General features: G+C 68.8%; 116 protein-coding genes and 1 pseudogene (2 of these 117 running past the window's edge). 57 read left to right on the top strand and 60 right to left on the bottom strand.

Going from position 1 to position 110528, the window contains the following annotated elements; translation table 11 throughout:
• On the top strand, positions 1 to 316 hold the end of the coding sequence (locus DMP23_RS35870; RefSeq protein WP_337823690.1) for a Gfo/Idh/MocA family protein. It extends 581 nt beyond the left edge of the window; 316 of the gene's 897 nt are visible here — the last part of the coding sequence; the start codon falls outside the window, past its left edge; it ends in the stop codon at positions 314 to 316.
• Positions 317 to 498: 182 nt separating this feature from the next.
• Complete coding sequence (locus DMP23_RS35865) at positions 499 to 1230, top strand: GNAT family N-acetyltransferase (RefSeq protein ID WP_337823689.1); 732 nt, start codon at positions 499 to 501, stop codon at positions 1228 to 1230.
• Here the strand turns inward: DMP23_RS35865 and arfB are convergent.
• From arfB to DMP23_RS35845, 4 genes are all read right to left on the bottom strand, one after another.
• Positions 1227 to 1655, bottom strand: a complete 429-nt coding sequence (gene arfB / locus DMP23_RS35860; RefSeq protein WP_037808657.1) for an alternative ribosome rescue aminoacyl-tRNA hydrolase ArfB — start codon at positions 1653 to 1655, stop codon at positions 1227 to 1229. The genes DMP23_RS35865 and arfB overlap by 4 nt on opposite strands.
• A 33-nt stretch (positions 1656 to 1688) precedes the next feature.
• A complete protein-coding gene (purM, locus tag DMP23_RS35855; protein ID WP_037808659.1) occupies positions 1689 to 2759 on the bottom strand; it encodes a phosphoribosylformylglycinamidine cyclo-ligase in 1071 nt (356 codons plus the stop codon).
• A 31-nt stretch (positions 2760 to 2790) separates the two neighbouring features.
• Positions 2791 to 4329: an amidophosphoribosyltransferase gene (gene purF, locus DMP23_RS35850; protein WP_037808661.1), complete on the bottom strand. Its 1539-nt coding sequence runs from the start codon at positions 4327 to 4329 to the stop codon at positions 2791 to 2793.
• A gap of 120 nt (positions 4330 to 4449) precedes the next feature.
• Positions 4450 to 4932, bottom strand: coding sequence for a MarR family winged helix-turn-helix transcriptional regulator (locus DMP23_RS35845; RefSeq protein WP_337823688.1), 483 nt, complete (start codon positions 4930 to 4932; stop codon positions 4450 to 4452).
• Positions 4933 to 5013: 81 nt separating this feature from the next.
• Here DMP23_RS35845 and DMP23_RS35840 point away from each other — a divergent pair, with 81 nt between their 5' ends.
• Positions 5014 to 5307, top strand: a complete 294-nt coding sequence (locus DMP23_RS35840) for a DUF1330 domain-containing protein (RefSeq protein WP_337823687.1) — start codon at positions 5014 to 5016, stop codon at positions 5305 to 5307.
• A gap of 108 nt (positions 5308 to 5415) precedes the next feature.
• Here DMP23_RS35840 and DMP23_RS35835 read toward each other — a convergent pair whose 3' ends face one another.
• The 4 genes from DMP23_RS35835 to DMP23_RS35820 form a co-directional block, all read right to left on the bottom strand.
• The gene (locus tag DMP23_RS35835; RefSeq protein WP_337823686.1) at positions 5416 to 5808 is read right to left on the bottom strand and encodes a hypothetical protein; all 393 of its coding nucleotides are present in this window, start codon (positions 5806 to 5808) and stop codon (positions 5416 to 5418) included.
• Positions 5795 to 6034, bottom strand: a complete 240-nt coding sequence (locus tag DMP23_RS35830) for a DUF397 domain-containing protein (protein WP_020664000.1) — start codon at positions 6032 to 6034, stop codon at positions 5795 to 5797. Before DMP23_RS35830 ends, DMP23_RS35835 begins: the two co-directional genes overlap by 14 nt.
• Positions 6035 to 6520: 486 nt before the next feature.
• The gene (locus DMP23_RS35825; RefSeq protein WP_037354011.1) at positions 6521 to 7399 is read right to left on the bottom strand and encodes a helix-turn-helix domain-containing protein; all 879 of its coding nucleotides are present in this window, start codon (positions 7397 to 7399) and stop codon (positions 6521 to 6523) included.
• A 168-nt stretch (positions 7400 to 7567) separates the two neighbouring features.
• Entirely contained in the window at positions 7568 to 7948 is a 381-nt protein-coding gene (locus DMP23_RS35820; protein ID WP_106961382.1) for a sterol carrier family protein, read from the bottom strand.
• A 59-nt stretch (positions 7949 to 8007) separates the two neighbouring features.
• Here DMP23_RS35820 and DMP23_RS35815 point away from each other — a divergent pair, with 59 nt between their 5' ends.
• Positions 8008 to 8661, top strand: coding sequence for a type VII secretion system-associated protein (locus DMP23_RS35815; RefSeq protein ID WP_037808668.1), 654 nt, complete (start codon positions 8008 to 8010; stop codon positions 8659 to 8661).
• Positions 8662 to 8780: 119 nt separating this feature from the next.
• Positions 8781 to 9569 carry a lysozyme gene (locus DMP23_RS35810; protein ID WP_240014529.1) on the top strand — a complete coding sequence of 263 codons (789 nt, stop codon included), beginning with the start codon at positions 8781 to 8783 and terminating at the stop codon, positions 9567 to 9569.
• Between the two features lie 46 nt (positions 9570 to 9615).
• Here the strand turns inward: DMP23_RS35810 and DMP23_RS35805 are convergent, their stop codons facing one another.
• The gene (locus DMP23_RS35805) at positions 9616 to 9750 is read right to left on the bottom strand and encodes a hypothetical protein (protein ID WP_255443103.1); all 135 of its coding nucleotides are present in this window, start codon (positions 9748 to 9750) and stop codon (positions 9616 to 9618) included.
• Here DMP23_RS35805 and DMP23_RS35800 point away from each other — a divergent pair.
• The 4 genes from DMP23_RS35800 to DMP23_RS35785 all read left to right on the top strand — a co-directional run bounded on the left by DMP23_RS35800 (position 9743) and on the right by DMP23_RS35785 (position 13281).
• Positions 9743 to 10633: a lysozyme gene (locus tag DMP23_RS35800; protein ID WP_337823685.1), complete on the top strand. Its 891-nt coding sequence runs from the start codon at positions 9743 to 9745 to the stop codon at positions 10631 to 10633. The genes DMP23_RS35805 and DMP23_RS35800 overlap by 8 nt on opposite strands.
• A gap of 189 nt (positions 10634 to 10822) precedes the next feature.
• Entirely contained in the window at positions 10823 to 11662 is an 840-nt protein-coding gene (locus DMP23_RS35795; RefSeq protein WP_134727631.1) for a hypothetical protein, read from the top strand.
• A gap of 4 nt (positions 11663 to 11666) precedes the next feature.
• Entirely contained in the window at positions 11667 to 12602 is a 936-nt protein-coding gene (locus DMP23_RS35790; protein WP_337823684.1) for a pentapeptide repeat-containing protein, read from the top strand.
• 16 nt (positions 12603 to 12618) lie between these two features.
• Positions 12619 to 13281, top strand: a complete 663-nt coding sequence (locus DMP23_RS35785; protein WP_337823683.1) for a nitroreductase — start codon at positions 12619 to 12621, stop codon at positions 13279 to 13281.
• A gap of 36 nt (positions 13282 to 13317) precedes the next feature.
• On the opposite strand, the gene purL is transcribed toward DMP23_RS35785, so the two are convergent.
• Positions 13318 to 15600: a phosphoribosylformylglycinamidine synthase subunit PurL gene (purL, locus tag DMP23_RS35780; RefSeq protein ID WP_337823682.1), complete on the bottom strand. Its 2283-nt coding sequence runs from the start codon at positions 15598 to 15600 to the stop codon at positions 13318 to 13320.
• Positions 15601 to 15733: 133 nt separating this feature from the next.
• Here purL and DMP23_RS35775 point away from each other — a divergent pair, with 133 nt between their 5' ends.
• From DMP23_RS35775 to DMP23_RS35760, 4 genes are all read left to right on the top strand, one after another.
• Positions 15734 to 17368 carry an ABC transporter ATP-binding protein gene (locus tag DMP23_RS35775; RefSeq protein ID WP_167753951.1) on the top strand — a complete coding sequence of 545 codons (1635 nt, stop codon included), beginning with the start codon at positions 15734 to 15736 and terminating at the stop codon, positions 17366 to 17368.
• Positions 17365 to 19107 carry an ABC transporter transmembrane domain-containing protein gene (locus DMP23_RS35770; RefSeq protein ID WP_043834678.1) on the top strand — a complete coding sequence of 581 codons (1743 nt, stop codon included), beginning with the start codon at positions 17365 to 17367 and terminating at the stop codon, positions 19105 to 19107. The genes DMP23_RS35775 and DMP23_RS35770 overlap by 4 nt, the downstream gene beginning before the upstream one ends.
• 106 nt (positions 19108 to 19213) lie before the next feature.
• Complete coding sequence (locus DMP23_RS35765) at positions 19214 to 20563, top strand: outer membrane protein assembly factor BamB family protein (RefSeq protein WP_337823681.1); 1350 nt, start codon at positions 19214 to 19216, stop codon at positions 20561 to 20563.
• Positions 20564 to 20665: 102 nt separating this feature from the next.
• The gene (locus DMP23_RS35760; protein ID WP_037808689.1) at positions 20666 to 21085 is read left to right on the top strand and encodes a pyridoxamine 5'-phosphate oxidase family protein; all 420 of its coding nucleotides are present in this window, start codon (positions 20666 to 20668) and stop codon (positions 21083 to 21085) included.
• A gap of 51 nt (positions 21086 to 21136) precedes the next feature.
• Here DMP23_RS35760 and purQ read toward each other — a convergent pair whose 3' ends face one another.
• Together purQ and purS are read right to left on the bottom strand one after the other, a co-directional pair.
• A complete protein-coding gene (gene purQ, locus DMP23_RS35755; protein ID WP_337823680.1) occupies positions 21137 to 21814 on the bottom strand; it encodes a phosphoribosylformylglycinamidine synthase subunit PurQ in 678 nt (225 codons plus the stop codon).
• Complete coding sequence (purS, locus tag DMP23_RS35750) at positions 21811 to 22050, bottom strand: phosphoribosylformylglycinamidine synthase subunit PurS (protein ID WP_037808692.1); 240 nt, start codon at positions 22048 to 22050, stop codon at positions 21811 to 21813. The genes purQ and purS overlap by 4 nt, the downstream gene beginning before the upstream one ends.
• A 190-nt stretch (positions 22051 to 22240) precedes the next feature.
• On the opposite strand from purS, the gene DMP23_RS35745 reads away from it, so the two are divergent.
• From DMP23_RS35745 to DMP23_RS35735, 3 genes are all read left to right on the top strand, one after another.
• Positions 22241 to 22912, top strand: a complete 672-nt coding sequence (locus DMP23_RS35745) for a hypothetical protein (protein ID WP_337823679.1) — start codon at positions 22241 to 22243, stop codon at positions 22910 to 22912.
• Between the two features lie 82 nt (positions 22913 to 22994).
• Positions 22995 to 24575: a GMC family oxidoreductase gene (locus DMP23_RS35740; RefSeq protein ID WP_337823678.1), complete on the top strand. Its 1581-nt coding sequence runs from the start codon at positions 22995 to 22997 to the stop codon at positions 24573 to 24575.
• The gene (locus DMP23_RS35735) at positions 24572 to 25384 is read left to right on the top strand and encodes a class I SAM-dependent methyltransferase (RefSeq protein ID WP_337823677.1); all 813 of its coding nucleotides are present in this window, start codon (positions 24572 to 24574) and stop codon (positions 25382 to 25384) included. The genes DMP23_RS35740 and DMP23_RS35735 overlap by 4 nt, the downstream gene beginning before the upstream one ends.
• On the opposite strand, the gene DMP23_RS35730 is transcribed toward DMP23_RS35735, so the two are convergent.
• On the bottom strand, positions 25381 to 26565 hold the full coding sequence (locus DMP23_RS35730) for a glycosyltransferase 87 family protein (protein WP_337823676.1): 1185 nt from the start codon (positions 26563 to 26565) through the stop codon (positions 25381 to 25383). The genes DMP23_RS35735 and DMP23_RS35730 overlap by 4 nt on opposite strands.
• Positions 26566 to 26663: 98 nt before the next feature.
• On the opposite strand from DMP23_RS35730, the gene DMP23_RS35725 reads away from it, so the two are divergent.
• A complete protein-coding gene (locus DMP23_RS35725; protein WP_337823675.1) occupies positions 26664 to 26999 on the top strand; it encodes a hypothetical protein in 336 nt (111 codons plus the stop codon).
• A gap of 4 nt (positions 27000 to 27003) precedes the next feature.
• On the opposite strand, the gene DMP23_RS35720 is transcribed toward DMP23_RS35725, so the two are convergent.
• A complete protein-coding gene (locus DMP23_RS35720) occupies positions 27004 to 28167 on the bottom strand; it encodes a lactate 2-monooxygenase (protein ID WP_337823674.1) in 1164 nt (387 codons plus the stop codon).
• A 9-nt stretch (positions 28168 to 28176) separates the two neighbouring features.
• Positions 28177 to 29673, bottom strand: coding sequence for an aldehyde dehydrogenase family protein (locus DMP23_RS35715; RefSeq protein ID WP_337823673.1), 1497 nt, complete (start codon positions 29671 to 29673; stop codon positions 28177 to 28179).
• Between the two features lie 199 nt (positions 29674 to 29872).
• Here DMP23_RS35715 and DMP23_RS35710 point away from each other — a divergent pair, with 199 nt between their 5' ends.
• Positions 29873 to 30514, top strand: a complete 642-nt coding sequence (locus DMP23_RS35710; RefSeq protein ID WP_037808710.1) for an MBL fold metallo-hydrolase — start codon at positions 29873 to 29875, stop codon at positions 30512 to 30514.
• 2 nt (positions 30515 to 30516) lie between these two features.
• Here the strand turns inward: DMP23_RS35710 and DMP23_RS35705 are convergent, their stop codons facing one another.
• The 6 genes from DMP23_RS35705 to DMP23_RS35680 all read right to left on the bottom strand — a co-directional run bounded on the left by DMP23_RS35705 (position 30517) and on the right by DMP23_RS35680 (position 36243).
• Positions 30517 to 31215, bottom strand: a complete 699-nt coding sequence (locus DMP23_RS35705) for a DUF2334 domain-containing protein (protein WP_337823672.1) — start codon at positions 31213 to 31215, stop codon at positions 30517 to 30519.
• An 89-nt stretch (positions 31216 to 31304) separates the two neighbouring features.
• Positions 31305 to 32165: a class I SAM-dependent methyltransferase gene (locus DMP23_RS35700; RefSeq protein ID WP_337823671.1), complete on the bottom strand. Its 861-nt coding sequence runs from the start codon at positions 32163 to 32165 to the stop codon at positions 31305 to 31307.
• A 436-nt stretch (positions 32166 to 32601) separates the two neighbouring features.
• Entirely contained in the window at positions 32602 to 33126 is a 525-nt protein-coding gene (locus DMP23_RS35695; protein ID WP_443111365.1) for an NADPH-dependent FMN reductase, read from the bottom strand.
• A gap of 475 nt (positions 33127 to 33601) precedes the next feature.
• On the bottom strand, positions 33602 to 34438 hold the full coding sequence (locus DMP23_RS35690; protein WP_337823669.1) for a patatin-like phospholipase family protein: 837 nt from the start codon (positions 34436 to 34438) through the stop codon (positions 33602 to 33604).
• A gap of 30 nt (positions 34439 to 34468) precedes the next feature.
• The gene (locus DMP23_RS35685; protein WP_337823668.1) at positions 34469 to 35290 is read right to left on the bottom strand and encodes a helix-turn-helix domain-containing protein; all 822 of its coding nucleotides are present in this window, start codon (positions 35288 to 35290) and stop codon (positions 34469 to 34471) included.
• 71 nt (positions 35291 to 35361) lie between these two features.
• Positions 35362 to 36243 (bottom strand): phosphoribosylaminoimidazolesuccinocarboxamide synthase, encoded by an 882-nt coding sequence (locus DMP23_RS35680; RefSeq protein WP_037808718.1) that lies wholly within the window; start codon positions 36241 to 36243, stop codon positions 35362 to 35364.
• Between the two features lie 47 nt (positions 36244 to 36290).
• Here DMP23_RS35680 and DMP23_RS35675 point away from each other — a divergent pair, with 47 nt between their 5' ends.
• On the top strand, positions 36291 to 37085 hold the full coding sequence (locus tag DMP23_RS35675; RefSeq protein WP_081684958.1) for an SAM hydrolase/SAM-dependent halogenase family protein: 795 nt from the start codon (positions 36291 to 36293) through the stop codon (positions 37083 to 37085).
• Here the strand turns inward: DMP23_RS35675 and DMP23_RS35670 are convergent.
• Positions 36968 to 37855, bottom strand: a complete 888-nt coding sequence (locus DMP23_RS35670) for an MOSC domain-containing protein (protein WP_238603837.1) — start codon at positions 37853 to 37855, stop codon at positions 36968 to 36970. The genes DMP23_RS35675 and DMP23_RS35670 overlap by 118 nt on opposite strands.
• Before the next feature lie 80 nt (positions 37856 to 37935).
• Between DMP23_RS35670 and DMP23_RS35665 the strand changes: the two are divergent.
• Together DMP23_RS35665 and DMP23_RS35660 are read left to right on the top strand one after the other, a co-directional pair.
• Positions 37936 to 38019, top strand: a pseudogene (locus tag DMP23_RS35665) (NUDIX domain-containing protein); the annotation flags it as partial.
• Positions 38020 to 38089: 70 nt separating this feature from the next.
• Entirely contained in the window at positions 38090 to 38344 is a 255-nt protein-coding gene (locus tag DMP23_RS35660) for a hypothetical protein (RefSeq protein WP_337824519.1), read from the top strand.
• Here the strand turns inward: DMP23_RS35660 and DMP23_RS35655 are convergent.
• The 8 genes from DMP23_RS35655 to DMP23_RS35620 form a co-directional block, all read right to left on the bottom strand.
• Entirely contained in the window at positions 38304 to 39044 is a 741-nt protein-coding gene (locus tag DMP23_RS35655) for an amino acid ABC transporter ATP-binding protein (protein ID WP_037808724.1), read from the bottom strand. The two genes, DMP23_RS35660 and DMP23_RS35655, sit on opposite strands and share 41 nt — an antisense overlap.
• A complete protein-coding gene (locus tag DMP23_RS35650) occupies positions 39041 to 39781 on the bottom strand; it encodes an amino acid ABC transporter permease (protein ID WP_037808725.1) in 741 nt (246 codons plus the stop codon). The genes DMP23_RS35655 and DMP23_RS35650 overlap by 4 nt, the downstream gene beginning before the upstream one ends.
• A 4-nt stretch (positions 39782 to 39785) precedes the next feature.
• Entirely contained in the window at positions 39786 to 40547 is a 762-nt protein-coding gene (locus tag DMP23_RS35645) for an ABC transporter substrate-binding protein (protein ID WP_037808728.1), read from the bottom strand.
• A 20-nt stretch (positions 40548 to 40567) separates the two neighbouring features.
• Positions 40568 to 41371, bottom strand: a complete 804-nt coding sequence (locus DMP23_RS35640; protein ID WP_337823667.1) for a substrate-binding periplasmic protein — start codon at positions 41369 to 41371, stop codon at positions 40568 to 40570.
• Positions 41372 to 41516: 145 nt separating this feature from the next.
• Positions 41517 to 42944: an adenylosuccinate lyase gene (gene purB, locus DMP23_RS35635; RefSeq protein WP_043834707.1), complete on the bottom strand. Its 1428-nt coding sequence runs from the start codon at positions 42942 to 42944 to the stop codon at positions 41517 to 41519.
• A 34-nt stretch (positions 42945 to 42978) separates the two neighbouring features.
• Positions 42979 to 43164: a hypothetical protein gene (locus tag DMP23_RS35630; RefSeq protein ID WP_443111309.1), complete on the bottom strand. Its 186-nt coding sequence runs from the start codon at positions 43162 to 43164 to the stop codon at positions 42979 to 42981.
• 97 nt (positions 43165 to 43261) lie between these two features.
• Positions 43262 to 44410 (bottom strand): galactonate dehydratase, encoded by a 1149-nt coding sequence (gene dgoD / locus DMP23_RS35625; protein WP_337823666.1) that lies wholly within the window; start codon positions 44408 to 44410, stop codon positions 43262 to 43264.
• A gap of 8 nt (positions 44411 to 44418) precedes the next feature.
• On the bottom strand, positions 44419 to 45099 hold the full coding sequence (locus DMP23_RS35620) for an SDR family NAD(P)-dependent oxidoreductase (RefSeq protein WP_337823665.1): 681 nt from the start codon (positions 45097 to 45099) through the stop codon (positions 44419 to 44421).
• Positions 45100 to 45179: 80 nt separating this feature from the next.
• Between DMP23_RS35620 and DMP23_RS35615 the strand changes: the two genes are divergently transcribed.
• Genes DMP23_RS35615 through DMP23_RS35605 form a run of 3 tightly spaced genes read left to right on the top strand, consistent with a single transcriptional unit; the run spans position 45180 to position 47484 of the window.
• On the top strand, positions 45180 to 45794 hold the full coding sequence (locus DMP23_RS35615) for a bifunctional 4-hydroxy-2-oxoglutarate aldolase/2-dehydro-3-deoxy-phosphogluconate aldolase (RefSeq protein ID WP_337823664.1): 615 nt from the start codon (positions 45180 to 45182) through the stop codon (positions 45792 to 45794).
• On the top strand, positions 45791 to 46777 hold the full coding sequence (locus DMP23_RS35610; protein WP_337823663.1) for a lactonase family protein: 987 nt from the start codon (positions 45791 to 45793) through the stop codon (positions 46775 to 46777). Before DMP23_RS35615 ends, DMP23_RS35610 begins: the two co-directional genes overlap by 4 nt.
• Positions 46774 to 47484, top strand: a complete 711-nt coding sequence (locus DMP23_RS35605) for a FadR/GntR family transcriptional regulator (RefSeq protein WP_337823662.1) — start codon at positions 46774 to 46776, stop codon at positions 47482 to 47484. The genes DMP23_RS35610 and DMP23_RS35605 overlap by 4 nt, the downstream gene beginning before the upstream one ends.
• Here the strand turns inward: DMP23_RS35605 and DMP23_RS35600 are convergent.
• Positions 47460 to 48392, bottom strand: coding sequence for a GlxA family transcriptional regulator (locus DMP23_RS35600; RefSeq protein ID WP_337823661.1), 933 nt, complete (start codon positions 48390 to 48392; stop codon positions 47460 to 47462). The two genes, DMP23_RS35605 and DMP23_RS35600, sit on opposite strands and share 25 nt — an antisense overlap.
• Before the next feature lie 72 nt (positions 48393 to 48464).
• Between DMP23_RS35600 and DMP23_RS35595 the strand changes: the two genes are divergently transcribed.
• On the top strand, positions 48465 to 49121 hold the full coding sequence (locus tag DMP23_RS35595; protein WP_337823660.1) for an HD domain-containing protein: 657 nt from the start codon (positions 48465 to 48467) through the stop codon (positions 49119 to 49121).
• 14 nt (positions 49122 to 49135) lie between these two features.
• A complete protein-coding gene (locus tag DMP23_RS35590; protein WP_337823659.1) occupies positions 49136 to 49549 on the top strand; it encodes a RidA family protein in 414 nt (137 codons plus the stop codon).
• Positions 49550 to 49555: 6 nt separating this feature from the next.
• Here DMP23_RS35590 and DMP23_RS35585 read toward each other — a convergent pair whose 3' ends face one another.
• The 3 genes from DMP23_RS35585 to DMP23_RS35575 are packed head-to-tail and all read right to left on the bottom strand — an operon-like array spanning position 49556 to position 51390.
• Positions 49556 to 50161, bottom strand: a complete 606-nt coding sequence (locus DMP23_RS35585; protein ID WP_134670276.1) for a TetR/AcrR family transcriptional regulator — start codon at positions 50159 to 50161, stop codon at positions 49556 to 49558.
• A 37-nt stretch (positions 50162 to 50198) separates the two neighbouring features.
• The gene (locus tag DMP23_RS35580) at positions 50199 to 50888 is read right to left on the bottom strand and encodes a hypothetical protein (RefSeq protein WP_337823658.1); all 690 of its coding nucleotides are present in this window, start codon (positions 50886 to 50888) and stop codon (positions 50199 to 50201) included.
• The gene (locus DMP23_RS35575) at positions 50881 to 51390 is read right to left on the bottom strand and encodes a SigE family RNA polymerase sigma factor (RefSeq protein ID WP_037808752.1); all 510 of its coding nucleotides are present in this window, start codon (positions 51388 to 51390) and stop codon (positions 50881 to 50883) included. The genes DMP23_RS35580 and DMP23_RS35575 overlap by 8 nt, the downstream gene beginning before the upstream one ends.
• Positions 51391 to 51531: 141 nt before the next feature.
• Here DMP23_RS35575 and DMP23_RS35570 point away from each other — a divergent pair, with 141 nt between their 5' ends.
• Together DMP23_RS35570 and DMP23_RS35565 are read left to right on the top strand one after the other, a co-directional pair.
• Positions 51532 to 52548, top strand: coding sequence for a threonine aldolase family protein (locus DMP23_RS35570; RefSeq protein WP_337823657.1), 1017 nt, complete (start codon positions 51532 to 51534; stop codon positions 52546 to 52548).
• A 17-nt stretch (positions 52549 to 52565) separates the two neighbouring features.
• A complete protein-coding gene (locus DMP23_RS35565; RefSeq protein ID WP_337823656.1) occupies positions 52566 to 53147 on the top strand; it encodes an HAD family hydrolase in 582 nt (193 codons plus the stop codon).
• Positions 53148 to 53216: 69 nt separating this feature from the next.
• Here DMP23_RS35565 and DMP23_RS35560 read toward each other — a convergent pair whose 3' ends face one another.
• From DMP23_RS35560 to DMP23_RS35545, 4 genes are all read right to left on the bottom strand, one after another.
• Positions 53217 to 53402, bottom strand: a complete 186-nt coding sequence (locus tag DMP23_RS35560; RefSeq protein WP_043834731.1) for a hypothetical protein — start codon at positions 53400 to 53402, stop codon at positions 53217 to 53219.
• A gap of 123 nt (positions 53403 to 53525) precedes the next feature.
• Positions 53526 to 54692 (bottom strand): pyridoxal phosphate-dependent aminotransferase, encoded by a 1167-nt coding sequence (locus DMP23_RS35555; protein WP_037808760.1) that lies wholly within the window; start codon positions 54690 to 54692, stop codon positions 53526 to 53528.
• A 41-nt stretch (positions 54693 to 54733) separates the two neighbouring features.
• Positions 54734 to 55882, bottom strand: coding sequence for a transglycosylase SLT domain-containing protein (locus DMP23_RS35550; protein WP_337823655.1), 1149 nt, complete (start codon positions 55880 to 55882; stop codon positions 54734 to 54736).
• A 22-nt stretch (positions 55883 to 55904) separates the two neighbouring features.
• Positions 55905 to 56216, bottom strand: coding sequence for a hypothetical protein (locus DMP23_RS35545; protein ID WP_037808762.1), 312 nt, complete (start codon positions 56214 to 56216; stop codon positions 55905 to 55907).
• 173 nt (positions 56217 to 56389) lie between these two features.
• Here DMP23_RS35545 and DMP23_RS35540 point away from each other — a divergent pair, with 173 nt between their 5' ends.
• Complete coding sequence (locus DMP23_RS35540) at positions 56390 to 58216, top strand: serine/threonine-protein kinase (protein ID WP_275292949.1); 1827 nt, start codon at positions 56390 to 56392, stop codon at positions 58214 to 58216.
• Position 58217: 1 nt separating this feature from the next.
• Here the strand turns inward: DMP23_RS35540 and DMP23_RS35535 are convergent, their stop codons facing one another.
• The 5 genes from DMP23_RS35535 to purD all read right to left on the bottom strand — a co-directional run bounded on the left by DMP23_RS35535 (position 58218) and on the right by purD (position 62927).
• Positions 58218 to 58976 (bottom strand): ESX secretion-associated protein EspG, encoded by a 759-nt coding sequence (locus tag DMP23_RS35535; protein WP_037808765.1) that lies wholly within the window; start codon positions 58974 to 58976, stop codon positions 58218 to 58220.
• Positions 58973 to 60586, bottom strand: coding sequence for a hypothetical protein (locus tag DMP23_RS35530; protein WP_337823654.1), 1614 nt, complete (start codon positions 60584 to 60586; stop codon positions 58973 to 58975). Before DMP23_RS35530 ends, DMP23_RS35535 begins: the two co-directional genes overlap by 4 nt.
• 9 nt (positions 60587 to 60595) lie before the next feature.
• Entirely contained in the window at positions 60596 to 61198 is a 603-nt protein-coding gene (locus tag DMP23_RS35525; protein WP_051172556.1) for a DUF3558 domain-containing protein, read from the bottom strand.
• Entirely contained in the window at positions 61179 to 61568 is a 390-nt protein-coding gene (locus DMP23_RS35520) for a PE domain-containing protein (protein ID WP_037354127.1), read from the bottom strand. Before DMP23_RS35520 ends, DMP23_RS35525 begins: the two co-directional genes overlap by 20 nt.
• A gap of 99 nt (positions 61569 to 61667) precedes the next feature.
• Positions 61668 to 62927: a phosphoribosylamine--glycine ligase gene (purD, locus tag DMP23_RS35515; protein WP_037808770.1), complete on the bottom strand. Its 1260-nt coding sequence runs from the start codon at positions 62925 to 62927 to the stop codon at positions 61668 to 61670.
• Positions 62928 to 63168: 241 nt separating this feature from the next.
• On the opposite strand from purD, the gene DMP23_RS35510 reads away from it, so the two are divergent.
• Positions 63169 to 64305, top strand: a complete 1137-nt coding sequence (locus tag DMP23_RS35510) for a glycerophosphodiester phosphodiesterase (protein WP_337823653.1) — start codon at positions 63169 to 63171, stop codon at positions 64303 to 64305.
• Positions 64306 to 64370: 65 nt separating this feature from the next.
• On the opposite strand, the gene DMP23_RS35505 is transcribed toward DMP23_RS35510, so the two are convergent.
• Entirely contained in the window at positions 64371 to 64754 is a 384-nt protein-coding gene (locus DMP23_RS35505) for a hypothetical protein (protein ID WP_337823652.1), read from the bottom strand.
• A 237-nt stretch (positions 64755 to 64991) separates the two neighbouring features.
• On the opposite strand from DMP23_RS35505, the gene DMP23_RS35500 reads away from it, so the two are divergent.
• The gene (locus DMP23_RS35500; RefSeq protein WP_037808775.1) at positions 64992 to 66527 is read left to right on the top strand and encodes an amino acid permease; all 1536 of its coding nucleotides are present in this window, start codon (positions 64992 to 64994) and stop codon (positions 66525 to 66527) included.
• Between the two features lie 1110 nt (positions 66528 to 67637).
• Positions 67638 to 69275 carry a Na+/H+ antiporter gene (locus DMP23_RS35495; protein WP_337823651.1) on the top strand — a complete coding sequence of 546 codons (1638 nt, stop codon included), beginning with the start codon at positions 67638 to 67640 and terminating at the stop codon, positions 69273 to 69275.
• On the opposite strand, the gene DMP23_RS35490 is transcribed toward DMP23_RS35495, so the two are convergent.
• Positions 69256 to 70158, bottom strand: a complete 903-nt coding sequence (locus DMP23_RS35490; RefSeq protein ID WP_337823650.1) for a TIGR03564 family F420-dependent LLM class oxidoreductase — start codon at positions 70156 to 70158, stop codon at positions 69256 to 69258. The two genes, DMP23_RS35495 and DMP23_RS35490, sit on opposite strands and share 20 nt — an antisense overlap.
• A gap of 150 nt (positions 70159 to 70308) precedes the next feature.
• On the opposite strand from DMP23_RS35490, the gene DMP23_RS35485 reads away from it, so the two are divergent.
• Positions 70309 to 70806, top strand: a complete 498-nt coding sequence (locus tag DMP23_RS35485; RefSeq protein WP_043834745.1) for an OsmC family protein — start codon at positions 70309 to 70311, stop codon at positions 70804 to 70806.
• A gap of 52 nt (positions 70807 to 70858) precedes the next feature.
• Here the strand turns inward: DMP23_RS35485 and DMP23_RS35480 are convergent, their stop codons facing one another.
• Positions 70859 to 72145 (bottom strand): adenylosuccinate synthase, encoded by a 1287-nt coding sequence (locus DMP23_RS35480; RefSeq protein ID WP_037808782.1) that lies wholly within the window; start codon positions 72143 to 72145, stop codon positions 70859 to 70861.
• Between the two features lie 76 nt (positions 72146 to 72221).
• On the opposite strand from DMP23_RS35480, the gene DMP23_RS35475 reads away from it, so the two are divergent.
• From DMP23_RS35475 to DMP23_RS35465, 3 genes are all read left to right on the top strand, one after another.
• Positions 72222 to 72893, top strand: a complete 672-nt coding sequence (locus DMP23_RS35475) for a hypothetical protein (protein ID WP_240691211.1) — start codon at positions 72222 to 72224, stop codon at positions 72891 to 72893.
• Between the two features lie 152 nt (positions 72894 to 73045).
• On the top strand, positions 73046 to 73684 hold the full coding sequence (locus DMP23_RS35470; RefSeq protein WP_043834747.1) for an HNH endonuclease family protein: 639 nt from the start codon (positions 73046 to 73048) through the stop codon (positions 73682 to 73684).
• A gap of 49 nt (positions 73685 to 73733) precedes the next feature.
• The gene (locus tag DMP23_RS35465) at positions 73734 to 74633 is read left to right on the top strand and encodes a glycosyl hydrolase family 18 protein (RefSeq protein ID WP_337823649.1); all 900 of its coding nucleotides are present in this window, start codon (positions 73734 to 73736) and stop codon (positions 74631 to 74633) included.
• On the opposite strand, the gene DMP23_RS35460 is transcribed toward DMP23_RS35465, so the two are convergent.
• The gene (locus DMP23_RS35460) at positions 74623 to 76500 is read right to left on the bottom strand and encodes an FAD/NAD(P)-binding protein (protein ID WP_337823648.1); all 1878 of its coding nucleotides are present in this window, start codon (positions 76498 to 76500) and stop codon (positions 74623 to 74625) included. The genes DMP23_RS35465 and DMP23_RS35460 overlap by 11 nt on opposite strands.
• A 317-nt stretch (positions 76501 to 76817) precedes the next feature.
• Between DMP23_RS35460 and DMP23_RS35455 the strand changes: the two genes are divergently transcribed.
• The 3 genes from DMP23_RS35455 to DMP23_RS35445 all read left to right on the top strand — a co-directional run bounded on the left by DMP23_RS35455 (position 76818) and on the right by DMP23_RS35445 (position 80164).
• Positions 76818 to 78077 carry an MFS transporter gene (locus DMP23_RS35455; RefSeq protein WP_037808792.1) on the top strand — a complete coding sequence of 420 codons (1260 nt, stop codon included), beginning with the start codon at positions 76818 to 76820 and terminating at the stop codon, positions 78075 to 78077.
• Between the two features lie 323 nt (positions 78078 to 78400).
• Positions 78401 to 79585 carry a GGDEF domain-containing protein gene (locus DMP23_RS35450; RefSeq protein ID WP_051728675.1) on the top strand — a complete coding sequence of 395 codons (1185 nt, stop codon included), beginning with the start codon at positions 78401 to 78403 and terminating at the stop codon, positions 79583 to 79585.
• Between the two features lie 72 nt (positions 79586 to 79657).
• On the top strand, positions 79658 to 80164 hold the full coding sequence (locus DMP23_RS35445; RefSeq protein ID WP_337823647.1) for a GNAT family N-acetyltransferase: 507 nt from the start codon (positions 79658 to 79660) through the stop codon (positions 80162 to 80164).
• Here the strand turns inward: DMP23_RS35445 and DMP23_RS35440 are convergent.
• Together DMP23_RS35440 and DMP23_RS35435 are read right to left on the bottom strand one after the other, a co-directional pair.
• On the bottom strand, positions 80145 to 81038 hold the full coding sequence (locus DMP23_RS35440; RefSeq protein WP_167753954.1) for a helix-turn-helix domain-containing protein: 894 nt from the start codon (positions 81036 to 81038) through the stop codon (positions 80145 to 80147). The genes DMP23_RS35445 and DMP23_RS35440 overlap by 20 nt on opposite strands.
• A gap of 123 nt (positions 81039 to 81161) precedes the next feature.
• The gene (locus DMP23_RS35435) at positions 81162 to 81572 is read right to left on the bottom strand and encodes a DUF3151 domain-containing protein (protein ID WP_337823646.1); all 411 of its coding nucleotides are present in this window, start codon (positions 81570 to 81572) and stop codon (positions 81162 to 81164) included.
• Between the two features lie 234 nt (positions 81573 to 81806).
• Between DMP23_RS35435 and DMP23_RS35430 the strand changes: the two genes are divergently transcribed.
• Positions 81807 to 82976 carry a hypothetical protein gene (locus tag DMP23_RS35430; RefSeq protein ID WP_337823645.1) on the top strand — a complete coding sequence of 390 codons (1170 nt, stop codon included), beginning with the start codon at positions 81807 to 81809 and terminating at the stop codon, positions 82974 to 82976.
• 12 nt (positions 82977 to 82988) lie between these two features.
• Positions 82989 to 84917 carry a UvrD-helicase domain-containing protein gene (locus DMP23_RS35425; RefSeq protein WP_337823644.1) on the top strand — a complete coding sequence of 643 codons (1929 nt, stop codon included), beginning with the start codon at positions 82989 to 82991 and terminating at the stop codon, positions 84915 to 84917.
• Here the strand turns inward: DMP23_RS35425 and DMP23_RS35420 are convergent.
• Positions 84914 to 86680, bottom strand: a complete 1767-nt coding sequence (locus DMP23_RS35420; RefSeq protein WP_337823643.1) for a hypothetical protein — start codon at positions 86678 to 86680, stop codon at positions 84914 to 84916. The genes DMP23_RS35425 and DMP23_RS35420 overlap by 4 nt on opposite strands.
• Before the next feature lie 202 nt (positions 86681 to 86882).
• On the opposite strand from DMP23_RS35420, the gene DMP23_RS35415 reads away from it, so the two are divergent.
• Positions 86883 to 88295, top strand: coding sequence for an alpha-L-fucosidase (locus DMP23_RS35415; protein WP_337823642.1), 1413 nt, complete (start codon positions 86883 to 86885; stop codon positions 88293 to 88295).
• A gap of 18 nt (positions 88296 to 88313) precedes the next feature.
• Here DMP23_RS35415 and DMP23_RS35410 read toward each other — a convergent pair whose 3' ends face one another.
• Positions 88314 to 88970: an MBL fold metallo-hydrolase gene (locus DMP23_RS35410; RefSeq protein ID WP_043834766.1), complete on the bottom strand. Its 657-nt coding sequence runs from the start codon at positions 88968 to 88970 to the stop codon at positions 88314 to 88316.
• A gap of 42 nt (positions 88971 to 89012) precedes the next feature.
• A complete protein-coding gene (locus tag DMP23_RS35405; protein WP_337823641.1) occupies positions 89013 to 90320 on the bottom strand; it encodes an MFS transporter in 1308 nt (435 codons plus the stop codon).
• Positions 90321 to 90430: 110 nt separating this feature from the next.
• On the opposite strand from DMP23_RS35405, the gene DMP23_RS35400 reads away from it, so the two are divergent.
• From DMP23_RS35400 to DMP23_RS35390, 3 genes are all read left to right on the top strand, one after another.
• Complete coding sequence (locus DMP23_RS35400; RefSeq protein ID WP_337823640.1) at positions 90431 to 91348, top strand: LysR family transcriptional regulator; 918 nt, start codon at positions 90431 to 90433, stop codon at positions 91346 to 91348.
• A 79-nt stretch (positions 91349 to 91427) separates the two neighbouring features.
• Positions 91428 to 91592: a hypothetical protein gene (locus DMP23_RS35395; protein ID WP_337823639.1), complete on the top strand. Its 165-nt coding sequence runs from the start codon at positions 91428 to 91430 to the stop codon at positions 91590 to 91592.
• Positions 91589 to 92311 carry an alpha/beta fold hydrolase gene (locus DMP23_RS35390; protein WP_337823638.1) on the top strand — a complete coding sequence of 241 codons (723 nt, stop codon included), beginning with the start codon at positions 91589 to 91591 and terminating at the stop codon, positions 92309 to 92311. Before DMP23_RS35395 ends, DMP23_RS35390 begins: the two co-directional genes overlap by 4 nt.
• A 95-nt stretch (positions 92312 to 92406) precedes the next feature.
• Here the strand turns inward: DMP23_RS35390 and fbaA are convergent, their stop codons facing one another.
• Both fbaA and DMP23_RS35380 read right to left on the bottom strand, forming a co-directional pair.
• Positions 92407 to 93438: a class II fructose-bisphosphate aldolase gene (fbaA, locus tag DMP23_RS35385; RefSeq protein ID WP_037808805.1), complete on the bottom strand. Its 1032-nt coding sequence runs from the start codon at positions 93436 to 93438 to the stop codon at positions 92407 to 92409.
• 104 nt (positions 93439 to 93542) lie between these two features.
• Positions 93543 to 94364 carry an LLM class F420-dependent oxidoreductase gene (locus DMP23_RS35380; RefSeq protein WP_337823637.1) on the bottom strand — a complete coding sequence of 274 codons (822 nt, stop codon included), beginning with the start codon at positions 94362 to 94364 and terminating at the stop codon, positions 93543 to 93545.
• Positions 94365 to 94426: 62 nt separating this feature from the next.
• On the opposite strand from DMP23_RS35380, the gene DMP23_RS35375 reads away from it, so the two are divergent.
• From DMP23_RS35375 to DMP23_RS35365, 3 genes are all read left to right on the top strand, one after another.
• Positions 94427 to 95341 carry an aldo/keto reductase gene (locus tag DMP23_RS35375; protein WP_337823636.1) on the top strand — a complete coding sequence of 305 codons (915 nt, stop codon included), beginning with the start codon at positions 94427 to 94429 and terminating at the stop codon, positions 95339 to 95341.
• A gap of 81 nt (positions 95342 to 95422) precedes the next feature.
• On the top strand, positions 95423 to 96313 hold the full coding sequence (locus DMP23_RS35370; RefSeq protein WP_134664376.1) for an SDR family oxidoreductase: 891 nt from the start codon (positions 95423 to 95425) through the stop codon (positions 96311 to 96313).
• An 8-nt stretch (positions 96314 to 96321) separates the two neighbouring features.
• Entirely contained in the window at positions 96322 to 96795 is a 474-nt protein-coding gene (locus DMP23_RS35365) for a pyridoxamine 5'-phosphate oxidase family protein (RefSeq protein WP_037808811.1), read from the top strand.
• Here the strand turns inward: DMP23_RS35365 and DMP23_RS35360 are convergent.
• Positions 96792 to 97835, bottom strand: a complete 1044-nt coding sequence (locus DMP23_RS35360) for a zinc-binding dehydrogenase (RefSeq protein ID WP_337823635.1) — start codon at positions 97833 to 97835, stop codon at positions 96792 to 96794. The two genes, DMP23_RS35365 and DMP23_RS35360, sit on opposite strands and share 4 nt — an antisense overlap.
• A 69-nt stretch (positions 97836 to 97904) precedes the next feature.
• On the opposite strand from DMP23_RS35360, the gene DMP23_RS35355 reads away from it, so the two are divergent.
• From DMP23_RS35355 to DMP23_RS35340, 4 genes are all read left to right on the top strand, one after another.
• Entirely contained in the window at positions 97905 to 98672 is a 768-nt protein-coding gene (locus tag DMP23_RS35355) for a helix-turn-helix transcriptional regulator (protein WP_337823634.1), read from the top strand.
• Positions 98673 to 98747: 75 nt separating this feature from the next.
• Positions 98748 to 100217 (top strand): flavin-containing monooxygenase, encoded by a 1470-nt coding sequence (locus tag DMP23_RS35350; RefSeq protein WP_337823633.1) that lies wholly within the window; start codon positions 98748 to 98750, stop codon positions 100215 to 100217.
• The gene (locus DMP23_RS35345; protein ID WP_043834779.1) at positions 100214 to 101074 is read left to right on the top strand and encodes a metal-dependent hydrolase; all 861 of its coding nucleotides are present in this window, start codon (positions 100214 to 100216) and stop codon (positions 101072 to 101074) included. The genes DMP23_RS35350 and DMP23_RS35345 overlap by 4 nt, the downstream gene beginning before the upstream one ends.
• Entirely contained in the window at positions 101071 to 102069 is a 999-nt protein-coding gene (locus tag DMP23_RS35340; protein ID WP_337823632.1) for a PDR/VanB family oxidoreductase, read from the top strand. The genes DMP23_RS35345 and DMP23_RS35340 overlap by 4 nt, the downstream gene beginning before the upstream one ends.
• Here DMP23_RS35340 and DMP23_RS35335 read toward each other — a convergent pair.
• Positions 102066 to 102350 (bottom strand): YciI family protein, encoded by a 285-nt coding sequence (locus tag DMP23_RS35335; RefSeq protein WP_037808820.1) that lies wholly within the window; start codon positions 102348 to 102350, stop codon positions 102066 to 102068. The genes DMP23_RS35340 and DMP23_RS35335 overlap by 4 nt on opposite strands.
• Positions 102351 to 102547: 197 nt before the next feature.
• Between DMP23_RS35335 and DMP23_RS35330 the strand changes: the two genes are divergently transcribed.
• The 4 genes from DMP23_RS35330 (at position 102548) to DMP23_RS35315 (ending at position 105802) form a co-directional block, all read left to right on the top strand.
• Positions 102548 to 103123, top strand: a complete 576-nt coding sequence (locus DMP23_RS35330) for a SigE family RNA polymerase sigma factor (RefSeq protein WP_051172562.1) — start codon at positions 102548 to 102550, stop codon at positions 103121 to 103123.
• A 52-nt stretch (positions 103124 to 103175) separates the two neighbouring features.
• Positions 103176 to 104366: an N-acetylglucosamine-6-phosphate deacetylase gene (nagA, locus tag DMP23_RS35325; protein ID WP_043834785.1), complete on the top strand. Its 1191-nt coding sequence runs from the start codon at positions 103176 to 103178 to the stop codon at positions 104364 to 104366.
• A 32-nt stretch (positions 104367 to 104398) separates the two neighbouring features.
• Positions 104399 to 104956 carry a hypothetical protein gene (locus DMP23_RS35320; RefSeq protein ID WP_337823631.1) on the top strand — a complete coding sequence of 186 codons (558 nt, stop codon included), beginning with the start codon at positions 104399 to 104401 and terminating at the stop codon, positions 104954 to 104956.
• A 141-nt stretch (positions 104957 to 105097) separates the two neighbouring features.
• Positions 105098 to 105802, top strand: a complete 705-nt coding sequence (locus tag DMP23_RS35315; protein WP_037808826.1) for a DedA family protein — start codon at positions 105098 to 105100, stop codon at positions 105800 to 105802.
• A gap of 63 nt (positions 105803 to 105865) precedes the next feature.
• Here DMP23_RS35315 and DMP23_RS35310 read toward each other — a convergent pair whose 3' ends face one another.
• The 3 genes from DMP23_RS35310 to DMP23_RS35300 all read right to left on the bottom strand — a co-directional run bounded on the left by DMP23_RS35310 (position 105866) and on the right by DMP23_RS35300 (position 108848).
• On the bottom strand, positions 105866 to 107260 hold the full coding sequence (locus DMP23_RS35310; RefSeq protein ID WP_337823630.1) for an FAD-binding oxidoreductase: 1395 nt from the start codon (positions 107258 to 107260) through the stop codon (positions 105866 to 105868).
• Positions 107261 to 107310: 50 nt separating this feature from the next.
• Positions 107311 to 107892 (bottom strand): class I SAM-dependent methyltransferase, encoded by a 582-nt coding sequence (locus DMP23_RS35305; RefSeq protein ID WP_337823629.1) that lies wholly within the window; start codon positions 107890 to 107892, stop codon positions 107311 to 107313.
• 74 nt (positions 107893 to 107966) lie between these two features.
• A complete protein-coding gene (locus DMP23_RS35300; protein WP_337823628.1) occupies positions 107967 to 108848 on the bottom strand; it encodes an SDR family oxidoreductase in 882 nt (293 codons plus the stop codon).
• An 88-nt stretch (positions 108849 to 108936) separates the two neighbouring features.
• Here DMP23_RS35300 and DMP23_RS35295 point away from each other — a divergent pair, with 88 nt between their 5' ends.
• On the top strand, positions 108937 to 109512 hold the full coding sequence (locus tag DMP23_RS35295) for a TetR/AcrR family transcriptional regulator (RefSeq protein WP_337823627.1): 576 nt from the start codon (positions 108937 to 108939) through the stop codon (positions 109510 to 109512).
• Positions 109513 to 110331: 819 nt separating this feature from the next.
• Here DMP23_RS35295 and DMP23_RS35290 read toward each other — a convergent pair.
• Positions 110332 to 110528, bottom strand: partial view of an MFS transporter gene (locus tag DMP23_RS35290; RefSeq protein ID WP_337823626.1) — the final stretch only. It continues 1318 nt past the right edge of the window; 197 of the gene's 1515 nt are visible here — the last part of the coding sequence; its start codon lies beyond the right edge, outside the window; the stop codon is at positions 110332 to 110334.

The following is a 110528-nucleotide window of genomic DNA, read 5'->3' as shown; positions in this document are numbered from 1 at the left end:
CGAGGTCCTTGCCGCCCACCGCGGTCCCGAAGATCTGTGGCAGCTGCTGCTCGAACACGAAGGCGGCATCACGAGCACCGCGACGCTCAGCCTCCGCCTGCCGGTCCAGCCGACGGTGGTCGAGTATTCGGTTTTCGGCGAACACGGCCTCCGCACGCTGGGCCGCACCGGCACGGCGAACGACGCGTACACCGCGCTGCTCGACGATTTCGCCGCGATGGTGTCGTGCGGAACGACCACGCATCCCTGCGATGTCCGCCGGGGCGTGCACCTGGCCCGGATCGTGGACCAGGCCCGCGCCGCGCTGAACCGTTAATTCGCTTGCCGGGTCTGAGACGATGAATGGGAAGTTCGTTTCGGACGAAGGAATGCCTATGTGCTCCGCCACGGCCCGCCCCGGCCGCCTGGCCTGAGCTGTTCGGCCTGCGCGCCCGGCGTGGGGTTGCCAGTTGTTGTGCTGCCCGCGCATTCCTTCTTCGCGAAAGGCTTCCACCAGAGATGTCCGCCCTTCAGGCATACGTCCGCGCGACCGCACCGATCGGCCGCGAAACCGAGCGAATCGGCCCGTTCCTGGCGACTTTCGCCAAGGACAGCTCTCATCCGATGGCGAACTACGCCATCCCCGACGACGGCGCGAACCCTTCGTCCGCCGAGATCGCTCTTCTGATTTCCGCTTACCGGCAACGAAATCTCCTGCCCCGGCTGGAGTTCTTCACCGACGCGGCTCCCGATGTCGAAGCGGCTCTCGTCGCGGCGGGATTCACGCTGGAACGACGCGTGCCGGTGATGACCTGCGGCACCGAAGACCTCGTCGATTGCGTTGCGCCAGAACACATTCAGCTGCGCGAACCGTCGTCCGACGACGAATTCCGCCGCCTGCGGTCCGTGCAGAACGTCGCTTTCGGTGAGTCGCCCGACGTGTCGGACGCCGATGTCGAACGCAACCGCGACTACCTGACCGTCCTGGCCGAACACGGCGAAACCATTGTGGGCGGCGGAATCGCACTGGACATCGTCTCCGGCGCAACGGAAATCGTCGGCATCGCCGTAGCCGCAGAACACCGAGGCCAAGGCATCGCGGCGGCCATCACCGCACACCTCACCCGCTTAGCCCACGAACGCGGTGCACGGACGGCGTTCCTCACGCCGGGCGATGTGGGGATCGGGACGGTGTACCGGCGCGCTGGGTACCAGGTCGCGGGTGAGTGCGTGCATCTGTCGCTGAGCTAGTCGTCGTACCGCCCGCCGCGGCCGCGTTTTACGTCGCTGCGGCGTTTCTTCGCGGCCAGGCGGCGTTCCTTCGAGCCTCGCGACGGCTTGGTGGGACGTCGTTTGGCCGGCGGCGGCGCGGACGCCTTCGCCAGCACCTCGGCGAGCCGCTCCCGGGCCGCGTCGCGGTTCATCAGCTGGGAGCGGTATTCGCTGGCCGCGATGGTGAGCACTCCGCCGACCAGGCGGGTGCCGAGGCGGGCCGTGATGCGTTCCTTCAGCGCGGGCGGGATCACGGCGGAGCCCGCGACGTCGAACGACAGCTCGACGCGCGAGTCCGTCGTGTTCACGCCTTGTCCGCCCGGTCCCGAGGATCGGGAGAAGCGCTCTCGCAGTTCGGCGCCCGGGATCACGAACCGGGCGCCGACGCGTACGTCCTCCGCCATGTCCTCAGTGTCTCAAGACGAGGCAAGCGGCTTTCAGAACCGCGGGTGGTCGCCGGACAGCACCGCGCGCGGGCCGTCCGGGTCTTCGGCGGGCTGGATGTCGCCGAGGATCCACGCGGGCACGTGCCGCGCGGTGAGCACCGCCAGCGCCCGGTCGACGTCCTCGGCGGACACGATCGCGACCATGCCGACGCCCATGTTGAACGTCTTCTCCAGCTCCGCGCGCTCGACCTTGCCGCGCTGCCCGATCAGCGCGAACACCGGCGCGGGCGTCCACGTGCCGCGTTCGAGCTTGGCGACGAGGCCGCGCGGCATCACGCGCGCGAGGTTGGCCTCGAGACCGCCGCCGGTGATGTGCGCGAACGTGCGCACCTCGGTCTCGGCGACCAGCGCGAGGCAGTCCTTCGCGTAGATCTTGGTGGGCTCGAGCAGTTCCTCGCCGAGGGTGCGGCCGAACTCCTCGACGTGCCCGTCCAGCGGCATCCGCGCGATGTCCAGCAGCACGTGCCGGGCCAGCGAGTAGCCGTTGGAGTGCAGGCCGGACGAGCCCATCGCGATGACGACGTCGCCGGGGCGGACCTTCTCCGGCGACAGCAGCGCGGACGCCTCGACCGCGCCGACGCCGGTGGCCGACAGGTCGTAGTCGTGCTCGCCCATCAGCCCGGGGTGCTCGGCCGTCTCGCCGCCGAGCAGCGCGCAGCCCGCCTGGACACAGCCCTCGGCGATGCCGCCGACCAGCGCCGCGATCTTCTCCGGCACGACCTTGCCGACCGCGATGTAGTCCTGGAGGAACAGCGGCTCGGCCCCGGTGACGACCAGGTCGTCGACGACCATCGCGACCAGGTCGATGCCGACCGTGTCGTGCTTGTCGAGCGCCTGCGCGACCGCGATCTTGGTGCCGACGCCGTCGGTGGACGACGCGAGGATCGGCTCTTTCCACTTGTCGAGCTTGAGCGAGAAGAGCCCGGCGAAACCGCCGACCCCGCCGCGCACCTCGGGCCTCGTCGCCCGCTCAGCGTGTGGCTTGAGCAGCTCGACGGCCTGGTCACCGGCGTCGATGCTGACCCCGGCGGCTGCGTACGTGGCGCTCGTGGACTCGCTCACGGAAGCGGACTCCCTACTGGACATGCTTGGTTCACGGACGCCGGACGGCGTCTTCGGCACCGTACCCGGCGGCGCTGACGGGAGTCGCCGCGCCACCGGCGGCGTCCATGCTCTCGAGCAGGTGCTTGCCGATGAGCGCGTCCTCGGGCAGCGGAATCGGGTACTCGCCGGAGAAGCAGGCCGTGCACAGCCGCGACTTCGGCTGCTCCGACGCCGCGACCAGGCCGTCCAGCGAAATGTAGCCGAGCGAATCGGCTCCGATCGAACGGCGGATGCCGTCGAGGTCGACGCCGTTCGCGACGAGTTCGGCCCGCGACGCGAAGTCGATGCCGTAGAAGCACGGCCACCGCACCGGCGGCGACGCGATCCGCACGTGCACCTCGAGCGCGCCTGCCTCGCGCAGCATCCGCACGAGCGCGCGCTGGGTGTTGCCGCGGACGATCGAGTCGTCCACCACGACCAGGCGCTTGCCGCGGATGACGTCGCGTAGCGGGTTCAGCTTCAGCCGGATGCCGAGCTGCCGGATGGTCTGCGACGGCTGGATGAAGGTGCGCCCGACGTAGGCGTTCTTGACCAGACCGGTGCCGTACGGCAGACCGGAGCCCTGCGCGTACCCGATCGCGGCCGGGGTGCCGGACTCCGGCACCGGCATCACGAGGTCGGCGTCGACCGGGTGCTCGGCGGCCAGCTTGCGGCCGATCTCGACGCGCGTGGCGTGCACGCTGCGGCCGGCGATCGACGTGTCCGGACGGGCGAGGTAGACGTACTCGAAGACGCAGCCCTTGGGCTCCGGGTTCGCGAACCGCGACGAACGCAGCCCCTCGGCGTCGATGGCGATCAGCTCGCCCGGCTCGACCTCGCGCACGAACGACGCGCCGCAGATGTCGAGCGCGGCGGTCTCGCTCGCCACGACCCAGCCGCGCTCCAGCCGACCGAGCACCAGCGGGTGCACGCCGTGCGGGTCGCGGGCCGCGTACAGGGTGTTCTCGTCGGCGAAGACCAGGCAGAACGCGCCCTTGAGGGTCGGCAGCAGGTCCAGCGCGGCGGCCTCGATGCCCTTGTCCGCGGCGTTCGCGGCGAGCAGCCCGCAGACGAGGTCGGAGTCGCTGGAGGACCCGGTGAGCCCGGCGTGCGGCTTCAGCCCCGCGGCGACCGTGCGATCGCGCAGTTCGGCGGTGTTGACCAGGTTGCCGTTGTGCGCGAAGGACAGGCCGCTGCCGGTGTCCGTGGTGCGGAAGATCGGCTGGGCGTTCTCCCAGATCGTGGCCCCGGTCGTGGAGTACCGGCAGTGCCCGACGGCGATGTGCCCCTGCAGGGACTGCAGGACCTGCTCGTCGAAGACCTGGCTGACGAGCCCGAGGTCCTTGAAGACGACGATCTGCGAGCCGTCCGAGACGGAGATGCCCGCTGCCTCCTGCCCGCGGTGCTGCAGCGCGTAGAGGCCGTAGTAGGTGAGCTTGGCGACTTCTTCCCCGGGAGCCCAGACGCCGAAGACGCCGCACTCCTCACGGGGTTCCGGTTCGGGTTGATCTTCGGGTCGATCAGTACTGGCGGAGGGGTCGGAAACCACCGGGAAGCTCCCAGGAAGACGTGGGCGGGCCGAGTCCAAGTGTAAGGGGTGGATGAGGTGGGGGGCCGGTCCGCGGCGTGGTTCTGCCCACTACGGGGGAGGATTTCCGGAGCGGTGCTCTCAATTAAGACCAGTGGTCTTGAACCGAAGTGGACGCTTCGGCCCTTCTCGACGCTGGCTTTCGAGCTCTGCGAGGTGCGCCAGCGCTGGAAGCGCCGCCGTCAGGGCCTCGACCTCGTCGTCGGCGAGTTCGTCGATCAACCGCGCGTACGCGTCGACGCCCGCCTGACGACGCGCCTGGACGTACGCCTCGCCAGCCTTGGTGAGCGCCACCAGCGTGACCCGCTTGTCGGACGCGTCGCGCCGCCGCTCGACCAGCCCGGACTCCTCCATCGCCCGGACCAGGACGGTCATCGCGGGCTGGGTGACCCCCTCGGCCACAGCCAGATCGGTGATCCGTCGCGGGCCGCACCGGTGCAGGGTGGCCAGGGTGGCGGCGGACGTGACGCTGAGGTCGCGCGGAAGGCGTCTCGCGGCCCTGGTGGCCAGCTCGTAGAGGGCCGACCCGATCGCAGCGCCGCGAGTCGCGTCTTGACGGCTCATGCGAGAAGCATAGATTATTTATATTAATCCTTTATGCATCCCCACCGGCCGGACGCGTCCGGCCGAACACAGGAGGTTTCCGTGGCCAAGGGCTACTGGGTCAGCGTCTACCGCGTCATTTCCGACCCGGAGAGGCTGGTCGCGTACAACAAGCTGGCCGCCGCCGCGGTCCAGGCCGCGGGCGGTCGGGTCCTCTCCCGCGGCGGCAGCCGAGTCGTCGTCCACGAGTCCGGAATCCCGGAGCGCGTCGTGCTGATCGAGTTCGACAGCTTCGAAGAAGCCGTCGCGGCCTACGAGAGCGAGGCGTACCGGGAAGCGCTGGCGACCCTCGGCGACGCTGTCGAGCGCGACTTCCGGATCATCGAAGGCGTCTGACCGACGAGCACGGGCCGGAAATGAGCCAGGCCCCGCACGAAGTGGATTGGGCCACTTCGTACGGGGCCTGAAATCAGGGGCACCGATGGGGACAGCGCGGAGGGTGGATCAGCGGGCGGCCAGCCACTTCGAGCGGCCGCCTCGGCCAGGGACCCAGCAGCCGTTCGCAGAGGCTGCGGCGGCGGGGGCCGGCTGGCGCTCGGGGAGGGCCAGTACTTCGCCCAGCACCTGGCTGGCTTCGCCGCGCGAGCGCCACAGGGTGGACGCCGGGGCGAAGATGTTCTGCTCGCTGCCGGGGAGGCGCGTGGCCTCGACGTCGTCTTCGGCGTTCAGCCGGACGACGTCCACCACATTGTCGTGCACTCGCACTCCGACCACGGCCTGCACTTCGCCCGCTCCGTCCGTCGGGTAGACGAACTGGTAACCGCGGGCAATGAGTCGCTGCAGGCCCTGCTCGATGTCGAAGGCGGAGCCCACGACGGCGGCCTCAGCCGAGGACATCGTCGAATTCGCCGTCCTTCGCGCCGGCGAGGAAGGCGGCCATCTCCGCGCGCGTGTAGACGAGCGCCGGGCCCTCCGGGAAACGGGAGTTCCGCATCGCGATCTCGCCCGAGGTCAGCGGGGCTACTTCGACGCAGTTGCCCACCGCACCGCTGTAGCTCGCCTTGCGCCACTGGGCGCCGGTCAGACGGTCGGCCGGAATACCGTTCTCGAACCGCTCAGCCATGATGCCACCTTCCGGGAAGGACGATGAAAAGCTCAGGAATCTGCATGTGCATCTGCCTGTGACTTCGACGCTAGCACGCGCGCATGCAGCGGTAAATGCACGTGCAGAATTTTCTGCAAATTTCTCACTGCGTGACGACACGGTTCAGCAGAAGTTCCCAGACAGGTGATTCGAGCACTACCCGAACGGGCTAATTATTACCCCGGGTCACGATATTGGCAGCCTGATAACGCACCGCGTTCGTGACTCGCCGCCGCCGGGTGCAGCGGGTGAATACGGAACACTTACCGTGACGACCGGAGCGGCGATAGGAAGAGTGCGACCGGGTCAGTGGAAGGCAGTTTCCGGACTTATGCACGCTCGGTGAGGAGAATGGGGTGGGGGCGTTCTCTATTCGACTACCCCTGCCTCGGATGGGCGGGACGGAATTCTCGGCAGAGAGAATTTCGCCGAGGCAATCCCCCGGCGTGAGGAAGAGCAGGGTGCTTAGATCTCGGCCTTGCGCTTGGCGATGCGGGCCCGGCTGCGTTCCGGGGTCTCCGCGTCGACGGCAAGCAGGTCCAGCGCGCGGCCGTACTTCTCGATCTCGTCGCGCTTGTCGAGGTAGTGCGCGCCGGTGAGGTACTCGACGTAGACGATGTTCGGCAGTTCCGCCTCGGCGAAGCGCAGCAGCGAGAACGCGTGCTCGGCTGACAAACCGCTTCGGCAGTACGGCAGGATCTGCACCGACACGTGCGGCAGCGTGGTGACCTCGAGCAGGTACTCCAGTTGCTGCCGGAACACCTTCGGTCCGCCGATCGGCCGGTACAGCACCGATTCGTCGAGCACCGCCCAGATGCGCGGCGCGTCCGGGCGGGCCAGCATCTTCTGCCGCCGCATGCGCAGGGCCACCAGCTGGTCGACGCGTTCGTCGGCCATTTCCGGGCGGCCGTGGCTGAAGATCGCTCGCGCGTAGGGCTCGATCTGCAGCAGGCCCGACACGAACAGCGGCTCCCAGATCTGGATCCGGGACGCCGCTTCCTCAAGGCCGACGAGATCGGTGAACCAGCCGGGCACCGTCTCCCCGAACTTGCGCCACCAGCCCGCTTCGTTCGACTGCTTGACCATGTCGAGGAACGCTTTGCGCTCCTCCTCGTCGGAGACGCCGTACATGGTGAGCAGGTCGGCGACGTCGCGTTCCTTGAAGCCGACGCGGCCGAGTTCCAGCCGGGAGATCTTGGATTCCGAACCGCGGATGTTGTAGCCCGCCTGCTGGCGCGTGATCCCGGCTTCCTCGCGCAACCGGCGAAGCTGCGAGCCGAGGATCATCCGGCGCGCTGTCGGGCCGAGGCTCTGCTCGCCGGCGGACACGCCTACCGCGTTCATGACCAGGGCCCTTCCATCGCCGCTCGTTCGTCACGGGAATCGAAATCCGACTACCCAAAGTACACGCAAGGCACTGCCCCGGACAGCGTGGCACAGGCCTCGGCTCAGGGGATTCTACGGAGTGTGTGCCTCAGAAGACACTCCTGAGAGAACAATTGCCGCGGAAAATCAGATTCGCACGACCGGGAGCCAGTGCGCGAGGTCCGCGCGGCTGCCCGAGGCGGACACCCGGGCGGCGCCGAGCGCGTCGTCCCAGTCCAGGAGGCCGGTGGCCAGTTCGAGCCACGTCCGCGGGTCGGTCTCGACGACGTTGGGCGGCGTGCCGCGGGTGTGCCTCGGTCCCTCGATGCACTGCACCGCGGCGTACGGCGGCACCCGGACCTCGACCGTGTGCCCCGGCGCGTCCTGCGCGAGCGTCCGCAGGGTCGCGCGCACCGCGGCGGCGAGTTCGGCGCGGGCCGGATCCGGTCCGGAACCACGCAACCAGTCCGAAACGGCCAGCACCGCCGCTCGTAACTGAGCGGGATCGACCGAACGCGAAGAGGCCATGCGACAACAGTAGAGTGGCCGCGGACGGACTTTCAGGCACCCGGCACCGAGGGACGGCGATGGCGCAGCGGGACGAGGCAGATCGGATGGTTTCCCGGACCCCGGCGGGCAAACGCGCGCGCCGGAACGCGTACCCCCGCCGCGGGCCGCAGGGAAAACCCGAGATCACTCCCGAGATGCGGGCCAACGCGCGGACGAACCCGAACAGCTGGCTGTATGTCATCGACGAGGCCTTCGACGCCCGCGGTCCGGTGCCGTCGTGGGCGGTCGTCGGCGCGTATCCGGTGAACGGGACGGGCGAGGTCGTCGAGGACTTCCACCCCAACGACCGGTACCGGCCCTCGCCGAAGGCGCTCGGTTTTCCCGAGCCGCGCAACGAACTCGAGCGGCTGCTGCAAATGGTCCGGACCGAACACCGGCCCGCCGAGGACCTGCCGCGCGTCATCCTCGATTCGACGCTGCTGGTCTACGCCCTGTCCCCGGTGCAGCGCACGGTGATCGGCTTCCACAACGCCGACGGACGGGTCATGGTCCCGGCCTACACGTCGAAGTCGCTGGTGCCGCGCGAATGGCCGCACGCCCGCGCGGTGCTCGGCCGCGACATCGTCGGGCTGCTCGCCGGACATCCGCTCGCGGTCAACCCGCACGACCTGATCACCGCCGTCGTGCCGGCCGAGCACCTGATGAAGGCGCTGGCCGAAGAACGGCGCTGACCTGGGCAGACCACACTGCCGAGTGATCATGATTCGCCGAAACCCGCTCGCCCGGGCATCGTGACGCAGTAGGAGTACACGCGTCCGGTGAGGAGCCCTGGGTGAAGCGTCATCTGCTGCTGCGCTGGAGCGCGGTTCTCTTCGCCGGGATCACCGGCACGTCCCTGTGCGAAACGGCGCAGGCGGCGCCGAGCTACGCCGGGGCCGCGGACAACTACGCCGGTTCGCAAATCGCGAAGCACGAAGGCGTTCTGGGAGCGCCGAACATCTCGTACACGACACAGGACCAGTACCTCGGCCACGACGTCAGCGGACACCAGGGCCCGGTCGACTGGCCCGCCGCGGCGGGAGCGGGCGCGAAGTTCGTGTACGTGAAAGCGACCGAGGGCACCGGGTTCGTCAGCGGGCAGTTCGCCCAGCAGTACAACGGTTCCTACCAAGCCGGGATCGTCCGCGGCGCCTACCACTTCGCGCGCCCGGACGTGTCCGACGGCGCCGCGCAGGCCAACTACTTCCTCGCGCACGGCGGCGGCTGGTCGGCCGACGGCAAGACGCTGCCCGGTGCACTCGACATGGAATACAACCCCTACGGCGAAACGTGTTACGGCAAGGACGCGAACGGGATGGTCGCGTGGGTCCGCGCGTTCTCCGACACCTATCGCGCCCGCACCGGACGGCTGCCGACGATCTATACGTCGACCAGCTGGTGGAAACGCTGCACCGGAAACAACCCTTCTTTCGGAGGGAATCCGCTCTGGATCGCGCGCTATAACTCCTTCATCGGCGAACTCCCCGCGGGCTGGGGACAGCACGCCATCTGGCAGTTCTCGAACAGCGGCGCCCTGCCCGGCGACCAGAACTGGCTCAACGGAACCCAGTCAGCCCTGCGCAATCTGGCATTCGGGTGAACGTTCGTGACGCGGTCACGAATTAGTCATCACCGCTCGATGAAAATCACCCACTCGCCCATTCATCTTCACGGAACTTGATGACAAACGACGATTCGTCCTCAAGAATCTCCCCCGTGGCGGCTACCTGCACATAGCCGCCCTCCGCGAGGGTATCTGTGAAGGGATCGACGATGTCCACTTCCCGAAGAGGGCGGCGCGGCGCGCTGCTTTCCGCTCTGACCGTCCCGGTTGTCGCGCTCCTGCTCGGCGCTTCGACCGAGGCGACCGCCGCCCCGGCGGCTTCCCCGCTTTCCGCGCGGGAGATCAACTCCGTCAACGCCGACATCCAGGCGAACAACCACACCATGGGGTCGCAGATCCGGCGCGTCGAGGGGGATCACTCCACTCCCGAGACGAAAGCCGCCGCACAGCTTCCGCAACCTGCCGCCGCGCTGCCGAACCAGGTGGCGGCCACCGTCGCGGGCATGGACGTCGCCAGCTACCAGGGCAACGTCAACTGGGCCAACTGGTGGGGCCAGGGCAAGCGATTCGTCTGGACCAAGGCGACCGAGAGCACGAACTACACGAACCCGTACTTCGCCCAGCAGTACAACGGTTCCTACAACCAGGGCTTCATCCGCGGCGCCTACCACTTCGCCACCCCGAACACCTCGAGCGGCGCGGCGCAGGCGACCTACTTCGTCGCGCACGGCGGCGGCTGGTCAGGGGACGGCAAGACGCTGCCCGGCGCGCTGGACATGGAGTACAACCCCTACGGCGCGACCTGTTACGGGCTGAGCAAGGCGTCGATGACGGCGTGGATCAAGGACTTCCACGACACCTATCACGCGAAAACGGGCCGCTGGCCGGTGATCTACACGTCGACGAACTGGTGGAACCAGTGCGTCAGCGGCGATTTCTCCAGCACCGCGCCGCTGTGGGTCGCGCGGTACGCGTCCTCGGCCGGAACCCTTCCGTACAACTGGGGCTACTACACCGTGTGGCAGTACACCTCGAGCCCGCTGGACCAGGACACGTTCAACGGCGCCTACGACCGGCTGCAGGCACTCGCCAACGGCTGACCTGAGGGCGCGCACGGACGCGGCTCCCGGTTCTCCCCTCCTCCTGCCGGGCGGGGCGGCCGGGAGCCGCTTTTGTGCGAGCTTTGCCCGCCTTGCACAATGCAGACCTGGGGCGGAGACGGAACCGCCTGGGCCGGCGGGGCGTCAGACCGCGGCGCGAGTCGGTGCAGCAGGAAGGCGGAACCGGACATGACTTACCCACCGCAGCCCGGACAGGGCGGGGACCCCTACGGCCAGGGCTGGCAGCAGCCCGGCTCGGGCGGGGTGCCGCAGCAGCCGGGGTGGGACCCCAACCAGGCCCAGCAGCCGGGCGGATACCCGAACCCCCAGCAGCAGCAGCCCGCCTGGGATCCGAACGCCCAGCAGCAGCAGGGTTGGGACCCGAACGCTCAGCAGCAGTACCCGGGGTACCAGCAGCAGCCGTACGGCGGCACCCAGCAGTTCCCGCAGCAGGGCTGGGACCAGGGGCAATACCCGGGCGGACCGGGCGGCGAGCCGCCGAAGAACAACAAGACCGGCCTGTGGATCGGCATCGCCGTCGCGGTCGTCGTGGTGGTCGCGCTCGGCATCACCGGGTTCGTCGCGCCGGGGTTCTTCCTCAGCAAGGACGACAAGGGCACCACGCAGGCGCAGCCGCCCGCCCCGGCCCCGTCGCAGTCGTCGGAGGCTCCGCTGCCGAGCGACTCGTCGTCGCCGTCCACGGATTCGAGCGACGACCCCGATTCGGGCGGCGCGTCGGGCGAGGCGAAGCAGGTCATCGACGACTTCCTCGCGAAGCTCAACGCCAAGGACGCGGCGGGCGCGACCGCGATGGCCTGCCAGGGCACCGAGAGCATGTCGAAGCGCAGCATCGACGAGACCACCAGCGGCGACCCGCAGCTCACGCTGAGCAAGGTCACCCCGGGCAGCGCCACGACGAGCGCCCGGATCACGGGCAAGCTGTCGGGCAAGGACGCCAGCGGCACGATGGTCATCATGAACCGCAGCGGCGGCTACTGCGTGGGGCTGTACCTGATCCTCGCGTTCTGACCCGGTGCGCTCGCCGCTGCTGTGGACGTTGATCGCGTCCGTGGCACTGCTGTGCGGGGTCGGCGGCTGGTTGCTCGCCGACCCCGCGACAAGCCGTAGTGAAGCGTTGAAAACGGCCGGTCTCGCCGGTGGCGCGGTCGTGGCGCTGTACGCATTGTGGCTCAACGATCGCCGCCGCCGCGTCGAGGAGGCGCGGCAGGTGATCGAGCAGCAGCGGCACGACGTCGACCGCGAGCGGATCTCCGACGAGCGGTTCGCCAAGTCGGTCGAATTGCTGGGCCACGAGGCCGATCAGGTGCGGGTCGGCGCGTTGCACGCGCTGGCCGGGCTGGCGCGGACGCGGCCGGAGTATCGGCAGACCGTGCTCGATGTGCTGTGTTCTTATCTGCGGCGGCCGTTCATGCACGGCCGCTATGACAATGATGAAGTTACGCCCGAGCAGGAACGCGAGCTGCAGGTGCGGCTCACCGCGCAACGGCTGATCCGGGATCTGCTGCCACCGTCCGATGTGGACGGACCGGGTCCGGACCTCGATCTGACCGGCGCGGTGCTGGAGTATTTCGACCTTTCCCGCCGTCGAATCGGCGGCCTGCTGTTGCGGCACGCTTCGCTGTACAGCAGCACGAATCTCAGCGGCTCTGTCTTCACCGGGCAGGCTTATTTCACCGCAGCGGGCACGGGTCCTGGCCGCCTGGTGGGCGTTTTCCGTTGCCGCAACGCGACTTTTCTCGACCGGGCCTGGTTCTCCGGTACCGAATTCTCGGAACGGGCCAATTTCTCCCACACCACGTTCGCCGGTCCGACCACCTTCAAGGGCGCGACCTTCGCGAAGGAAGTCCTTTTCGACGGGGCAGCGTTCTCCGGTCCGGTGGAGGCAGCGCTGCCGGACGGTTGGAAGCTGGATCCGCAGAATGGCGGCTATGTCGCGGTGCCGATCTGAGTAGCATCAAGAAACCGTGGACGTCTACGAAGCGGTGCGTTCCCGGCGGTCCGTCCGCGGCTTCCTCGGCAAGCCAGTACCCGGCGAAGTCCTGACCCGAGTCCTCGCCACGGCCTTGCGCGCCCCGTCTGGGGGAAATCTGCAGCCGTGGCGGGTTTACGTGCTAACCGGCGCGAAGCTGGCCGAGCTGAAATACCTGGTCGGGCAGCGCATCGCGGACGGCGACACCGGCGATCCGCCCCAGGTGCTGCCCTATCCGCAAGCCTTGCCCGAGCAGTACGCGCGGCGGATCGAGGAGCTGGGCGCGCTGCGCTACGGCGCGGTCGGGGTCGCGCGGGAGGATTACACGGGCCGGGAGCGGGTCCGGGTTCGGAATTGGGACTGCTTCGGTGCTCCGGTCGCGCTTTTCTGCTACTTGAACGAGCAGATGCTTCCCCCGCAATGGCTGGACGCGGGGATGTTCCTGCAGACCGTGATGCTGCTGCTGCGCGAGGAAGGGCTCGACAGCTGCGCGCAGATCGCGTGGGGCCGGTACCACCGGAGCGTCACGGAGATCGCGGAGCCGCCGCCCGGATATGTCCTCGGCTGCGGCATGTCGATCGGGTACGCGGATCCCGATGAGCCCCGGCCGGCGATTCCGCGGGCAGAGCTGGCGGAGGTGGTCACCTTCCGCTCGTGAGTGCCGGCACCGGTCCGCGCCGGCACTCACGAGGGCTCAGTCGAACAGCGCCGGAAGGGTCTTCTCCCAGGTCTCGCGCAGTTCTTCAAGGGAGAACTCGGTGACGCCCTGGATTTCCAGCGTCCCGGAATCCGGGTCGACGACGCCGGTCTTGCGCCACGGCAGGCCGCGCGCGGTGCACATCTCGGTGAACCGCAGCTCCTCCGTGCGCGGGACCGCCACCAGCACGCGGCCGGACGACTCGGAGAACAGTTGCACGAACGGGTCCTGGTCGCGGTCGAGGAACACCCGGGCTCCGCACTGTCCAATGAGGACAGTCTCGGTGAGCGCCTGTGCCAGACCGCCGTCGGCCAGGTCGTGCGCGGCGGAGATCATGCCGTCGCGCGAACCGGCGACCAGGACGTCGGCCAGCAGCTTCTCGCGGGCCAGGTCCACGCGGGGCGGGACGCCGCCGAGGTGCCCGTGCAGTTCGCGGGCCCAGGCCGAACCGTCCAGCTCGTCGTGGGTGTCGCCGAGCAGCAGCAGCGTCTCGCCTGCTTCCGCGCCGATGCCGGTGGGGATGCGGCGGGTGACGTCGTCGATCACGCCGAGCACCGCGATCACCGGGGTCGGCAGGATCGCCGTGTCGCCGGTCTGGTTGAAGAAGCTGACGTTGCCGCCGGTGACCGGGATGCCCAGCTCGACGCACGCGTCGGCGAGACCGTGCACGGCCTGCTCGAACTGCCACATCACGCCCGGGTCGGTCGGGGCGCCGAAGTTGAGGCAGTCGGACACCGCGACCGGGGTCGCGCCGCCGGTGGCGACGTTCCGGTACGCCTCGGCCAGCGCGAGCTGCGCGCCGCGGTACGGGTCGAGGTAGACGAACTTCGCGTTGCAGTCGGTGGCCACCGAGACGCCGCGGTTGCTCTCCTCGTCGATCCGGATCATGCCGGAGTCGGACGGCTGGGACAGCACCGAATTGCCGCGCACGTAGCGGTCGTACTGCGCGGTCACCCATTCCTTCGACGCCTGGTTCGGCGACGCGATGAGCTTCAGGAAGTCCGCGCGCAGTTCCTCGGGCGTCGACGGGCGCGGGAGCTTTGCGGAGGTGTCGGCGACGAGGCCGTCCTGGAACGCCGGGCGCTCGATCGGGCGGTCGTACACCGGGCCCTGGTGCGCGACGGTGTGCGCGGGCACGTCGACCACGATCTCGTCGTTCCAGGTGATGACGAGGTGCTCGCCGTCGGTGACCTCGCCGATGTCGGTGGCGATGACGTCCCACTTGGCGCAGACCGCCATGAACGCCTCGACGTTCTCCGGCGAGACGACCGCGCACATGCGCTCCTGCGATTCGCTGGAGAGCACCTCGGCGGGCGTCATCCCGGTGGCGCGCAACGGAACCCGGTCGAGGTAGATGTGCATGCCGCCGTCGCCGGCCGCGGCCAGCTCGGACGTGGCGCAGGAGAGCCCGGCCCCGCCGAGGTCCTGGATGCCGACGACCAGCTTCTCGCGGAACAGGTCGAGACAGCACTCGATGAGCACCTTCTCGGTGAACGGGTCGCCGACCTGCACGCTGGGCAGCTTCCGCCGCCCGGACGCGGATTCGTCGCCGGAGAAGGTGTCGCTGGCGAGCACGGACACGCCGCCGATGCCGTCGAGACCGGTGCGCGCGCCGAACAGGATGATCTTGTTGCCCGAACCGGAGGCGAACGCCAGGTGCAGGTCCTCGGTGCGCATCGCCCCGACGCACAGCGCGTTGACCAGCGGGTTCCCCGCGTAGGAGGGGTCGAAGACCAGCTCGCCGCCGATGTTCGGCAGGCCGAGGCAGTTGCCGTAGCCGCCGACGCCCGCGACCACGCCGGGGAGCACGCGCTTGGTGTCCGGCGCGTCGGCCGGGCCGAAGCGCAGCGCGTCCTGCACCGCGAGCGGCCGCGCGCCCATCGCCATGATGTCGCGCACGATGCCGCCGACGCCGGTGGCCGCGCCCTGGTACGGCTCCACATAGGACGGATGGTTGTGGCTTTCCACCTTGAAGGTGACCGCCCAGCCGTCGCCGATGTCGACGACGCCTGCGTTCTCGCCGATGCCGGCCAGCATCTTGGCCTTCATCTCGTCGGTGGCGGTTTCGCCGAAGTAGCGCAGATGCTTCTTCGAGGACTTGTAGGAGCAGTGCTCGCTCCACATCACCGAGTACATCGCGAGCTCGGCGTCGGTGGGCCGGCGGCCGAGGATTTCCCGGATCCGCGCGTACTCGTCTTCGGCGAGGCCGAGTTCGACGTACGGCTGGCTCGTTTCCGGGGTCGCCGCGGCCACTGCGGTGGTGTCAACTGTGCTGGTCACGGTATCCGTGTCAGGGTTCGCCACGGCCTTAAGACTACGTGTCGGCCGGGTCACACCCACAGCCGCCCAGCCTGCTCGCGCGGGGCATAAATGAGTCGCGCCGGAGCGTCCCGGCGGCTTAGCGTCAATGATCGTGCTTTCCGCCACGTACCGCTTCCCCGACATCCGGCTCCCGGAACGTCCGACGCCGGTCCGGTATCTGCTGGCGGTCCTGCGCGCACGGCCGGGGCTCGTCCTCGCCGCGATCGTCACCGGGGCCGGCTGGTCGCTGCCGAGCGCCCTGCTGCCGCTGGTGATCGGCCGGGGCGTCGGGGCGATCGCCGACGGCGACTCGTCCGCGCTGTGGCGCTGGGCGCTGCTCGCGGGCGTGCTCGGCGTGACGCAGGCGCTGCTCGGCACCGGGCTGCACTTCGCGTCGTACGGCATGTGGATCCACGGCGCGGGCTCCACCCAGCGCCTGGTCACCGACCACACGACCCGGCTCGGCGCGTCCCTGCGCGACGCCACCACCACCGGCAACGTTGTCGCGGTCACGTCGTCGGACATGAACTGGGTCGGCAACGCGTTCGAGGTCATCGGCCGCACGTTCGGTTCGATCGTGGCGTTCGTGGTCATCGGGATCGCGATGCTCGGCACCTCGCCGGTGCTGGGCACGGTCGCGCTGGTCGGCGTCCCGCTCGCGGTGCTCGGCATCGGTCCGCTGCTCGCGCCGCTGCAGAAGCGGAAAACCGCGCAGCGGGAGAACCTGAGCGAGGTGAACGCACTCGGCGCGGACATCGTGTCCGGGCTGCGGATCCTGCGCGGCGTCGGCGGCGAACGGCGATTCCTCGCCCGGTTCCGCGACGCGAGCCAGCTGGTGCGGCGCTCCGGCGTCGAGGTCGGGCGCAGCGAATCCTGGCTGGCGGGCGCGGAGGTCTTGCTGCCGGGGCTGGTCACGGTGGCGATCACCTGGCTGGGCGCGCGGCTCGCGCTCGACGGCACGATCAGCGTCGGCGAACTGGTGGCGTTCTACGGCCTTTCGGCGTTCCTGGTGGTGCCGGTCGCCACGGCGACCGAACAGGTCAGCTCGCTCAGCTCGGGCCTGGTCGCGGCGCGCAAGGTGTGCGGGCTGCTGGCCCTGCGGCCGAAGCTCGCCGAGCCGGTGTCGCCGCTGCCGCTGCCGGACGGTCCGCTGGAACTGGTGGATACCGCCAGCGGCATCCGGATCGCGCCGGGCAAGCTGACCGTCGTCGATCTTGGTGCCGAGGCGGAAGCGATCGCCGCGCGGATGAGCCGGTTCGCCGACGCGGACGAGGGCGAACAGGTGCTGGTCGGCGGAGTGCCCGCGGATCGCGTCGCGCTCGCCGAACTGCGCAGGCGCGTGGTGTACGCGCACAACCAGGACCTGTGGTTTTCCGGGGTGCTGCGTGATCAGCTGACCCCGGAGCACCCGCGCGGGGTCGACATCTTCGCGGCGCTGCACGCGGCGGACGCCGAGGACATCATCGAGGCCCTGCCGCGCGGCGTTGACGAGCTGATCGGCGAACGCGGCCGCGAGGTGTCCGGTGGGCAGCGGCAGCGGTTGAGCCTCGCCCGCGCGCTGGCGATCGACCCCGACGTGCTGCTGCTCGACGAGCCGACGTCGGCGGTCGACGCGCACACCGAAGCCCGGATCACCCAGCGCGCCAAAGAATTGCGGACCGGCAGGACCACGGTGGTGTTCAGCCAGAGTCCACTGTGGAGGAACGTGGCCGACGAGGTCGTGCACGGAAAGGCAGTGACGGTATGACGACGCGGCTCCCGCTGGCGTCGAAACGCGAAGTGCGGCGCTGGGCGAAACGCGTGGCGGTCGAGCACCGGCGCGAGTTTTCCGTGATGCTCGGGCTGTTCTGTCTGGCCACCGTGGTCGGGCTGGCCGGGCCGCAACTGCTCGGCAGGCTCGTGGACGGCGTGGTCGAGCACGGCACGACGCTGCGGGTCGATCTTCTGGCCGTGGCGTTCGTGGCGGTGCTCGTGCTGCAGGCGTGGGCGAGGAAGGCGGCGCGGCTGCGCGGCCGGATGTTCGGCGAACGGGTGCTCGCGCAGACCCGCGAACGGTTCGTCACGAACGCGCTCGGCCTTCCGCTGGGCACCGTCGAGGCGGCCGGCACCGGCGACCTGCTCAGCCGGGCGACCAGCGACATCAACCGGCTGGACGTCGCGGTGCGGTTCGCCGCGCCGGAAATCCTGATCGCCGCGGTGACGGTGCTGTTCACCACCATCGCGATGATCGTGACGTCGCCGCTGCTCGCGCTGGCCCTGCTGGTGGCGATTCCGATCCTGGTGCCGGTGAACATCTGGTACCAGCGGAAGATCCCGAGCGCGTTCGCGTGGATGCTCGACCGCTGGGGCGACCTGCAGTCGACCACCCACGAGACCGTGGAGGGCGCGCGGACCTCGGAGGCGCTCAGCCTCACCGAACGGCGGGTCCGCGCCGGACATCACGCACTCGACCAGGCGACGCTCGGCGAACGCCGGATGCGCGCGCTGCAGATGCGCTGGCTCCCGTCTCTCGAGATCAGCTACGTGCTGCCGATCGCGGCGCTCCTGCTGCTGGGCTTGTTCGCCTACAGCCAGGGCTGGGCCGGGCTCGGCACGATCACGACGATGCTGGCGTACGCGCAGGCGATGACCGCTCCGCTCAGCGAGGCGCTGTTCTGGCTGGAGGACTTGCAGGTCGCGATAGCCGCGACGCGCCGGATCATCGGCGTGCAGCCTGCCGAATCGGCGGACAAGGTCGCCGACGTGCCGCGCGGACGCGACATCGAGGTGCGCGACGTCCGGTTCGGCTACACCTCAGACCGCGAGGTGCTGCACGGCATCAGCCTGAGCGTGCCGCGAGGGGAACGGCTGGCGATCGTCGGACCGTCCGGTGCGGGCAAGTCGACGCTGGGCAGGCTGCTGGCCGGGATCTCGGCGCCGACCGCGGGTTCGATCCGGGTCGGCGGCACCGAGGTGTCGACGCTCGCGGACGACGTGCTGCGCGGCGAGGTGCTGCTGCTGACGCAGGAACACCACACGTTTTCCGGGACGCTGCGGGAAAACCTGGCCCTGCCTGCCCGGCGCGGCGGCGGGGACTGGACCGACGAGGAACTGCTGGACGCGCTCGCGTCCGCCGGCGCCGCGGAGTGGGCGGCCGGACTGCCGGACGGGCTGGACACCAAGCTCGGCTCGGGCGCGTACGCGGTTCCGGCCGGTCTCGCGCAGCAACTGGCGCTGGCCAGGGTCGTCCTGGCCGACCCGCACACGCTGGTGCTGGACGAGGCGACGTCGCTGCTGGACACCGGTTCGGCGCGCGAGCTGGAACGGTCGCTGAACGCGGTGCTCGAAGGCCGCACGGTGATCGCGATCGCGCACCGGCTGCACACGGCCGCGGCGGCGGACCGGGTCGCGGTGGTCGAGGGCGGCACCATCACCGAACTCGGCCCGCACCAGGACCTGATCGCGGCGGGCGGCCCGTACTCGCGACTGGTCGCGGCGGCAAGCTGAAGCGCGATTCCCGGACGACAAATCCGAAGCGGTGAAAACCGTGGCGGAACTTTGGGGAATCAAATTTCCCCAAATACACTACCCGCATCTAAGGGGGGAGCGGGTCGTGACTGACAAAAAGGGTGGCCGGCGGGCCTTCCTCGGAATCTCGGCATTTCTGGCAGCCGTGGTGATCGCGGCGATCGTGGTACCGCTCGCGCTCAACAGCGGCACGGTGTCCGGTCACGCGATCGCGGTGTCCCAGCCAGGTCCGTGGCAGCTGGGAGCGGACCGGGTCCCGCCGTACGACAACGGCATCGATTCCTGGGTCGTGGGCGACGATCTGGTGCTGGTGAACGACACCTATGCGGTCGCGTACGCACGGAGCGACGGAAAGGAACGTTGGCGGATCCCTTCCCCCGCCGGCCATTTCTGCGGGGCGAGCACCTCTGTCGTCGACAATCACATCGCCGTCGGTTATGGGGATCTCTGTTCGAGCGCGGCCGTGCTGGATGTCAACGCGGGAAAGCTGCTGTGGCAGCGGACGATGCCCATCACCTCGTCGGGGAGCCCGTCGCAGGCGAAACTCGACGAGCACGCAGTGCTGGAGATCGTCGGCGGTTCGGTCGTGGTCGTGCACTACCAGCAACTGCTCGGGCTGGACGCGGCCACCGGCGCCGTCCGCTGGTCCGAGGTCACGCCACCGACCGACGAGAAGGTGTACTCGAACTGCATCCCGTCGGACGGGCTGCCGCGGAGCGCGGACTTCGTGCTGCTGTCCCACTGCAGCGCCAAGGACGCCGGCGATAGCTTGTACGTCGCCGTTGCCGTCGATCCCGCGACCGGGAAAACCAAGCAGCACAACGAGTTCGTGAAGAGCAAGTCCTACCTCACGATGGCGTGGGTGAGCGCGTCGCCGCTGGTCGCCTACCTCAACGACGCATCGAAAGGGATGTACGCAACTCTCGACGACTCGCTCGAACCGGTTTCCACCGTCGACGCCGGAGACGCGTTGAACGGCTTCATGGGCGACGACGGATTCGGCTACAGCCTGAGCGGGGCCTCCAATGGCACGTCACATCGACGTTCGCGAGCACTCGTCACGGGCACCACGATGATCGCGCTGACCAGCCCGCAGAAGCCCAACCGCCTCGCCGCGTTCGACCTCCGCACCGGCGCCAAACGCTGGGAAGTCCCGGCGCCCGGCGGCGGCATTGTCGCGGCGCCGCTCGCGGTGGACAACGGGCAGGTGATCGCCGTGGTCTCCGCCGGCCAGGACGGTCCTGATCAGCACATCGTCAAGTTCTCACTGGACACCGGAGCTGTGACACCCGTGCGCACGGTCTCGCTCACGGGTCCCGGCAATCGCAGCTTGGCACCGTGGTTCTGCCGCTTGTTCTGGGCAGACGGGGTCGTTTACGGAGTCCGCGCGATCTACACCGCACAGTCCACGGCACTGGTCTTCCGGCTCGGCTGAGCACGGCCGTCCCGGCCCGAGCCCCGAGACCGGAATGTCCGCCGGGCGTCCGGCGTTGGCCTCAAGCGGATCCTGATCTTCCTAGCCTGGGGGTGACGCCGGATGGCGGTCATGACGGTGGACGAACGAGAGAAGTTCCTCGCGGAGCAGCGGGTGGGCGTGCTGTCGATCGGCCGGGAAGGCGCGGCCCCGCTCGCCGTGCCGGTTTGGTACGACTACGAGCCCGGCGGCGAACTGCTGATCTGGATGGACCGCGGATCGGCGAAGGACCGGGCGATCGAGGCGGCGGGCAAGCTGAGCCTCACGGTGCAGCAGGAAACCCAGCCGTACAAGTACGTGACGGTGTCCGGTCCGGTCGTGGACCGGTCCTCGGCTCCGACGGAGGAACAGGCGCTCGCCATCGCCTCGCGGTACGCGCCCGAGGCCGAGGCGCGGAAGTTCGTCGAGGGCTCGCTGACGGAGAACTCGGTGCTGGTGCGGGTGCGCACCGAGCGCTGGCTCTCCAGCGACCACAGCAAGTAACGCGAAAGGGGCCCCGGGAAGTTTTCCCGGGGCCCCTTTTCGGTGCTTGGCTCAGGCCTTCACGAGCGCGTCGACCGCGCTGTAGAACATGCCGAGGCCGTCGTCGGACGGGCCGGTGAGCGCGTCGATCGCGTGCTCCGGGTGCGGCATGAGACCGACCACGCGGCCGTTCTCGCTGGTGACGCCCGCGATGTCGTTGCGGGAGCCGTTCGGGTTGCCGCCGACGTAGCGGAACGCGACCCGGCCCTCCGCCTCCAGCATGTCCACAGTGGACTGGTCGGCGACGTAGCAGCCGTCGTTGTTCTTGAGCGGGATCAGGATCTCCGCGCCCGCCTCGTAGCGCGTGGTCCACGCGGTGGCGTTGTTGTCCACGCGCAGCCACTGGTCGCGGCACACGAAGTGCAGGCCGACGTTGCGGATCATCGCGCCGGGAAGCAGACCGGCCTCGCACAGGATCTGGAAGCCGTTGCAGATGCCGAGCACCGGCATGCCCTTGTGCGCAGCGTCGATGACCGAGGACATCACCGGCGCGTAGCGGGCGATCACGCCGGCGCGCAGGTAGTCGCCGTAGGAGAAGCCGCCGGGGACGACGACCGCGTCGACGCCCTTGAGGTCGTCGTCGGCGTGCCAGAGCGAAACCGCGTCGGCGTCGGCGTAGCGGACCGCGCGGGCGGCGTCGCCGTCGTCGAGCGTGCCGGGGAAGGTGATGACGCCGATGCGGGCGCTCACGCCTCCACCCGCCGGATGGTCCACTGCTCGATCACCGGGTTGGCGAGGAAGCCCTCGGCCATCTTGGCCAGCGTCTCGTCATCGACGTCGTCGTCGACCTCGAGTTCGAAGTGCCGCCCCTGGCGCACGTCGGCGACCCCGGAGAAGCCGAGCCGCGGCAGCGCGCGCGCCACCGCCTGGCCCTGCGGGTCGAGGATCTCGGGTTTGGGCATGACGTCGACAACGACTCGAGCCACGGCTGGCTGCTCCTTATTTCTGCAGGTCGTGGGTGCACTGGAAGCGTACTTCACTGGCCTGATCGGCAGACAGACCGGTATCGAGGGGGAGACGTGAACCACCCGCCGCAAGGCCCGTATCCGCAGCAGGGCCCTTATCCGCCGCGCGGACCGCAGCAGGGGCCGCCGCCTGGGCAGTTTCAGCGGCTGGGTGACGCCGGGCTTCTTCAAGGAGAAGCTGGACACGACGTCGCAGGGAACGCCGGAACAGCTGGCCCAGTCGGTCGCCAACTCGATCACCGAGCAGACCGGGCTGAATGAGCTGTGGTGCAAGATCCGGTCGAAGCGGTCCTACACCGCCGAGCAGACCTTCCGGAGCGCGAAGGGCGACGCGAAGATCAGCAACGCGGTGCATCTGACCGGCCAGCAGGAGCGCGCGGCGACGATCACCGCCGGCGACCTCACCTACGGGATCGCGATCATCCCCAGCGACAAAGGCTGGTGTGTGCGCGACACCAAATCGGGTGGCGAACCGGCTCCGCTGGCCAGCCTGTCGACGGATCCGAAGCCGCGGCCCCAGGTGAAGAACGGCACGGACGCCGCGACCAAGTTCATCGACGCGGTCAACGCGCGAGACATCCCGGCGGCGCTGTCGGTCATGTGCCGGGACGCGCCGGACACCACTCGCAACGGCACTCAGCAGTGGATTTACGGCGAAACCAAGCTCACCCCGCGCAAGACGGACGTGCTGACCTCCGCGGGCCGGACCATCGTGCACCTCGACACCAAGGTGGACGACGTGACCGGCGAGGGCCGGGTGGAGACCGACGACGACGCCGCGGACGGCGCGTGCGTCACCGTCTTCGATGCCACTTCTGACTGATCGGTTTTCCGGCGACTTGCGCGTAGCGTGACCTGCGCCATGATGTGTCGTTGACATGGTGTCAACACCACCGGGAGGCAGCGTGCCAGAGCAGGACTCCTTCGACTACGTGATCGTCGGCGCGGGCAGCGCGGGCTGCGTGCTGGCGAACCGGCTGAGCGAGGACCCGTCCGTGCGGGTGCTGCTGCTCGAGGCCGGCGGCGAGGACACCGCGGACGAGGTCCGGATCCCGGCGGCGTTCGCGTCGCTGTTCAAGACGAAGTGGGACTGGAACTACGAGACCGTCGAGCAGAAGCACACCGGCAAGAAGGAGTACTGGCCGCGCGGCCGGATGCTCGGCGGCTGCTCGTCGATCAACGCGATGATCTACATCCGCGGCAACCGCGCCGACTACGACGGCTGGCGCGATGCACACGGAGCCACCGGCTGGGGCTGGGACGACGTGCTGCCGTACTTCAAGCGCGCCGAGGGCAACCAGCGCCTCGGCGGCCCGCTGCACGGCACCGACGGTCCGCTGCACGTCGAGGACCGGCGGTTCACCCACGAGCTGTCGCACGCGTGGGTGGACAGCGCGGTCGCGTGGGGGCTCAAGCACACCGACGACTTCAACGGCGAGTCGCAGGAGGGGGCCGGGCTCTACCAGGTCACGTGCAAGCGCGGCCGCCGCTGGTCCACCGCGGACGCTTACCTGCGGCCCGCGTTGTCGCGGCCGAACCTGACCGTGCGGACGAACGCGCAGGTCACGCGGGTGGTTTTCGAGGGCACCCGAGCGGTCGGGGTGTCCTATCTCGACAAGGGCGTGCCGACGACGGTCCGGGCGGACGCCGAAGTGCTGCTGTCCGGCGGGGCGATCAACTCGCCGCAGTTGCTGATGCTGTCCGGCGTCGGTCCGGCCGAGCATCTGCGCGAACTGGGCATCGACGTGGTCGCCGCGCTGCCCGGCGTCGGCGACAACCTGCACGACCACCCGGCGGTCGGCGTGATCTGGTCGACGAAGGGCACGACCGACATCGCGGACTCCGCGACCCCCGCCGGATTGGTGCGCTACCAGCTGACCAAACGCGGCCCGCTCGCGTCGAACATCGGCGAGGCGGGCGCGTTCTACTCGACCCGCGACGGGCTGGCCGCGCCGGACATGCAGATCCACGTGGCCCCGACGTTGTTCTACGACAACGGAATGCGCGAGCCCACGTGTCCGGGCTTCACGTCGGCGGCCACGCTGGTCGACGTCGCGAGCCGCGGGCGGCTGCGGCTGAAGTCGGCGAATCCGTTGTGGAAGCCGGAAATCGACCCGGCTTACTACGCGGAGTCGATCGATCTGGAATCGGTGAAGTCCGCTCTGCGGTCGCTGATCGAGATCGGACGGTCGGGTCCGCTGGCGAAGTTCCTGGACCGGCCGTTCCTGCCGGCGACGCATGAACTGTCGGACGAGGCATTGACCGAGCACGTCCGGCAGAACACGCAGACGCTGTACCACCCGGTCGGCACGTGCGCGATGGGCAGCGGCGAGCACGCGGTGGTCGACCCGGATCTCAAGGTGCGCGGGGTTACGGGGCTGCGGGTGGTAGACGCTTCGGTGATGCCCGTGGTGCCGCGCGGGAACACGAACGCGCCGACGATCATGGTGGCGGAAAAGGCGGCTGATCTGATTCGGGCTCGATGACCGCTCTGTCAACCTGGCGGGATCTCCTTGCCGCCTGGGCGATTCCGGACGCCGTGCACCCTCCGGAATCGCCGTGGGTCCTGCCGCGCGAGGTGTTCCTGCGGCGAGCCGATCAGCAGATCGCCGCGCCGATCGGGGTGACCTATCAGCTGGCCGCCGAAGCGTTGCAGGAGCCAGGCACGGTGCTCGACATCGGCGCGGCGGCCGGGGCGGCGAGCCTGCCTCTGGTCGGCCGGTCGAACGTCACCGCGGTGACGGCGTTGGACACCGACGACGAGTTGCTCGCGGCGTTCGCCGAGCGGGCCGCGGGCGTGGAGCATCGGCTGTTGTCCGGCCGGTGGCCCGATCTTGCCGACGAAGCCGGTGTGGCGGACGTTGTCGTGTGCGGGAACGTGGTTTACAACGTCCCCGACCTGGCTCCGTTCGTCTCGGCGCTCACCGCGGCGGCGCGGCGGCGGGTGGTGGTCGAGACGGCCGCGCGGCATCCGTTGACTGAGCTTAATCCGCTGTGGCAACGGTTTCACGGCATCGATCGACCGGCTGGACCGACTGCCGGGGACTGTCTCGCGGCGCTCGCGGAAGTGGGGATCGAGCCGGAAGTCATGGAATGGCGGCGGCCGCCGGAGCCGGAGTACGCGGAGTTCGCGTCCACAGTGGACGTCGTCCGGCGGCGGTTGTGCCTGCCTGCCGACGCGGCCGGCGAGGTCGAGCGGGCCTTGCTGGAGATGGGGATCGATCCGGAGATGCCACCAGATCTCGGGTCGTCCGGCCGGGACCTGGTGACGCTGGTTTGGCCCGGTTCCGCCTAACCGACCCGTTCGAGTTCGGGAACCCGCGCGAACTGCACCGCGAACAGTTGCCAGGCAAGGAAACCCAAGCCGAGAATTACATAGGCGTCGCCGACGAGGTGCTGCCACGGTTCCCACGCGAGTTCCCGCATCCCGCTGGAGGGCACGAAAGTGTGCGGCGCGGCGATGAAAACCGACGCGCCCGCGGCCAACGCGGCGGCGGCGCGACGCGTGCGGACCCGGGCGGCGAGGATGAGCGTCGCGGGCACCACCCAAACCCAGTGGTGCGACCAGGAAATCGGGGACAGGACGAGCACCGCCGCCGCGTTGACGACGAAGCCGAGCGAACTGTCGACGCGCCGCATGACAAGTACGGCGGCGACCAGGACGAACGCGGACAACGCCAGCCACAGCAGGTCGTGGGCCGGCGGCAGCAGGGCGAGGCGGTTGAGGGCGCCTTGGATGGTCTGGTTGGTCGCGTAGGGCGAGCCGCTGAAGCCGTCGGCACCGGTGAGGCCGCCGCCGAAGAAGTACTCGACGGACGCGCGCGGGGCGATCAGGAAGCCGAGCAAGGTCGCTCCGGCACCGGTGAGCAGTGCGTTGCGGGCGGCGCGGAAATCCTTGGCGAGCAGGAAGAAAAGGAGGAAACCAGCGGGCGTCACCTTGATCGCGGCGGCCAGGCCGACGAGGATTCCGCGCGGCCAGCGTGGGTTGGGCGCCAGGCAATCCACGGCGACCAGTGCCATCAGGACGAGGTTGATCTGTCCAAAGCCGATGGTGGAGCGCACGGGCTCAAAGGCAAGCGCCGCAACGGTGAGCGCGGACGCGGCGACGGCCGTGGATCGGCGGTTCCAGTCGCGCCACAGGTGGCGGACCGTGGTGTACAAGACGAGCCAGAGCGATGCGGCGGAGAGGACGTCGAGCAGAACCGACGCGATCGGGAGCGGCGGGAGCGCCAGGGCCGAGAAGAGCATCGCGGCGAACGGCGGGTAGATGAACGGCAGCATCGATCCGGCTGTGGTGGTCGGGAGCGGGCCGTAAAGGTCGCCGCCTTGGACGGCCGCGTCCGCACCGAAGCGGTAGACCTGCAGGTCAACCGGGTTGAAGCTGCTGATGACCGCCGCGATGCCCGCGACGAGGGCTACCGCGCCGAGTGCGGACAACCAGGCGAGGATCCGCCCGGACTTTCCTTGAAACCACATACGGGCGGCGATTGTAGCTGCCTGCTCGACGGGCGGGCGGGCTGTTCCGGATGACTGTTTTCCCGGAATTGTCGGACCCCGTCGTTACAGTCGGGCCCATGAGCACTTCCCTCTACTACAACGCGAGCCGGGCGACCGCGCTCACCGCTGCCGAGACCGCCGCTGTCGAACGCGTCGTCACCACACGTCAGCCGTCTTTTCCTTACCCGGACGAGGAATCCCTCTTCCTGTACGAGGAAGGCGAGCCGGACGCGATCGTGGCCGGGTCCACCAAGATGCCGCTCGATCTCGACCACGTGATGCCCGTGCTCGAACACGTGCTGGGCTCGGTGACCGAGTTGCGCCGCGCCCTTCCGGACGCGAAGTGGCACGTACACCTCGACGATTTCGACATCCCGTGGGACGAGAGCGAGGGGTACTTTCTGCCCGCGTAAGCGTCTAGCCGACTCGCCGCAGCGCTTCGCGGGTGAGGTCGGCCAGGGTCGGATAGCCGTCCACAGCCATGATCAAGTCAGCTTCAGCGAGCAAGGTACGCAGCACATGGACAACGCCGTCCTCACCAGCCAACGACAACCCCCAGGCGTACGGGCGGCCGACGCCCACCGCCGTCGCGCCCAAGGCCAGCGCCTTGACCACGTCGGCTCCGGAGCGCACGCCGGAGTCGAACAGCACCGGCGTGCCGCCGGAGGCATCGACCACTTCGGCAAGGCAGGCCAGCGCCGGGAGACCGCCGTTGGCCTGCCGTCCGCCGTGGTTGGAGCAGTAGATCCCATCGACCCCGCCGTCGATGGCGCGGCGGGCGTCATCGGGATGCTGGATGCCTTTCACCAGCAGTGGAAGCTTGGTCAGCGAGCGCAGCCAGGGCAGGTCTTCCCAGGTCAGCGGGTTGCCGAACAGCTGGGCCCACAGTCCGACGGCGGCCGCCGGGTCGTCCTCCGGAGCCTTGCCGAGCCGTTTCCGGAACACCGGGTCGGTGAAGTAGTTGGCCAGGCAATGCCCGCGCAACTGCGGGAAGTTCGCCGTCGACAGGTCGCGCGGCCGCCAGCCGGTCACCCAGGTGTCGAGCGTGACCACGATGCCGCGAAAGCCCGCCGCCTCGGCGCGTTGCACGAGCGAGGCGGCGACGTCACGGTCAGTCGGCGTGTACAGCTGGAAGAAGCCCGGAGTGTCGCCCAGTTCCGGGACGAGCGTTTCCATCGGGTCGACGCTCAGTGTCGAAGCGACCATCGGCACGCCCGTTCGGGCGCTGGCCCGCGCGGTCGCGAGGTCGCCGTGGCCGTCCTGCGCGCACAGGCCGATCACCCCGACCGGCGCGAGGAACAGCGGCGACGGCAGCTTCATCCCGTACAGGTCCACCGACAGGTCGCGTTCCTTCGCGCCCACGAACATCCGCGGGACCAGGCCCCAGCGCTCGAATGCCTCGACGTTCCCGCGCTGGGTCCGCTCGTCGCCGGCCCCACCGGCCACATAGGACAGTACGGACGGCGGAAGCGCCTGAGCCGCACGCGTTTCCAGTTCCGCATACGACATCGGCAGGTCCGGAACGCGGCCGGACAATCCGGCGAAGTAGATCTCGTGCTGGAAATCGCCGAAGCCGGGCAACAGTGCTCCTTAACGCTTGCCGTGCAGGACGGTGACCAGCTTGGCGACCAGCGCGTCCGTGGATTCCTTGCGGGAGAAGGACGTGAGCGTGAGCGGCGCGGTGAACCGCTGCCGGGCCACCGCCTTCGGGCGGGCGAACTCGCGCAGCCCTTCCGGGCCGTGGATCCGGCCGAACCCGGAGTCGCCGACGCCGCCGAAGGGCAGCGACGCGATCCCGGCGAACGACAGCGGCGCGTTCACCGCGGTCATCCCCGCGCGCAGCCGGGACGCCAGCTCGGCGCCGCGCGCCCGGGAGAACACCGTGGAACCGAGGCCGTACTTGGTCGCGTTGGCCTTCTCCACCGCTTCGTCCATGTCGCGGACCTTGGCGATGGTGACCGTCGGGCCGAACGTCTCCTCGCGCACCGCCTCGGAGTCCTCCGGGACGTCCACCAGCACGGTCGGCTGCACGTAGCGGTCGCCGACGCTCTCCACGCCGCCGACCAGCGCCTTCCCGCCGCGCTTCAGCGCGTCCTCGATGTGACCGCGGATCACCGAGAGCTGCGAGGGCATGGTGATCGGCCCGTACTGCGCGTCCTCGTCCGAGCCGGCGCGCACGTTCTTCGCCTTCTCCACCACCTTGGCGACGAACTCGTCGGCCACGCGTTCGTGCACGTAGACGCGCTCGACGCCGATGCAGGTCTGGCCGGAGTTGGAGAACGCGCCCCACACGGTGGCGTCAGCCGCCGCCTCGAGGTCCGCGTCGGTGTCCACCAGCAGCGCGTCCTTGCCGCCCGCCTCGATCACCACCGGGGTCAGCGTGTTCGCGGCAGCGGCCATGATCTTCTTGCCGGTGGCCGCGGAACCGGTGAACGCGATCTTGTCCACGCCGGAGCCGACCAGCGCGGCCCCGGTCTCGCCGAATCCGGTGATCAGCTGCAGCACCGGCTGCTCGGGCACGATCTCAGCGAACGCGTCCACCAGCCATTTCCCGACGCCAGGGGTGTACTCGCTCGGCTTGAAGACCACCGCGTTGCCCGCGGCCAGCGCGTACGCGATGGAGCCGAGCGGGGTGAACACCGGGTAGTTCCAGGGCCCGACCACGCCGACGACGCCGAGCGGGAGGTACTCGACGGTCGCGGCCTGGTTGGCCATCAGGAGGCCGGACGAGCGGCGGTGCTTGCCGAGCACCTTGCGGGCGTTCTTCGCCGCCCACGCGATGTGCTCGATCGCCAGCACGCTCTCGAGCTGGGCGTCCGCGATCGGCTTGCCGGTCTCCTCGCGCACGACCTGGCACAGCTGCGGCAGCCGCCGGGTGAGCACGCCCTTCCAGCGCTGCAGCCGCTCCGCGCGCCCGGCGAAGCCGAGGCCGTCCCACCAGCGCGCGGCCGCCCTCGCCCGCTCGACGGCGGCGCTGACCTCGTCGGCCGTGTGCACCGGGTAGGTGCCGACGACCTCGTCGGTGGCCGGGCTGAGCGAATCGAACGTCTCGCCGACGGGCGTCGGCTTCGGCTGGACCGCGGTCATCGGCGTCTCCCCGTCTCGGTGAACCCCCAGGCTACGAGGTTGCTGACACTCTGCCAACAGTTGCCCGGGCTTCCCGCCAGCATGGCATCCCGGAACTGGCGCGGAAAGTCCTCCGACCGGGAGTCCTCGCTGGACCCCCTCGTGGACCAGGCCACGAGCGTAGGGTTGAACCGACCGATCTTGGTAAGGAGAAAACCTGATGCGGATCGTCCATTTCGGACATTCCTGCGTACTGCTCGAGACCGCCGCGGAGCGGATTCTGCTCGATCCTGGCACGTTCTCCACCGGCTTCGAGAACGAGCGCGAACTGTCCGCGGTGCTGATCACCCACCAGCACTTCGACCACCTCGACGTCGAACGGCTGCCCGGCCTGCTCAAGGCGAACCCGGGCGCGAAGCTGATCGTCGACCCTGGCTCGGCCGAGGCCGTCGAGAAGCTGCACCTGGAGTTCGAGGTCGCCAAGCCCGGCGACGCGTTCGAGATCGGCGGCACCTCGGTGTCGGTCACCGGCGGCGAGCACGCGGTGATCCACGCCGACATCCCGGTGATCCCGAACATCGGCTACCTGGTCGACCACGGCGCGTTCTACCACCCGGGCGACTCGCTCTTCGTGCCCGAGCAGAAGGTCGACGTGCTCGGCCTGCCCACCGGGGCGCCGTGGCTGAAGGCCGGCGAAGCGGTGGACTTCCTGCGTGCGGTCGCGCCGCGCCGTTCGGTGCCGATCCACGAGGCGGTGCTGGCCAACGCGGCGGCGAACATGCACTACGGGCTGTTCCAGAACCTCGCCCCGGAAGGCACCGAGGTGAAGGCGCTGGAACGAGGCGTCGCGACGGAGGTCTAGGGCTACGCGGGCGCGGTGTGGCGCAGGGAGCCGTAGGTGCTCCCGAAGGCCCGGTTTTCGAGGGCCACGTCCACCGCGTCCAGCAACGCCTGCCGCAAGCCGGGGCGGCTGAGGTCAGCGGCGTCAATGCCAAGCCGCACCAGCCCGCCTCGGCGCGCGGCCCGCGCGGAGGCCAGTACGAGCGCGAAGCAGCGGACGGTCTCCGTACGGTGCGACTGACTTGTGAAGTCCTGCACCCGCGCGCGCCGGGTCTCGCCGGTCACCAGGTCCCGTACGGCGTTCTGGTCGGCGCACAGCGTGAAGCCGTGCTCCCGCAACGCCTGCACAGTGCCAGCCGACGCCAGCCATCGCGGCGGCGCGAAGCCGTCAACAGTCACGCCGGTCGCGTCGAGGGCGGCCTTCGCAGCGATGAGCCGGAGCCGCGCTTCGTGCGCGGGGAGCACAGCGAACTCAGCCTTCCGCCCCAGGTGCACGGCGCGATGCGTCGGCGGGATGCGGTGGTCGTAGCCATTGAGCAGCACCGAGTCACCCGCCGCGGCGCGCGTACGGACCCAAGCCGTCACGGGCCCGTCCTCGGTGCGCGCGACATGCAGGATCGACAGCGGAACATGCCGACGTTCGAGTTCGGCCGCCAGATGCGCACAACGGTGCAGCGTGCGCGTGGTGACCCCGGACAGCGAGACCAGCAGGCGAGCATCCACGCCACCATTGCGCCGCAGCCGTGTGGCGACCGCCTGACCGCTCCGTGAACTGCGAGTGAGACTTACGCGGCGGACAGTCACCGCTGGGTTTATGCGGCTTTGCGGCAGTGCCAGATAAGCATCGACGGCACGTCCTTCGCCGCCGCGGCCAACGCGTCCGGCACCAGGCCGTTCAACGACCACGGCCAGAGATCCCACGGCCCACCGCCAGGCACGTGGCGCGGTTCGGTCGGTGCGGGCGTCGGCTCCACACAGCTCACCGGCGCGAGACCGCCAGCGAAGAATGCACGCAGGTAATCACCGACGCGATGATGACTCGTCCGCACCCGAGCCGGGTCGCCGTCGGCCGTGCGCACGGACGGGATCGATCCGCGCTGGACCTGCTCGGGATGCACGTCGGAAAGGACGAGATGCCCGCCCGGAGCGAGGACGCGAGCGAACTCCGCTATCACCGGTGCCAGGTCCGGTACGTGCGACAACGCGAGACCGCAGAGCACGACCTCCGGCGAACCGTCGCCGACCGGAAGTTCATGCAGGTCAGCAACGAAAGTCGAGTCGGCCTTGGCATGGCTGAGCATCTCCGGCGAACCGTCGACGGCGACCACGTGGTGACCGCGCTCGACCAACAGCCGGGTGAGCCGCCCAGTGCCGCAGGCAGCATCAAGCGCCCGACCCGGCGGAATGGCGTCAAGGATCGCCGCGACGTGGGGCTCGTCAGCGAACGCAGCGTTCTCGCCGGAGTCATACGCGGCAGCCCAGCGAGCGTAACCATCTCTAGGCGCGAGCTGGGTTACCTCGACGCCGTCGGCCAGGTCCTCGTCAGCCAGCAACGCGCGAATCTCGGCCAACCGCGCTTCGACAAACTCGCGATCGTGCTCGCCGGTGAACGCGCGGAGCAACGCCGCTCCTTCGATCCCGATGAGGTAAGCGAGAGGATGCTCGTAACTCACGCCTGCGGACGCTAACCGGGCAAATGCCGCAGTGCCACCGATTTTCGCGCTAGCCTGCGCGCCATGGCCCTGTGGCGACGAAAACCTGTTGTTCCAGCAACCCCCTGGGAAGGCAGCGAATTACGCGCCGAACCAGGCACCCTCCCAGGAAAAACGCGACCAGCAATCCTCCTGTCCGCAGGTTCCATACAGGCCTCTGTCCTACCCAGGGAACTACGAGATTTCGGCCGCGGCCGCGTCGAAATCGTGGAGTCTTTAGGCCCCGGACCACTGGCCTTCCTGTTCCGCGTTTCAGCGGCGGCACCGACTTCCCTTGCCGAAGAACAGGTCCGCGACCTGCCGAAAGACGCCGTAGTGCTAGCCCTCCCGAACACCCCGCCCGCTGCGGTACTGACCGGCGCCGAACGGGACAGTTTCCTCGACTGGGCTCAGCGACTCACGGATTGACCGGTTTGGCCGCCTCCACGAGCCGCCGCACCGCGACCGCGACCCGCCCCCGCAGGTCAGGATCGATGAGGGCACCGTTCTCGACAGCTTGGCGGGGAATCGGAATCCGAGCACACGCATCGTCGACGATGCGAGTGCCCGCGTAGGTGAGGGTCTTGCGGAGAGAGTCATGCGCGTCCGCACCCCCAGTGGGCGCGGCGACCGAAGACGCGTTGATCCACGCGACCGGTTTGCCGTACATCTCCCCGCCGCCGATCGTCCAGTCGAGCAAATTCTTGAAGGAACCCGGCAGGCCACCGGCGTACTCCGGGGTGCAAAACAGGACACCGTCCGCCGCCCCGATCGCCTCCCGCAACGCGACGACCTCGCCAGGCAACGGATCCCGGTCAAAGTCCGGATTGAAATGCGGCAGCCCAGAGAGACCACCGTACACAGTGGACGCCGTAAAACCAGCCGCGGTAGCGATGACAGCCGCATTGACCGAACCGGCCCGCAGGCTGCCGCTGATGAGCAGAAGCACGAACCCCAGTGTGCCAGGACGGGGGCGTCCGCGGGGTTGGCTTTTTTGGAGCGTGCCTGACTTTCACCCACTGCTACCGCGCGAACGCAATCGCTACCCTGCACCGGTCGGCGTGGGTGGTGAACGATTAATGACGAATCGGCTCACCCTTGCGGAGTGCGGACTCCGGAGGGCTCGAAGCCGACAAGTCCGCGCCGACGATGGCAGGGCTTGACAAAAGTCAGCCCAATGCGGCCTCCGCGCCGACCGGGACCTGGCCGCGACCAGCCCAGACCGGAATTGGCGGTCCGCAGGCCAGGGCGCCGCGCCCGTCGCAAACGCGCCGCAAACCAACCCGCGCCAAAACCGGCGGACCGCCGAGAGCCAGCGCAGCTCAGGCTCCGCCCCACCTCTCAACCGGCAGCAACCGGCCTGGGCCGGGAAGCGGCTTGCCGAGGTCAGCAGCCAGCTGTCGCGTGGCGGAGTGGCCTCACTCCCACACCACCCCTCCCCGTTGTCCCTGTGCCAACCCAGCCGCCGCGGCTGCGGATCGGGTTGCCGGGTCCAGCGGGTTCGGGCCGATCGCCGCGACGGAAGCCTCGTCTGGTTCCAAGACCGCTACCTTCGCTCCTGCCGAGCGCAGGTCCACCAGTACCTGGTCGAACGGCCGCTCCGTCGGGAACGGCTCCGCCGCGCCCATCGGGACGACCACTGTCACCTGGGCGAAACCTGTTGCGTAGTCGGCATTCGAGGCGGAGCGGACGCCGCCGTCGACGTACCAACCGCCGTTGATCGGTACTGCTGGCCAGATGCCGGGCACTGCGCAGCTTGCCGCCACCGCGGCGACTAGCGAGACGCCGGACGAGCTGTCGAACACCGCCGGTTCACCGGTTTCCGCTTCCACCGCAACGATTTTCACCGCGCGCTCGGGCCACTCGTGGGACGGCAGGCGGGATTCGATCACCGCGCGGCGTCGCGGTTCCGGGACGGTTTCTGCGGCCAGCGCATACTTTCCCATCGCCCGGCGGGTTTCCGCCGCGGTGCCGCCGTCTGCCAGCACCGCGGCGAATTCCTCGCCGAACTTTTCCAGGTCGAACTCGGCCGCGATCTCCGCCGCTTGCAAGGCCGGATCGGTTTGCCGCGCGTACAACTGCGGCAGCGGCAATCCGCTGCCCAGCTGCGCCGCCACCGCCGCGCCTGCTGACGTGCCGATCAGCACGTCGGCATCGGTTACGTCCTGGCTCGCTTCCGCCAGCCCGGTCAGCAATCCGGTCGCCCACGCGATCCCGGCGACGCCACCGCCGCCCAACACCAAAGCTCGGCTCATGCCGCTCCTTTCACCGGCACCCACTCTGCCCTACGGCACCGACAATTTCCGTAGCGCCGACTCCAGCAGGGCGTCCGTCTCGGGTTTCGGCAGGACCAGCTCCAGCAGCGTTTCCGCCACCTCGCGGTATTTCGCCACCCGCGCCGGACTTGAGCTGCTGGCGCTTTCCCGCAGCAACCGTTCGTGGACGATCGAGGGCAGGTCCGCGAAATCAAAAATCGTGAACGCCCTGCCCAGATCGGGACGGCGGTCCGCCGGGACCACTCGCACCTCGGCCTTGCCTTCCGCCAACCGTTCGCGCAGATGCCACAGCTGCTCCGCCATCGCGTCCGCGTCGCCGATCCTCTTGTGCAGCGCCTTTTCCCCCAGCACCAGCACACACCGCGTGCCCGAATCGAGCACCGCGCGCCGCGACAGTCTCTCGGCTACGCGCGCGTCCACTTCGTCCGCCGCAACGCCCGCAGTGCTCGACAACAGCGCTCGTGCGTACCCGCTCGTCTGCAACAGCGGCGGCACCACTTCCGGCTCCCAGCCGAACACTGCCTCCGCCGTGCGTTCCCACTCCAGGTACGGCTCTTCTCCGCCGCCGTCTATCCAGTCCTGCTCTCGCGCTCCTCGCGCCATCTCCACTATTCGCCTGCGATCCGGCCCGATCACCCTGCAGTGCGCCAGTACCGCTCCGATGTCCTCAGGCTTCGGCAGCCGCAGTCCTCTTTCCCAGTTCGTCACGAAACCAGGCGTCATCCCCAGCAACCGGGCCAACTCTCTTACACCCAGTCTTCTTCTCTCCCGCGCCGCGCGTAACTCCAGGCCCAATGCCCTCGCGCGCGGTGTTGCGTACGGTGTGGTCATGGTTGCAGTGTGTCAGGGGGTGCCGACAGTTTTCGGGGTTCTCTCCCTGGGCCCTCTGCTGCTTCCTCGGCCTACAGCCAGTCCTCCAGCGACAACCCCGTCAGCCTCTCGTACGCCTCCACGTACCTTCCCCTCGTCGCCTCCACCACTTCACTCGGCAACGGCGGCGGCTGTACGTTCGACGCCCTCTCCCAACCCGACTCCGGCCCCGTCAGCCAATTGCGCACGTACTGCTTGTCGAACGACGGCTGCACCCTTCCCGGCTCGTACCCCTCCGCCGGCCAGTACCGCGACGAATCCGGCGTCAGCACTTCGTCCGCCAGCACCAGCGCGCCCGTCTCGTCCACTCCGAACTCGAACTTCGTGTCCGCCAGCAGGATTCCGCGCTTCGCCGCCACTTCCGCGCCACGGCGGTACACCGCGAGCGTCGCCTCGCGTAGCTCCTCCGCGCGCTTCGCGCCGATAGTCGCGACCACTGCGTCGAACGAAACGTTCTCGTCGTGCTCGCCGAACGCCGCCTTCGTCGCGGGCGTGAAGATCGGCGACGGCAGCTTCGATGCCTCCACGAGCCCTTCAGGCAGCTCTACGCCGCACACTGCGCCCGTACGCTGATAGTCCGAGTAGCCGGACCCCGTGAGGTACCCGCGCGCGACAGCTTCGACCGGAAGCATGTCGAGACGGCGTACGAGCAGCGCGCGCCCGCGTACCTCAGCGGGGATGCGCGGGTCGTCGTACGCGACAAGGTGGTTCGGGATCAGGTCCGACAGCTGCTCGAACCAGAACACGCTCATCGCCGTGAGCACGCGGCCCTTGTCGGGGATGGGCGTGTCCAGGATGAAGTCGTAAGCGGAGATGCGGTCCGAGGTGACCAGCAGCAGGTGGTCGTCCCCGACCGCGTACAGGTCCCGGACTTTTCCGGCGGCGATCTTCGGGTAATCGGCGAGCGTCGTCACTGCTGCACCCTAACCCGAGCACCGCTACAGCGAGGATGATGCAGGTCATGGCCTACCGCTGGATTTCGTTCACCTCCGACTACGGGCTGCACGACGGCTTCGTGGCCGCCTGCCACGGGGTCATCGCGGGCATCGCGCCCGACGTACGCGTTCTCGACGTGACGCACCTCGTCCCGCCGCAGCAGGTGCGCTCAGGCGCGGCAGTGCTCGCGCAGACCGTGCCATCGCTGCCTAAGGCCGTACACCTCGCTGTCGTCGACCCAGGCGTCGGCACTGAGCGCCGCGGCATCGTGGTGGTCGCGACGCACGGCATCCTCGTCGGCCCGGACAACGGTCTGCTTCTACCCGCCGCAGAGGCGCTAGGCGGCGTGTACGCGGCGTACGTGATCGACGTGCGCACGCCGACGTCCGCGACCTTTCACGGCCGAGACATCTTCGCCCCTGTCGCGGCGAAGCTCGCTCTCGGTGCACACCCTGGCTCTTTCGGCCCCGCCATCCGCGACCTGGTGCGCCTGCCAGAGCCGCTGATCGCGGCGTTTCCGGGCAAGCTCGTGTCGGACGTGCTGACCGTCGACCACTTCGGCAACGTCCAGCTCGCCGCCGCCCCCGCCGACCTCGAACTAACCGGCTTGACCGGTGAGGTGACTGTGCACAGCGAGCACGTCGCGGTGTCCGCCACGATCGGCCGGACCTTCGCCGACGTGCCGCGCGGCGCGAACCTCGTCTACACCGACTCGGCGGGCAAGCTGGCCGTCGCGGTCAACGGCGGTTCGGCGGCTTCGGTGCTGCGGATCGGGCCGACCGAGGAATGCACCATCACCGCGTCGCCGACCGCCAGCTGACCGGGCCGGGTCACCGCCGCCTTCATGCCGAAGAGGACGCCGCCGTCCGGGTCGCGGTGGTACGCCGCCAGCGAGCGGATCGGCTCCGGGCCGGAGCGCTTGCCGGTTTCCTGATCGACCATCGGCACCGCGCAGCGCACGCACAGTTTCGCGTAGGCGAACTCGGCCCCGCCGGCTTCCATCCGGCGCACCGAATCCTCGGCGTGCGGTTCCGCCCAGCCGCGGATCACGAGGTTGGGCCGGAACCGGTCCATCGGCACCGGTTCGCCGCCGCGCTCGGCGATCCGTTCGTTCAGGTGGTCCAAAGAGGACTCGGAGATCACGAGGATCGCGTGCCCGTCGGCGAACCGCGCGGTGCCGGGGGTCTCACCGCTCGTGACGCGGTCATGCTCCGGAGTGACGCCGAGCAGCACGGACGGCTGACCCACCACGGTGGAGAACCACTCCGCGGCGTCGGCACCCTGGTGGACGCCCTCGCCGGTCCAGTTGAAGGTGGCCGCGGGGTGCCGTCGGCCGTCCTTCTGGACCTCGATGGTCAGGTCCTCGACGCCGGGCGCGGACAGGGCGAGGCGGGCACCGCCGTCCAGGAGGCGCGGCCGGATGGCGGCCATGACGGGGAAGCGGCGCTGGCTGCGGAAGTCGCCGTCAGCCGCGGTGACGATGAACTCGCGGTCGTGCGCGAGACCGGCCGGGGTCACGTCGGCGGACTGGACGGTCGTGCCGGCACAGCCTTTGACCGGGTAATACGTGAGCCGAGAGATCGTCCCCATGGGGTTCACGGTACCTGGTGGTCAGGCGGGGACTGGGGCGCGCACGATCCCGCACGGACCGCCGCTGCGCCGGTACGCGGATGTCGGCAGGCACCCTGCTCCGCGACGAAACCGGACGCGTCCTGCTCGTCGAGCCGTCCGATAAGGACAGCTGGGACATACCCGGCGGAGTGTGCGACGCTGGCGAGCCGCCGTGGCGCACCGCGCGTCGGGAACAAGCCGAGAAACGGCCGGATGCCGGAAGGGCTCGCGTTCATCTTCGACGGCGGGCGGATCTCCACCTCGGAAGCCGCCCGGCTGACCCTCACCGATCCGGAGATCCGGGCCGTCCATCTGTTGCCGATCGACCAGGCAGTGCAGCGAGTAGCACCGTCGCTGGCCCGGCGGCTCCAGGACTCCCGGGAAGCCACGCGGACTAGCGACAGCGTCTGCGAGGACGGCCGTCCCGTCACAACACCTGCGACAAGAACTGCTGCAACCGAGGACTAGCCGGTGCCTCGAACATCTGCTGCGGCGTCCCCTGCTCCACGATCCGCCCAGCGTCCATGAACGCGACCTCGTCGGCCACGCTGCGGGCGAAGCCCATCTCGTGCGTCACCACGATCAACGTGAGGCCCCGCGAAGCCAGCCCAGCCATCAGGTCCAGGACGCCCTTCACCAACTCCGGGTCCAGCGCACTCGTCGCCTCGTCGAAGAGCATCACTTCCGGTTCCATCGCCAGCGCACGGGCGATCGCCACGCGCTGTTGCTGGCCTCCGGACAACGCGGCCGGGCGGTACGGGGCTTTGTCCGCGAGCCCGACTTCCGCCAGTCGCGCTCGGGCGACTTCCACGGCGTCCTCTTTGGACAGACCGCGCACGCTGCGCAGGGGGAGCACGATGTTGTCCAGCACCGAACGATGTCCGAACAGGTTGAAGTGCTGGAACACCATCCCCACCCGCTGGCGCAGCGCATCGGGATCCGAGGAGATGACGCTTTCCCCGTCCAGCAGCAGGTCGCCGCTGTCCGGCTCCTGCAAGCGGTTCACACAGCGCAGCAGAGTCGATTTCCCAGAACCGGACGGGCCGATGACGCACGTGGTGCTGCCGCTCGGCACCTTCAGGTTCACCCCGCGCAGGACTTCCAGCGTCCCGAATCGGACGTGGATGTCCTTCAGTTCCACCGAGGACGAACGAATCGCTGTACTCATACCGTCCCGCCCGCGATCATTTCCTTGGTCTCCGTGGTCACCTTTCGACCGGTCTGCAGCCGCTTGTCGATGTAGTTCACCAGGTGCGTCAACGGAACCGTGATCACCAGGTAGACCACGCCCGCCGCGACCAAGGGCGACAGGTTGCCGGTGTTGGCCGCCAGGTCCTGGCCGATGCGGAACAGTTCCCGTTGCGAGGTAAGGAAACCGAGGAAGTAAACCAGGGTCGAGTCCTTCACCAGCGCGATGAACTGATTCACCAGCGCGGGCAGCACGCGCCGCACGCCCTGCGGGATCACCACCAGCAGCATCGCCTTGGTGTAGCTCATGCCGAGCGCGCGGCTCGCCTCCAGCTGTCCCTTGTCGACGCTCTGGATGCCCGCCCGGAAGATCTCGCCGATGTACGCGGCGGCGATCAGGCTCAGCGCGGCGATGCCCAGCGGGTACGGGTTGTTGCCCACCAGGCCGCGAGCGAGCAGGCCGACGCCCTGACCGATCACGAGGATCGTCAGGATCGCGGGCAGGCCACGGAAAATGTCCGTGTACACCCGCGCGGGCCAGCGCAGCCAGCGTTTGGTGGACAGGCCCATCACCGCGAGCACCATGCCGAGCAGGGTCCCGATAATAGCCGCCGCCACCGACAGGATCAGGGTGTTCAGCAGGCCGGTCTTGAGCAGGTCCGGGAAAACCTCCCAGATGTACTGCCAGTTGAGGAAAGTGTCGAAAAACTGATCCATCAGGCTACTTCGTCTTGAAATCCGCGGGAACCGGAATGCTCGGCTCGAACTGCTGGTGCACCTTCGCCCAGGTGCCGTCCGCGACGGCCTTCTTGATGCCGTCGTTCAGCTTGCCCAGCAGCTCGGTGTTGCCCTTCCGCACCGCGTATCCGTGCGGGATGCTGGTCGTGATCGCCTTCGTGACCTTCAGTTCGGGGTTCTTGCTCGCGTAATCCTCCGCGGACACCTGGTCGAACACCGCGCCGTCGATCGCCGCCGACTTCAGCGCGCTCAGCGCCGCCGCATCGTTCGGGAACCGGACCGCCTGCGCCTTCGGCGCGTTCGCGGCGAGCCAGGTGTCCGACACCGTGCCCTGCACCACGCCGATCCGCTTGCCGGTCAACGAATTCTCGTCGGAGATGCCCGCGGTCGCCTTCGCCTCGATGCCGAGCGACTGGTAGTTGTACGGATCGCTGAACGCCACCGTCTTCTTGCGCTCGTCGGTCTGCGCGATCGCCGAACTGCCGATGTCGAACCGGCCGTTCGCGACGCTGCCGAGCAGCGCCGAGAAATCGGTCGCTACGAATTCCAGCTTCAGGCCTTCTTTCGCGGCGATATCCTTCAGCAGCTCGTTGTCGAAGCCGGTGAATTGGCCGTTCTCCTGGTAGGCGTTGGGCCGGGAATCGCTCAGCGTGCCGACTCGCAGGGTCTCGCCCGCGTCGCCACCGCACGCGGTGAGACCGGCGACCAGTGCCGCCGCGAAGGCGGTGACGATCAGTTTCTTCATGCCACCAGTGTGCCCGGGCATCAGGAGTTCGCCACCGGGAGGCCGGGGCCGCCCTTCTCCAGCTCCTTCGCGACCGGCGCCTGCTTGAAGAACTGCGCGTGCAGCCGGGCCGCGGTGCCGTCGGCGATCGCCTTGGCGAGACCGTCGTTGATCTTCTTCAGCAGCTCAGTATTCGACTTGGCGACCGCGAAGGCGGACGGGGTGTCCTTGTCCGCGACGGTGTAGCCGAATTCGAGCGGAATCGCCGGGTTCTGGTCGATGTACTTCTGGCCGATGTCCTTCGGCACGACCCAGCCGTCGAGACCGCCGGTCTTCAGCTGCGCGAAACCGGCGTTGTAGTCCGGGAACCGGACGACCTGCGCACCGGCAAGCTTGCCCGCGAACTCGTCCTGCACCGAACCCTGCACGACGCCGACCCGCTTGCCGGCGAACGAGTTCGCGGCGGGCAGCGCGGCGCCCTTCTTGCTGACGACGGTGGTGTAGCTGGTGTCGTAGCCGTTGCTGAACGCCACCGTCTTCTTGCGCGCGGCGGTCGCGGAGATCGTCGAGCTGCCGATGTCGAGCTGGCCGCCGGCAACCTTGGCGAGCAGGCCGGAGAACTCGGTGCCGACGAACTCGACCTGGAAGCCCTCGCGCTTGGCGATGTCCCGCAGCAGTTCGTTGTCGTAGCCGGTGAACTGGCCGTTTTCGAGGTAGATGCTGGGCGGGGCGTCGGTGAGGGTGCCGACGCGCAGGGTTTCCCCGGAAGCGTCCGAGGATCCGCACGCCGTGAGGCCCGCGGTGGCGGCGACTACGACGGCGAGCGTGCTGAGGATCTTTCTCATGACTTCTTCCTGAATATCCGGCGTGCGCAGACAAGAAGCGCCAGGCCGCGGGGCGGCGGCCTGGCGCTTCCGGGTTCGGCACGAAGACTAAAAGCTTCGCCCGATCGAGTAATGCCGTCTCAGCACGTGGACGACGTGCGCGCACTCACAGAATCGGCTGCGGCGCGTACGCCGCGGCGTCCGGGAACCGCTTGAGCACGTCCTCGACGCGCGCCGCGACTTCTTCGACCTGACGCGGGGCCACGCCGGTGAACGAGATCCGGTCGGCGAGGAGTTCGTCCAGGTCAGCGCGGTCGAGCGGGAGGCGTTCGTCGGCCGCGAGCCGGTCGAGGAGGTCGTTCTCCGCGCCGCGTTCGCGCATCGCGAGAGCGACCCCGACGGCGTTCTCCTTGATGGCCTCGTGAGCCGTCTCACGCCCGACGCCCCGGCGCACCGACGCCATGAGCACCTTGGTGGTCGCGAGGAACGGGAGATAGCGATCAAGCTCACGCTCGACCACGGCCGGGAACGCGCCGAACTCGCCGAGCACGGTGAGGAAGGTTTCGAGCAGGCCGTCGAGCGCGAAGAACGCGTCCGGCAGCGCGACGCGGCGCACCACGGAATCCGAGACGTCGCCCTCGTTCCACTGGTCGCCTGCCAGTTCGCCGATCATCGACAGGTAGCCGCGCAGCACCACGGCGAGCCCGTTCACGCGCTCGCACGAGCGGGTGTTCATCTTGTGCGGCATGGCCGACGACCCGACCTGGCCCGGCTTGAAGCCCTCGGTGACCAGCTCGTGCCCGGCCATCAGCCGGATCGTCTTGGCGAGGCTGGACGGCGCGGCGGCGAGCTGGACCACAGTGGACAGCACGTCGAAATCGAGCGAACGCGGGTACACCTGGCCGACGCTGACGAACCGGTTGCCGAAGCCGAGGTGCTCGGCGATCCGGGATTCCAGCTGGTCCAAAGTGGACTCGTCGCCGAGCAGGTCGAGCATGTCCTGCGCGGTGCCGACCGGACCCTTGATGCCGCGCAGCGGATAGCGCTCGATCAGGTTGTCCAGCCGGGAGAACGCGACGAGCAGCTCGTCGGCGGCGGTCGCGAAGCGCTTGCCGAGGGTGGTCGCCTGCGCGGCGACGTTGTGCGAGCGGCCGGCCATCACCAGGTCGGAGTGCTCGACAGCCAGCGCGGCCAGCCGGGACAGCACCGCGGCGACGCGGCCGCGGACCAGTTCCAGCGACCGCAGCTGCTGCAGCTGCTCGACGTTCTCGGTGAGGTCGCGCGAGGTCATGCCCTTGTGCACGTGCTCGTGCCCGGCGAGGGCGTTGAACTCCTCGATCCGGGCCTTCACGTCGTGCCGGGTGACGCGTTCGCGCGCGGCGATCGAGTCGAGGTCGACCTGCTCGACCACGCGCTCGTAGTCGTCGAGGACGCCGTCGGGCACCTCGACGCCCAGTTCGGCCTGGGCCCGCAGCACGGCGAGCCACAGCCGCCGCTCGAGCACGACCTTGCGTTCGGGCGACCAGAGCGCCACCAGCTCAGGCGAGGCGTAGCGGGCGGCGAGCACGTTCGGAATGCGGGGCTTGTCCGTCACGCGGCCACGATACCTGCGCAGGTCAGCGGGGCGGTCACCACTCCGTGAAGCTGCCGTCGGGCAGCCGCCACACCGGCGACCGCCAGGCGTGTCCGGTCTCGTCGGCGCGGCGGACGGCGGCCTCGTCCACCTCGATGCCGAGGCCGGGCGCGGTCGGGCGTGCGGCGTAGCCGTCGACGCGGGTCTTGCACCGGCATCGCCAACCCGGCCTGCTCGTCACCGCTCGCGTATCGCGGAGGTCTCAGCCACCACGCCGACCGGCCGGTGTCGGCGACTTCCTGAACGCGCACGCGATCGGAAGCGACACCGCCGACACCTCACCACTCCGTGAAGCTGCCGTCGGGCAGCCGCCACACCGGCGACCGCCAGGCGTGTCCGGTCTCGTCGGCGCGGCGCACCGCGGCCTCGTCCACCTCGATGCCGAGCCCGGGCGCGGTCGGGCGTGCGGCGTAGCCGTCGACGAAGCGGAACAACGCGTCGTCGGCGAGATAAGCGACCGGCTCGCGGCCGTCGTGGTAGTGCATGCCGAGGCTTTGCTCCTGGATGAGGAAGTTCGGCGTCGCGAACGCGACCTGCATCGCGGCGGCCAGCGAGATCGGGCCGAGCGGGCAGTGCGGGGCCAGGTTCGCGCCGTACACCTCGGCCAGCGCGGCGATCCGGCGCAGTTCCGAGATGCCGCCCGCGTGCGACGGGTCCGGCTGCACGACGGCGACGCCCGCGTCCAGCATCGGTTTGAACTCCCAGCGCGAGAACAACCGTTCCCCGAGCGCGATCGGCACCGTCGAGGCCTCGACCACCGACGCCACCACGTCGGCGGGCAGTTCCGGCAGCACCGGCTCCTCGACGAACATCGGCTGTACTTCTTCGAGCATCTTCACCAGCCGCCGCGCCATCGCGGGCGAGACGCGGCCGTGGAAGTCGATCGCCAGGTCCCGGTCGGGTCCGAGCGCTTCCCTGGCCTCCCTCGCGCGGGCCAGCGCCGCCTGAGCCTCGGCGGGCGTGGCGATCGGCCCGAGCGGACCGGCGACGTTCATCTTCACCGCGGTAAAACCCCGCTCGACCTGCGCGGACACCGCGTCGAAAATCCCCGCCGGACGGTCGCCGCCGACCCACGAATACACCCGCACGCGGTCGCGCACCGGACCGCCGAGCAGCTCGTGCACCGGCGCGTTCCGGGCCTTGCCCGCGATGTCCCACAGCGCCTGGTCGAACCCGGCGAGCGCGCTGGAGAGCACCGGGCCGCCGCGGTAGAAGCCGCCTCGGCGCAGCACCTGCCAGTGGTCCTCGATGCGCAGCGGATCCTTCCCGACGAGCAGCTCGGCCAGCTCGTGCACGGCCGCGCGCACGGTCCCGGCGCGGCCTTCCACGACCGGTTCGCCCCAGCCGGCGATGCCCTCGTCGGTGCTGATCTTGAGGAACAACCAGCGCGGCGCGACGAGGAACGTTTCGATCCCGGTGATCTGCACCTTGTCTCCTAAGCAGAGTCTTTCGCGGCCGACCAGCCGCCGTCGACGGTCAGGTCCGCCCCCGTCACGAACGAAGCCGCGGGCGAGAGCAGGAACGCGATCACCGCGGCGACTTCGGCCGGGTCGCCCAGCCGTCCGGCCGGTGTCGCGCGGGCGCTGCGTTCGCGGTCTTCCGCGCTGATCCGGTCCCAGGCCTCGGTCTCGACCGGACCGGGAAGCACCGAATTCACCCGGACCTCCGGCGCGTACTCCACGGCCAATTGCCGCGCCAGAGACACCAATGCGCCTTTGCTGGCCGCGTACGCCGGATGTCCGGGAAGCCCGAATCGGGCGTGTACCGAGGAAACCAGCACCACCGAGCCGCGCCGAGAGCGCAGCGAGGGCAGGCAAGTCCGGACGGCCAGGTACGACGCGGTGAGGTTCACGTCGAGCTGCCGTTGCCATTGCGCGCGGTCGGTTTCGTGCAGCGGGCCCAAAGTCGGCAGGTACGCGTTGCTGACCACGGCGTCGACTTCGCCCGCCAGATCAAGAACTCGTTGCCACGTCTCGTCATCCGTCACGTCGCCTCGCACGCCGCCGGACACGGGAGCGAGGTCGACGCCGATCACCCGGTAACCGTCGGCTTCGAGTTGACGGGCGGTCGCGGCTCCGATTCCGGACGCCGCGCCGGTCACCACGGCAGTGCGCATGGTTCGCAAGCATGCCGGGGCGCTCGAGCCACAGTCAAGAATAATTAGTAATTTATAATTTTCCTGCTAGGCTGGCCGCCATGGGATACCGGTGGGAGATCACGCGCGAAGCGGTGCGTCAGGGCGTCGTCGGAATCGTGCGGACGGCGGACGCCGCCTCGGCCGTCGCCGCCGCGCGGGCAGTGCTCGACGCCGGGTTGAAGTCGGTCGAAGTCCCGCTCACCAACGCGGGCGCGCTCGTCGCGATCGAGGAGCTGAGCACCGCCTATCCGGACGCCACGATCGGGGCAGGCACGGTGCTCGACGAGTCGTCCGCGACGGCCGCGATCCGGGCAGGGGCCCGGTTTCTCGTCTCCCCGTCGCTGCACACCGAGGTCTTGCGTACCGCTCATCGGTACGGCGTCGCGGCGCTGCCCGGCACCGGTTCGGTCACCGAAATCGTGCGCGCGATGGAGGAAGGTGCTGATGCCGTAAAGGTTTTCCCCGCGTCCGCACTCGGCCCGCAGTGGATCAAGGACGTGCGCGCCGCGCTTCCGCAAGCCCCGCTCGTGCCGACGGGTGGAATCGCTCCCGAGGACGTGCCACGCTGGCTCGACGCGGGCGCCGTCGCCTGCGGGATCGGGTCGGCGCTGACCCGTGGATCCGCTGAGGACATCCGGGCCCGAGTGGCCGCGTTGGTGAGGGAGGGCTCGTGAGCGACGTCGTACTCGTCGGCTGCCGTACCGCCGAAACCGGCGGGAACGGCACGGGAATCGCGGTGTTCCGGCGCTCCGGCGACGAACTGACCGCGGATTCGACGTTGCCGATGGTGTCGCCGACCTGGCTGACCCAGCATCCCGCGCTGCCGATGGTGTACGCGACCAACGAGACGAGCTACGGCGAGATCACCTCCGTTTCGGTCTCCGACGGCCTGGTCGCGCTCGACGTGGTCGAATCCGGCGGGGCCAGCCCGTGCCACCTCGCGGTGACGCCGGACGGCCGGTTTCTGTTGTGCGCCAACTACGGCGGCGGCAGCCTCGCGGTGTTCGCCCTGCGCGAGGACGGCCGGATCGACGGACGCACGGACCTGGTGCAGCACACCGGAAGCGGACCGCGCGCCGACCGGCAGGAAGGTCCGCACGTCCACATGGCCGTGTCGTCGGCGGACAGTTCGGTGGTGAGCGCCGTCGATCTGGGCACCGACGAAATCCGCAGCTACACGTTGTCTCCTGAAGGAAAACTGACTCCGCTGGCCGTCTCGTCGCTCCCTCCGGGCACGGGCCCGCGACAGCTCGTGCGCGGCGAGGACGGAATCGCTTACGTGGCCGGGGAATTGTCCGGCGAGCTGATCACGATGCGCGAGACCTCACCGGGAGCGTTCGAGTTCGTCGCGGCGACCCCGGCGACGGCGGCTGGCGGCGAATCCCTGGTGGCGCACCTGGAAGTGCTCGACTCCGGGATTTACCTGTCGAATCGCGGACCGGAATGCATCACGTCGTTCGGCGCGACCCCGCTGCGCGCGACGGCCGATCAGCCGTGCGGCTCGTACCCGTGGAACTTCGCGGTAGCGGACGGAACCTGCTACACCGCCGCCTTCAAGGACGATGTCGTTTCCGTTTTCCCGTTGAAGGAATTGGGAAACGCGTCAGTCCGGAATTATCCGACCGGCTCCCCGACGTGCGTACTCCCACTCCGGTGACCGACCAACGCCCTCGCGGCCTGCACGGACAGACCGTGGAAACGCTCGCCGCGCGCATTCTGTCCGGCGAATGGCCCGAGGGCATGGTGCTGGACCTTCCCGCGCTGCGCGAGGAGCTCGACATCAGCCTCACCGCATTGCGGGAAGCGCTGAAGGTGTTGGCAGCAAAGGGAATGATCGGCGCGCGGCAGAAGCACGGCACTTACGTGCAACCGCGCGAGAGCTGGCAGCTGCTCGACGCCGACGTCATGCGCTGGCAAACCACCGCACGCGGAAACGTTGGTCTGCTGGACGAATTGGCCGAAGTCCGCGCCGTGGTCGAGCCCGCGGCGGCGCGGATGGCTGCCGAACGTGCGACCGCCGAAGACCTTGCCGCGCTTGAATCCGCGCTCGACGCGATGGTCGACGCGCCGGATCCGGAAGCGAGCGTCGAGGCGGATCTCGCGTTCCACCGCGGCCTGTTGACCGCTGCGCACAACAACTTCCTGCTCCAGATCGAACGCGTCATCGCGATCGGCTTGGCGGAGCGGGACAAACTCGTCCACAGCGCCGGTCCCACCGACGATCCGGTACCGAGTCACCGCCGGGTGCTCGACGCCATCGCCGCGCACGACCCGGTCGGCGCGGAGACCGCGATGCTGGAGCTGCTGGTGAAATCCGCCGCCGACGCGAAGCGGTCGGGTCAGGAAGTGAACGCCCGACGATAGGCCGTCGGCGTGGTCCCGAGGGTCCGCCGGAAGTGCAGCCGCAGGTTGGCCGGAGTGCCGAGACCGCAGTCCCGCGCGACCCGGTCCACCGAATAGTCCGTGGTTTCCAGCAGTTCCCGCGCTTTGCCGAGCCGGGCGTTGAGCAGCCACTGCAACGGCGTGGTCCCGGTTTCCTCGGCGAACCGGCGCAGGAAGGTCCGCTGCGACATCTCCGCGTGCCGGGCCAGCAGGCGGATGCTGAGCGATTCGTCCAGTCGCTGCAACGCCCATTCGCGCGTGGCCGATAGCGAAGCATCGCCAGCGTCCGCGAGCGGCGCGGGCACGTACTGGGCCTGCCCGCCTTCGCGATGCGGAGCGGCGACGAGACCGCGCGCGATCCGATTGGCGACCGCGGCGCCCAAATCGCGCCGGACGATGTGCAGGCACAGATCGATGCCGCAACAGACGCCCGCTGAGGTGAGCACGTCGCCCTCGTCGACGTAAAGCACATCCCGGTCGACCTGGACCGAGGGGTATGCCCGCTCGAATTCGTCGATATATTCCCAATGCGTCGTGGCGTGCAGGCCGTCCAGCACGCCCGCGGCGGCCAGCGCGAACGCACCGGTGCAGATGGACACCACCCGCCGTCCCCGATCGCGCGCCTCGGCCAGCAGCTCGACCGCCGCTTCCGGTGTCTCGCCGATCGGGTCGTACCCCGGCACGATCACCGTGTCCGCCGCGCGCAGCTCCTCGATCCCGCCTTCCGCGGCCAGCTCGAACCCGGCGCTGGTCGCGACCGTCGGACCGAGCGCGCACAGCGACATCTCGTAGTGCGTTTGCGGCCGGACCTGGAACACCTGCGCCGGAATCGCCAGGTCCAGCGGAAGGACCCCGTCGAGCGCCAGCACCGCGACCCGATGCACCGTCATGGCAAGATTCTATCGAAGTACGGCAAACTTGCCACTCACCAGGTCAGAGCGGTGCGGGCCAGGCTTGAAGGCATGACCGAACTCCTTTCGGACCCGGTGGTCGCGCTGCCCGCGACTCCGCTGGCGGACGCCGTCCTCGAGGTCGTCCGCCCGGTGGAATCGCAGTCGGTGTTCAACCACAGCGTCCGCTCCTACCTGTTCGCGCGGTTGGTCGCCGACCGACTGGCCGTGTCCGGCTATGCCGACGACCTGCTGTTCGCCGCATGCGTGATGCACGACATCGGCGTCGCTCCGGACGGTCCGCACGTGGAACGCTTCGAGGTCGAAGGCGCCGACCGAGCTGCTGGTTTCCTGGCAAAGCAAGGAATTTCCACCGCGGACGCCGACGAGGTCTGGCAAGCCATCGCCTTGCACACCACCGCGGGCATCGCGGAACGCCGCGGCCCGCTGTGCGTGCTCGTCCGCGCCGGGGTCTCCGTCGACTTCGGCGGCCCGGTCGGCGCCGCGTACCTCTCGGCCGTCACCGACGAGGAGGGCGTGGCGATCCACGCCGCTTACCCGCGGCTCGAGATGGTCCGCTCGCTCACCGACGCGATCGTCGCGCAGGCCGCGAAGAATCCGAAGAACGCGCCAGTCCCGTCCGTCCCCGCTGATTTCTTGCGGGAACGCGAGGCCGATGGCGAAACCCGGCTGGAACGCGCCTCGCGCACGTCGCGCTGGGGAATCTGAGAAAGGGATCCACCATGTACGCCGTCAAAATCCCCGAGGACTCCGAGGTTTTCGGCCCGTCCGGGGCATCAGCCTTCAGCCGCTTCGGCTACTCAGCCGCCGTCCGCGCGGGCAACCACCTCTTCATCGCGGGGACGATCGGCCGCCGCCCGGACGGAGAGATCGCGGAAACCGTCGAGGAACAGACCGAGATCGCGCTCCGCCGGATCGAGGAAATCCTTCGCCTGGAAGGACTCGGCCTCTCCGCGCTGGTCGACATCACGAGCTACCACGTCGACATCCACCAGCACCTGCCCGGTTTCCTGGAAGCCAAGAAGCGCCTCGTGACCGCCGAGCCCTACCCGGCGTGGTCGATGATCGGCGTCAGCGGGCTCGCCAGCCCGGGACTGCTGATCGAAATCCGCGCCACGGCGGCCTATCCGGATTAACTGTCCTCAGTGGACGGTCTCGGCGAGCGCGGTCCGCAGCATCCGCCCGGCCGCGGCACGCGGAGCCGGGTCGACCGCGATCAGCGCGTTGACCACGGCTCCGTCGACCAGCGCGACCAGCCGGTCCAGTTCGTCCTTGGCCACCGGCGTCCCGGAACGGGCCAGGATCTCCGTCAGCAGTTCGTTGAGCTGCTGGGACAGCGTCCGCATCAACGGGCGCAAATACGGCCGCCGCCCGGTCGCGACCAGGCGTTCGTAACGCAGCAGGACCGCCTCGGCGTCGGCTTCCGGATCGCCGCTCTGCGGGCCGAGCAGCATGTCCAGCACGAGTTCCACGGTCGCCTGCACGCCCCGGTTCCGGGTCGTCAGGTCCTCGAGCTGCCGTCGCCCGTTCGCCAGCTCGGTCTGCCCGTGGTGCTCCACCGCGGCGGTGACGAGCTCTTCCAGCGAGTCGAAGTAGTACGTCGTGGACGCCAGCGGCAGGCCCGCCCGCTCGGCGACCGCGCGGTGCCGGACCGCGTCGAAACCACCCTCGACCAGCAGCTCAGCGGCGGCTTCGACGAGCGCGGCCCGTCGTCGCTCGCCCTTGGGAGTGGTGGCTGCTGCCGTCATGTCCGGTTATTCTGCCAGCCGCTCCGGTGGCCGCCGATCAGAACCGGGCGGCCAGCGAAGCGGCGAAGCGCGCGAGGTCGGTTGCGTACGGTGCCGGATGTCCGGAAGTCCCCGGCACGCTGACCAGCACGAGAGTTCCGCCGCTGCCGGTTTGCTGACGCACGGTGACGGCTCCGGCCGGTTGCGTGGGCACGTTCACCGCAGTGCCGCGAGCGAACACCGCCGCGCCGATCATCCCGTCCGGAAGCGGGAACCCGGCACCGCGCGACGACGTCGTACAAACGCTGCCTGGGGAAGCCTGCGCGGCATTCAAGTGGCCTGGGAGCTCGCCAGCGAGGGCAGTGGCGAGCTCCCAGTCCACCCGTCCGCACCCGGAGGTGCCTTCGACCCGAGGGCCGGTCCTCCCGGTTTCGCCGGCTCCCTGCCGAGACGGCTGACCCGGGAAGTCATCCCCATTGCTGAAAGGACGCGCCGCCGACCCACCGGGTTGCACCGGCGCGGCTACGGAATTCGCGCTGGAATCGGACTTCTCGCTCGAAACTCCCACAATTCCCCAGGTGCCGAACCCGGCGGCCACGACCACGGCCGCCGCGCCGACGGTGATCCGGTTGCGGCGGCGCAGCGTCTCGCGCTTCGAACGGCGCACCACGTCGTCCACCGAGAACGTCGGAGGCGGCACCTCGCCGGGACCGGCGGAGAACAACGTCTCGGCTTCCCGCTCATCCATTGGTCTCCACCTCCCGTTCCAGCACCTGGCGCAGATTCGCCAGCCCGCGCGCCGTCTGGCTCTTCACGTTGCCTTCGCTGCAGCCCAGCGCCGTGGCCGCGGCCCCGACGTCCAGTCCGTCGAAGAACCGCAGCACCAGCACCGCCCGTTGCTTCGGCGGCACTTCCTTCAGCGCCGCGAGCAGGTCCTCGCGAGTCGCGACGCGTTCGGCCAGCCCGGGACTGTCGTCGACAGGTTCGGGCAGCACCTCGGTCTGCCGCTCCCGCCGCCACGGACGGCGGGATTCGTCGATGACCGCGCGCACGAGCGTCTTGCGCACGTACGCGTCGGTCGCCGCGCGGTCTCTGATCTTCTTCCACCTCCGGTGCAACGCGACGAACGCCGTCTGCGCGAGGTCGTCGGCCTTGTGCCAATCGCCGCACATCAAATAGGCAGTCCGGCGCACGGCGTCCCTCCTCGCGGCGAAGTACTCCGCGAACTCCTGTTCGTCGCGCTGGTCCACGCGCTTTGCAGCTCCGCTCTGGCCATGTCCGGTGAAGGGACGGATCCGGGGGCGTCCACGGTTGCACGTCCGGCCGGAAACGTTCCACCCCCCGCCGCATTGATGCCGCGCCCACCTGTGTGATGTGATCGGACTGTGACCATGACTGGGCAGCTGATCGACTTCCGTTCCGACACCGTCACCCGCCCGGACGCGATCATGCGCGCGGCCATGGCCGAGGCCGAGGTCGATGACAACGTCATCGGCACCGACCCGACCATCGCCGAACTCGAACGCCGGGCCGCGCAGACGCTCGGGATGCCCGCGGCGCTGTGGACGCCGAGCGGGACGATGGCGAACCTCATCGCGCTGAGCGTCCACCTGCGGCGCGGCGACCGGTTCCTCGCCACCCGCGGCGCGCACGTGCTCACCAACGAACTCGGCTCGGCCGCGTGGCTGGCCGGCGGCATGCCGGACATCCTCGAACACGACGCGGGCCCCGGCCGGTGCCTGCCGGAAACGCTGGAAGCGGCCATCGGCAATCCCGGCCCGTACTTCACGCTCCGCACCACCCTGTTGTGCCTGGAGAACACACACAACGCGGCCGGCGGCGCGGTCACTCCGCCCGACGAGCACGCGCAACTGCTGTCGGTCGCGAAGCAGGCCGGGCTCACCGTGCACCTCGACGGCGCGCGGATCTGGCACGCGGCGGTCGCGTTGCAGGTGCCGCCCGCCGCGCTGACGGTCGGCGTGGACTCGGTGTCGGCGTGCTTCAGCAAGGGCCTCGGCGCGCCGGTCGGCTCGGTCGTCGCGGGCAGCGTCGAGTTCGTCGAGCAGGCCCGCCGGATGCGGCAGATGCTCGGCGGCGGCGTGCGCCAGGGCGGGGTGCTCGCCGCGGCGTGCCTGGTCGCGCTGGACCGCGTCGACGAGCTGGCCGAGACGCACGAGTTCGCGAAACGGCTGGCCAACGGCCTCTCCGAACACGGCTGGGACGTGCCGGCTCCGGACACCAATATCGTTCTCGCCGAGGTTCCGGACGTGCCGACCGCGCTGAACTGGCTCGGTTCGCTCGGCATCCAGGCCCTGCCCATGGCGGGCAAGGTCCGGTTCGTGACGCACCGCGACCTGTCGTCCGCCGACATCGCCGAAGCACTGCGCCGGATCAAAGCCGGCGCCTGAAACCCTGGGGGACTCGGGTGACCAACTGGATCGTGTTCGACTACGGCGAGGTGCTCAGCCACCGCACCGCCGCGATACCGAAGCTGGCCGCCGCGATGGGCGTCTCGCTCGAGACGTTCGAGCCGGTGTACTGGAGCGTGCGCGACCCGTACGACCGCGGTTGCCCCGACCTGGAGTACTGGACGTCGATCGGCGACCAGCTGGGCGCGAAGGTGGACGACGCGCTGTCGGCCGAGCTGACCGCGCTCGACGTCGCGGGCTGGGGACAGCTCGCGCCGGGGTCGCTCGACCTGCTGCAGTCGCTGTCCGACGCCGGCGCCTCGCTCGCGCTGCTCTCGAACGCGCCGTCGGCGTTCGGCGTCTGGGTGCGCGAGCAGGAGTGGTCGAAGCTGTTCAAGCACACACTGTTCTCCGGCGACGTGAAGGTCGCCAAGCCGGACGCCGAGATTTTCCGGCTGCTGCTGGACAAACTGGGTGCCCAACCGGACGAGTGCCTGTTCTTCGACGACCGCCAGGTCAACATCGACGGCGCCCGCGCGGTCGGAATCCGCGCACACCTGTGGGACGGCGCCGAGGCCGCCCGAGCCGCACTGGCCTGAACGGCGAGCGGCTCCCGCACCTTCCCGGCGCGGGAGCCGTCTCGTCTGCTCAGTATGGTTCGGCGCCGGTCAGCGGCTGATGCGCTTCGACTGCTTCTTCCCGGTGATCGCCCCGTAAGCCGCGGTGCCCAGGAACAGCACCCCGCCGATGATGCCGATCCACAGCACGGCCTTGAACAGGAAGCCGATCACGGACCCGATCACCATGAAGGCGATCCAGGCCACGACGAGCGCTCCGACGATCTTCCAGAACATGGCTCCTCCGATGCCGTTTCCGCGCCACGTCGGCCCGGTGCCCTCCAGCGTGCCATCCGTGCGACGGAAACTCTCTACGCTGGCCCAACGTTCAGGGACATCTCCGGGTTCCCCTGACCGGATTCACCCCAGCCAGCCGCCGAGCCGGCGCAGCCCCTCGGTCACGTCCTCGGTCGCGCCCGCGAAGGAAAACCGCACGTAGCGGCCGCCGTCGACCGGGTCGAAGTCGATTCCCGGGGTGATCGCGAGGCCGGTGTCGGCGAGCAGGCGCTGGCACCAGCTCAGGCTGTCGGTGGTGTGGTCGGAGACGTCGGCGTAGGCGTAGAACGCGCCGTCAGCCGGAGCGAGCTTGTCGAGACCGATCTCGCGGAGCCCGGCGAACAGCAGGTCGCGGTTGCGCCGGTAGTGCTCGACGTGCGCGTCCGCCTCGGCGTACGACTCCGGCGTGAACGCCGCGACGGCCGCGTACTGCGAAACCGCGGGCGGGCAGATGGTGAAGTTGCCGGTGAGGACGTCGACCGCGCGGTGCAGGCGCTGCGGCACCAGCATCCAGCCGAGCCGCCAGCCGGTCATCGCGAAGTACTTCGAGAACGACCCGAGCACCAGCGCTTCCCGGCCGTACTGCCAGGCGCAATCGAGCTGCTTGCCGTACGAGATGCCGTGGTAGATCTCGTCGCTGATCAACTGCACGCCGTGCGAGGCGCACCAGCCGGAGATCGCGGCCAGCTCGCCCGGCGGCAGCACGGTCCCGGTGGGGTTGCTGGGACTCGCGACGATGAGCCCGTCGATCGGCCCGAGCCGGTCGAGCTGCTCGACGGTCGGCTGGAAATTCGTCTCGGCCGTGGTCGCGAACTCGACGACCTCGCAGCCGAGGACGTTCAGCAGATTCCGGTACGCCGGGTAGCCAGGACGGGCCATCGCGACCCGCGCGCCGGGGTCGAACGCGCTGAGGAACGACAGCAGGAACCCGCCGGACGAACCGGTGGTCATGACGACGTCGGAGGCGGACACGTCGATGTCGTAGGTGCGCCGGTAATGCCCGGCGACGGCCTCGCGCAGCTCAGGAATGCCGAGCTGCTCGGTATAGCCGAGGGTGTGCTTGCCCAGCGCTTCCTGCGCCGCCCGCAGCACCGCGGCCGGAGCGGGCACGGACGGCTGCCCGGCGGCCAGCGAGATCAGGTCGCCGTGGCTGCGCTGCCGGGCCTGCGCCGCGGACAGCACGTCCATCACGTGAAAAGGAGGCACGCCTGCCCGCAACGCGGGCCCGCCGAAAGCACCGATGTCGACCATGCGGCCAGGCTAACCGGCGGAACCGCGTGCGGGGTGTGCCGTCAGTAACCGCGGTACGCGCCGCCGTGCGCCATCGCCGCGATGCCCGGGACGTTGGACATCGAGCCGTACCGGTCAAGCGAGTACCGCACGCCGGCGATGATGTTGTCGACCGGGTTGTAGATGTTGTCGTGCCCGGGCAGCTTGTGCGCGTTGAACGTCGAGTCGATGCACTGCATCAGCCCCTTGGACGGATGCCCGGCCGCGGCGTTCGAGTCCCAGTTGTTGATCGCGTTCGGATTGCCGCCGGACTCGTGCTGAATGATCGCCCAGATGTTCTTGATGTCCGCGTCGGTCACGTTCACGCCCGCGGCCTGCAGTGCCTTGATCGCTTCCTGGATCCACTGCTGAACGTTGCCAGGCGGAGGCGAGGAGGGCGGACCGCCGCTCGGGCCGAGACCGCCGCCGCCACCGCTGGCACCACCGCCACCGCCGCCGTGGTGACCGCCTCCGCCGCCACCTCCGCCGCCGTGCCCGGTGTGCAGACCGCCGGTGCTCTGCGGGACGGTGCCGTCCGAGTTGGGGAGCGGGACCTTGGAGTAGCCGCCCTCGATCTGGGTTTTCATCAGGTCTTGGGACTTCTTGACCATGTCGTCGGCCTGCTTCAGCAGCGGGTCGATGGTCTGCTCGGCCGCGGTCGCGTCCTTCTGGTTCGCCTCGTTCGCGTCGGAGATGATCTTCGCCGACGTCGGGCTGGGCGGCGGGCCCTTCTTGTCCGACTTGTCGTTGGCGTACGCCGCCTCGGCAGCCTGCGCCTTCTGCGCTTTGTCCGACTCTTCCTTGATGCGTTTGTCGATGTTCGACTTGGCGGTGTTGAAGGCCTCGGTGACCTTGGTCTTGATCCCGCCGAGGTCGCTCGACAGCTGGGTGAGGTCCTTGCCGACCTCGTCAAGATGCCCCTGCACCTTGTCGCCCGCTTTGGTGATCTGCGTGACGTAGTCGAGGAAGGCGTCCGCGGCCGGACCCTCCCACACGCCGCCTGCCAACGACTTCGTCGTATTCGTCAATTCTTGGCCGTGATCGCCCGCACGCTTCGCGGCGTCGCTGAACTGCTGCCCGGCTTTGCTGATCGCGTCCGGGTTGATCTTGTCGACCTTCTGTGCTTTTTCGACCACGCCGTTCCAGTTCGGCGGGTAGTCGATCAGCGCCATGCTCTTGCCCCCTCGTGCCTGCTCAGCGGTCTTCGTGGACGGTCAGGTCGGTCTTGTGGACCTGATCGGTCTCCTGGATCAGCCCCGCGGCCTTCTTGATGATGAAGCTGGTCGCCTCCATCAGCTTCCCGGCCGCGTCGAACTCGCTGTGCACGCCCTGTTTGAACGTGCCGACCGCGCCGTGCACGTCCTTGGAGCCGCCCATCGTGCCGAACGGGCTTTCCGGCTCGTCGTCAACGCCGGTGAGGTGCTTCTTGGACTTTTCGAACTCGTCCTTCAGCTTCTCCACGTTCCTGGCGGCAATGGCCATGGAATCCGGGTCGTAGACAGGCACCGTTCGTCATCCCCTTCGCGACACTCGCTTCCCGACCAGTTCGGACGCTCCGCTCACCAGGTCGGTTCCCCTGTTTACTCTAAGACTTCGGACGCGTGCCGTGTGCAGTTCTCCCGGACTTCCACCCGCGTCTCGACCACGAGGGGCCCCAACCGGGGAATGGAGGGTATTCAGTGCAGCCGTTGCCACCCGGCGAACCCCGACAATTCGGGCGCTACCGTCTGATCGCTTCGCTGGGCGAAGGGGGAATGGGCCGGGTGCTGCTCGGGGTGTCCAGGGAAGGGCGGCTCGTCGCGGTCAAGCAGGTGCATCCGGCATTCGCACACGATCCGGGATTCCGCTCCCGGTTCAAGCGCGAGGTGGAAACCTCACGGATGGTGTCCGGCGCGTATACCGCTGCCGTGATGGACGCCGATCCCGTTGCTCCGCTGCCATGGCTCGCCTCGGTCTTCGTCGCGGGCCCCTCCCTCAAGGAAGCGGTGGACGCCGCTGGCCCGCTCCCGCTGAGCGCGGTGCACTACCTCGCGACCGGTCTCGCGTCGGCGCTCGCCGAGATCCACCGGGTCGGCCTGATCCACCGGGACCTCAAGCCCAGCAACGTCCTCCTCGCCGCGGATGGTCCGCGGGTCATCGACTTCGGCATCGCCAGGGCCGCCGAAGGCGACACCGACATCACCCACACGGGGTCAATCATCGGCTCGCCCGGGTTCATGTCGCCGGAGCAGGCGAACGGTCTTCCTCTGACGCCTGCCAGCGACGTGTTCTCATTCGGCGCCCTGGTGACGATGGCCGCAACTGGGCGGGCACCGTTCGCCGGAGCGTCCACGCCGCAAACTCTGTACAACGTGGTCCACAGCGCTCCCGACCTCACCAACCTGCACCCGGACCTGCGGCGGCTCGTCGAACCGTGCCTAGCCAAGGACCCGAAGGCGCGGCCGAACACGGCACAGATCCTGGACTTCCTCGGCTCGGTCCAGCTCACCGCGACGCCTTGGCCGCCCGCGGTGCACACGATGATCGAGCAGCAGCAGGCCGAGGTGAGGACTGCGCTCGCGTTGCCGGTACCAAAGGAGCCGCGGAAGCGTCCTAAGTGGCTGATCCCGACTGTCGCGGCAGCGACGGCGATAGTGATCGCGGCAGCGACAACAGTGGTTCTTGTAAATCGCAACGACAATCCCGTCGCAGCCGCGGTTAGCGCACCGCCGCCTGATCCACTCAGCCCCGCCGCACTGCGCCGGGTCGATCCGTGCAAGCTGCTCAGCCCCGACTCGCTGCCGAAGAGCGGGCCGTTGGAGCCAGGCCAAGCTGACATTATCTTCGACGGCTGCACCTACCGCTTCAAGAAAGATTCGAGCCAAAGGGTCGTCCTTCTGCTGAGCACCACGCTAAAAGGCGCCAAAGGACAGCCGACGAAGGTAGGTTCGATGGACGCGATCCAGGAGCAGAGGCCTGACGGATGCGATCTGACTGTCGCCAATCCCGCCACACCCGGATTCGGCATCGCGGTATCCGTTCCTGGAACTAGGCAGAACACGTGCAGCATCGCACTCGAAAGCATGACGAAAACGCTGGCAAGCCTGCGCGGCAATCCGGTGCCATACCCGAACATCGAGAAGACCCTCCGCCAGGCCGACCTGTGCAGTCCAGAGTTGAAGAAACCGCTGCAAGATGCTGCGGAAGGCGCGCTTACCAGCGAATCAGCAGGGCTGCACGAGTGTAGCTGGAATGGCAAAAAAGATTACTCGGCAACTACCTCACAACTGTCAGATCCGAAATTCCCCGAAGGACAGAAGACTAAAATCGGGGACGCATATATTATTACGGAAACACATGCGGACATGTGCTCCTTGCGGTGGCTGTTTCCCCAGTATGAACCGAACTGGCAGGGCGTGCTCTCCGTGACCTCGACCCCGGATATCGCAGCGAACGGCGGGAAGACCTGCGATTCAACCCGTCGAGTTCTCGACGTATTCGTCAACGCAATCAAGCCCCGCGGCTGACTCAAATCGCGGCTTGCAACTCCCGCACCCGCTCCGCCAGCACCGCGTTGTCCGCCGGGCTCACCGTCGCCCAGGTGTGCCCGTCCGAATCGTCGGTGAGCTGGAACAGATACCGCCCGGAATCGGTGTCGTAGAACGCCGCCACGTGCGGCGAGCGGCGCACCGTGCCGTCCCGCAGGACCCGTTCCGCGCAGAACTGGCCGCGGGCCGCCTGTCCCATCAGCATGCCCGCCAGTTCCTGCGCTTCCCACAACGCCACGCCCCGGTCTTCCAAGGCCGTGACCAGCGCTTTCGGATCACCCGCGGCAGCCGCGTCGGCGGCGACGAGCGTGCTGTGCGGTACCGAGACCGACTGGCCGACGCCCGGGTCGAGCGATCCGGCCACCGTCACCGCGGCGTCGGCCAGCGCGCTGGCGTCGGCGGGGATCAGCCACACCTCGTCCCGGTCGACCACCGCGAGCACGGCTTGGCTGCCCCGGCTCACCGCGCGGCCGCGGATCTCGCGGTCCGCCCACACCCAGACGTCCAGAGCTTCCCGCGGACGCGCCAGCAAATGCAGTTGGTCGAGCACCGTCCCGGAAGGACGGCGGCCGCGCGCCAGCCGTCGCTGCGCGAGCGAATCCCAGACGGACTCGATCAGTTCGGCCCGTTCGGTGTGCGTGCGCCCGGGCGACGGAACCGCGAGCGCGGCCGGACGCCCGCCCAGGTCCAGCGATTCCCACAGCACATCGAATTCGAGGGCGGTCAGTACCAGGTTCACGGCCGGCGCACGTCTCCCGTGCCGTCGCCGAGGACGTCGCGCGTCACCATCCGGCCGTCGGCGAACAGGTCCTTGTCGTCGACGCCGAAGCGGCGCACGTGCTCGTCGTCGCTTTCCTGCGGCGCGGCTTCGGAGAGGTACTTGGCGTCGCCGCCGCCCGATTTCGGCGCGATCTGCTCGGCTTTCCGCAGTGCGACGGCTTCTTCCTCGGGAAGCTCGTCCACCGGCAACGGCCGGACCGGGCCCTTCGGCTGACCGTCCTGCGCACGGCCTTGCCGTTCGCGGTCGCCGGAAAGCGCGCCACCGGCCACTCCCGCGCCCAAAGCAGCGGCGCCTGCTCCGATTTCGCCAGCAGACGCGCCTCCCGCACGCGGGGCCGGGGCGTTGCCGGGGGTTTCGGCGACGGGCGGCACCGGTGCCTGCGGGACGCTGCCGACCAGACGGCCTCGTTGCAGCGCTTGGTTTTCCTGCCCGCCAGCGGGATAGCTGCCGCCCGCGGCACCGCCGAGGTTTCCGCCCTGACCGCCGACCGCCGAACGACCGGATCCGCTTGTGCCGCCAAGACTTTCGGAACTGCCCACGGTTCCGCGGCTAACCGGACCGCTCTCGGATCCGCTGCTCGTCCCACGCGGACCAGCCGGCAGGAATGTGCCGGACTGCCCGGGCCCGCCCGGAACCCGTGTCGCGCCTGAACCACCCGAAGTGCTTGGCGCGCTGGGGATTCCCGGCCCGTTGGTCGAACCGACCGAGCGCGGCGGATTGCCGTGCGGTGCCGGTCCCGTCTCCCAGCCCGCAGGAGGCGGCGAGGACGGCGGCACGTAGCTGGCCGCGACCACCGGCGCGACCGGCCGAGGAGCCGGCGCCTGCGAAGCCGTGCCGTACGCGGGCGTCGGCGGATCCACGACCGGCGGGGCCGGGGGCGGCGGGGGAACGTACTGCGATTTCACCGACGCCGCGGCGGGCTGCACCTGCCCGTCCGGCGTCACCTCGACCGCCGCGGCCGCGCGGTCGACCGGGCTCGGACCGCTGCCAGGCTGGACCATCGCGAGCGACTGCGGCTGGCTCAACGGTTCGGTGGACAGCAGGTTTTCGCCGCTCTGCTGGGCGTAGGCGTTCAACGCCTCGACCGCCTGGCCGCGCGCGTTGTCCGCCGCCTGCACCTGAGCCGCGTGATCGGTCTCGAACCCGAGGAAGCTCGCCACCGAATCGACGAGCGTGAGGCTCTCCGCGCCTTTGCGCACCGCGGCCGGGTCGGGCAGCTTGTACTTGGTGCGGTTGAACGCTTCCCCTTGCGCGAAAAGCATTTCCGCGGTGTGCGTGACCTTCTGCATCGCGTCCTGCGAGAAACCAGCCTGATCCGACAGCACCTGCCCGGCCTGTCCGCCCGCCTGGCTCTGCCATTCGACGCCGAGCTTCGCCAGCTGGTCGCGCAGCGTGTGATCGGTGCTCGCGAGCGCGGTCGCGATTTCCCGCAGCGCCTCGACCGCGGTGGCGATGCTGGCGATGCCGTCGCCGGTGCCGAACTTCTCGATCTCGTCGGCGATGGCGGTGTCGGTCCACCCGTCGAAACGGTGGTCGCGGATCCTGCCCGCGAGTTCGGAGATCTCCACGCGCCCTCCCTAGGTCCGGTTCTTCAGGCCCTGCACGGCCAGGCCGGCGGCCTGGGTGGCGATGTCGCACAACTGCGGCTGGCTGAACGCGCCCGCGGTGACCGCGAACTCCTGTGCCGCCATGGTCTGTCCCGCGGCGACGCCGACGAGCACCTCGCAGTCAGCGGGGGTGCCCGCCGCGCGGTAGTTCGTGATCGCCGGATAGCCCTCGACGCTGGTCGCCGCGGTGGTCATGCTGTTCTTGCGCCGCGATCCGGTGAGCCACTCCTGCACGTCCGCGTTGACGATCCGCAGGTGCAGCGCGTGGAACGGCTCGGTCTTGTCCGAATCGAACACGCAGGTGGGCCCGTCCTTCGGGTCGGCGGCCTTGCGCGGCACGCTCGTGACCTTCAGCAGGTCGAGCTGCGCCTGGCCCAGCAGGTCGCACGGATCGGTACCGGCGATCGGCAAGTCCGACGGCCTCGGCGGCAGTGCGGCCGCCTTCGTCTGCTGCGCCAGAGAACTCATCGCGGGTTGTACGGGGTACGCGGTGCCTTGCTCGCCTGACGAGCAGCCCGCGACCCCGAGCACCGCGACGACGGCGAGGAGCGGCTTAGTGGATGCCGTGCGCACCGCGGTCCCCGAACGCCGCAGCCTTGTCCGCGTCGCTGGCCTCGTACGTCTTCGCTGCTTCGCGCAGCTGTCCGACAAGCTTGTGCAGGTTGGCGACGTACGCGCGCACCTGCGCGGCGTACGACTGATCACCTTCGGCCACCACGGTGTTCCACGCAGCCATCGCGTTGACGCTCACCGTGTCCGACGAAGGAGTGTCGACGCGCAACTCGCCCAGCCGCGTGAGGAGCTTGTCTTCGAGCGCGCTGACCTGCTCGTCGACCACTCGCGCGACCTCGAGCAGCTTCGCCGGCTCGACCACGATGTCCGCCACGCCCGGCGCTGCCGGAACCGACGAAGCCAGGTCGGTGAGCGGTGTGCTTCCCGGCATGCGCTAACCCCTCCCGTGATACGGACAGTGACCGTACGGACCCGTTTCGAGGCTACCAACCGGCGCGTGAACCCGAGGCGAACTTCGTGGAGAAGCTGCTTAGACGGGAGCGCTTACTTCCCCGTTGGCCGCGCGCAGTGCGATATCGGTGCGATGGTGCGAGCCGGCGAGGTGTACGCGCTCGACAGTCTCGTACGCGTGCTTACGCGCCGCCTTAAGCGTCTTACCAGTGCCGACGACGGACAGCACGCGTCCGCCAGCCGAGATCACCGCACCGTCGTCGCGACGCCGCGTACCCGCGTGAAGCACGCCTTCGATCTCTCCGCCGGTGATGACGTCACCAGTGCGCGGCTTGCCCGGGTACCCGTCGGCAGCGATCACGACGGTGACCGCGGCCCCGCCCGACCACTCCAGCGGCGGCAGCTCAGCCAGCTTCCCGGTGGCCGTCGCGTTCAGCACGGTCGCCAGCGACGTACGCAGCAGCGCGAGCACAACCTGCGTCTCGGGGTCGCCGAAGCGGCAGTTGAACTCGATCACCTGCGGGCCTTCCGAGGTGAGCGCGAGACCGGCGTAGAGCAGGCCGGAGAAGGGGCTGCCCCGGTCGGCGAGCTCGTCCACCACCGGCTGCACGACCCGCGCGACGACGTCGTCCACCAGGTCGGCAGGCGCCCACGGCAGCGGCGCGTACGCACCCATGCCGCCGGTGTTCGGGCCGGTGTCGCCGTCGCCGACGCGCTTGAAGTCCTGCGCGGGCAGCATCGGCACCACGGTGCGGCCGTCGACGAAGCAGAACAGCGAGGCCTCCGGGCCGTCCAAAAAGGACTCCAGGAGGACCGGGTGCCCGCCGTCGAGCAGCATCAGCGCGTGCTTGCGCGCGACCTCGACGTCCTGGGTCACGACCACGCCCTTGCCAGCGGCGAGACCGTCGTCCTTCACGACCCAGGTGGGCCCGAAGCGCTGAAGCGCGGCGTCGAGGCGCGCGGGAGTGTCGACGACCTCACTGCGGGCTGTCGGCACCTTCGCGGCCGCCATGACGTCCTTCGCGAACGCCTTCGACCCCTCGATGCGCGCAGCCGCGGCAGACGGTCCGAAACAGGCGATGCCAGCGTCGCGCACCGCGTCGGCGACGCCCGCGACGAGCGGCACCTCCGGCCCGATCACGACGAGATCGGCCTTCCATTCCTTGGCCAGGGCAGCGACGGCCTCCGGCTCGGCGAGCTCGACCCCGAGCTGCTCCGCGACCGCAGTCGTGCCGGCATTGCCGGGGGCGCAAGCGAGCGCCGTGACCGCGGGGTCGCCTGCCACCGCGAGGACGAGTGCATGCTCCCGGGCGCCGGAGCCGATTACCAGTACGCGCACGCCGGACAGCGTAACGGTGCGTGTCGCGCCGCGGCAGCGCGCCGTCCGCGACCCTGGCCCGGACCAGGTGCGCGACTGGTCCGGCGCCGGTCGCCCGGTGTCCGGATTCGCCCGCCATCCACCGTTTACCCGGTTGTCAACCGCCCGTCCGGCTGGCGCCGCGCGCCCGACGCTTGCGGCGGTGAGGGTGACGCGGTAGTCGTGGCGAGCTGCGGATCGCCCGGTAGAGAAAGGTCCCCCCATGAAGCGCAAACGCCTCGGCGTGCTCGCCCTGTCCGGTCTGGCCCTGCTCGGCGTCGCGGGTCTCGCGATCGGCCCGGCCTCCGCGAGCGAGGAAACGGCCGCGGGTGCGGCCGCGCACGGTCCCCGGCACGATGGCCCGGTGATCGTCGGACACCGGGGCGCGCCCGGCTACCGCCCGGAGCACACGCTCGCGTCGTACGAACTCGCCTACCGGATGGGCGTGGACTACGTCGACGTCGACCTGGTGCCGACCAAGGACGGCCAGCTCGTCGCCCGGCACGAGCCGGAGATCGGCGGCACCACCGACGTCGCGGCCCACCCGGAGTTCGCGTCGCGCAAGACCACGAAGTTCATCGACGGAACAAAGATGACCGGCTGGTTCACCGAGGACTTCACCCTCGCCGAGCTGAAGACGCTCTACGCGAAGGAGCGGATCCCGCAGAACCGGCCGAACAACCAGCTTTACGACGGCCGCTACCGGATCGCCACCTACCAGGAGGTGCTCGACCTGACCCGGCGGCTCGGCCACGAGCTGCACCGGACGCTGGGCACCTACCCGGAGGTCAAGCACTCGACGTACTTCAGCTCGATCGGCAACCCGACCGAACCGAAGCTCGTGTCGATCCTCAACCGCAACGGCCTGAACCGGCCGAACGCGCCGGTGATCATCCAGTCGTTCGAGGTGTCGAACCTCCAGGAACTGCACAAGCAGGTGCGGGTGCCGCTGCTGCAGCTGACCGAAGCGAAGGGCGCTCCCGCCGACTTCGTCGCGAAGGGCGACAAGCGCACGTACGCCGACCTGATCACGCCCGCCGGCCTGCGCGAGATCGCGAAGTACGCGAAGTACCTCGGCCCAGAGAAGGGCCAGATCATCCCGCGCGACGCGCAGGACAACCTCGGCAAGCCGACCACGCTGATCGCCGACGCGCACCGCGCCGGTCTTGAGGTGCAGCCCTACACCTTCCGCAACGAAAACCCGTTCCTTCCGGCGAACCTGCGTTCCTCGGCGAGCCCGAGCGCGTTCGGCAACGTGTTCGCGGAGGAAGCGGCGTTCCTGAAGGCCGGGGTCGACGGATTCTTCGCCGACCAGCCGGATACCGCGCTGGAATCGGTGCGGGACTTCGCCGGTCGCTGAGTTTTTCTTCGTTTCTCCCAGCCCGCCGGGGACATTCGTGTCTCCGGCGGGCTTTTTCGCGCCGCTCAATCATCGCGACGGTGGAGTGCGCGGCGAAGTTCGCGAGCGATGGTTCGCTGCAACCGCCGCAGGATCACGATCATCTCCTCGTCCGAGAAGCCGGTGGTTATCGACCAGTCCATGCCGGAGCCGAACACGTCGCTGGCGAAGGCGATTTCGGTAGCCACCACTATCCGCCGCCAGTCCCCAGCGCTGAGCGGATCGCCAGCGATGAGTGCTGTCCGCAGACGGCGCCCGTCCTCGTGCACATCAGCCACGCTCTGGAAGCCCATCGCCACTGCGAGCGCCTCAGTGCAATGCGCTGGCCCGCCCCACTCAGCCAGTCCGCAACGCAGCACTTCGCGTTCTTCGTCGGCCAGCTCGATCGCGACCAGCTCTTCGGCGTTCACTCGCTGATCATGGCCTGCGCACTCAGTCACCCCAGAGACGACCGGTTCGAGTGATGCACCCTCGAACAATTGTTCGAGATACTGGTCCCATGTTGATCACTCAGACCCGAGCCGCCCTGCGCCGTTCGGAGGAGCTTCCGCCCAGCGACCAGCGAAACCTTGACACCCGCGAACGGAGAGGGCTAACTTCTGCGCACTCTCAATGGTCTGTCCGCATACCTTTCAGGTGGGTGCCCGATGGATGTCTCCGACCAGCAGACCGGACAACCCGACGAAGACAGCGCTCGCCTGCACGCGCTCGGCTACGCGCAGGAACTCAAACGCACGATGTCGGCGTTCTCGAACTTCGCCGTGTCGTTCACGATCATCTCGATCCTGTCCGGCTGCCTCACGCTGTACGGCTTCGGCATGAAAACCGGCGGCCCGGCGGCGATGATCTGGGGCTGGCCGCTGGTCGGACTGTTCGTGGTGCTGGTAGGGCTTGGCATGGCGGAGGTGTGCTCGAGCTACCCGACCGCGGGCGGACTGTATTACTGGGCCGCGAAACTGGCGACCCGCAACGGCCCGGCGTGGTCGTGGTTCACCGGCTGGTTCAACCTGATCGGGCAGATCGCGGTCACCGCGGGCATCGACTTCGGAGCCGCGCTCTTCCTCAACGCGTTCCTCGATCTGCAGTGGGGCTTCAGCGCGACGCCGGGCCACACGATTCTGTTGCTGGCCATCATTCTTGTCGTGCACGGGGTGCTGAACACCTTCGGCGTGCGAGTGGTGGCGGTGCTGAACAGCGTCAGCGTGTGGTGGCATCTCGTTGGCGTGCTGGTGATCGTGGGCGTACTCGTGTTCGTGCCGGCGAAGCATCAGGAAGCGTCGTTCGTCTTCGGCAGCTTCGTGAACCAAACCGGCTGGGGTTCCGCGCCGTACGTATTCTTGCTCGGTTTGCTGCTGGCGCAGTACACCTTGACCGGCTACGACGCCTCGGCACACATGACGGAGGAAACCAAGAACGCCGCGAAAGCGGGCCCGCGCGGAATCATCAACTCGATCCTCGTGTCACTGGTCGCGGGCTGGATCCTGCTGATCGGCCTGACGTTCGCGATCCAGGACTACGACGGAGCCGTCAACTCGGCAACCGGCGTCCCGCCAGCCCAGATCTTCATCGACGCGACCGGCGCGGTGACCGGCAAATTCCTGCTCCTGATCTGCATCGGCGCCCAACTGTTCTGTGGCATGGCCTCCGTGACCGCGAACTCCCGCATGATCTACGCCTTCGCCCGCGACGGCGCGATCCCGGGCTCGAAGATCTGGCACAACATCAACAAACGAACCCAAACCCCGACCAACGCAGTATGGCTAGCAGCGGGCGGTGCACTGGTACTAGCGCTGCCGTACCTGTGGAGCGCGACGGCTTACGCAGCAGTCACCTCGATCGCGACGGTGGGCCTGTACGTCGCCTACGTGATCCCGGTCTTCCTCCGCGTCCGCCGCGGCGACAGCTTCGAGAAGGGCCCATGGAACCTGGGCCGCTGGGGCAAACCCATCGGCATCGTCGCGACGGTGTGGGTCGTGGTGATCTTCGTGCTCTTCATGCTGCCGCAAGCAAGCCCGATCACGGTCGACACGTTCAACTACACGCCGATCGCCTTCCTGGTAGTCCTGGGCGGAGCAGCCCTGTGGTGGGTGTTGTCGGCACGGAAGTGGTTCACCGGCCCGAAGGTGCAAGGTTCGGCGGAGGAATTGGCTGCGGTGGAAAAGGAACTGAAGGAACTCGGCTAATCCGGAGGGCTCTCGCGACGGACGACCGCTCTCCGCCCGATGCCGTCCCGTCCGACGCGGCTCGCTTCGGCGGCGCTCCGTTCGGCAGGACTCCCTTCGGCGACACTCCCTCCGGCAGGGCTCTGTTCGGCGGTGCCCTGTTCGGCAGGGCTCCGTTCGGCGGCGCGCCCTTCGGCAGCGCTCCGTTCGGCGGGGCACCCTTCGGCAGCACTCCCTTCGACGATGCTCTGTTCGGCAGGGCTCCCTTCGGCGACGCTCCCATCGGCACGACTCCCTTCGGAGGCGCTCCCATCGGCAGGGTTCCGTTCGGCGATGCTCTGTTCGGCGGTGCTCCACGTTCGTCCGGCACCGCCCCGCTCGACAACACTCCGAGGTCGGCTGCGCGGTCGTCCGATGCCGCGCCACCCGGCAGCGCTTGGTCCTGCATCTCGCCATTCAGCGGCGGTGCGTTCGGCGGCGGTGCGTTCGCCAATGCTCCACCGTCGTCCGGCACCACTCCACCCGGCGGAGTTGGTCCCGCATCGCTTCACCGCCGAACACCTGACCGGAGTCCGCGAGCAGACCCAGCCGTTCGCCGAACCATCGCGCACCGACCACGAGCCCGTCCCGCGGTGAGGTGAACCGACCGCAACCACGTCGCAGCGTCCGTCTGCCCGGCTTCCTCAGCGCCGCATGTCCGCCATTCACGCGGTGCCGTCAGGCGACCTCGCCCGTCGCTGCCCCGACCTCCGAACCGTCTACCGACCGCCGACCCCGGCCACCTGCCTCCGCGGCAACGCCAGGCAGCAAGTCCGAGCCCACGACCCTTCCGGAGGCATCCCGCACCCCAACCATCGCCGCCCCCAACCACCGCGGCCACCCGCTGACTGACCCGTGGGCGCTGCCCTCCAAGTAGCAAGCCCGGCACCCGCCACCGATCCACGCCCACCGACCACCGCCGAACCCGGCACCGTCGCCCGGAAAGCGCCATGCCCATCCCACTCACCAACGTTCCACGCGGCCCACCAAACAAGCCGCCCCCAACCAACCCATCCGCCGCACCCCGAAGGGAGTCCGACACGAACCCACACCATCCGCGCCTCGCCTGATCCATGAGTCAAGATGCGAAGCATGGAGACCTTGACGCTGGTCGGCGTGCTCGCCGGGTCGCTGGGGCTGACCGCGGTCGCTCGGCGGTTCAACCTGTCCGCGCCGCTGCTCATCGTGGTGGTCGGGCTGGGGATCGCGTTGATTCCCGGCGTTCCGCGGGTCGAGCTGGAGCCAGAGCTGATCCTGACCGTCGTGTTGCCGCCGTTGCTGTACTCGACGTCGCTGGAGAGTTCGATCTCCCACTTTCGTGCGAACTTGCGGCCGATCATCACGCTCGGCGTGCTGCTCGTGGTGGCCACCGCGTTCGTGATCGCGTTCGTCGTGCACCTGCTGCTGCCTGATTTGCCGTGGGCGTCGGCGCTGGTGCTCGGGGCGGTCGTGTCTCCGCCGGATGCCGTGACCGCCGTCGCGATCGGGCGGCGGCTCGGGTTGCCGCGCGGGGTGATGACGGTGCTCACCGGCGAGAGTCTCGTCAACGACGCGGCCGCGCTCACGCTGTACAAGGTCGCGCTCGCGGCGGTGGTCGGGACCGCAGGGTCGCTCGGGCACGGGTTCGCGGTTTTCGCCGTCGCGACGGTGGTCGGCATTCTGGTCGGGCTGGTCGCGGGCGGGGTCGTCGAGGTGATCCGCACGAGGCTGGACGATCCGCTGCTCGAATCGGCGTTCGGGATCGTGGTGCCGTTCGCGGCGTATGTCACCGCGGAACACCTGCATCCGTTCGGGGCCGAGTTCAGCGGGTCCGGGGTGCTGGCGGTCGTCACGGCCGGGTTGTTCCTCGGGCGTCGGTCGTTGCGGGCGTCGCCGGCGACGCGGGTGCAGGACCGGTCTGTCTGGGCGTCGATCGACGTCATGCTCGAGGCGCTGGTGTTCGCCTTGATGGCGCTGCAACTGCCGTTCGTGCTTGACGGGGCGCAGCATGCTGCGCGGGACAACGGGACGCTCGCGTTGTCGGCGATCGTCGTGTTGCTCGCCACGATGTTCGTGCGGATTCCGGCTGTCTTCCTGTCCAGCTATCTGCCGCGGTCGCTGCAACTGCTCAGACGCACTCGGCACGATCCGCCCGCTTGGCGGTCGCTCGCGGTGATTTCCTGGACCGGCATGCGTGGCGTCGTCACCATCGCCGCCGCGTCTGGGGTGCCTGCGGATACGCCTGGTCGTGCGGAGATTCAGCTGTTCGCGTTCGCCGTCGCGGTCGGGACTGTGCTGATCCAGGGGCTCACGCTGCCTCCGTTGATCCGGCTGCTCAAAGTCCAGGATCCGGACGAGGACGCGCGCGACCAGGCCGAGGAGCTGGCCGCGCGCAAGGTTGCGCAGAAAGCCGCGCACGAGCGGTTGCGCGAGCTTGCTCGCGACCAACTGTCTACTTTGGACATGGAGCCGGAGAAGATGAAGCGGCTCGAGCAACGGCTGGAACGCGTGGTGGACACCCGTTATCGGTTCGCGCAGGCCGCGATCACGCTGTCCGGGGAGGAGCGTCGTGACAGTCCGCAGGCGCAGTTCGCCAAGGCGCGGCGGGAACTCCTCATCACCCAGCGGGCGGCGATGATCGAGGAGAACCGCGCCGGACGCCTTGACGACGACGTTCTGCAGAAGGTCCTGCGCGAACTCGATCTGGAGGAAATGTCCGTAACGACAACCCTTACGAACCGGATGAGTTGAGCTCGCCCGTCAGCCGCCAAGTGCGCAGCCGGTCTTCGTCGGTGTGCAGGGCGGTCTGGGTGAGCAGCACGTCGGTCGCGCCGGCGTCGAAGTAGCGCTGCACGCCGGCGGCGACGGTCTCCTCGTCGCCGATCAGCACCAATTCCGCCGCGTTTTCGACGCCGCCCTCCTTCAGGATGCGCTGGTACGACGGGATCGAGCCGTAGAACCCGAGTTGCTGTGCCGCGATTTCGCGCACCGCGTCGACGTCGCTGGTCACCACGGCCGGGACAGCCGCGATCACCCGCTTGCCCGGGCCGATCCCGGGCACGATCAGGTTCGCGATAGCCCGCGGGCTGGCCAGGTACGGCAGCGTGCCGTCGGCCAGTTCCCCGGTGACGCGCAACGCCTGCGGGCCCATCGCGGCGACGAGCACCGACACCGGGGTGGCTGACGCCGGCTCCGGCAGGTGCGCCTCCACCGTCGAGCCGGTGAAGTCGACCTGTTCTCCGGCGAACAACGCCCGCAAGACAGTCAGGTACTCGCGCAGGTGCCGCACCGGCGGCGGATACGGCGTGCCGTAGACGGGTTCGAGGAAGTTCTTCGCGCCAAGGCCGATGCCTAGCGTGAACCGCCCGCCGGACGCCTCGCTCGCGGTGCGTGCGGCGGCCGCCAAGACCAGCGGGTGCCGCGGATAGATCGGCACGACGGAGGTGCCGATCTCGACTCGCGACGTCACCTGGCCCGCCAGCGCGGCCACCGCCAGCGCGTCGGGACCCCAGGGCAATTGGGCGAACCAGATCGACGCCGCGCCTGCCTCCTCCGCCTCCCGCGCCTGGTCCAGCACTTCGGTCACGGTGATGTCTTCCCGCGGAAGGGCGGGCAAAGTCAGTCCGACGCTCATGCCTTCAAATTATTCAGGCGCACCACCGGTTTCTCACCAGCCGGAACAACCGCGCGGCTTTGTGCCAGCCGGATTCTCAGCCGACGAGAGCCCCTGTCCGTCGACCTGGCCGACCCGCACCCTGGACGCCCGACGACTCCAGGAGGACCGATGTCACTGACCGACGTCATCGACGGCACCCGCCAGGCCGTGCAGACGGACCGGCACAACGCGGCGGTGTCGTTCAGCGTCGACCACGCGCTGGCCGCGAACACCGCGACCGTGGTGGACGTCCGGGTGCGCGACCACGCGTTCACCGTGGACGAACCGCCCGCGCTCGGCGGCACCGACCAGGCGGCGAACCCGGTCGAGTACGCGCTGGCCGCGCTCGGGTCCTGCCAGGTGATCACGTACCAGTTCTGGGCCGCGCGCCTCGGCATTCCGCTCGACGCGGTGCGCGTCAAAGTGGACGGCGACCTGGACCTGCACGGCTTCTTCGGCTTCGACGAATCGACCCGCCCCGGCTTCAGCGACGTACGGGTGTCCGTGGAACTCGACGGCCCGGCCGCGCCCGAAGCCTACGAACGACTCCGTCGCGCGGTGGACGAGCACTGCCCGGTGCTCGACCTGTTCCGCAATCAAACCCCAGTCACCACAACGGTTCGCTAAGCACAACGGCCAGGCCGGTACGAAACCAGCCTGGCCGCTCCAACCGAAAAGATCAGGCGAACTCGTGCCGCACGATCGTCTGCTCCCGCCCGGGGCCGACGCCGATCGCCGAGACCCGCGCGCCCGACAGTTCCTCGATCCGCTCGACGTAAGCCCGCGCGTTGGCGGGCAACTCGTCGTACGTGCGGCAGTTCGAGATGTCCTCGAACCAGCCCGGCAGCTCTTCGTAGATCGGGACCGCGTGGTGCACGTCGGTCTGGGTCATCGGCATGTCCGAGGTGCGGAAGCCGTCCACCTCGTAGCCGACGCACACCGGGACCTTCTCCAGGCCGGACAGCACGTCCAGCTTGGTCAGGAAGTAGTCGGTGATCCCGTTGACCCGCACCGCGTAGCGGGCGATCACCGCGTCGAACCAGCCGGTGCGCCGGGAGCGGCCGGTGGTGACGCCGAACTCGCCGCCCTGCTTGCGCAGGTACTCGCCGGACTCGTCGTCCAGTTCGGTCGGGAACGGGCCGGAGCCGACGCGCGTCGTGTACGCCTTCAGGATGCCCAGCACGGTCGTGATGCGGCCCGGGCCGATGCCCGAGCCCGCGCTCGCGCCGCCGGACGTCGGGTTCGACGACGTGACGAACGGGTACGTGCCGTGGTCCACGTCGAGCAGCGTGCCCTGCGAGCCCTCCAGCAGCACCGTCTCGCCGCGCTCCAGGGCCTGGTTCAGCTGCAGCCGCGTGTCGGCGATGCGGTGCGCGAACTTCTCGCCCGCCGCGAGGACCTCGTCGGCGACCTGGTCGGCGTCGAGCGCCTTGCGGTTGTAGACCTTGACCAGCACCTGGTTCTTGAACTCCAGTGCCGCCTCGACCTTCTGGCGGAAGATCTTCTCGTCGAGCAGGTCCTGCACGCGGACGCCGACACGGGCGATCTTGTCCTGGTAGCACGGGCCGATGCCGCGGCCGGTGGTGCCGATCTTGCGGCTGCCGAGGTAGCGCTCGGTGACTTTGTCGATCGCCACGTGGTACGGCATGATCAAGTGCGCGTCGGCCGAGATCAGCAGCTTGCTGGTGTCGACGTCGCGCTCCTCGAGACCCGCCAGCTCGTCCAGCAGGACGCCGGGGTCGATGACCACGCCGTTGCCGATGACGTTCGTCACGCCCGGCGTCAGGATCCCCGACGGGATGAGGTGCAGCGCGAAGTTCTCGCCGTTCGGCAGCACGACCGTGTGGCCCGCGTTGTTGCCGCCCTGGTAGCGGACGACCCACTGGACGCGGTCGCCGAGCAGGTCGGTGGCCTTGCCCTTGCCCTCGTCCCCCCACTGGGCACCGATCAGCACGATGGCCGGCATGTGACACTCCAGGTGTTCGGCAATAGGAATAGTGACCCCGGACGGGGACACGGGTGGCGCTGGTAAATGCCGGTGCATGACTTTAACGGAGGACGCCGGAGTGCGCGGAATAGTGGTGGCCTGCGGCGCCGCGGCGGATCTCCCCGCGCGGCTCGGCGACGTCCCGCTGGTGCACGCCGGGCACCGTCCCGGCAAGGCGGAAATCGACCCCTTGCTGGGGGAACACGACCGGCTCGTCGTGCTGGGCTCCGACGCCGACCTCGCCGCCGTGGTGGTGCGTCTCATGCGCCGCGAAGTCCTCCCGGGCGTGTCCGTCGGTTTCGTGGCCACGGAGTCCGGCTCTCGCGTCGCCGCGCACTGGCGGCTGCCCGCGGACCCGGACGAGGCGTTCGCGCTCGCCTGGAAGGGTGAGGACGCCGAAACCTCCCTCGTGCGCGACGACACCGGCGGCGTGCTCCTCGGGCACGCGACCTTGCGCGATGTCAAGGGCCAGGCGTATTGCGACGAACAGGTGGCTTTCGACGGTTCGGTTTCCGGCATCGAGGTCGCACCGGACGACTCAGGGGTGACCGCCCGAATCACCCGCGGCAAGCTCGTCAAACGGTCCTCGACGTTCCGCGGCCGCGCCTTCCAGCTCGGCTGCCTGCCGACGTCTTCGCTGGTCATCGACGGTGTACCGCAGGAGCGGGAGGTCACCCGGCGGACCTGGTACCGGCACACAGTCGATCTTCGGGCAGTCCGCGGCTGACCCGCCCGCGCCGGACAGGGTTCAAGCGAACTGGGACGCTCGGTGACTTTCCGTTTACAGAAGGTCGGTTAGCCGTCACCTGACGGTGTTGCGCACGCCACTTTCGTGGTCAAAGGTGAATCAGTCCCGCATCTGACCAGGAAGGCAGCAATATGCCGACCACACGTACAGTTCGCAACTCCTTGACCGTCCTGGCCGGCGTCGCGCTGCTCGGCTCGGTCACGGTCGGCGTCGCCGACGCCACCCCGCCGGGCATCCCGTCGGCGGACACCGCGAAGAGCCAGCTCGCCGGTCTCACGGTGAAACCGGACGGCTCGCAGGACGGCTACAGCCGCGACAAGTTCCCGCACTGGATCGACCAGGGCAACAGCTGCAACACGCGCGAGATGGTGCTCAAGCGCGACGGCACGAACGTCCAGGTCGGCTCCGACTGCTACCCGACGTCCGGGAAATGGACCTCGCCGTACGACGGGGCGACCTGGAGCTCTCCGTCCGATGTGGACATCGACCACGTGGTGCCGCTCGCCGACGCGTGGCGCACCGGCGCCTCGTCCTGGACCCAGGATCAGCGCCAGGCCTACGCCAACGACCTGTCCGACCCGCAGCTGATCGCGGTGACCGACAACGTGAACCAGGAAAAGGGCGACAAGTCGCCGGACCAGTGGAAGCCGCCGTCCACCGGCTACTGGTGCACCTACGCCAAGATGTGGGTGACGGTCAAGTACAAGTTCAAGCTCACCGTGAATTCGGCGGAGAAGTCTGCGCTGACGGACATGCTGGGCCGCTGCTGACTCGATCGGCCCTACCGCGGGCACCGCTGCCGTCCTATGGTCCGAACCTATGCGGAAGATCACGGCGGCGGTGCTGGCGGTGTTCCTGGTGCTCTGCGGAGCAGCCCCGGCGACGGCGGCGACCGGACGCAGAGTCGTTGTGTACTACCAAACAACGCACCAAAACGGGTCGTACATCTCCCCGCTGGGGCTCACCGACCACGACGCTGGCGTCACTGACGTGATCGTCGGAGCCGTGCACCTCAACGACGGCGGAACCATGACGCTCAACGACGACCCGCCGTCGGACGCCAAGTTCACGCAGATGTGGGCTGATCTCGCCACGATGCAAAGCAAAGGCGTGCACGCACTCGCCTTCGTCGGCGGCGCGGCTAAGGGCAGCTTCCAGCGTCTGGAGCAGGACTTCGACACCTACTATCCGTTGCTGCGTAACCTGATCCGCGACCATTCGCTGTCCGGCATCGATCTCGACGTCGAAGAACAGATGTCGAACGACGCGCTGAACCGGGTGATCGACGCGCTGCGGGGCGACTTCGGCCCGGACTTCCTGATCACCCTCGCGCCGGTCGCGACCGAACTCAGCGGCGGAGGTGGTCTTTCCGGTCTCGACTACGATCGGCTCTATCGCGAGCGCGGCGACCAGATCTCCTGGTTCAACGCCCAGTTCTACTGCGGTTGGGGCTCGCTGGCGGACACCTCGGGCTACGACCAGATCATCAGTCACGGCGTCGTCCCGGCGAGCAAGGTGGTCGCCGGAACGGTCACGAATCCCGCCAACTGCAACGGTTACGTCGACATGCCGACGCTGAAGAACACCGTCGGAAGCCTCGTCCAGAAGTACTCGGACTTCGGCGGCATCGACGGCTGGGAGTACTTCAATTCGCTGCCCGGCGACACGGCCGCACCTTGGGAATGGGCGCAGCAGATCGCGCCGACGGTCAAGGGTTAGCCAGCCGTAGGATTTCCCGTGCCAGCGCGTCGTTCTGCCGGAACGAGATCGCGTTCGTGCGCGGCCGAGTGAAGGCTCCCGCCGAACGGACGCTCGTGTGCGGACCCACCGCGAACCGCCGCGGATGCACCCCTCCGTCCACAGTGACCAGTCGGAAGTCGCTGAGCGTCGTGGCGATCCGCCCGGAAGGCAACGTCTCACCGTCGACATCCGGCACGGTTTCCTCGACCAGCGCACCGGTGTCCCGAAGGTTGCGCAACAGCGGATCGGACACTCGCGGCACGCTCGCGTCCGGCAGGCGCGCCTCGATCAACGTGCGTGCGGTGACAGTGTCCGGATGGCTGACGCTCGACGCGACGAACGTCCCGGTCGTCTCGTCGGCGGCGATCGAGATGTCCGCACCGAGGAACGACACGACGCCAGCGTCTTCGAGGGCGAGCAGTTCTTCGAGTCGACGCGGCGGCGGACCGCTTGCGTAGTAAGAGAAGAAGCCGTGGAACCAGCCGTCCATATCGGACACTTGAGACGCGGCGGTCAACCGTCCGGTCGCGAGCAGCGTGGGCAATTGACTGACGACTGACAGCAGGGCCAGGAACGCGCCGAGGTCCGCACTGTGGTGCACGTCGGCCCGGCGCGCGAGGTCGGACTCGATGTATTTCCGCACCGCTTTCCCGAATTCCTCGCCGGAATCGAACCGGCGGCCCGCGAACGGGCGGTCCAGCCGCTCCAGGTCGAGCCGATCTTCCAGCGCGGGCACCGCGTCCGCGATCAGCGCGTCCATTTCGGACGACAACCACGGCAGGTCGGCGAATTTGTCCGCGAACACCGCGAAATCCGTACGCACGCGATCCGGATGTCCGGTGAACAGCTCGGTGTAATACGCCCAGGCGAGTTCCTTTGCGATGAGCGGCCACACGTCCGCGCGGAAGTCGAGCGGACCGGTCAACCCGTCGATGGCTCGCTTGTCGAAGAATCTGGGCAGCTGCAACGGTTTCCCGCGCAACCGGTAGCCGGTCTTCGCGTGATACGGCACCCCGCGCCGGGAACCGACGTGCAACACCGGCTCGGCACCGCTCGGGTGGTAGCGCAGGCCGCCGCACGGCAGTTCCTCGAATCGGCCGCCGCGCCCCTCCGTGAGCAACAGCATCAGGTCCACGAACGCGAGGCCAAAACCGCGTACTAGCACCGGTTCTCCGGCAGGCACCGCGGAGTAGTCGACGTCCGCGGTGTAGCCAGCGGGGTAGTAGGACAGTTCGTGCTGCTCGGCGAATGCCTCCAGCTCGCGTTCGCGAGAGTCGGGCACCGCGTCGAGGTGGCCGACAGTCAGCACCACAGCGTCGGCGGACACGGTCCTGCCGTCGGAAAGCCGCACGGTCTCGTCGTCGTCAATGCTCTCCGCCGTGGCGAGATGCTCGACCACCGTGATGCCGGGCGGCAATTCGGCCACCACCTTGCGGTAGAACCACTCCAGGTACCGGCTCTGCAGCCGCCGGGTCGGGAAATCCGTGGAGGCGAGGGATTCGAACTCGGCGCGGACGTCGTCCGGCACCGGGTAGTCGAGGGTCCCCGCGCGCACCTGCCGCACCCACTCGATCAGCGACGGGCCCGGCCGCACCGGACCGTCGATCCGGACGGAGTCGTCGGTGAACACGGTGACGTCCTCGGGCATCGAGTTCATCCGCAGCAGCGGCGACTGCTCGTACCGCCACACCCGGCCGGGGCCGGGCGGGAACGGGTCGATGAGGTGGACTTCGATCCGCCGGTCGCCGAGCAGGCCGGAGGCGCTCGCGGACAGCCGTTCGAGGACGCCGACCCCGCGAGGTCCGGCGCCCACGATGGCGAGCGTGAACGTCGGGAGAGCCGTCACTCGGGCGAAGCTACGCGGCTGGGCGCCTCCGCGGCGGCCGTTCCACACTGCGGACGGACCACCCGAAAGGATGTGTCACAAACCACAAAGATCGAAGCGTCCCCGGCGGAGAGTGCGGAGCGCTATCGTCTGGACACGTGGCGAACTGACCGTGACCTGTCGGATACCGGCGAAAGAACCTAGAGAATCACCAACAGTCACGAGACACTGAGCTTGACAACTCACTTCGTGTGACCGGCCCGTGACCAGGAGGATCTAGGGTCACCCGTTGGTCACTAGTGCGGCACAGTCCGCACACAGCAGCGGGGAGAACACGCATGACGACAGCACCACACCGGGTCACGTTCCGCGAGGTGTTCGGAGTCGCCGAGTTCCGCGCGATGTGGTTCGGCGAACTGCTGTCGATCGCCGGTGACCAGCTGGCCAGGGTCGCGTTGTCCGTCCTCGTCTACGCCAACACCGGTTCGGCGACGCTGACCGGCCTCACCTACGCGCTGACGTTCTTCCCGTCGCTGCTGGGCGGCATCTTCCTCACCGGATTCGCCGACCGCTTCCCGCGCCGGGCGGTCATGGTCACCGTCGACCTCACGCGCGCGGTGCTGATTCTGTGCGTAGCCATTCCCGGACTGCCGTTCTGGGCACTATGCGTGCTCGTCGGCTGTGTTTCGCTGCTGAATCCGCCGTTCAAGGCGTCTCAGCTGGCGTTGCTCCCGCAGGTGCTCGAAGGCGACCGGTTCGTGGTCGGCATGGGCATCCGGAGCATGACCGTCCAATCCGCGCAGCTGCTCGGTTTCGCCGGCGGCGGCGCGCTGCTGCTCGCGATGGACGCCCGCCTCGCCCTGGTGCTCGACGCGGGCACCTTCGTGCTCTCCGCGCTCTTCCTCCGCTTCGGACTGAAGGCCCGCCCGGCCGCGGCCAGCGGCGAAAAGCGCAAGCCGTTCTTCTCCTCGCTGAGCGCGGGCGGCCGCGTCGCCTTCGCGACCACGGCGTTGCGTTCCTTGATGGTCTTCACCTGGCTCGCCGGGCTGATGCCGGTGTACGAGGGCATCGCCGCGCCGTACGTCGCTTCGTCGGGCGGCGGGTCCGAGATGATCGGTTTCCTGCTTGCCGCCGACCCGGTGGGCAGCGTGATCTTCACGTTCATCTACACGCGCTGGGTGCCCGCGGCGATCCGGCCGAAGCTGATCGGCCCGATGACCGCGCTCGCCGCGATCCCACTGCTGCTCTGCTTCCTGCAGCCGGGTCCGATCGTGTCGGTGGTCCTGTTCGTGATCTCCGGCGGCTTCGGCACGATCGCGCTGCTGCAGGCGACGGCGTCGCTGACGGTCGCGGTCCCGGACGAGAGCCGGGCGCAGACGATGGGGCTGTCGAACACCGGATTGACCACGACGATGGGCGTGACTCCGCTGATCGGCGGGGTCATCGCGGACCACGTGAGCGCCCAGACGACGGTCGGGATCTTCGGATTAGCCGGCCTGCTGATCACGATTCCGCTCGCCATCGCGTGGCAGCGCACCTTTTCCAGGCAGGCCGAAGACGGGTCAGCGAAGGAAGCCACACGCGCCGAACATGCCTGAATACCCCGACATGCCCCGCGCGTGAGGCTCTGACCTGCGCGACCTTGCGGTGCTGCTACGCGGTCACTGTTCCTTGCTGCGCATCGCTGGTCACCCTTCATCCGGCGTGTTCGGGAAAAATGTACACACCTAAGGCCCTTGTGGACAGGCGGCAAACGGTCTGAAACTGTGAGTAAGGCGAGTGTCACTGGAGATCCGCGCAAGACCCGGGGGGAAGAATGGTCACATTGGGGGAATTTTCTGGTCTGGGGCTGCGCGATGCGGTTTCCCGGTGGTCGCTCTGGTCCCGGCCGCGGCAGTGGGTCGCGGTCACGCTGACGAGCATGGCCGTCACGGTGGTGCTCACCGTGGTCAGCGCGCTGGTGTTCCCGGTCAGCCTGAGTCAGATCGGCATCCTCGGCATGCTCGCCGGACTCGCGATCGCGCAGACCGAGGTCACGCGCCAGATCGAGCGGCAGCGCCGGATGCTGAGCCAGGGCCCGCACATCACGGTGACCTCGGTGTGGCTGCTTCCGGCGGCGCTGCTGGTGCCGCCGCAGCTGGTGGCCGCGCTGGGCGTGATCATCTACGTCTACCTGGCGTTCCGCAGCTGGAACGGCACGCGCCCCGGTGAGGCGCACCGCGTCGCGGCCAACGCGACCACGATGATCCTGTCCGGCTTCGGCGCCGCGCTGGCCGGACACCTCGCGGACGGCCACAGCGTCACCACCGTGGTGGCGGGCGCGCTCGGATACTTCCTGGTCAACACCGCGCTGACCGGCCTTGGCCTGTTCCTGACCGACCCGGCGAAGGCGACAGCCGAATCGTGCCTCGGCACGATGGACGACAACCTGCTGGAATTGGCGACCCTGTGCGTCGGCGGGCTGCTCGTGATGGTGCTGAGCCACGAACCGCTGCTGTCGGTGCTGGTGATCCTGCCGCTGTACGTGCTGCAGCGCTCGATGCTGATCAAGCGGCTCGAGGAGCTCGCGACCACGGACCAGAAGACCCAGCTGCTCAATGCCACCACCTGGCAGGACGGCGCGCAGCGCGAGATTTCCCGTGCCGAGCGCGAGAACGGCAGCTTCGGCGCGCTGATGATCGACCTCGACCACTTCAAGCGGATCAACGACACGTTCGGCCACCTCGCGGGCGATGACGTGCTCAAAGCCGTTGCCGCCGTGGTGAAACAGGAGACGAGGGCACACGACCTCGTCGGCCGGTTCGGCGGCGAGGAGTTCGTGGCGCTGCTGCCGTCGACGTCGAAGGAAGACGCGATCGTGACGGCGGAACGGATCCGGCAGCGGATCAGCGAACTGGTGATCCCGACGCAGACGAACGAAGGCGAGTCGGTCTCGATCGAGAACCGGACCGCGTCGATCGGGGTAGCCGCGTTCCCGCTGGACGGGACGAGCATCGAGGAAGTGATGGCCGCGGCGGACGCGGCGGTGTATGCGGCGAAGAACAGCGGCCGCAACCGGGTCGTCGGCTCGGTAACCCCGACTCGGGAACTCGCGGCAGTCGCCTGACGACCTCGGACCCGGCCGGCACCCTCCCCCGGCCGGCCGGGTCCATCCTTCGTCAGCTCCGGAATTTCCGACATGGAATCTGTGCCGCTCACCGAGATCCGCCCGGCCCGCGACGACGAACTCGCCACCGTCGCCGCGTTGCGCTGGCGGTGGGTCGTCGACCAGAGCGGTCCGCTGCCGCGGGATCAGGACGATTTCGTCCGCGAGTTCGCCGCCTGGGCCCGTGCGCACGCCGAAACGCATCGCTGTCTGGTCGCGGTGCGGGACGAGCACGTGCTCGGCATGGCGTTCCTCGCGCTGACCCCCAGAGTGCCGACACCCCAAGACTTTTCGCGGATCTGCGGCGACGTGCAATGCGTCTACGTCGTGCCGGAAGCACGCGACAGCGGCGTCGGCGGGCTGCTGATCGAGGCGACGCTGCGGCTGGCCGCGGAATTCGGGCTGGAGCGGGTGACCGTGCATTCCTCGGATCGCGCGATCGCGGCCTACCTGCGGCACGGGTTTTCGGTGTCGAAGAACCTGCTGCAAGCCGAACTGCGGATCGCCGTCGACGTTCCGGCTAACCGAGCATATTCCTAGGCCCCTCCGCCTTTTGCCGCTGCGCGATCTCCCTGAACTCCTGCGCGGTGCGCTGCACGAACGCCGCCGACGCGCGGGAGTCCAGGGAGATTTCGCGGACCCGGTCCGCGACCTCGCAGTACGTCTCGGTCCCCTCGTCGAGGAGGAAGGCACCCGCGTGCTGGTGCTCGAAGTAGACGATCGGGTCGCCGACCTCCACGTGGTACACGCAAAACCGGCCGGCCAGACCCGGATGCCCGCCGATGCCCGCGGGCACGACGCGGACCGACAGCTTCGCCGACGTCGCCATGAGATCGGCGAGAAAACGCAGCTGCCGGGCCATCGTCGCGGGTCCGCCGACCGGATTGCGCAATGCTGCCTCGCCCAGCAACACCTCACACCGGATCGCGCCGGGACCGACCACGAGCGGACGGCGCATCATCCGGATCTCCGCCTGGCGTTCCGCGTCCTGCACCGGCAGTCCGTCGGCGAGGAACAGCGCCCGCGCGTAATCCGGGATCTGCAGCAGTCCCGGCACGAGCATCGGCTGCCATTCGACGACCGACGTCGCGGCGCGTTCGCAGGCGAGCAGCCCGCCGAGGTGGTCCGGGTCGGACTGCTTGCCGCGGGCGACCCAGCCCGGTTCGGCGGTGCCGCGCGCCAGTTGCAGGATCCGTTGTTTCTCCGCACCCACGACGCCGAGCGCGCCAAGGATGCCCGCGACGTCCTCGAGCGCGGGAACCCGTTGTCCCAGCTCCCAGTTCGACACCAACGCGGGGTTGGTGCCGACTCGCCGGGCGAGTTCGCGCAGTCCGAAACGGGCGTCGATCCGGGCCTCGCGCAGCGCGGTGCCGAGGGTGCGGATCCGGGGGGTGAGCATGGCCGTGCCTCGCATGGCCGTCTTTGTAGGTGTCACCAAATGCGAACACCTCTAGCTGTCACCCGAAGGTGGGCAGCCGGCCCGGTCGCGCCCGGGTTTTCGCCGGGGCGCGACCGGCGCGGGGTCACTTCAGGCCGGTCACTTCAGGCCGGTCGCCTCGGCCGCGGCCGGGTCGGAGTCGGCGAGGAAGGTCTTGCAGCGCTCGTACTCCTCGGACTCGCCGATCCGGCCCGCGGCGGTGCCGAGCACCGCGAGCGCGCGCAGGAAACCCTGGTTCGGCCGGTGCGCCCACGGCACCGGGCCGAAGCCCTTCCAGCCGGCGCGGCGAAGCTGGTCGAGGCCGCGGTGGTAGCCGGTGCGGGCGTAGGCGTAGGCGGAGACGGTCTCGCCGTCGGCGAGCGCGCGTTCGGCGAGCGTGGCCCAGGCCTCGCTGTAGTCGGGGTGCTCGGCGGCCACGGAGGACGGGTCCGTCCCGGAGTCGAGCGCGGCCTGCGCTTCGGTGTGCTCGGGCAGCAGCGTGGGCTCGGGGCCCAGCAGGTTGTGCGTCATGCCGCCATTGTGCCCACGATGCTCCCGGCTCAGAGGAACAGGCTGGTCAGCACGCCTCCGCCGGCCAGAACGAGTGCTGCGATCAGCACGGCGGCGACAGCTCGTTTCGGCATCATGGGCCGACACCCTGCCGTGCCGGGCGGCGCGAGGGCAAATCCGCCACCCGTAGGGGTGAACCCCGGTTTTTGCCCCTTCTCCCGCCGCGTCCCCTTGCGGCAGGGAATGATGGCGCCTATGACGAAGGCGGTTGAAGACGTCGCCGGCCCCGCGGTCCCGCGCGGACCAGTGGGCAAGACCAGGCTTTTCTTCGCGACGCACTGGCACCGCGGCGCACCCGGGGCACCGACGCCGGCGTGGGTGCTGCGGTTCTGTTACGGCATGTGGCTGACCGCGTTCGCGTTCAAGCTCGTCGGGTCGTCGTGGGACATGTCGTGGCACTTCAAGTGGCTGCGCGACGACCTCGCCCCGCCGCACCTGATCAACACCGTCGGCACGGTGATCATCGTCGTGCTGGTGGCGATCCACAGCTACACCGGTCTCGGCTGCGACCGGCGCTCGCTGCGGCTCATGCAGGCCGGGCTGATCGTGTTCCTGGTCGCCGCGCCGCTCGACGTGATCAACCACCGCGTGAACGGCCTCGACCTGACCGCGTGGAGCCCGTCGCACATGATGCTGTACCTCGGCACCGGCATCATGCAGGCAGGCGTGCTGCTCGGCTGGCTCCGGCTGTCCCCGCCGGGCCGCTTCCGCACCGGGGTGCTGCTCGCGCTGTGGGCGTTCTTCCTGGAGAACACCTTCTTCCCGAACGGGCAGCAGGAGTACGGCATCCTCGGCCTGCGCGCCTGGGAACGCGGCACGCCCGAGGCGGAGCCGACGCTGCTTTCCTTCGCCGCCAACCAGATCGGCCATCCGGTCGACCGGGCCGCGGTGGTGCACTTCACGATGCCGATCCCGGAGTGGGTGTACCCGCTGTGGGGCATCGGGGTTTCGGCGCTGATCCTGGTGCTCGCTCGCCAGACTGTCGGAAAGCGCTGGGCCGGGCTGACCGTGGCCGGCGCGTACGTCGCGTACCGGTGCGTGATGTGGCCGCTGCTTCTGGCACTGGGTTTCCCGGTGTCGACGGTGCCGTTCTATCTGCTGGCCGTCGGGCTCGCGGTGGACCTGGCCTTCCTCCTGCCGCGACCCGCGGTGGCGGGGGCGGTTTTGGTGACTGCGCTCGGGTATGGCGCGTTTTGGGTGCAGTCGCAGATGCGGCCTTGGCTGCTCGGGGAGCAGCAGACGGAGTCCGCGCCGCCGGTGGCGTATTGGACGGCGCTGGTCGCTGTGGTGGCCGTGTTCGCGTTGTGGGCTGGGGCCGGTCCGGCGAAGGAGTGGTGGGCTTCGCGGCGCGCGGTCGCGGCGTAACGCGGGGGCTCCGTGGCACTCAGCGCGCATGCCCGCAGGCAGGTCCAGCGGCAAGCCACGCACCTGATCGCGGAGCGGTTCCGGGATCCCTTGCGGCGCAACGCGTTGACCGGGTTGCTGGAGCGGACCGCCGAAGGCTGGCACCTCGCGGTGCGCACCGGCGATCCGGGGACCGCCGACGCCTTCCTGATCGGCCGCGCCGGGGTGTTTGCAGTTGTTGTCACCGATCCGCCGCCGGACGAAGCGACGATGCGAGAGGTGGCGCGGGACGCGGAAGAGCGGTTCGCCGGGCTGCCCGGTCCAGGCGGACAGCGCATCGCCCGGAGCGCGGTGACCCTGGTCGCGATCGTCGGCGCGCAGTCTCCGCGGGGACCGCGCAACGCCGGGCCGTTCTGGGTGCTGCCCGCGGCCAAACTGGACCAGCTTTTCCGCCGTGACACGGTGCATCTGACCGTTCGGCAAGCCGCCAAAATCGCCGACGGGCTCGCCGCGCGGCTGCGTGGCTACGAGTGGCTCACGGTCTCGGCGCCGGAGAAGGAAGCCGGGTCGTTCGAGTTGCTCTCGGCGGAGAGCGTCGCGGACGACCAGCTGATCGCGGCGGTGGAGCGGCCGTTCGAAACGTGGATGACGTTCCTGCATCCCGACCAGGCCGCGCTGGCGGCGCGGAACTACTCCGGCCCGGCGCGGATCAGCGGTCCGGCCGGGACCGGGAAGACGGTGGTCGCGCTACACCGGATGCGGCACGTCGGCCGCCGAAGCACCGGTCCGCTGCTGTTCACGACGTTCGTGCGCACGCTCCCGCCGGTCAACGAGACGACGTTCCGGCGGCTGGCCCCGGAGCTGGCGGACCGGGCGCAGTTCATCAGCCTGCACGCGTGGGCACGGGAGTTCCTCAAGGGCCGCGGGATCGAGCTGAACACCCATTCGCGGCTGACCAAGGCCGCTTTCGGACGCGCTTGGAAGGAGCACCGCGAACCCCTGGAGCGGCTGGGGCCGAACTACGACTACTGGGAGACCGAGGTCCAGCGCATCATCAAGGGCCAGGGCATCCGGACGCTGGAGAAGTACCAGTCCATTCACCGGGCCCGGCGCGGGCTTCGGCTCGATCGCGGCCAGCGCGAGAAGGTCTGGCAGCTGTACACGACGTACGAGGAGAATCTGGCCGCGAACGGGTTGCACGACTTCCACGACCTGCTGTCCCGGGCGAGCACCGAACTCGAACGGCAGCCGCTCGAAGAGCCGTATGCGGCCGTGGTGGTCGACGAAGCGCAGGACATGACGCTGACCGGTCTCCGGCTGTTGCGCACGATCGCTGGTGACGGACCGAACCAGCTGCTGCTCGTCGGCGACGGACAGCAGCAGGTCTATCCCGGTGGCTGGCGGTTGTCCGACGCGGGGATCCCGATCCAGGGCCGCGGCGAGGTGCTCAAGGTCAACTACCGCAACCGCGCGAGCATTCTCGACTTCGCCCGGCGGATCAACGCGGTCGACGACCTGGACGGCGCGGCGGGAGTTGCGCTGCGGGACGCGGATTCGGTCAACGAGGGCGGCGTCGTGCAGTCGTGGACCGGAACCCCTGCCGAACTGCCGGATGCGCTGGCTGCGGCGGTCCGTGCGCTGGAAATTCCGCTCGGCGAGACGGCGCTGATCACCTTCAGCAATGCGGATGCCGATCAGTGTCGGCGGTTCCTAGAGTCCGCTGGCGTGCCGACGCGTGCGCTCGAACGCTACGTCGGAGCTGCGGAGGATCGGCTGCACGTCGGGACTGTGCACCGGGCGAAGGGGCTCGACTTCCGCGCGGTGCTAGTCGTCCAATTGCCGCGTCCCGCACCGGAAGACCCTGCTGAGCAAGAGGAACAGCGTGAGCTGCTCAGCAGGCAACGGCTGGTCGCGGCTACCCGGGCGCGGGACTTTCTGTGGTGGGGTGTCGTCCAGTCCTAACTGGACAGAAGGCGACGGTAATAGTCGGTGGCCGGTTTGATGCCGTGGTTTGGGTCGGCGTTGTACAGGCCGTCTGGACCTTTCGGGCCGAAGCTGTACGGCTGGTACAGCGTCGCGCAGGAGGGTTCGGTCTTCGCAAGTTGTTGCCAGCGTTGCCATTCCGCGTCGTAGCGAGCGAGGTGGTAGCGCATCGCGGCTTTGTCGTGTGCGCCAGCGTAACCGCGCAGCATGACTTCCCAGCCGTGGTGCACAACGCGGTGCCATGATTGGCCGTAGCGTGCGGACACTCGCAGGTACGTTCGGTCGGCGTGATTGCGCAGCGGGAGCGTGCCGGACAGCGCGACGATTTCGTCGCACATCCGGGCCGCCTGGGCTTTTTCGGCGAGCACCGGTTCGACCCGGCCAGCGGCGACGATCGCGGCGTAATCGCTGGTCAGATCCTTGTCGGAGCCGCCGAGGAACTGGTCGCGGGTCCACATCAGCCTGGTCATCGGGTGCACCACGCTGTAGTGCCCGCGCAGTACGGCGGCCGCCGAGAGCAACGCGAGCCGACGGAAGCGGCGGACTTGGTCACCGTGCAAGCCGAGGCGCGTCGTCGCGTATTCGGTGAACGCGCCTTCCTCGCCGAGACCGGTGTCGCGGGTCCAACGGGCGATCACCCAGGTGTTGAGGTCGCACCACAGTTCGTTCTGCAGATACGGTCCGCGCCAGCCGCCGCCTCGGGACCAGGTCCAGATTCCGGCGATGATCGGGTTGTCGGCCACCTCGGCGAGTCCGATCGGACCGGTGCGCGGCTGGGTGCGGAATTCTTCGAAACCGTTGACCACGCCGTCGATCACGTAATTCGGGAACGCGCCTTTGCCCTCGTACTCGCGTTGGCATTCCACTTCGATGATCTGGCGGTGTTTGCCGACGCCGATGGTGCGGTTGAACGGAATGGTCCGCCAGAAGTCCTTCGCGGTGTGCTTGATCGAGAAGACCAGGTTTTCGTGCGTTTCGACCTGGTCGGTGACCTGCCGATAGAAGTCGGGGTCGCTGGTCAGCTTGTCGCTGCCGGTCGACCAGGTGCGGTAGAAGACCCGCTTGCCAGCCCGTACGCACAACTCGTCGCGGAGGATGCCGAGCAGAGTGAGGTGGCTCGCGGCGCCGTTGGTGATCGGGTTGTTTCCGGTGTGGAACGGCACGTTCTGCACGTACGTCTCGCCGGTGCGCACGACAATTCCGTCCAGACCTGGGAAACGCGCGCAGATCTCGCGCAGCATCAGCCGGTGGATCTGCTGAGTGAGCGGACGGTCGAAACTTATTCGGCCTTGACTGTCGAGGATTTGGTCGCCGTACAGTTCGACCAGGCGTTTCGGCAGTACGATGATGTCGGTGAAGAAATACGCCGCGATGCCCGCCGCGTGCGCTCGCGCGATGTGCGCGTCGATCTTCTTCGCGGTGGCCTCGACCCAGGCGCGACCCGGTGAGCCAGCGGGAAAAATACGCTCGTCGAACGTCTCGAAGGTGATCGCGGTTTGCGGCGGGGTGAATTCGTTGATCACCTGACCGTCGTAGCCGTAGCTCTTCAATGTCGCGGGATCGTTGAAGCGACTGGAAAACAGCGGTTCGCCGGGGTTGTTCTGGACCATGTCGAGCAGGAACGGCAGCCGTCGCCCCGGCCTCGGATCGGCGAACGCGGTCCCCGCGGTGGCAGCGAGAGCCGCAAGGGCGACTCCGCCGCGCAACGCCGTCCGCCGACTGGTTTCCCACGCTGCACCCATTGCGGCCACCCTCGATAGATCTGATGTATTCACCTGACCATAAGAACGGCATTCGACCACGTCAATCAGCCAACCGTCGCGTTCATGCTTGTGAACAGCTGTCTTGACCAGACAGGATGCTTGCCGGTCGTTCGCCGAGCTGGTACCCCTGAAAGGCCAAGACATCTGATGACCGCCGCCGCCGACGGGAGTGGATGCGTTCATGGACCAGGCAGGAATCAGCCGCCGCAGCGTGCTCGCCGCCGCGGGCTTGCTCGGACTCACCGCGACACCCGCGCGAGCCACTCCCGCCGCCACGCCTTGGTACCCGTCGGCAAAATTCGGCATCTTCATCCATTGGGGCGCTTATTCAGCCGCGGCCTGGGGCGACGCCAGACACGCTGCCGAGTGGTACCTGTACGCCATGAACGTCACGGATCCCGCGCGCGGCACCGGAACTCGGGACCACCACCTGAAAACCTACGGCGCGGATTTCGCGTACGACCAGTTCATCCCACGCTTCACCGCCCGGCGCTACAACCCGCACTCCTGGGTACGCCTGTTCGAACAAGCCGGAGCCCGATATTTCGTGCTGACTTCCAAGCACCACGACGGTTTCCAGTTGTTCCGCAACACCGCGTCCGACCGCAATTCCGTCCGCATGGGCCCAGGCCGCGACCTGGTCGGCGAACTCTTCTCGGCCGCCGCGCACACCCGGCTCAAACGAGGCCTCTACTACTCACTGGGCGAGTTCTACAGCCCTGCGCTCGGCACCGCCCCCAGAAACCCTTACACCGGCGCGGAAATCCCCTACACCGGATACCGTCCAGTCGCCGACTACGTGACCCAATACGAGCACATACACCTGAAAACCCTGATCGACCAATACGATCCGGATATCCTGTGGGCAGACGGCCAGGGCTACCACGAATTCGGCGGCGGCCCGATCTTCCGGCCGAAGACGTGGAACTGGCGCAGCGACGAAATCCTGTCCTACTACTACCGCAACGCCGCCGATCGCCGTTGGCCGAAGAGCGTACTGGCGAACGACCGTTTCGAAGCTTCGCACGCGGATTTCGCGACCGTCGAGGGCGACAACAAGAAGTACGTCCTGCGCCCGGATCCGTGGGAAGCCTGCCTGAACATCGGAAAGTCGTGGGGTTACAACGAAAACGAGGACCCGGCGAAGATCAAATCCTCGGTACAGTTGCTCCGGCTGCTCGCCGAAGTGGTCAGCAAGAACGGAAACCTGCTGCTCAACATCGGCCCCCGCGAGGACGGCACGATCGCGGATTGGATGAGCTCGCGCCTGCTGGACATGGGCCGCTGGCTGCGAATCAACGGCCGCGCGATCTACGGTTCCACGCCGTGGACCCGAGCCATGGACGGCGACCTCTGCTACACGCGGACGAGCGGCGCGTTCAACCTGATCCCACTCCATTGGCCGGACGGCCGGCTCCTCGTGCCGGGGGATGTGCCGATCGGCCCCCGGTCGCGAATCCGCTTGCTGGGCGGGCATTCCCGGCCACTGCCGTGGACCCGCACGGCGGACGGGATCGCGATCGAGTTGCCCAGGCACCGGACGGATGACTTCACGGAGGAGTTCCCGGCGGTGCTTTCGGTGACGGATTGGTAGGGGCGCCGTGCGACCCGCTCACCAGCCGCGTTCGCGCCACTCCGGAAGCTTCGGACGCTCAGCCCCCAACGTGGAATCCCCGCCGTGTCCCGGATAGAACCACGTCTCGTCCGGCAGCTCCCCGAAGATCTTCTCCTCCACATCCTTCAGGAGCGACGCGAAGCGAGCCGGATCCTTCTCCGTGTTCCCGATCCCGCCCGGGAACAGCGAATCGCCGGTAAAGAGGTGCGGAATCCCCTCCGGATCACGGTAAACGAGCGCGATACTCCCCGGCGAGTGGCCGACCAGATGCCGCGCCGTCAACTCGACCTCGCCAACCCGGATGGTGTCGCCATCGTCCACCGGGACGTCGATGCGGGCCTTGATCCCCTCGATGTCGTCGCGCCCGGCATAGGTGCGAGCACCGGTTGCCTCGGCGACCTCCGCCAGTGCGATCCAGTGGTCCCAGTGCTGGTGCGTCGTCACGATGGACGCGAGACCGCCGTCGCCGGCCAGAGCAAGCAACGTCTGCGGGTCTGCGGCCGCGTCGATCAGCAGTTGTTCTCCGGTGGCTCGGCAGCGCAGCAGGTACGCGTTGTTGTCGATCGTGCCGACTGAGACTTTCGAGATGGTCAGACCACTGGTCTCCCGCACGTCGGCGGGGCCGCCGGTGGTCACCACTCCGGTGTAGGTCATGGAGCTCCTCCCTCGTCACAGTCCAGCCAACCGACGCGACGGTCAGCCGTCAACCAGGGCGGCCGGTTCCGTGGTCTGTTTGGCAGGGGTTCGGCGGCGCGCCACCCCGACCACGCCGACGACGGTCAAGCCGATCAGAACGACATAGAAGACCGCGAGCGCGACCCAGCTCCCGCCGCCGAGAGTGAGGGCGAGTTGCCCGATCAACGGGGTCGTCCCGCCGATCAGCGTCGCCGACAGCTGGTAGGCCACGGAGATCCCGGTGTACCTGATCCGCACCGGGAACGCTTCGGCGAGGAACCCGGCGAGCACCGCGTAGTAACCGGCGGTCGGGATCATCACCGCGACGAGGACCAGCAGGATCCCGACTGGATTCCCCTTGGAGACAACGAAAAACGCGGGGAAGGCGAGAACGATCGCGGCACCGAGGTTGAGCACCATGAACCGCGCGGTGCCGATCCGTTCGGCGATGCGGGCGGCGAACGGCTGCCAACCGAACTGGGCGACGACCGGGCCGAGAAGGATCAGCAGCATCACTTGCCGGTCCACGCCGAGCTGACCGGTCGTGTAGGACAGCATGAACGTCGAGGTGAAGTACGCGCCGCCGATGCCAAGCGCGCAGGCGAGAACGCCCATCACCAGCTTCGCCCAGTGGTGCCGCAGCAGTTCCGCGATTGGCACCTTCACGATCTGCCGATCGCTGGCCGCCGCCTCGAACTCCGGGGATTCCTCGACCTTCAGCCGGATCAGCAGCCCGACCACCACCAGCACCGCGGAGGCCAGGAACGGAATCCGCCAGCCCCACGAGAGAAACGCGTCCTTGTCGATGAGGCCGACCACGATGAACGCGGTTGTCGCGAGGATGTTGCCGACTGGCGATCCCTGTTGCACCCACATCGCCGACCGCACGCCCCGGCCCCGTCCGGCGCTCTCCGACGCCATGAGGACGGCGCCGCCCCATTCGCCGCCGACCGCGAAACCCTGTGCGGCACGCAGCACCACCAGCAGGATCGGCGCGGCGACGCCCCATCGGTCCGCGCCGGGGAGCAGTCCGGTGAGGACGGTGGAAATCCCCATGATCATCAGGGTCACCACAAGCGTGTTCTTGCGCCCGAGGCGGTCGCCGATGTGCCCGAACACGATCCCGCCGAGCGGCCGCGACAGGAATCCCGCCCAGAAGGTCGCGAAGGAGGCCAGCAGCCCGACGGCGGGGCCTGCCTGCGGGAAGAAGACAGTGGGCAGGACGAGGGCGGCGGCGGTGCCGAAGAGGTAGAAGTCGTACCACTCGATCGCGGTTCCGACGAAAGCGCCGAGCGCGGCCCGGCGTGCGGTGTCGCCAGTGACAGTCATGCGGGGAGTCCCTTTCGGACGACGGCTCCGAGCGAGCCGTCCGGTCAGCGTGAGCTATCCGCGGCCATGCTGTCCAATGCCACTTCCGCATCGGTGTATGTTGCTGAGACATGGTGGATCTGACGCTGTTCGCCTCGTTCGTCGCGGTGGTCCAGGAGGGCTCGATCTCCGCGGGAGCCCGCCGGTGCAACATCACTCAGCCCGCGATGACGCGGCAGATCCAGCGGCTCGAACACAGCCTCGGCGTGCGGTTGCTGGTGCGCGGCAAGGGCTCGCTGCGGACCACCCCGGCCGGTGCCCGGTTCTACGACCGGGCGACCGACCTGCTGACGCTCGCCGAGAACGTCGTCGGACGCACTCAGCAGGAAGCCGCCCAGACCCGCGAAATCCTGCACGTGATCGCGCCGCCCGCCACGATTTCGTCGGTCGTCGCGCCGTATCTCATCGCCCGCGGCACGTCCGCGCCGCTTCTCGACTGCGACGAGGCCGAGCCGTTCCGCGTGTTCGACACCGCCGCGGCGAGGGGTGCCGACCTTGGCGTGTCGACCGGCGTGCCCCGTCCGGGCTGGCGTCGGCGCGCGATCTCCTCGGCGCTCATCTGGGCACACGTCCCGCCGGGGCACGAACTCGCGCGGCTGCCGGAGATCGAGGTCGCGGACCTGGTCCGGCACCCGCTCGTCCTGCTCACGCCGAACAGCGCCGCGCGCCGTCTGCTCGACCAGGAAGTGGCCCGGGTCGGCTGCCGGCTCGCCGATCCGCTCGTCGTCCGGCAGCCCGCCATCGCGGCCGCGCTCGCCGTCGCGGGCCGGGGGATCGCGGTGCTGACCGACGATCCGGGACCGGACGTGGTCGCGATTCCGATCCGCGGCGAGGCGGAACCGCTGCGGGTGCCGCTCTACGCCGGCTGGGACCCGGACAACCCGCGCGCCCACCTGGTCGAGGAGACCGCGATCGACCTGGGCGACTTCTTCGAAGCACGCACCCGGGCGCGCGTCCGGACCCATCGCGAGAATGTCACAGACGCATAATTCGATGCGCAGATATCATTCGACAGCATCATCAATCGTGGCCACTCTGGGAGCAGCGTCCCCGACTGAGGAGTGGTCCATGAGCAAGACCGAGCAGACCGTCGAGATCCCGCATCTCGGCGGGTCGACCGTCGGCTGCACCTTCGCGAAACCGTACGACCCCGCGCTGCCCACGCTGGTCCTGATCAACTCGTACACCACGTCTGCCGAGCTGTACCGGCCGCAATTCGAAGACCCGTCTTGACGTCGGCGGCGAATCTGCTCGCGCTGGAACCGTACGGGCACGGTCGCACGCGAGCCGGGTACCGGCACTTCACCTACTGGGACAGCGCGATCGCGAACCTCCAGGTGCTGGACGCCCTCGGCATCCGCGAGGCCCACGTGCTCGGCACCTCGCAGGGCGGCTGGATCGCGGTACGGATGGCGCTGCTCGCCCCGGAGGTCGTGCGGGGAGTTCTGCTGCTGGGCACGTCGATGGACTTCGAAAGCCCGCGCAGCCGGGAATTGGGCTGCTGGGACGGGATCGCGTTCAACACCCCGGTCGTCGACCTCCTCGCGGCTCCGGCAGGCGAGGACTGGGTCGTACCGGACGAATTCGTCGACGGCGTGTTCGGCACGGCGATGGGCGGACTGTCCGAAGAGGACCGGAAGTTCTGGCTGGCCGCCTACCGCGCGAACTACTCCGGCGACGCGGGACGGCACCGGCTGCGGATCAGCACCGTCAACCTGCGGGACCGGGACGGGCTGCACGGCAGGCTCGACGAGGTCCGCTGCCCGGTCCGCTGGCTGCACGGCACGGCGGACCAGGTCTATTCGGTGGCGAACGCCGAGGAGGAAATCCGGATGTTCACGGCTTCCCCGGACGCGCGGCTAGAGGTGGTCGAAGGCGGGCAGCATTTCCTGAGCGCTTCGAATCCGGTTGAGGTGAACGCGGCTGCGCTGGATCTCGTGCGCGGGAGTTGAGCCGCGGCTCGCACCCGGCAGCCCCCTCACTACCGGGCAAAAAAGCCGGGAGGCCGCCCCGACCAAGAAGATCGAGACGGCCTCCCCAAGCAACCTCAGCCCAGCTTCTTGCCAGCCGAACCAAGCGCCTGCGTGGCCTCGACCACCCGGGTCGCCATGCCCGCTTCGGCGGCCTTCAGGTAGCTGCGCGGGTCGTACACCTTCTTGTTGCCGACCTCGCCGTCGATCTTCAGCACGCCGTCGTAGTTCTTGAAGAAGTGGTCCGCGATCGGGCGGGTGAACGCGTACTGCGTGTCGGTGTCCACGTTCATCTTCACCACGCCGTAGGACACCGCCTCGCGGATTTCCTCCGGGAGCGAGCCCGAGCCGCCGTGGAAGACCAGTTCGAAGGGCTTCGAGCCGGCGTCGAGGCCGAGCTTCTTCGCCGCCGCTTCCTGGCCGCCCTTGAGGACGTCCGGGCGGAGCTTCACGTTGCCCGGCTTGTACACGCCGTGCACGTTGCCGAACGTCGCGGCCAGCAGGTAGCGGCCCTTTTCGCCGGCGCCCAGCGCGTCGATCGTCTTCAGGAAGTCGCCCTCGGCGGTGTACAGCTTCTCGTTGATCTCCGCCTCGACGCCGTCTTCCTCGCCGCCGACGACGCCGATCTCGACCTCGAGGATGATGTTCGCCGCCGCGGCCTTGGCGAGCAGTTCCTGCGCGATCTGCAGGTTCTCGTCAAGGTCGATGGCCGAACCGTCCCACATGTGGGACTGGAACAGCGGCAGGCCGCCCGCCCGGACGCGTTCGGCGGAGATCTCGATCAGCGGGCGGACGAAGCCGTCCAGCTTGTCCTTGGGGCAGTGGTCGGTGTGCAGCGCGACGTTGACGTCGTACTTCGCCGCCACCACCTGAGCGAACTCGGCCAGCGCGGTCGCGCCGACAACCATGTCCTTCACCTTCTGCCCGGACGCGAACTCCGCGCCGCCGGTGGAGAACTGGATGATCCCGTCGCTCTCCGCCTCGGCGAACCCGCGGATCGCGGCGTTCACGGTTTCCGACGAGGTCACGTTGATGGCCGGGAAGGCGAATTCGTCCTTCTTCGCCCGGTCGAGCATCTCCGCGTACACCTCGGGGGTGGCGATGGGCATCGGTTCCTCCTCGAGACGACTGGCTTCTACAGCGGCATCGTACGAGGTGGACCGGCCGGGGCGACCGGTCCTACCTCACACGAGACGAAACCGACTGGAGCGATTCAGAGCAGCTCCGCCGCGATTGCCCGGTAGGCAGGGAACGGATCGTCGTCCAGCGACTGCACGCTGACGTGCTCGGCCCCCGCGTCGAGGTGCGCCTGCAGGCCCTTGGCCAGGGCTTTTCCGTCGCCGTGGACGGCCAGCGCGTCGATCAGCCGGTCGCTGCCCTTCCCCGCGATGTCCTCCTCGGAGAAGCCGTGCTTGAGCAGGTTCGCGGTGTAGTTGGACAGGCCGAGATAGAACTGCACCGTCTTGCGGCCGGTCTCGCGCGCCCGCTCCGGATCGGTGTCGAAGACGACCTTCTGCTCGGGGGCGAGCACGGCTCCAGCACCGAGGAGCTCCCGCGCCGCCCGGGTGTGCTCCGGGGTGGTCAGGTACGGGTGCGCGGCCGCGGTGCGGTCGCGGGCGAGTTCGAGCACCTTCGGGCCGAGCGCGGCCAGCGCGCGCGACTGCGTGGGCACCCCGGCCGCGTCGAGCGCGTCGAGGTAGTCGACCAGCGCCGCGTACGGCTTCTTGTACTCCTGCGTGTGCTCGCGGTGGCCCGCGCCGACGCCGAGCAGGAACCGTCCCGGGTGCTTGCCCTCGATGCGGTGGAACGCCCGCGCGATGTCCTCGGGCGCGTCGGCCCAGATGTTGACGATCCCGGTGGCGATCTTGATCCCCTCGGTCGCGTCCAGCAGCTCGTCGACGATCGCCAGGTCGCCGCCGGGAGACCCGCCGAGCCAGATCGTGCCGTAGCCCAGTTTCTCCACCTCGGCGGCGAACGCGCTGTCCACCGCGGTCGACATCCGCCACACGCCTAGCTTGCCCAGTTCGATAGCCATGTCCCGCCCAACGCGCGAGAACCCGGTTTTCCTCCCGTCCCGGCCGGATTAGGTTCGAAAGCATGACGAAGCTCGGCACCACGGAATTGGACATCCACGGCCTCAACCTCGGCTGCAACGTCTTCGGCAACACCGCGGACGAACCCACGTCATTCGCTGTTCTCGACGCGTACACCGCGGCCGGCGGCAACTTCCTCGACACCGCCAACACCTACGGCGGCGGGGGCGGTTCCGAAACGATCATCGGCAACTGGCTCGCCAAGCGCGGCCGCCGCGACGACATCGTCATCGCCACCAAGGTCGGCGGGGGAGACCAGCGGCCCGGCCTCTCCGCGAAGAACATCGCCGCGGCGGTCGACGAATCGTTGCAGCGCCTGCGAACCGACCACATCGACCTGTACTACGCGCACATCGACGACCTCGACACCCCGCAGGAAGAAACCCTCGGCGCGTTCGACCAGCTCGTCCGCGACGGCAAGGTCCGCTACATCGCGGCCTCCAACTACGAGCCGGACCGGCTCGCCTCCGCATTGTCCATTTCGGACCGGAACGGGCTCGCCCGATACGTTGCCCTGCAACCGCATTACAACCTGGTCGAGCGGGATTACGAGCGAGAACTGGCCCCGCTCGTCGCCAAGGAGAGCCTGGCGACGCTGCCGTATTTCGGACTGGCCAAGGGATTCCTCACCGGAAAGTACCGTTCGAAGGACGAACCGGGCGACTCGCCGCGTGCCCCGCGGGCGCTGGCCTACCTCGACGCTCGGGGCGAACGGGTGCTCGCGGCGCTGGACGAGGTGGCCGTCGCGCATCAGGCCTCGGTCGCCAGCGTCTCGCTCGCGTGGCTCCGCCAGCAGCCGACCGTCGCCGCGCCGATCGCCAGCGCGCGGACCCCGGAGCAGCTCGTTGACCTGCTCGCTTCGGTCGAGCTGACCCTGACCGACGCCGAACTCACCGCTTTGGGCGAAGCGTCGAACTGATACTTACCGAACAGTAGCTTACTGCGGGTAGGTTGTTGTACGGTGCCCTCCGGACAGGCAAAACCGGCTCAGGAGGGCACCGTGGCTCAGAAGCAGGTCGACGGCAAGGTCGTGCTCATCACCGGAGCCGCTCGCGGGATCGGAGCCGGCCTGGCCGAGCGGCTCGCCGCGCGCGGAGCCAAGGTCGCGCTCGTCGGGCTCGAGGCCGACGAACAGGAAGCGGTCGCCAAGCGGATCGGACCGAACGCGAAGTCCTGGGAAGCCGACGTGACCAGCTGGGACGACCTCGAGCGCGTCACCGAAGGCGTGGTCGAGCACTTCGGCGGCATCGACATCGTCATCGCCAACGCGGGCATCGCGACCGCCGGATTCGTGCGCTCGGTGGACCGCACCGCGTTCGAGCGGGTGATCGAGGTCGACCTGCTCGGCGTGTGGCGCACGTTCCGCGTCACGATGCCGCACGTCATCGAACGCCGCGGCTACCTGCTCGGCATCTCCTCGCTCGCCGCGATCACGCACGCGCCGGGCATGGCGAACTACGCCGCCGCGAAGGCGGGCGTCGAGGCGTTCTGCAACAGCCTCCGCGCGGAGGTCGCGCACCTCGGCGTGAAGGTCGGCGTCGCGCACCCCACCTGGATCCGCACCGACCTGGTCGAAAGCGCCGACGCGCACCCGGTGTTCGGCAAGCTGCGCGCCGGGATGCCGGGTCTGCTCGGCAAGACCTACCCGCTGGACGTCGCGCTCGACGACCTGGAGGCCGGGATTCTGCGCCGCGCGCGGACGATCCACGTGCCACGCTGGGTCGGCGGCCTGAAGCTGCTGCGCTCGTTCCTGCCGCCGATCGTCGAACTCGGCGCGCGGACGCGGGTGCCTGCGGCGGACCGGGCCGCGCTGAAGGACGTCGAGGAGCGCGGCGCGTTCGAAGCGTCGGTCACCGGCCACGGCGGACGCGCGGCCACCAAGCGCAGCTGAGGAGCGTCATGTCCCGTCGCGACCAGATCCGGATGAAGCCGGACGAGGTGCAGGCCTACCTGGCCGAGCAGAAGGTCATCAACGTGGCCTCGGTCGGCCCGAACGGCAGGCCGCACCTCACCGCCCTCTGGTACTACCCGCACGAGGGCGGGGTCGCGACGTGGACATACGGCACCTCGCAGAAGGCGAAGAACCTGCGCCGGCTGCCCGAGGCGACCGTGCTGATCGAAAGCGGCGATTCGTACGACCAGCTGCGCGGGCTCTCGTTCGAGGCGGACGTCGAGTTCGTCGAGGACACCGAGCAGGTCACGGCGATGGGGATCGCGCTGATGATGCGCTACTCCGGCGCTGAACCGGGCGCGCCGGTGCCCGACGAGCTGCGGACCTTCATCGAACGGCAGGCGCCCAAGCGGGTCGGGCTGATCCTGCGTCCGACGAAGATCGCGAGCTGGGACCACTCGAAACTCGGCGGCGTCTACTAGGGCACGAGCGCGACGAAGCTCAGTCCGGAAGTGCCTTCCGCCAGGTCGAGAGCGGATTCCGGATCGTCGAGGCCCACCTTCAGGAGTTCGACGGCGGAGAGGTCCAACGCGCCTGAGCGGACGAGGTTCCACACCGTCCGCACCGTCTCGTCGTCGCTCATCCAGGAGCCGCGCAGAGCGAGCCTGCGGTGCATGAATTCGCCGTACGGAATGGTCAACTCCTGACGTACGCCGCCGACGAGCACCAGCGTGCCGCGCACCCGAAGGCAGTCGTAGGCGGCCATCGTCGCGTCCGCCGTCGGGGTGGCACCGAGAGCGTCGAGGGCTACGTCCGCCGGGCCGACCGCCGCTGCGTCCGTCGCCCGATCGCCGGTCAACTGGTGGGTGCGCACGCGCGGATCGAGTTCGGCTAGCCGGTCGAGCGCCACTTTGTTGCGGCCCACCGCCGTCACCGTCGCTGCGCCCTCCGCCAGCGCCAGCAGCACGGCCGCGCCGCCCATCTGACCGGTCGCACCGATCACCGCGACGTCGCGTCCGGCCAGCGGACCCGCGGTGTGCAGGCCGGCGGCGGCAACGCAGAGCCACGGCAGAAACGCCAGCCGCGCCGGGTCCGGGTAATTCTCGGCACCGGGCAGCTTGATCATCGTTTCCTTGGCGCACAACGCTTTCTCGGCGAAGGTTCCGTCATGCCATACCTCGTGCATGCGGTCCGTGCGCTCGTTGCGGCCGGCCGCGCCGAGGCCGACCCAGCCGACCAGGATCTCGTCGCCGTCGCCCGCGTTGAGCAGCGCTGTGTCCAGCACGATGTCGCCCGGCGCGACGTGGAAGACGTCCGGCGCGACGTCGGTCACGCGTCCGATGCACGAGGGACCGAGGACCAGCGGGACCGGCAGGCCGCCGCGCCCGCCCGTCACCACCGCCTTCGTGTAGGCCGGGACGTGCGCGGCGAGCACCTCCACGACGGCGCCACCGCCCTGGAGAGCGGGTTCCGGCAGTTCAGAGAGACGCAGGCCTTGTGCGTCGACATTCCAAGCTCGCATAGGACCCAGCCTCGCGCGCCGTTAAGCTGGTATCCAGAATCGCATTATTCTGGTACTGGAGGTTCTAGGGTGAGCGTCGAACTGGGCGCCTTCCTGCGCAGCCGCCGCGAGCGGATCGCCCCGGCCGACGCGGGCCTGCCGGTCACCGGACGCCGCCGCACGCCCGGATTGCGCCGCGAAGAACTGGCTCTGCTGGCCGGAATCAGCGCCACCTGGCTCACTTATCTCGAGCAGGGCCGCGACGTCCGCCCGTCCGACCAGGTGCTCGACGCCTTGGCCCGGGCGCTGCGGCTGACCAGCGCCGAGCAGGAACACCTGCGCCGGCTCGCCGATGGCGGAGCCACCGCCGAGGACGCGCCCGAGGAAGCCGCGCCCGAGGTCGCGGGCGTCCCGGCGATGCTGGGCGACAACCCCGCGTACGTCACCGGCATCTGCTACGACCTGCTCGCGTACAACGACGCCGCCGCGGAGCTGTTCCGGAACATCGAGCCGGGCGCGAACGTCGTCCGCTGGATGTTCACCGAGCCCGCCGCCCGGGAGGTCCTGGTCGACTGGGAGCAGGAGGCACGCAACATCCTGGCCCGGCTGCGCGCGATCGCCGGGCGGCATCCCGACCACCCGCGCGTGACCCGGCTGGTGGCCGAGTTGACCGAGGTGAGCCCCGAGGTGCGCGAGTGGTGGCCGCACTACGAAATCCAGTTCAGCCACGCAGGTCAGAAGCGCTTTCGGCATCCAAGGCTCGGCGTGGTGACGGCGACGCACGCCGCGTTCCACGTGGCCGAGCGTCCGGAGCAGACGTTGGTGGTCTATCGGCTGCCGAGTGGTACTGGCGAGTAGGAAGTACTTTGAAGTAACTGTTACCTGAGGTAACATCAACGCTGCCAGACCCCCAGCGCAGCGGAGGCCGACAAGATGACCGAGCGGTTCAAGGTCGTGATCGTGGGCACCGGGTTTTCCGGGCTCGGCCAGGCGATCCAGCTCGAAAAAGCGGGCATCCGGGACTACGTGATCCTGGAGAAGGCCGACGAGGTCGGCGGCACCTGGCGGGACAACTCGTACCCGGGCTGCGCGTGCGACGTGCAGTCGCACATGTACTCGTTCTCCTACGCGCAGAACCCGGACTGGAGCCGGTCGTTCTCGCCGCAGCCGGAGATCTTCGACTACCTCAAGGGCGTCGCCGACAAGTACCGGCTGCGGGACAAGATCCGGTTCGGCACCGAGATCACCGGCGCGCACTGGGACGAGGGCGAACGCCGCTGGACGGTGGAAACCAAGGGCGGCACCGAGTTTTCCGCGCAGTTCCTCGTCGCCGGCGTCGGCGGACTGCACATCCCGCAGATCCCGAAACTGCCCGGCATCGCCAAGTTCAAGGGCCAGACCTGGCATTCGGCGCAGTGGAACCACGAGTTCGACCTGGCGGGCAAGCGCGTCGCGGTGATCGGCACCGGAGCGAGCGCGGTGCAGTTCGTGCCGAAGATCGCGCCCGAGGTCGGCGAATTGACGCTGTTCCAGCGCACGCCGCCGTGGATCATGCCCAAGCCGGACCACGCGATGCCGGGCTGGGCCAGGCAGTTGTTCAAGCGCGTTCCGGGCACGCAGCGGCTGTACCGCAACGCGTTGTACTGGATGCTCGAATCCCGCGCGATCGGGTTCAACGGGCACCCGAAACTCATGCGGGCCGCCGAGATCCTCGCGCGCAGGCACATCGCGAAGGGCATCAAAAACCCCGCGCTGCGCCGGAAAGTCACGCCCGACTACACGATGGGCTGCAAACGCGTCCTGCTGTCGAATGACTATTTCCCCGCGCTGGACCGGCCGAATGTCGATGTCGTCACCGACGGTGTCGCCGAGGTCCGCGCGCACAGCATCGTCGACACCGCCGGGGTCGAGCACGAGGTCGACGCGATCATCTACGGCACCGGGTTCAAGGTGACCGACGCGCTGGAGTACCTCGACATCACCGGCGTCGGCGGCCGCGATCTCGCGAAAACCTGGGCCACCGAAGGGATCCAGACGCACAAGGGGATCACCGTGTCCGGGTTCCCGAACCTGTTCTTCCTGCTCGGCCCGAACACCGCGCTAGGCCACAACTCCGTGGTGTTCATGATCGAATCGCAGTCCCGCTACGTGGTCGACGCGATCCGGCTGGCCGATTCCCGCGGCGCGGCGGCGCTCGACGTGCGGCCGTCGGTGCAGGACGAATTCCAGGAACAGATCCAGGACAAGCTCGTCAAGGGCGTGTGGACCCAGGGCGGCTGCAAGAGCTGGTACCTCGACGCGAAGGGCGTCAACCGGACCATCTGGCCCGGATTCACCTGGCGGTACTGGCTGGAGACGCGGCGCGTCGAGCCGAGCGATTACGAGCTGAGCGGCCGGTCATGAGTGCCGACCACGAACAGATCGTGCTCCACGCGCGCGACGTGGAGTTCGACTGGTCGAAGCTGCCGATGCACTGGATTCCCGGGCAGCCGCAGGCCACACACAGCATCAACGTGCTGCACCTGGCCCTGCCCGAGGGCGAACGCTGGTTCGTCGAGGTGTTCAAGCAGGCCGTCCCGCTGATCCGCGACGAGCGGCTCAAGGAGGACGTGCTCGGGTTCATCGGCCAGGAGGCGATGCACGCCGTCGCGCACGACGGCGCGGCCGAACACCTGGAGTCCGCCGGGGTTTCCGTGCGGCCCTACATCGCGCAGATGGAGTGGATGTTCCGGCGGCTGCTCGGCGACCGGCCGGGGTCGAGCCGGGAATGGCTGATCGAACGGCTCGCGCTGGTCGCGGCGATCGAGCACTACACGGCGTTTCTCGGCCAGTGGATCCTCGACGCGAAGGAACTCGACGCGGCCGGCGCGGACGAGACGATGCTGGATCTTCTTCGCTGGCACGGTGCGGAGGAGGTCGAGCACCGGTCGGTGGCTTACGACCTGTTCTGCCACCTCGACGGCCGCTACGGTCGCCGAGTGCGTTCGATGCTCGTGGTGACGCCGGTGCTGGCGTGGATTTTCCTGCGCGGCACCCGGTTCCTGATGAAGAACGACCCGACGCGTCCCGGCCGCACCAGCTGGCGGGCCTACCGGCGCGCCGCCCGGCAAGGCTTGTTGCCCGGACCGCGCGAACTGCTGCACGAGATCCGCCCGTACTTCCGGAAGTCGTATCACCCCACCGAAACCGGCAACACCGACCAGGCGGTGGCTTACCTGGCGAGTTCGCCCGCGGCCAAGGCCGCCGACGCTCCGCGATGACCGCACCGCAGTTCCCGCCCAGACTCGACGGCAGCGGCAGGCGCGACCGGCTGATGTCCACTTTGGTCGCGGTCGGCGCGGCTTATCGAAAGCTGGCCGAGGTTTCCGGCCGACGGCGTCCGCCGGTGCAAGAGGTCGACCGTCGGCTGCCGTTGGTCGTCGACGCCGTGCGCGCCGAAGCCGACGGCGTGGTGAGTCTTCGGCTCGTACGACCGGACTCGACACCGTTGCCCGCATGGCGTCCCGGCGCGCATATCGATCTCATCCTGCCTTCCGGAACGGTGCGGCAGTATTCGCTGTGCGGTTCGCCTTCGGACCTGTCGCACTACCGGATCGCCGTACGGCACATCGGTTCCGCGTCCGCCGAGGTGCACGCGCTCACCGCCGGAACCCGCGTCACCGCGCGCGGGCCGCGCAATGCGTTTCCGTTCGTCGCCGCACCCGCGTATCACTTCGTGGCGGGCGGAATCGGGATCACGCCGATCCTGCCGATGGTGCGCCGCGCGCAGGAGATCGGCGCGGATTGGCGGCTGGTCTACACCGGCCGTTCTCGTGAATCGATGCCGTTCCTCGACGAGCTTCCCGCCGAGCGAGTGCGGATCCGGCCGGACACGGAGTTCGGCATCCCGGCGTCCGGCGCGGAACTGCTGGAGGAAATGCCCGAGGGCGCGTCGGTGTACTGCTGCGGCCCGGTGCCGATGATCACCGGCGTCCGCGTCGACCTGGCCCGCACGGGCGCGACCGCGGTCTACTTCGAACGGTTCTCGCCGCCGCCGATCGTGGACGGCGCACCGTTCCGCGTGGTGCTGCGGCGCAGCGGCCGCACCCTCGACGTTCCTGCCGACCGCTCCACGCTCGACGTGGTGCGCGAGGTGCTGCCGGACGTGCCGTACTCGTGTCGCCAAGGCTTCTGCGGCACCTGCGAGGTGGCGGCCGAAGACGGCGGGCGCGTGCGGATCTGCGTCGACCGCGGGCCCGCCGTCCTGGAGCTTTAGTTCTGCGGCGGAACCCAGTCGCCGAGCAGCGGCTTGAACTCGCGGACGCTGCGCTCGGCCACGACGCCTTCGAGCGCGTACGGGTCGTTGTCGATCAGCTCGGCCAGCGCCGCCTCGTCCTCGGCCTGCCAGAGCACCAGCCCGCCGGAGTTGTCGGCGAGCGGACCGGCGACCGCGACGCGGCCTGCCTCGACGTGCTCTTTCAGGTAGTCCCGGTGCCGCGGCCGGACGTCGGCCAGCTTCTCCTGGACATAGCGGATTTCGACGAGGTACCAGGCCATGCGCTTACTCCTGGGGTGAGCACGACAGTGACGCCGCAGACGCTACCGGTGACAGCCGGGCGGACGCACCATGCGAGCGGTGGCAGCGGGAGGCCAACCCGATAGGCTAGGCGCGGGCGGAACCTGTGTGCACGCTGTGCCTATCGCGCACGCGTTGGGGCCTGCGGAGCGGACACGTCGAGGACAGGCGGGGATACATGCTGGAGGGGAACGCGGAACGCAGCGTCGAGGCGACCCTCGGCCACCTGCGGACCATGGACGGGCCGGTCCCGGCGCAGCCGCCGACCGCCCCGTTGAACCTGGAAGACCTCTACCGGCAGCACCGGATGCGGCTGGTCCGGCTGGCCATCCTGCTGGTCGACGAGCCGGCCACGGCCGAGGACGTCGTGCAGGAGGCGTTCACCGGCCTGCACCGCAACTGGGGCAGGCTGCGCGACGCCGCCGCGGCCGTCGGCTACCTGCGCACCGCGGTGGTCAACGGATCGCGCAGCGTGCTGCGCCGACGCAAGACCGCCCGCGAGTACGTGCCCCCGCACGCGGTGAACGCCCGGTCCGCGGAAAGCCTCGCGATGCTCTCCAGCGAGCACCAGGCCGTGGTCAACGCCCTGTCGAAGCTTCCGCCGCGCCAGCGCGAGGTGCTCGTGCTGCGCTACTACGGCGGGCTGAGCGAAGCGGAGATTTCGGAAGCCGCGGGCATTTCGAAGGGCACCGTGAAGTCAACCGCCAGCCGGGCGCTGGAAGCGTTGCAGAAGGCAATGCAGCCGCCTCAGTGACCTGGGCGGACCAATCTCGCGCTGGTCGACCCTCCTTGGTCCAGACCAATATATGCTGGACCGCGTGAAGCACCCCGGAGACTTCGTCATCACGGGCGGCCGCGTCGTGGCCCCGGACCGCGTACTCGACGACGGCTGGCTCGCCGTGTCCGGCGGACAGATCGCCGCGGTAGGCACCGGAACACCCCCGAGCAGCCCGGACGCCGCCACGGTCGACGTCGCCGGGGCGCTGGTCGTGCCCGGTTTCGTGGACACCCATTGCCACGGCGGCGGCGGCGCGTCGTTCTCGACGCTCGACCCGGACGAGATCCGCACCGCGGTCCGCGCGCACCGGCGGCACGGCACCACCACCATGCTCGCGAGCCTGGTCTCCGACCCGATCGACCTGCTCACCGAGCAGATCGCCGCGCTGCGCGAACTCGTGCAGGAGGGCGACCTCGCGGGCATCCACCTGGAGGGCCCGTTCATCTCGCGCGCCCGCTGCGGCGCCCACGATCCGGACACTCTGCGTGAACCGGACACCGGGACCGTCGAGAAGCTGCTGCGCGCCGGGCACGGCGCCATCCGGATGGTCACGCTCGCGCCCGAGCTGCACGGCGGCGTCAAGGCGGTCCGGCAGCTCGCCGAGTCCGGCGTGATCGCCGCGATCGGCCACACCGACGGGGTCGCCGACCAGCTGGTTCCGGCCATCGACGCCGGCGCGACGGTCGCCACCCACCTGTTCAACGGCATGCGCCCGCTGCACCACCGCGAACCGGGCCCGGTCGGCGTGCTGCTCGACGACGAGCGCGTGACGGTCGAGCTGATCTGCGACCTGGTCCACCTGCACCCGACGGTCGTGCGGCTGGCCGCGCAGCACGCGGGCCGCGGCCGGACGGTGCTGATCACCGACGCCATGTCGGCCACCGACGCCGCCGACGGCCGCTACACGCTGGGCAGGCTGGAGGTCGACGTCCACGACGGCGTCGCCACCCTGGACAACGGTTCGCTCGCCGGAAGCACGCTGACCATGGACAACGCCTTCCGCAACCTGGTGAAGGGTGCGAAACTCGACGTACTGGACGCCGTCCGGGCGACGTCGGCGCGACCGGCCGAACTGCTCGGCATCGCCGACCGCACCGGCGCACTGCGCCCCGGCCTCGCCGCGGACGCGGTGATCCTGGACGACGACCTGCGCCCGTCCCGGGTACTGCACCGGGGCGAATGGGTGGCCGAGGCGGGCCGGGCTACCTTGAGTACGTGACGAGCTAGCACTTCGACAGGCGGACGGAGCGGATGAGCGAGCCGAAAGACCCGGAACGGTTACTGGCCGACGCGCTGCGTGCACAAGCCGTCTTCGCTCCGCACGTCCTGCCGAATCCAGCGGAAGACCAGGCCGGTCCGGAAGCTTCGGGCACCGGCTCGGTCCAGCCCGGTGCTTCCGGCACGGGCTCATTCAGCGCGGCAGGCGGTCCCGGCATCTCCGGCCCCGGCACCGCCGGAACCGGTTCGTTCGGCGCCGCTCCGGCGTCCGGCACCGGCTCGTTCGGCGCCTCGGCTCAGACCGGCGCGCCGTCGCAGACCGGCCCCACCACCGAACTGCCGCCCAACTACGGCCTGCTGTCCGGCGCGGGTGCCGACTCGCTCGCCCGCGAACGCGCCGCCCTCGACGCGGCCGACACCTCGCCCGGCACCACCGGCTCGATCCCGCCGGTCGGGTCCGCCGACGCGACCGTCCGCCGCCCCGCCCAGGCGGCGCAGAACGGCCCGCTGCCCGCGCACTGGGTCCTGCTGCTGGCGGTGCTGCTCGGCCTCGCCGCCGGGTCCGTCATCGGCCTGCTGACGCTGATCTGAGCCCCGCCGCGCCCTCGGTTGCCCGGACGGCCACTGCCGCGGGGCACTCGCGGGCCAAGTTCTTAACCCCGATCCCACACCGATGACCTGCGATTCCTTGCCCGATGAGGCCACCCTGAGTCACCCTGTACCGTTTTCGGTGTGATTCTCGCCCAGAACACAGTGACCACCATGTCCCTGCTGCCGTCGTGGCTGGACCCGCAGCATCTGCTGAACGGGCTGACGGCCCCCGTGATCGCCGTGCTGTGCTTGATCATCTTCATCGAGAGCAGCATCTTCCCGGTCCTTCCCGGCGACTCGCTGCTCTTCACCGCGGGCCTGTTCATCGCCAACGGCACGCTGAAGGCTCCGCTGTGGCTGGTGTGCGTGCTGGTCACGGTCGCCGCGCTGCTGGGCAACGTCGTCGGGTACTACCTCGGCTACTTCGTCGGGCCGAAGCTGTTCAGCAGGCCGGACTCGAAGTTCTTCAAGCAGGAGTACGTCGACAAGACGCACACGTTCCTGGAGAAGCACGGTCCGAAGGCCGTCGTGCTGGCCCGGTTCGTGCCGTTCGTGCGGACGTTCATCACCTGGATCGCCGGCATCGGCCGGATGGACCCGAAGCGCTACTTCACGTACACGGTCATCGGCGGCATCCTGTGGGCCGCGGGCATCACCGTGCTGGGGTCGCTGCTGGGCAACATCGGCTTCATCCGGGACAACGTCGACGCGATCTTCGTCCTCATCGTGCTGGTGTCGGTGGTGCCGATCGCCATCGAGTACCTGAAGAGCCGCCGCGAGAAGAAGGCCCGCCCGGCCGACGGTTCGGCCGACGTCACGCAGCAGATCCCGCGCGTGCGCGACTGATTCCTGGTTCTACGACGAAGCGGCGTCCGGACTTTCCCGGACGCCGCTTCGTCGTTTCGGGGTTCAGTCGGCCATCGAGAACATCGAGCCCGGGTTGAAGAGGTTCTCCGGGTCGAGGGCCTGTTTGATCTGCCGGTGCACGCGGATCCCGACAGGGCCGATTTCGCGGGCGAGCCATTCGCGCTTGATCTTGCCGACGCCGTGTTCGCCGGTCACCGTGCCGCCGAGCGACAGGCCGACTTCGAGGATCTCGTCGAACGCCTGCTGGGCGCGCGCGAATTCGTCCTCGGAATCGGGCGCGTACACGATGGTCGGGTGCATGTTCCCGTCCCCGGCGTGGCCGACGACGGCGATCTTGAGCCCGACTTTTTCGCTGATCCGTTCGCAGCCGCGGATCAGCTCGGCGATCCGGGTGCGGGGCACGCTGACGTCGTCGGTGAGCCAGACGCCGTAGGTCTCCAGCGCGGTCAGCACGACGCGACGGGCCTGCAGCAGCATCTTGCCCTCTTCGAGGTCGTCCGTGGCGTAGACCAGGTCCGCGCCGCAGTCGGTGCAGATCTGCTCGAGCAGCGCCAGTTCGCGGCGAGCCGCCTCGCCGCCCGCGTCGGACTGGCCGAGCAGCAGGGCCTGACAGTCCGAGCCCGCGCCGAGGTCGGTGTTGAGGTAGGTCTCGGACGCCTTGATCGACGCCGCGTCCATGATCTCCAGCAGCGACGGCACCAGCCCCTCGCACACCGCCCGCGCGACCGCCTCGCCGGCCGCCTCGGTGGTGTTGAACCCGGCGACAAAAGTGGCCGGGGCCTGCGGAAGCGGCCGCAGCGAGACGGTCGCCTGGGTGATGACGCCGAGCGTGCCTTCGCTGCCGATGAACAGCTTGGTGAGGTCGTAGCCCGCGACGCCCTTGACCGTGCGGCGGCCGGTTTTCAGCAGCGATCCGTCCGCGAGCACCACCTCGAGGCCGAGCACCGAGTCGGTGGTCACGCCGTATTTCACACAGCAGAGGCCGCCGGCGTTGGTGGAGAGGTTGCCGCCGATCGTGCACCAGTCGTAGCTGGACGGGTCGGGCGGATAGAACAGGCCGTGCTTCTCGACGGCGGACCGGAAGTCGAGGTTGACGACGCCCGGCTGCACGACGGCGAGCCGGTTGCCCGCGTCGACCTCGACGATCTCGTTCAGTTTCATCAGCGAAAGCACGACACAGCCGTCGATGGCGTTGGCCGCGCCGGAAAGCCCGCTGCCCGCCCCGCGCGGCACGATGGGGACTCTCGCTTCGGCACAGGCACGGACCGTCGCCTGCACTCCCGCGGTATCCGCCGGAAGCACTACCGCCAACGGTTTTCCCGAGGGAGCGAGCGGCATCATGTCGCGCGCGTAGGCGTCGGTGACGTCAGCGTCGGTGAGCACCGCGGCCGGGCCGAGGTCGTCCCGAAGCCGCTGGAGGAGGGCGTCGTTGCTCATCTCCGCATGGTAAACCGGGATCTCCGCAGTGCGGAATATTAATTCCGATATTAGCTGGTCCGCTGCGCGCAGAGCACGGTGTCACGGGTGTGCGCGGTGCCCGGCGGAGCGGGCTTCACCCGCGACCGGCTCTCGTTGACGAGGACGGTCCACTCGTCCCCGAGAGCCCGCGCGATGTCGTCCGGCTGGCAGTAACCGGCGTGCTCCGGCGACAGATCGCGCGGATCGTGACTGGCGAAAAGGAAAGTCCCGCCGGGCGCGACGGCGTCGAGCAGTTTCCGCAGCACCCCGTCGTCGTGGCGAAGCGGGAAATACTGGACGCTGACCAGGTCGAACGTCCTCGCCGGAACCGGACTCGCGGCCAGATCCGAACACACCCAAGCGATCCCGGCGTTAGCCGGGGCCGCCCGCTGCAACGCGGTGCGCGAGATGTCGAGCGCCGTCACCTGCCATCCGCGCGCGGCCAGCCACCGCGCATCAGCCCCTTCGCCGCACCCGACGTCCAACGCCTGCCCCGGCGGCAGCCCCTCGACCTCGGTGACGAGCACCCCGTTGGGCTCGCCGCTGAACACCTGCTCACGGCTGCGGTAGAGGTCTTCCCAGAACTGCGCGGTCTCCCCGGACGGAACCATTTTCGTTGCCACCTCCGCCGTTCACGATTCCGCTGACCGCGCTGAACGACAAGGTTCTTTGCCGGAACCGCAAATCAGCTCCGGATGTTCTCCAGGTCCGCCAGCAGACCGGGATGCGTCGGAACCCAGCCAAGCGCTTGCCGACTGTGCGTGCTGGACGCTGGCTGATCGATCGCGAACAGCGGCCCAAGCGTGCCGTAGGTTTCCTCCGGCACGGATTCGACCGGAAGCCCCAGCCGCCGTCCGATCACTTCCGCGATGCCAGCGACCGCAACCCCTTCGTCGGCGACCGCGTGCCAGGCCGTCCCAGGTTCAGCCTTCTCCAACGCGAGCCGGAAGAGAACAGCCGCGTCGAGCGCGTGCACCGCCGGCCACCGCTGCGTGCCGTCGCCCGGATAACCGGACACTCCCGTTTGCCGGGCGATGGTGGTCAACAGACCGGCGAACCCGCCCTTCCCGTCGTTGTGCACCGTGCGCGGCAGCCGGATTGCGGACGTCCGGACCCCGCGATCCGCGAACCCCAGCACCTCGGTGACCGTGCGCCCCCTCCCGCCGACGGGCCCGTCAGTCGACAGCGGATCGGACTCGGTCGACGCGCGCCCTGGCACATACGGCGTCCCGGAAACCGTGACCAACGGCCGGCCGCTTCCGACGAGCACCTCAGCCTGCGCCTTGAGCGCCGCCGTTTCCTCGGCGACCGCGTGCGCGAGGGCTTCGGCGCTGTTGAACGCATTGGCGAAGGCGAGGTGAATCACCCCGTCCGCTTTGGCCGCAGCCTCGCGGATGACGTCCAGATCAGCCAGCGCACCCCGCACCGGCTCAGCACCCGCCTTCTGGGCCGCCGCAGCAGAGTCGTCGGATCGAGCGAGCGCGACGACGGAATGCCCACTGCCCAGCAGCTCGGCGACGACCGCGGAGCCGACCAACCCGGTCGCTCCGGTGACGAACACGCGCATGGATTTCTCCCTCAGAGTGATGGGACTCTTGTCCCGTCATACGCTACCAGAGTGACGGGACAAAGGTCTCGTCACATAGGATGGCTCCATGGCCCGATGGGAACCCGGAGCACGCGAACGGCTGGTCGTAGCTGCCGTCGACCTGTTCGCCGAACAGGGCTACGACGCCACGACGGTCGCGCAGATCGCTGAGCGCGCCGGCGTCACGAAGAGCACGTTCTTCCGGCATTTCCCGGACAAACGGGAGTTGTTGGTGGCCGGGCAGGAAACGCTGAGCAAGCTGCTCGCGGAGGGAATCGCCGACGCCCCCGCCGACGCCAGCCCTCTGGAAGCAGTAGCGGAAGGCCTGCGCCGCGCCGCGACGGCCATGGGCCCGATGAACCGGGAACTCGCCCCTCGGTTGAAGGCCGCGGTCGCGGCCAGCACGGAACTCCAGGAACGGGACGCGCTGAAGAGCGTCGGCCTCGCTGCGGCGATGACTACGGCCCTGACCTCCCGAGGCCTACCCGAGGCGACTGCCGCGCTCGCTAGCGAGTTGGGGGTGTTGGCTTTTAAGCGGGGGTATTTCGCGTGGTCGGAGAGCGATCGCGGGGATGCTGATCCGGCGGAGTTTTTGGTGGCAGCATTGGAGGAGCTGCGGGCGGCGAGCGCTTCGCTGGGGTGACGGCACGCTTCCGGCGGCTCTTGCCTGGGAGCCCGGACGCCGAATCGGCGGAGTTTTGGGGGCAGCGCTGGAAGAAGCTTCGACGAGTGCTTCGCTGGGCTGCACGGACGGTGCCTGCCCACTCCCGCGCGCATTAGCGCCGGACGGGTCCGCGCCGGAGAGGCGACGTCGAACGCGGCCATCCCGAGGACTCGGAGAGCGACCGCGGGGACGGACGCCAACCCAGCGGAGCATCCGGAAAAACCTTGCACAGCAAGCACTTCACTAGCCCGAACGGACGGCTTCCGCGCGCATTGGCGCAGAACGGATCCGCGCCGGACAAACGACTGCCGCCCTCGTCAGCGGGAGCGTCGCGCGCGGCTATCCCGAGGACTCAGACAGCGACCGCAGGGACGGACGCCGATCCAGCAGAGCATCTGGAAGAACCTTGCGCAGCAAGCACTTCGCTGGCTCGAACGGACGGCTCTCGCACGCGCTGACGGCGGGCGGATCCGCACCGGACAAACGACTGCCGCCCTCGTCAGCGGGAGCGTCGCGCGCGGCTTCCCGAGGACTCGGAGAGCGACCGCGAGGACGGACGCCGACCCAGCGGAATATCTGCAAGAGCCTTGCACGGCAAGCGCTTCACCGAGCTGAACCGGCGGGATCCGAGTAGTGCCAGGAATCCGCCCACTCCGGAGGCCCTAGCGCCTCTTCGGCCGGGGCGGTGCCCTGTTGGAGGACAGCCGTCCGGTCTGAAGCATTTCCCTTACCCGGCAACCGGAACTCCGCTGCCCGTCAGGCAGGCGGGTTGGGTTCGCCTGCCTGACAGGCACCGAATCATGCGCACATCGCGGGCTCCTCCCGCTTGGTGTCCTGCGGGCGGTTTCGCCGACAGCCCAACAGGAAGTACGCCTGCAGTGCCGTGTACACGAGGATCGCGGCGCCCACCCACGCACTCGTGTGCAGTGCCGTCACGAAGGATTCGCGGGCGGTGGTCAGCAGCTCCGCTCCCTCTGCGGCGGGCAGGGAGTGTG

Source organism: Amycolatopsis sp. A1MSW2902, assembly GCF_017312175.1.
In the GTDB taxonomy this organism is placed as follows: Bacteria; Actinomycetota; Actinomycetes; order Mycobacteriales; family Pseudonocardiaceae; genus Amycolatopsis; species Amycolatopsis nivea.
This window is presented reverse-complemented; position numbering and strand designations above follow the sequence as displayed.

Coding starts and splice junctions, on each gene's coding strand:
- DMP23_RS35580 (WP_337823658.1), bottom strand. CDS start 50,888: ATGGATGAGCGGGAAGCCGAGACGTTGTTCTCCGCCGGTCCCGGCGAG.
- DMP23_RS35450 (WP_051728675.1), top strand. CDS start 78,401: ATGGCCGTCACGGTGGTGCTCACCGTGGTCAGCGCGCTGGTGTTCCCG.
- DMP23_RS35475 (WP_240691211.1), top strand. CDS start 72,222: ATGACTTTAACGGAGGACGCCGGAGTGCGCGGAATAGTGGTGGCCTGC.
- DMP23_RS35555 (WP_037808760.1), bottom strand. CDS start 54,692: ATGGTCGACATCGGTGCTTTCGGCGGGCCCGCGTTGCGGGCAGGCGTG.
- DMP23_RS35335 (WP_037808820.1), bottom strand. CDS start 102,350: ATGGCCTGGTACCTCGTCGAAATCCGCTATGTCCAGGAGAAGCTGGCC.
- DMP23_RS35590 (WP_337823659.1), top strand. CDS start 49,136: ATGTACGCCGTCAAAATCCCCGAGGACTCCGAGGTTTTCGGCCCGTCC.
- DMP23_RS35585 (WP_134670276.1), bottom strand. CDS start 50,161: ATGACGGCAGCAGCCACCACTCCCAAGGGCGAGCGACGACGGGCCGCG.
- DMP23_RS35795 (WP_134727631.1), top strand. CDS start 10,823: ATGACTTACCCACCGCAGCCCGGACAGGGCGGGGACCCCTACGGCCAG.
- fbaA (WP_037808805.1), bottom strand. CDS start 93,438: ATGCCCATCGCCACCCCCGAGGTGTACGCGGAGATGCTCGACCGGGCG.
- DMP23_RS35825 (WP_037354011.1), bottom strand. CDS start 7,399: ATGAACGCGGTAGGCGTGTCCGCCGGCGAGCAGAGCCTCGGCCCGACA.
- DMP23_RS35365 (WP_037808811.1), top strand. CDS start 96,322: ATGTCCCGTCGCGACCAGATCCGGATGAAGCCGGACGAGGTGCAGGCC.
- DMP23_RS35520 (WP_037354127.1), bottom strand. CDS start 61,568: ATGCCGGGAAGCACACCGCTCACCGACCTGGCTTCGTCGGTTCCGGCA.
- DMP23_RS35670 (WP_238603837.1), bottom strand. CDS start 37,855: ATGGGGACGATCTCTCGGCTCACGTATTACCCGGTCAAAGGCTGTGCC.
- DMP23_RS35560 (WP_043834731.1), bottom strand. CDS start 53,402: ATGTTCTGGAAGATCGTCGGAGCGCTCGTCGTGGCCTGGATCGCCTTC.
- DMP23_RS35510 (WP_337823653.1), top strand. CDS start 63,169: ATGAAGCGCAAACGCCTCGGCGTGCTCGCCCTGTCCGGTCTGGCCCTG.
- DMP23_RS35435 (WP_337823646.1), bottom strand. CDS start 81,572: ATGACGCACAACCTGCTGGGCCCCGAGCCCACGCTGCTGCCCGAGCAC.
- DMP23_RS35570 (WP_337823657.1), top strand. CDS start 51,532: ATGACTGGGCAGCTGATCGACTTCCGTTCCGACACCGTCACCCGCCCG.
- arfB (WP_037808657.1), bottom strand. CDS start 1,655: ATGGCGGAGGACGTACGCGTCGGCGCCCGGTTCGTGATCCCGGGCGCC.
- DMP23_RS35495 (WP_337823651.1), top strand. CDS start 67,638: ATGGAGACCTTGACGCTGGTCGGCGTGCTCGCCGGGTCGCTGGGGCTG.
- DMP23_RS35405 (WP_337823641.1), bottom strand. CDS start 90,320: ATGACTGTCACTGGCGACACCGCACGCCGGGCCGCGCTCGGCGCTTTC.
- DMP23_RS35480 (WP_037808782.1), bottom strand. CDS start 72,145: ATGCCGGCCATCGTGCTGATCGGTGCCCAGTGGGGGGACGAGGGCAAG.
- DMP23_RS35420 (WP_337823643.1), bottom strand. CDS start 86,680: ATGGGTGCAGCGTGGGAAACCAGTCGGCGGACGGCGTTGCGCGGCGGA.
- DMP23_RS35410 (WP_043834766.1), bottom strand. CDS start 88,970: ATGACCTACACCGGAGTGGTGACCACCGGCGGCCCCGCCGACGTGCGG.
- DMP23_RS35380 (WP_337823637.1), bottom strand. CDS start 94,364: ATGGCTATCGAACTGGGCAAGCTAGGCGTGTGGCGGATGTCGACCGCG.
- DMP23_RS35820 (WP_106961382.1), bottom strand. CDS start 7,948: ATGGCCTCTTCGCGTTCGGTCGATCCCGCTCAGTTACGAGCGGCGGTG.
- DMP23_RS35465 (WP_337823649.1), top strand. CDS start 73,734: ATGCGGAAGATCACGGCGGCGGTGCTGGCGGTGTTCCTGGTGCTCTGC.
- DMP23_RS35640 (WP_337823667.1), bottom strand. CDS start 41,371: ATGAGAAAGATCCTCAGCACGCTCGCCGTCGTAGTCGCCGCCACCGCG.
- DMP23_RS35310 (WP_337823630.1), bottom strand. CDS start 107,260: ATGAGCAACGACGCCCTCCTCCAGCGGCTTCGGGACGACCTCGGCCCG.
- DMP23_RS35340 (WP_337823632.1), top strand. CDS start 101,071: ATGACCGCACCGCAGTTCCCGCCCAGACTCGACGGCAGCGGCAGGCGC.
- DMP23_RS35445 (WP_337823647.1), top strand. CDS start 79,658: ATGGAATCTGTGCCGCTCACCGAGATCCGCCCGGCCCGCGACGACGAA.
- DMP23_RS35430 (WP_337823645.1), top strand. CDS start 81,807: ATGACGAAGGCGGTTGAAGACGTCGCCGGCCCCGCGGTCCCGCGCGGA.
- DMP23_RS35650 (WP_037808725.1), bottom strand. CDS start 39,781: ATGGATCAGTTTTTCGACACTTTCCTCAACTGGCAGTACATCTGGGAG.
- DMP23_RS35715 (WP_337823673.1), bottom strand. CDS start 29,673: ATGACCGCGGTCCAGCCGAAGCCGACGCCCGTCGGCGAGACGTTCGAT.
- DMP23_RS35295 (WP_337823627.1), top strand. CDS start 108,937: ATGGCCCGATGGGAACCCGGAGCACGCGAACGGCTGGTCGTAGCTGCC.
- DMP23_RS35620 (WP_337823665.1), bottom strand. CDS start 45,099: ATGCGCACTGCCGTGGTGACCGGCGCGGCGTCCGGAATCGGAGCCGCG.
- DMP23_RS35415 (WP_337823642.1), top strand. CDS start 86,883: ATGGACCAGGCAGGAATCAGCCGCCGCAGCGTGCTCGCCGCCGCGGGC.
- DMP23_RS35595 (WP_337823660.1), top strand. CDS start 48,465: ATGACCGAACTCCTTTCGGACCCGGTGGTCGCGCTGCCCGCGACTCCG.
- DMP23_RS35375 (WP_337823636.1), top strand. CDS start 94,427: ATGACGAAGCTCGGCACCACGGAATTGGACATCCACGGCCTCAACCTC.
- DMP23_RS35350 (WP_337823633.1), top strand. CDS start 98,748: ATGACCGAGCGGTTCAAGGTCGTGATCGTGGGCACCGGGTTTTCCGGG.
- DMP23_RS35440 (WP_167753954.1), bottom strand. CDS start 81,038: ATGCGAGGCACGGCCATGCTCACCCCCCGGATCCGCACCCTCGGCACC.
- DMP23_RS35835 (WP_337823686.1), bottom strand. CDS start 5,808: ATGTCCTCGGCTGAGGCCGCCGTCGTGGGCTCCGCCTTCGACATCGAG.
- DMP23_RS35710 (WP_037808710.1), top strand. CDS start 29,873: ATGCGGATCGTCCATTTCGGACATTCCTGCGTACTGCTCGAGACCGCC.
- DMP23_RS35690 (WP_337823669.1), bottom strand. CDS start 34,438: ATGAGCCGAGCTTTGGTGTTGGGCGGCGGTGGCGTCGCCGGGATCGCG.
- DMP23_RS35815 (WP_037808668.1), top strand. CDS start 8,008: ATGGCGCAGCGGGACGAGGCAGATCGGATGGTTTCCCGGACCCCGGCG.
- DMP23_RS35865 (WP_337823689.1), top strand. CDS start 499: ATGTCCGCCCTTCAGGCATACGTCCGCGCGACCGCACCGATCGGCCGC.
- DMP23_RS35395 (WP_337823639.1), top strand. CDS start 91,428: ATGAGCAAGACCGAGCAGACCGTCGAGATCCCGCATCTCGGCGGGTCG.
- DMP23_RS35490 (WP_337823650.1), bottom strand. CDS start 70,158: ATGAGCGTCGGACTGACTTTGCCCGCCCTTCCGCGGGAAGACATCACC.
- DMP23_RS35485 (WP_043834745.1), top strand. CDS start 70,309: ATGTCACTGACCGACGTCATCGACGGCACCCGCCAGGCCGTGCAGACG.
- DMP23_RS35770 (WP_043834678.1), top strand. CDS start 17,365: ATGACGACGCGGCTCCCGCTGGCGTCGAAACGCGAAGTGCGGCGCTGG.
- DMP23_RS35675 (WP_081684958.1), top strand. CDS start 36,291: ATGGCCTACCGCTGGATTTCGTTCACCTCCGACTACGGGCTGCACGAC.
- DMP23_RS35345 (WP_043834779.1), top strand. CDS start 100,214: ATGAGTGCCGACCACGAACAGATCGTGCTCCACGCGCGCGACGTGGAG.
- nagA (WP_043834785.1), top strand. CDS start 103,176: ATGCTGGACCGCGTGAAGCACCCCGGAGACTTCGTCATCACGGGCGGC.
- DMP23_RS35800 (WP_337823685.1), top strand. CDS start 9,743: ATGTCCACTTCCCGAAGAGGGCGGCGCGGCGCGCTGCTTTCCGCTCTG.
- DMP23_RS35845 (WP_337823688.1), bottom strand. CDS start 4,932: ATGAGCCGTCAAGACGCGACTCGCGGCGCTGCGATCGGGTCGGCCCTC.
- DMP23_RS35760 (WP_037808689.1), top strand. CDS start 20,666: ATGGCGGTCATGACGGTGGACGAACGAGAGAAGTTCCTCGCGGAGCAG.
- DMP23_RS35655 (WP_037808724.1), bottom strand. CDS start 39,044: ATGAGTACAGCGATTCGTTCGTCCTCGGTGGAACTGAAGGACATCCAC.
- DMP23_RS35725 (WP_337823675.1), top strand. CDS start 26,664: ATGAGCACTTCCCTCTACTACAACGCGAGCCGGGCGACCGCGCTCACC.
- DMP23_RS35470 (WP_043834747.1), top strand. CDS start 73,046: ATGCCGACCACACGTACAGTTCGCAACTCCTTGACCGTCCTGGCCGGC.
- DMP23_RS35455 (WP_037808792.1), top strand. CDS start 76,818: ATGACGACAGCACCACACCGGGTCACGTTCCGCGAGGTGTTCGGAGTC.
- DMP23_RS35500 (WP_037808775.1), top strand. CDS start 64,992: ATGGATGTCTCCGACCAGCAGACCGGACAACCCGACGAAGACAGCGCT.
- DMP23_RS35685 (WP_337823668.1), bottom strand. CDS start 35,290: ATGACCACACCGTACGCAACACCGCGCGCGAGGGCATTGGGCCTGGAG.
- DMP23_RS35730 (WP_337823676.1), bottom strand. CDS start 26,565: ATGTGGTTTCAAGGAAAGTCCGGGCGGATCCTCGCCTGGTTGTCCGCA.
- DMP23_RS35830 (WP_020664000.1), bottom strand. CDS start 6,034: ATGGCTGAGCGGTTCGAGAACGGTATTCCGGCCGACCGTCTGACCGGC.
- DMP23_RS35735 (WP_337823677.1), top strand. CDS start 24,572: ATGACCGCTCTGTCAACCTGGCGGGATCTCCTTGCCGCCTGGGCGATT.
- DMP23_RS35660 (WP_337824519.1), top strand. CDS start 38,090: ATGCCGGAAGGGCTCGCGTTCATCTTCGACGGCGGGCGGATCTCCACC.
- DMP23_RS35615 (WP_337823664.1), top strand. CDS start 45,180: ATGGGATACCGGTGGGAGATCACGCGCGAAGCGGTGCGTCAGGGCGTC.
- DMP23_RS35330 (WP_051172562.1), top strand. CDS start 102,548: ATGCTGGAGGGGAACGCGGAACGCAGCGTCGAGGCGACCCTCGGCCAC.
- DMP23_RS35600 (WP_337823661.1), bottom strand. CDS start 48,392: ATGACGGTGCATCGGGTCGCGGTGCTGGCGCTCGACGGGGTCCTTCCG.
- DMP23_RS35645 (WP_037808728.1), bottom strand. CDS start 40,547: ATGAAGAAACTGATCGTCACCGCCTTCGCGGCGGCACTGGTCGCCGGT.
- DMP23_RS35360 (WP_337823635.1), bottom strand. CDS start 97,835: ATGCGAGCTTGGAATGTCGACGCACAAGGCCTGCGTCTCTCTGAACTG.
- DMP23_RS35400 (WP_337823640.1), top strand. CDS start 90,431: ATGGTGGATCTGACGCTGTTCGCCTCGTTCGTCGCGGTGGTCCAGGAG.
- DMP23_RS35320 (WP_337823631.1), top strand. CDS start 104,399: ATGAGCGAGCCGAAAGACCCGGAACGGTTACTGGCCGACGCGCTGCGT.
- DMP23_RS35305 (WP_337823629.1), bottom strand. CDS start 107,892: ATGGTTCCGTCCGGGGAGACCGCGCAGTTCTGGGAAGACCTCTACCGC.
- DMP23_RS35550 (WP_337823655.1), bottom strand. CDS start 55,882: ATGGCGCTGATCGACTACCCGCCGAACTGGAACGGCGTGGTCGAAAAA.
- DMP23_RS35300 (WP_337823628.1), bottom strand. CDS start 108,848: ATGCGCGTGTTCGTCACCGGAGCGACCGGGTTGGTCGGCTCCGCGGTC.